This window comes from Sphingobacterium alkalisoli (assembly GCF_005049105.1).
Lineage (GTDB): Bacteria > Bacteroidota > Bacteroidia > Sphingobacteriales > Sphingobacteriaceae > Sphingobacterium > Sphingobacterium alkalisoli.
The window spans coordinates 1-115343 of sequence record NZ_SUKA01000001.1 but is presented as its reverse complement, the minus strand read 5'-3'; the positions used below and the strand labels follow the sequence as shown (position 1 = coordinate 115343).

Annotated in this window: 110 protein-coding genes and 1 pseudogene (1 of these 111 running past the window's edge); 54 read left to right on the top strand and 57 right to left on the bottom strand. The window is 40.1% G+C overall.

Annotated elements, in window-relative coordinates:
- The 4 genes in view from lpxK to FAZ19_RS00525 are tightly spaced (at most 29 nt apart) and all read right to left on the bottom strand, a layout consistent with a single transcriptional unit that may run on beyond the window.
- Positions 1-266, bottom strand: the 5' end (the start) of a protein-coding gene (gene lpxK, locus FAZ19_RS00540; protein WP_229707340.1) for a tetraacyldisaccharide 4'-kinase. Its footprint begins 778 nt before the window's first position; 266 of the gene's 1044 nt are visible here — the first part of the coding sequence; it begins with the start codon at positions 264-266; its stop codon lies off the left edge, out of view.
- Positions 263-724, bottom strand: a complete 462-nt coding sequence (locus FAZ19_RS00535; RefSeq protein ID WP_136818653.1) for a gliding motility lipoprotein GldH — start codon at positions 722-724, stop codon at positions 263-265. The genes lpxK and FAZ19_RS00535 overlap by 4 nt, the downstream gene beginning before the upstream one ends.
- Positions 725-753: 29 nt before the next feature.
- Complete coding sequence (locus FAZ19_RS00530; protein ID WP_188876075.1) at positions 754-2088, bottom strand: PSP1 domain-containing protein; 1335 nt, start codon at positions 2086-2088, stop codon at positions 754-756.
- Between the two features lie 9 nt (positions 2089-2097).
- Positions 2098-3243, bottom strand: coding sequence for a DNA polymerase III subunit (locus FAZ19_RS00525; RefSeq protein ID WP_136818651.1), 1146 nt, complete (start codon positions 3241-3243; stop codon positions 2098-2100).
- A 209-nt stretch (positions 3244-3452) separates the two neighbouring features.
- On the opposite strand from FAZ19_RS00525, the gene dnaN reads away from it, so the two are divergent.
- The 6 genes from dnaN (at position 3453) to nadD (ending at position 8102) form a co-directional block, all read left to right on the top strand.
- Positions 3453-4577: a DNA polymerase III subunit beta gene (dnaN, locus tag FAZ19_RS00520; RefSeq protein WP_136818650.1), complete on the top strand. Its 1125-nt coding sequence runs from the start codon at positions 3453-3455 to the stop codon at positions 4575-4577.
- Positions 4578-4588: 11 nt separating this feature from the next.
- Positions 4589-5251: a DedA family protein gene (locus tag FAZ19_RS00515; RefSeq protein ID WP_211245404.1), complete on the top strand. Its 663-nt coding sequence runs from the start codon at positions 4589-4591 to the stop codon at positions 5249-5251.
- 156 nt (positions 5252-5407) lie between these two features.
- A complete protein-coding gene (locus tag FAZ19_RS00510; protein ID WP_136818648.1) occupies positions 5408-5986 on the top strand; it encodes a CAP domain-containing protein in 579 nt (192 codons plus the stop codon).
- Positions 5987-6074: 88 nt separating this feature from the next.
- Entirely contained in the window at positions 6075-6950 is an 876-nt protein-coding gene (locus FAZ19_RS00505; protein ID WP_136818647.1) for a YicC/YloC family endoribonuclease, read from the top strand.
- A 2-nt stretch (positions 6951-6952) separates the two neighbouring features.
- Positions 6953-7531, top strand: a complete 579-nt coding sequence (gene gmk, locus FAZ19_RS00500; protein WP_136818646.1) for a guanylate kinase — start codon at positions 6953-6955, stop codon at positions 7529-7531.
- On the top strand, positions 7521-8102 hold the full coding sequence (gene nadD, locus FAZ19_RS00495) for a nicotinate (nicotinamide) nucleotide adenylyltransferase (RefSeq protein ID WP_136818645.1): 582 nt from the start codon (positions 7521-7523) through the stop codon (positions 8100-8102). Before gmk ends, nadD begins: the two co-directional genes overlap by 11 nt.
- A 71-nt stretch (positions 8103-8173) precedes the next feature.
- Here nadD and FAZ19_RS00490 read toward each other — a convergent pair whose 3' ends face one another.
- Positions 8174-8938 carry an SDR family oxidoreductase gene (locus FAZ19_RS00490; protein ID WP_188876082.1) on the bottom strand — a complete coding sequence of 255 codons (765 nt, stop codon included), beginning with the start codon at positions 8936-8938 and terminating at the stop codon, positions 8174-8176.
- A gap of 18 nt (positions 8939-8956) precedes the next feature.
- A complete protein-coding gene (gene kduI, locus FAZ19_RS00485; RefSeq protein WP_136818643.1) occupies positions 8957-9805 on the bottom strand; it encodes a 5-dehydro-4-deoxy-D-glucuronate isomerase in 849 nt (282 codons plus the stop codon).
- A 114-nt stretch (positions 9806-9919) separates the two neighbouring features.
- Between kduI and surE the strand changes: the two genes are divergently transcribed.
- The 11 genes from surE (at position 9920) to FAZ19_RS00430 (ending at position 20623) form a co-directional block, all read left to right on the top strand.
- The gene (gene surE, locus FAZ19_RS00480; protein ID WP_136818642.1) at positions 9920-10699 is read left to right on the top strand and encodes a 5'/3'-nucleotidase SurE; all 780 of its coding nucleotides are present in this window, start codon (positions 9920-9922) and stop codon (positions 10697-10699) included.
- A gap of 3 nt (positions 10700-10702) precedes the next feature.
- Positions 10703-10963: a hypothetical protein gene (locus FAZ19_RS00475; RefSeq protein ID WP_136818641.1), complete on the top strand. Its 261-nt coding sequence runs from the start codon at positions 10703-10705 to the stop codon at positions 10961-10963.
- A gap of 4 nt (positions 10964-10967) precedes the next feature.
- On the top strand, positions 10968-11834 hold the full coding sequence (locus FAZ19_RS00470; RefSeq protein WP_136818640.1) for a menaquinone biosynthesis family protein: 867 nt from the start codon (positions 10968-10970) through the stop codon (positions 11832-11834).
- 134 nt (positions 11835-11968) lie between these two features.
- Complete coding sequence (secA, locus tag FAZ19_RS00465) at positions 11969-15268, top strand: preprotein translocase subunit SecA (protein ID WP_136818639.1); 3300 nt, start codon at positions 11969-11971, stop codon at positions 15266-15268.
- Between the two features lie 13 nt (positions 15269-15281).
- Positions 15282-15734, top strand: a complete 453-nt coding sequence (locus FAZ19_RS00460) for an SPOR domain-containing protein (protein WP_136818638.1) — start codon at positions 15282-15284, stop codon at positions 15732-15734.
- Between the two features lie 30 nt (positions 15735-15764).
- The gene (locus FAZ19_RS00455) at positions 15765-16955 is read left to right on the top strand and encodes a M20 metallopeptidase family protein (RefSeq protein ID WP_136818637.1); all 1191 of its coding nucleotides are present in this window, start codon (positions 15765-15767) and stop codon (positions 16953-16955) included.
- A gap of 1 nt (position 16956) precedes the next feature.
- Positions 16957-17520, top strand: coding sequence for a hypothetical protein (locus FAZ19_RS00450; protein ID WP_136818636.1), 564 nt, complete (start codon positions 16957-16959; stop codon positions 17518-17520).
- Positions 17520-18041, top strand: a complete 522-nt coding sequence (locus FAZ19_RS00445; RefSeq protein ID WP_136818635.1) for a GNAT family N-acetyltransferase — start codon at positions 17520-17522, stop codon at positions 18039-18041. Before FAZ19_RS00450 ends, FAZ19_RS00445 begins: the two co-directional genes overlap by 1 nt.
- Positions 18042-18160: 119 nt before the next feature.
- Positions 18161-18475, top strand: a complete 315-nt coding sequence (locus tag FAZ19_RS00440) for a rhodanese-like domain-containing protein (RefSeq protein WP_136818634.1) — start codon at positions 18161-18163, stop codon at positions 18473-18475.
- Between the two features lie 250 nt (positions 18476-18725).
- On the top strand, positions 18726-20141 hold the full coding sequence (locus FAZ19_RS00435; RefSeq protein WP_136818633.1) for a Glu/Leu/Phe/Val family dehydrogenase: 1416 nt from the start codon (positions 18726-18728) through the stop codon (positions 20139-20141).
- Between the two features lie 248 nt (positions 20142-20389).
- Positions 20390-20623, top strand: a complete 234-nt coding sequence (locus FAZ19_RS00430) for a DUF6358 family protein (RefSeq protein ID WP_136818632.1) — start codon at positions 20390-20392, stop codon at positions 20621-20623.
- A gap of 31 nt (positions 20624-20654) precedes the next feature.
- On the opposite strand, the gene gcvT is transcribed toward FAZ19_RS00430, so the two are convergent.
- From gcvT to FAZ19_RS00405, 5 genes are all read right to left on the bottom strand, one after another.
- Entirely contained in the window at positions 20655-21734 is a 1080-nt protein-coding gene (gcvT, locus tag FAZ19_RS00425) for a glycine cleavage system aminomethyltransferase GcvT (RefSeq protein WP_136818631.1), read from the bottom strand.
- A 140-nt stretch (positions 21735-21874) separates the two neighbouring features.
- Positions 21875-22708, bottom strand: a complete 834-nt coding sequence (locus FAZ19_RS00420; protein ID WP_136818630.1) for a DUF6929 family protein — start codon at positions 22706-22708, stop codon at positions 21875-21877.
- A complete protein-coding gene (locus FAZ19_RS00415) occupies positions 22705-23400 on the bottom strand; it encodes a pseudouridine synthase (protein WP_136818629.1) in 696 nt (231 codons plus the stop codon). The genes FAZ19_RS00420 and FAZ19_RS00415 overlap by 4 nt, the downstream gene beginning before the upstream one ends.
- Complete coding sequence (locus FAZ19_RS00410; RefSeq protein WP_136818628.1) at positions 23400-23768, bottom strand: hypothetical protein; 369 nt, start codon at positions 23766-23768, stop codon at positions 23400-23402. The genes FAZ19_RS00415 and FAZ19_RS00410 overlap by 1 nt, the downstream gene beginning before the upstream one ends.
- Positions 23769-23903: 135 nt before the next feature.
- Positions 23904-24623 (bottom strand): SIMPL domain-containing protein, encoded by a 720-nt coding sequence (locus FAZ19_RS00405; protein WP_136818627.1) that lies wholly within the window; start codon positions 24621-24623, stop codon positions 23904-23906.
- 162 nt (positions 24624-24785) lie between these two features.
- Here FAZ19_RS00405 and FAZ19_RS00400 point away from each other — a divergent pair, with 162 nt between their 5' ends.
- Entirely contained in the window at positions 24786-24977 is a 192-nt protein-coding gene (locus tag FAZ19_RS00400) for a cold-shock protein (protein ID WP_136818626.1), read from the top strand.
- A 79-nt stretch (positions 24978-25056) separates the two neighbouring features.
- Here FAZ19_RS00400 and FAZ19_RS00395 read toward each other — a convergent pair whose 3' ends face one another.
- The 3 genes from FAZ19_RS00395 to FAZ19_RS00385 all read right to left on the bottom strand — a co-directional run bounded on the left by FAZ19_RS00395 (position 25057) and on the right by FAZ19_RS00385 (position 26635).
- Positions 25057-25548 carry a DUF805 domain-containing protein gene (locus tag FAZ19_RS00395; RefSeq protein WP_136818625.1) on the bottom strand — a complete coding sequence of 164 codons (492 nt, stop codon included), beginning with the start codon at positions 25546-25548 and terminating at the stop codon, positions 25057-25059.
- A 138-nt stretch (positions 25549-25686) separates the two neighbouring features.
- Entirely contained in the window at positions 25687-26409 is a 723-nt protein-coding gene (gene recO, locus FAZ19_RS00390; protein ID WP_136818624.1) for a DNA repair protein RecO, read from the bottom strand.
- Between the two features lie 7 nt (positions 26410-26416).
- The gene (locus tag FAZ19_RS00385) at positions 26417-26635 is read right to left on the bottom strand and encodes a signal peptidase (protein WP_136818623.1); all 219 of its coding nucleotides are present in this window, start codon (positions 26633-26635) and stop codon (positions 26417-26419) included.
- 214 nt (positions 26636-26849) lie between these two features.
- On the opposite strand from FAZ19_RS00385, the gene rpmB reads away from it, so the two are divergent.
- The 7 genes from rpmB (at position 26850) to bshC (ending at position 32800) form a co-directional block, all read left to right on the top strand.
- On the top strand, positions 26850-27083 hold the full coding sequence (rpmB, locus tag FAZ19_RS00380) for a 50S ribosomal protein L28 (RefSeq protein WP_136818622.1): 234 nt from the start codon (positions 26850-26852) through the stop codon (positions 27081-27083).
- Between the two features lie 69 nt (positions 27084-27152).
- Complete coding sequence (gene rpmG, locus FAZ19_RS00375; RefSeq protein ID WP_002998409.1) at positions 27153-27335, top strand: 50S ribosomal protein L33; 183 nt, start codon at positions 27153-27155, stop codon at positions 27333-27335.
- 47 nt (positions 27336-27382) lie between these two features.
- A complete protein-coding gene (locus FAZ19_RS00370; protein WP_136818621.1) occupies positions 27383-27544 on the top strand; it encodes a DUF4295 domain-containing protein in 162 nt (53 codons plus the stop codon).
- Between the two features lie 274 nt (positions 27545-27818).
- Complete coding sequence (ftsY, locus tag FAZ19_RS00365; RefSeq protein ID WP_136818620.1) at positions 27819-28781, top strand: signal recognition particle-docking protein FtsY; 963 nt, start codon at positions 27819-27821, stop codon at positions 28779-28781.
- Positions 28782-28924: 143 nt separating this feature from the next.
- Positions 28925-30259 (top strand): 30S ribosomal protein S12 methylthiotransferase RimO, encoded by a 1335-nt coding sequence (gene rimO / locus FAZ19_RS00360; protein WP_136818619.1) that lies wholly within the window; start codon positions 28925-28927, stop codon positions 30257-30259.
- Between the two features lie 150 nt (positions 30260-30409).
- Complete coding sequence (locus tag FAZ19_RS00355) at positions 30410-31084, top strand: hypothetical protein (protein WP_136818618.1); 675 nt, start codon at positions 30410-30412, stop codon at positions 31082-31084.
- A 126-nt stretch (positions 31085-31210) separates the two neighbouring features.
- On the top strand, positions 31211-32800 hold the full coding sequence (bshC, locus tag FAZ19_RS00350) for a bacillithiol biosynthesis cysteine-adding enzyme BshC (protein ID WP_136818617.1): 1590 nt from the start codon (positions 31211-31213) through the stop codon (positions 32798-32800).
- Positions 32801-32891: 91 nt separating this feature from the next.
- Here the strand turns inward: bshC and FAZ19_RS00345 are convergent, their stop codons facing one another.
- The gene (locus tag FAZ19_RS00345; RefSeq protein ID WP_136818616.1) at positions 32892-33716 is read right to left on the bottom strand and encodes an N-acetylmuramoyl-L-alanine amidase; all 825 of its coding nucleotides are present in this window, start codon (positions 33714-33716) and stop codon (positions 32892-32894) included.
- Positions 33717-33835: 119 nt separating this feature from the next.
- On the opposite strand from FAZ19_RS00345, the gene rlmN reads away from it, so the two are divergent.
- Both rlmN and FAZ19_RS00335 read left to right on the top strand, forming a co-directional pair.
- Positions 33836-34891, top strand: a complete 1056-nt coding sequence (gene rlmN / locus FAZ19_RS00340) for a 23S rRNA (adenine(2503)-C(2))-methyltransferase RlmN (RefSeq protein ID WP_136818615.1) — start codon at positions 33836-33838, stop codon at positions 34889-34891.
- Positions 34892-35018: 127 nt separating this feature from the next.
- Positions 35019-35708 carry a ComF family protein gene (locus FAZ19_RS00335; protein WP_136818614.1) on the top strand — a complete coding sequence of 230 codons (690 nt, stop codon included), beginning with the start codon at positions 35019-35021 and terminating at the stop codon, positions 35706-35708.
- Positions 35709-35828: 120 nt separating this feature from the next.
- On the opposite strand, the gene FAZ19_RS00330 is transcribed toward FAZ19_RS00335, so the two are convergent.
- Positions 35829-36206 carry a VanZ family protein gene (locus tag FAZ19_RS00330; RefSeq protein ID WP_136818613.1) on the bottom strand — a complete coding sequence of 126 codons (378 nt, stop codon included), beginning with the start codon at positions 36204-36206 and terminating at the stop codon, positions 35829-35831.
- Between the two features lie 202 nt (positions 36207-36408).
- Here FAZ19_RS00330 and FAZ19_RS00325 point away from each other — a divergent pair, with 202 nt between their 5' ends.
- Genes FAZ19_RS00325 through FAZ19_RS00310 form a run of 4 tightly spaced genes read left to right on the top strand, consistent with a single transcriptional unit; the run spans position 36409 to position 41496 of the window.
- Positions 36409-36741, top strand: a complete 333-nt coding sequence (locus FAZ19_RS00325; protein WP_136818612.1) for a PadR family transcriptional regulator — start codon at positions 36409-36411, stop codon at positions 36739-36741.
- Positions 36742-36779: 38 nt separating this feature from the next.
- Positions 36780-38411: a PspC domain-containing protein gene (locus FAZ19_RS00320; protein WP_136818611.1), complete on the top strand. Its 1632-nt coding sequence runs from the start codon at positions 36780-36782 to the stop codon at positions 38409-38411.
- A 17-nt stretch (positions 38412-38428) separates the two neighbouring features.
- On the top strand, positions 38429-40861 hold the full coding sequence (locus tag FAZ19_RS00315) for a TonB-dependent receptor domain-containing protein (RefSeq protein WP_229707342.1): 2433 nt from the start codon (positions 38429-38431) through the stop codon (positions 40859-40861).
- A gap of 47 nt (positions 40862-40908) precedes the next feature.
- Positions 40909-41496 carry an LOG family protein gene (locus FAZ19_RS00310; RefSeq protein ID WP_229707343.1) on the top strand — a complete coding sequence of 196 codons (588 nt, stop codon included), beginning with the start codon at positions 40909-40911 and terminating at the stop codon, positions 41494-41496.
- Between the two features lie 10 nt (positions 41497-41506).
- Here FAZ19_RS00310 and FAZ19_RS00305 read toward each other — a convergent pair whose 3' ends face one another.
- The 6 genes from FAZ19_RS00305 to FAZ19_RS00280 all read right to left on the bottom strand — a co-directional run bounded on the left by FAZ19_RS00305 (position 41507) and on the right by FAZ19_RS00280 (position 50004).
- A complete protein-coding gene (locus tag FAZ19_RS00305) occupies positions 41507-42502 on the bottom strand; it encodes a LacI family DNA-binding transcriptional regulator (RefSeq protein WP_136818609.1) in 996 nt (331 codons plus the stop codon).
- A gap of 158 nt (positions 42503-42660) precedes the next feature.
- Positions 42661-43677, bottom strand: coding sequence for a pectate lyase (gene pelA, locus FAZ19_RS00300; RefSeq protein WP_136818608.1), 1017 nt, complete (start codon positions 43675-43677; stop codon positions 42661-42663).
- Between the two features lie 100 nt (positions 43678-43777).
- Positions 43778-45397, bottom strand: a complete 1620-nt coding sequence (locus tag FAZ19_RS00295; protein ID WP_136818607.1) for an NADP-dependent glyceraldehyde-3-phosphate dehydrogenase — start codon at positions 45395-45397, stop codon at positions 43778-43780.
- Positions 45398-45476: 79 nt separating this feature from the next.
- Positions 45477-46883, bottom strand: a complete 1407-nt coding sequence (gene uxaC / locus FAZ19_RS00290) for a glucuronate isomerase (RefSeq protein ID WP_136818606.1) — start codon at positions 46881-46883, stop codon at positions 45477-45479.
- An 18-nt stretch (positions 46884-46901) separates the two neighbouring features.
- On the bottom strand, positions 46902-48542 hold the full coding sequence (locus FAZ19_RS00285; protein WP_136818605.1) for a UxaA family hydrolase: 1641 nt from the start codon (positions 48540-48542) through the stop codon (positions 46902-46904).
- Position 48543: 1 nt separating this feature from the next.
- Positions 48544-50004, bottom strand: a complete 1461-nt coding sequence (locus FAZ19_RS00280; RefSeq protein ID WP_136818604.1) for a tagaturonate reductase — start codon at positions 50002-50004, stop codon at positions 48544-48546.
- A 390-nt stretch (positions 50005-50394) separates the two neighbouring features.
- Between FAZ19_RS00280 and FAZ19_RS00275 the strand changes: the two genes are divergently transcribed.
- Together FAZ19_RS00275 and FAZ19_RS00270 are read left to right on the top strand one after the other, a co-directional pair.
- Positions 50395-51219, top strand: coding sequence for an SMP-30/gluconolactonase/LRE family protein (locus tag FAZ19_RS00275; protein ID WP_136818603.1), 825 nt, complete (start codon positions 50395-50397; stop codon positions 51217-51219).
- An 83-nt stretch (positions 51220-51302) separates the two neighbouring features.
- Positions 51303-52598 carry a UDP-N-acetylmuramoyl-tripeptide--D-alanyl-D-alanine ligase gene (locus FAZ19_RS00270; protein ID WP_136818602.1) on the top strand — a complete coding sequence of 432 codons (1296 nt, stop codon included), beginning with the start codon at positions 51303-51305 and terminating at the stop codon, positions 52596-52598.
- Here FAZ19_RS00270 and FAZ19_RS00265 read toward each other — a convergent pair.
- The 5 genes from FAZ19_RS00265 to FAZ19_RS00245 all read right to left on the bottom strand — a co-directional run bounded on the left by FAZ19_RS00265 (position 52590) and on the right by FAZ19_RS00245 (position 57857).
- The gene (locus FAZ19_RS00265) at positions 52590-53213 is read right to left on the bottom strand and encodes a trimeric intracellular cation channel family protein (RefSeq protein WP_136818601.1); all 624 of its coding nucleotides are present in this window, start codon (positions 53211-53213) and stop codon (positions 52590-52592) included. The two genes, FAZ19_RS00270 and FAZ19_RS00265, sit on opposite strands and share 9 nt — an antisense overlap.
- Positions 53214-53265: 52 nt before the next feature.
- Complete coding sequence (locus tag FAZ19_RS00260; protein ID WP_136818600.1) at positions 53266-55044, bottom strand: M56 family metallopeptidase; 1779 nt, start codon at positions 55042-55044, stop codon at positions 53266-53268.
- A gap of 6 nt (positions 55045-55050) precedes the next feature.
- Complete coding sequence (locus FAZ19_RS00255) at positions 55051-55425, bottom strand: BlaI/MecI/CopY family transcriptional regulator (RefSeq protein ID WP_136818599.1); 375 nt, start codon at positions 55423-55425, stop codon at positions 55051-55053.
- Positions 55426-55522: 97 nt separating this feature from the next.
- Entirely contained in the window at positions 55523-56113 is a 591-nt protein-coding gene (locus tag FAZ19_RS00250; protein WP_136818598.1) for a TetR/AcrR family transcriptional regulator, read from the bottom strand.
- Between the two features lie 355 nt (positions 56114-56468).
- Positions 56469-57857: an arylsulfatase gene (locus tag FAZ19_RS00245; RefSeq protein WP_136818597.1), complete on the bottom strand. Its 1389-nt coding sequence runs from the start codon at positions 57855-57857 to the stop codon at positions 56469-56471.
- A gap of 203 nt (positions 57858-58060) precedes the next feature.
- On the opposite strand from FAZ19_RS00245, the gene FAZ19_RS00240 reads away from it, so the two are divergent.
- Genes FAZ19_RS00240 through FAZ19_RS00230 form a run of 3 tightly spaced genes read left to right on the top strand, consistent with a single transcriptional unit; the run spans position 58061 to position 59918 of the window.
- Positions 58061-58894, top strand: a complete 834-nt coding sequence (locus tag FAZ19_RS00240; RefSeq protein WP_136818596.1) for a sigma-70 family RNA polymerase sigma factor — start codon at positions 58061-58063, stop codon at positions 58892-58894.
- Positions 58895-58942: 48 nt separating this feature from the next.
- Positions 58943-59533, top strand: coding sequence for an FMN-dependent NADH-azoreductase (locus FAZ19_RS00235; RefSeq protein WP_136818595.1), 591 nt, complete (start codon positions 58943-58945; stop codon positions 59531-59533).
- A 16-nt stretch (positions 59534-59549) separates the two neighbouring features.
- Positions 59550-59918: a nuclear transport factor 2 family protein gene (locus FAZ19_RS00230; RefSeq protein ID WP_169305524.1), complete on the top strand. Its 369-nt coding sequence runs from the start codon at positions 59550-59552 to the stop codon at positions 59916-59918.
- 14 nt (positions 59919-59932) lie between these two features.
- Here FAZ19_RS00230 and FAZ19_RS24425 read toward each other — a convergent pair.
- The 3 genes and pseudogenes from FAZ19_RS24425 to FAZ19_RS00215 form a co-directional block, all read right to left on the bottom strand.
- Positions 59933-60049, bottom strand: a pseudogene (locus FAZ19_RS24425) (glucuronyl hydrolase); the annotation flags it as partial.
- A 35-nt stretch (positions 60050-60084) separates the two neighbouring features.
- On the bottom strand, positions 60085-62469 hold the full coding sequence (locus FAZ19_RS00220; protein ID WP_136818593.1) for a glycoside hydrolase family 95 protein: 2385 nt from the start codon (positions 62467-62469) through the stop codon (positions 60085-60087).
- Between the two features lie 252 nt (positions 62470-62721).
- Entirely contained in the window at positions 62722-64920 is a 2199-nt protein-coding gene (locus tag FAZ19_RS00215) for a S41 family peptidase (protein ID WP_136818592.1), read from the bottom strand.
- Between the two features lie 616 nt (positions 64921-65536).
- Between FAZ19_RS00215 and FAZ19_RS00210 the strand changes: the two genes are divergently transcribed.
- On the top strand, positions 65537-67822 hold the full coding sequence (locus tag FAZ19_RS00210; RefSeq protein ID WP_136818591.1) for a hypothetical protein: 2286 nt from the start codon (positions 65537-65539) through the stop codon (positions 67820-67822).
- Between the two features lie 238 nt (positions 67823-68060).
- Here the strand turns inward: FAZ19_RS00210 and FAZ19_RS00205 are convergent, their stop codons facing one another.
- Entirely contained in the window at positions 68061-68846 is a 786-nt protein-coding gene (locus FAZ19_RS00205; RefSeq protein ID WP_169305523.1) for a WG repeat-containing protein, read from the bottom strand.
- Positions 68847-69193: 347 nt separating this feature from the next.
- On the opposite strand from FAZ19_RS00205, the gene FAZ19_RS00200 reads away from it, so the two are divergent.
- On the top strand, positions 69194-70408 hold the full coding sequence (locus FAZ19_RS00200; RefSeq protein WP_136818589.1) for an ATP-binding protein: 1215 nt from the start codon (positions 69194-69196) through the stop codon (positions 70406-70408).
- A gap of 27 nt (positions 70409-70435) precedes the next feature.
- Positions 70436-70807, top strand: a complete 372-nt coding sequence (locus FAZ19_RS24420; protein ID WP_373287720.1) for an ATP-binding protein — start codon at positions 70436-70438, stop codon at positions 70805-70807.
- 3 nt (positions 70808-70810) lie between these two features.
- On the opposite strand, the gene FAZ19_RS00195 is transcribed toward FAZ19_RS24420, so the two are convergent.
- The 5 genes from FAZ19_RS00195 to FAZ19_RS00175 all read right to left on the bottom strand — a co-directional run bounded on the left by FAZ19_RS00195 (position 70811) and on the right by FAZ19_RS00175 (position 78169).
- Entirely contained in the window at positions 70811-72094 is a 1284-nt protein-coding gene (locus FAZ19_RS00195; protein ID WP_169305522.1) for a TolC family protein, read from the bottom strand.
- Positions 72095-72688: 594 nt separating this feature from the next.
- On the bottom strand, positions 72689-74839 hold the full coding sequence (locus tag FAZ19_RS00190; RefSeq protein ID WP_136818587.1) for a S41 family peptidase: 2151 nt from the start codon (positions 74837-74839) through the stop codon (positions 72689-72691).
- Positions 74806-75597, bottom strand: coding sequence for a hypothetical protein (locus FAZ19_RS00185; RefSeq protein ID WP_136818586.1), 792 nt, complete (start codon positions 75595-75597; stop codon positions 74806-74808). The genes FAZ19_RS00190 and FAZ19_RS00185 overlap by 34 nt, the downstream gene beginning before the upstream one ends.
- A 98-nt stretch (positions 75598-75695) precedes the next feature.
- Entirely contained in the window at positions 75696-76802 is a 1107-nt protein-coding gene (locus FAZ19_RS00180) for a gluzincin family metallopeptidase (protein ID WP_136818585.1), read from the bottom strand.
- Positions 76799-78169 (bottom strand): ATP-binding protein, encoded by a 1371-nt coding sequence (locus tag FAZ19_RS00175; protein ID WP_136818584.1) that lies wholly within the window; start codon positions 78167-78169, stop codon positions 76799-76801. Before FAZ19_RS00175 ends, FAZ19_RS00180 begins: the two co-directional genes overlap by 4 nt.
- Positions 78170-79384: 1215 nt before the next feature.
- Here FAZ19_RS00175 and FAZ19_RS00165 point away from each other — a divergent pair.
- Entirely contained in the window at positions 79385-80908 is a 1524-nt protein-coding gene (locus FAZ19_RS00165; RefSeq protein WP_136818583.1) for a TlpA family protein disulfide reductase, read from the top strand.
- Positions 80909-81220: 312 nt separating this feature from the next.
- On the opposite strand, the gene FAZ19_RS00160 is transcribed toward FAZ19_RS00165, so the two are convergent.
- From FAZ19_RS00160 to FAZ19_RS00100, 13 genes are all read right to left on the bottom strand, one after another.
- Entirely contained in the window at positions 81221-81628 is a 408-nt protein-coding gene (locus FAZ19_RS00160; protein WP_188876078.1) for a TolC family protein, read from the bottom strand.
- A 36-nt stretch (positions 81629-81664) separates the two neighbouring features.
- A complete protein-coding gene (locus FAZ19_RS00155; RefSeq protein WP_136818581.1) occupies positions 81665-82969 on the bottom strand; it encodes a TolC family protein in 1305 nt (434 codons plus the stop codon).
- Positions 82969-84297 (bottom strand): HlyD family efflux transporter periplasmic adaptor subunit, encoded by a 1329-nt coding sequence (locus tag FAZ19_RS00150; protein WP_136818580.1) that lies wholly within the window; start codon positions 84295-84297, stop codon positions 82969-82971. The genes FAZ19_RS00155 and FAZ19_RS00150 overlap by 1 nt, the downstream gene beginning before the upstream one ends.
- A gap of 3 nt (positions 84298-84300) precedes the next feature.
- Positions 84301-86520 (bottom strand): peptidase domain-containing ABC transporter, encoded by a 2220-nt coding sequence (locus FAZ19_RS00145; RefSeq protein ID WP_136818579.1) that lies wholly within the window; start codon positions 86518-86520, stop codon positions 84301-84303.
- A gap of 36 nt (positions 86521-86556) precedes the next feature.
- On the bottom strand, positions 86557-88716 hold the full coding sequence (locus FAZ19_RS00140; protein ID WP_136818578.1) for a glycosyltransferase: 2160 nt from the start codon (positions 88714-88716) through the stop codon (positions 86557-86559).
- Between the two features lie 159 nt (positions 88717-88875).
- Positions 88876-89559 carry a WG repeat-containing protein gene (locus tag FAZ19_RS00135; protein WP_169305521.1) on the bottom strand — a complete coding sequence of 228 codons (684 nt, stop codon included), beginning with the start codon at positions 89557-89559 and terminating at the stop codon, positions 88876-88878.
- A 60-nt stretch (positions 89560-89619) separates the two neighbouring features.
- Positions 89620-90411, bottom strand: coding sequence for a WG repeat-containing protein (locus FAZ19_RS00130; protein ID WP_136818576.1), 792 nt, complete (start codon positions 90409-90411; stop codon positions 89620-89622).
- An 86-nt stretch (positions 90412-90497) separates the two neighbouring features.
- Complete coding sequence (locus FAZ19_RS00125) at positions 90498-91286, bottom strand: WG repeat-containing protein (RefSeq protein ID WP_136818575.1); 789 nt, start codon at positions 91284-91286, stop codon at positions 90498-90500.
- 11 nt (positions 91287-91297) lie between these two features.
- On the bottom strand, positions 91298-92212 hold the full coding sequence (locus FAZ19_RS00120; RefSeq protein WP_136818574.1) for a T6SS effector amidase Tae4 family protein: 915 nt from the start codon (positions 92210-92212) through the stop codon (positions 91298-91300).
- Positions 92213-92598: 386 nt separating this feature from the next.
- Entirely contained in the window at positions 92599-93447 is an 849-nt protein-coding gene (locus tag FAZ19_RS00115; RefSeq protein ID WP_136818573.1) for a hypothetical protein, read from the bottom strand.
- 5 nt (positions 93448-93452) lie between these two features.
- Entirely contained in the window at positions 93453-94433 is a 981-nt protein-coding gene (locus FAZ19_RS00110) for a hypothetical protein (RefSeq protein ID WP_136818572.1), read from the bottom strand.
- A 46-nt stretch (positions 94434-94479) separates the two neighbouring features.
- A complete protein-coding gene (locus tag FAZ19_RS00105) occupies positions 94480-95142 on the bottom strand; it encodes a glycosyltransferase family 32 protein (protein ID WP_136818571.1) in 663 nt (220 codons plus the stop codon).
- A gap of 1 nt (position 95143) precedes the next feature.
- Entirely contained in the window at positions 95144-96223 is a 1080-nt protein-coding gene (locus tag FAZ19_RS00100) for an alpha-mannosyltransferase (RefSeq protein ID WP_169305520.1), read from the bottom strand.
- Between the two features lie 250 nt (positions 96224-96473).
- Here FAZ19_RS00100 and FAZ19_RS00095 point away from each other — a divergent pair, with 250 nt between their 5' ends.
- A complete protein-coding gene (locus FAZ19_RS00095) occupies positions 96474-96689 on the top strand; it encodes a hypothetical protein (RefSeq protein WP_136818569.1) in 216 nt (71 codons plus the stop codon).
- A gap of 36 nt (positions 96690-96725) precedes the next feature.
- Here the strand turns inward: FAZ19_RS00095 and FAZ19_RS24415 are convergent, their stop codons facing one another.
- The 3 genes from FAZ19_RS24415 to FAZ19_RS00090 all read right to left on the bottom strand — a co-directional run bounded on the left by FAZ19_RS24415 (position 96726) and on the right by FAZ19_RS00090 (position 97774).
- The gene (locus FAZ19_RS24415; protein WP_373287719.1) at positions 96726-96899 is read right to left on the bottom strand and encodes a Fic family protein; all 174 of its coding nucleotides are present in this window, start codon (positions 96897-96899) and stop codon (positions 96726-96728) included.
- Entirely contained in the window at positions 96851-97090 is a 240-nt protein-coding gene (locus FAZ19_RS24410) for a DUF6934 family protein (RefSeq protein WP_373287721.1), read from the bottom strand. The genes FAZ19_RS24415 and FAZ19_RS24410 overlap by 49 nt, the downstream gene beginning before the upstream one ends.
- 69 nt (positions 97091-97159) lie before the next feature.
- Positions 97160-97774, bottom strand: coding sequence for a helix-turn-helix domain-containing protein (locus FAZ19_RS00090; protein ID WP_136818568.1), 615 nt, complete (start codon positions 97772-97774; stop codon positions 97160-97162).
- A gap of 666 nt (positions 97775-98440) precedes the next feature.
- Here FAZ19_RS00090 and FAZ19_RS00085 point away from each other — a divergent pair.
- The 4 genes from FAZ19_RS00085 to FAZ19_RS00070 are packed head-to-tail and all read left to right on the top strand — an operon-like array spanning position 98441 to position 105025.
- On the top strand, positions 98441-98929 hold the full coding sequence (locus FAZ19_RS00085) for a hypothetical protein (protein ID WP_136818567.1): 489 nt from the start codon (positions 98441-98443) through the stop codon (positions 98927-98929).
- A complete protein-coding gene (locus FAZ19_RS00080) occupies positions 98929-102159 on the top strand; it encodes a SusC/RagA family TonB-linked outer membrane protein (protein ID WP_136818566.1) in 3231 nt (1076 codons plus the stop codon). Before FAZ19_RS00085 ends, FAZ19_RS00080 begins: the two co-directional genes overlap by 1 nt.
- 5 nt (positions 102160-102164) lie before the next feature.
- A complete protein-coding gene (locus FAZ19_RS00075) occupies positions 102165-103532 on the top strand; it encodes a RagB/SusD family nutrient uptake outer membrane protein (protein WP_136818565.1) in 1368 nt (455 codons plus the stop codon).
- A 14-nt stretch (positions 103533-103546) separates the two neighbouring features.
- On the top strand, positions 103547-105025 hold the full coding sequence (locus FAZ19_RS00070) for a TlpA family protein disulfide reductase (RefSeq protein WP_136818564.1): 1479 nt from the start codon (positions 103547-103549) through the stop codon (positions 105023-105025).
- A gap of 34 nt (positions 105026-105059) precedes the next feature.
- On the opposite strand, the gene FAZ19_RS00065 is transcribed toward FAZ19_RS00070, so the two are convergent.
- The 5 genes from FAZ19_RS00065 to FAZ19_RS00045 form a co-directional block, all read right to left on the bottom strand.
- A complete protein-coding gene (locus FAZ19_RS00065; protein WP_136818563.1) occupies positions 105060-105389 on the bottom strand; it encodes a hypothetical protein in 330 nt (109 codons plus the stop codon).
- A 10-nt stretch (positions 105390-105399) separates the two neighbouring features.
- Positions 105400-105903, bottom strand: coding sequence for a MauE/DoxX family redox-associated membrane protein (locus FAZ19_RS00060; RefSeq protein WP_136818562.1), 504 nt, complete (start codon positions 105901-105903; stop codon positions 105400-105402).
- Positions 105904-106047: 144 nt separating this feature from the next.
- Positions 106048-106290: a hypothetical protein gene (locus tag FAZ19_RS00055; protein ID WP_136818561.1), complete on the bottom strand. Its 243-nt coding sequence runs from the start codon at positions 106288-106290 to the stop codon at positions 106048-106050.
- Between the two features lie 121 nt (positions 106291-106411).
- A complete protein-coding gene (locus FAZ19_RS00050) occupies positions 106412-107050 on the bottom strand; it encodes a cyclic nucleotide-binding domain-containing protein (RefSeq protein WP_136818560.1) in 639 nt (212 codons plus the stop codon).
- Between the two features lie 10 nt (positions 107051-107060).
- Entirely contained in the window at positions 107061-107621 is a 561-nt protein-coding gene (locus FAZ19_RS00045; protein ID WP_136818559.1) for a cyclic nucleotide-binding domain-containing protein, read from the bottom strand.
- 697 nt (positions 107622-108318) lie between these two features.
- Here FAZ19_RS00045 and FAZ19_RS00040 point away from each other — a divergent pair.
- From FAZ19_RS00040 to FAZ19_RS23745, 9 genes are all read left to right on the top strand, one after another.
- The gene (locus FAZ19_RS00040) at positions 108319-109368 is read left to right on the top strand and encodes a lysophospholipid acyltransferase family protein (RefSeq protein ID WP_136818558.1); all 1050 of its coding nucleotides are present in this window, start codon (positions 108319-108321) and stop codon (positions 109366-109368) included.
- A 54-nt stretch (positions 109369-109422) separates the two neighbouring features.
- Entirely contained in the window at positions 109423-110472 is a 1050-nt protein-coding gene (locus FAZ19_RS00035; RefSeq protein WP_136818557.1) for a sensor histidine kinase, read from the top strand.
- Between the two features lie 15 nt (positions 110473-110487).
- Positions 110488-111255 (top strand): LytR/AlgR family response regulator transcription factor, encoded by a 768-nt coding sequence (locus FAZ19_RS00030; RefSeq protein ID WP_136818556.1) that lies wholly within the window; start codon positions 110488-110490, stop codon positions 111253-111255.
- Positions 111245-111832, top strand: a complete 588-nt coding sequence (locus tag FAZ19_RS00025) for a hypothetical protein (RefSeq protein ID WP_136818555.1) — start codon at positions 111245-111247, stop codon at positions 111830-111832. Before FAZ19_RS00030 ends, FAZ19_RS00025 begins: the two co-directional genes overlap by 11 nt.
- Positions 111833-112004: 172 nt before the next feature.
- The gene (locus tag FAZ19_RS00020) at positions 112005-112325 is read left to right on the top strand and encodes a hypothetical protein (RefSeq protein WP_136818554.1); all 321 of its coding nucleotides are present in this window, start codon (positions 112005-112007) and stop codon (positions 112323-112325) included.
- Between the two features lie 501 nt (positions 112326-112826).
- The gene (locus FAZ19_RS00015) at positions 112827-113414 is read left to right on the top strand and encodes a hypothetical protein (protein ID WP_136818553.1); all 588 of its coding nucleotides are present in this window, start codon (positions 112827-112829) and stop codon (positions 113412-113414) included.
- A 193-nt stretch (positions 113415-113607) separates the two neighbouring features.
- Entirely contained in the window at positions 113608-114015 is a 408-nt protein-coding gene (locus FAZ19_RS00010) for a DUF5675 family protein (protein ID WP_169305518.1), read from the top strand.
- Between the two features lie 300 nt (positions 114016-114315).
- Complete coding sequence (locus tag FAZ19_RS00005) at positions 114316-114630, top strand: hypothetical protein (RefSeq protein ID WP_136818552.1); 315 nt, start codon at positions 114316-114318, stop codon at positions 114628-114630.
- Positions 114627-114797, top strand: a complete 171-nt coding sequence (locus FAZ19_RS23745) for a hypothetical protein (protein WP_169305517.1) — start codon at positions 114627-114629, stop codon at positions 114795-114797. Before FAZ19_RS00005 ends, FAZ19_RS23745 begins: the two co-directional genes overlap by 4 nt.
- The last annotated feature ends 546 nt before the right edge of the window (positions 114798-115343 follow it).

Below are 115343 nucleotides of genomic sequence, written 5' to 3'. Positions count from 1 at the left end.
TCAACATATCGGAAACCAGACGTTTTACGTCCGTATCCACGACTTAAAGTTGCTACCCTAAAATGCGAAGATAATAAACGAATAAGGTATTCTGTCATTGGACTTTTACCTGTCCCTCCTATCGCTAAGTTTCCAATCACAATGTTGGGTACATCAAATGATTTGCTTTTTAGAATGCCCTCATCGTAAAGTTTATTTCTAACCCAGACAATGAGGAGGTAAGCTAGGCTAATTGGTAACAATATCCACCGGAGTAGCGGGATCATTTTTTTACGAGTTTAATTCCCACGTTGATGATCTCTTTTAGCGGATTTTCGCGCATATTTTGTTCCACTGCAAATTCATATTTACCGGTATCTGGGAAAGTAAAATTTTCTTTAGCCAAATATTGATTTTCGTAAATACCTCCTGCTGAATTGCTTAACCATCTTCCGTCTAATTGAGCGAGCACAATCTCCTTTCTATAGACGGTGTCTTTTAATCCCTTTCCTTTTTCATGAAACAAGATAAATACGTTGGAGAATTTATAGTTAGCACTATGCCTTAAATTGATATACACATCATATTTGATGGTAGAGTCATCAATATCTACTTCAAATTTTTGAATATTGTCGTAAGACCAAGATTGGTTAGGCATTGTGAAATTCTTTTCATAATAAGCCCCATCTATACAAGAAGCAAGTAAAATAACTACACTGGCTACGATTAAAAGATGCTTATGCATAATACCAAAATTTGGAAAGATCTACTCACTTACTCACCCGTTTTATTTGATTTATCGTTGTTTCTGTTCCTATTGCGATTATTAAATCGTCTTTTTGGTCTTGACTGATTTTCTGCAGTATTCTCCGTTTTCCTTTCACCTTGATTTTTAGGAAGTTGTTTCCTTTCGCTAGATGGATTTTCTTTCGTTCCAGCAGTCGTAACGGGTGGGTTTTTTGGTTTGTTTTTTTTCTTTTTCTTTCTTCTATTCTTTTCATCGAGACGTGTCAGACTATCTTGTCCAACCACATTTTCATAATCCAAAACAGCGGGTTTTTTAACCTCTAGTTTTTCCGGGGTGTGCTCCAACGCTTCAGGTTTTACACCACCTCTATTCATTTCAGCAAATTCTCGCACTTTATCAATTGATAATGGAATCCAGTTCTCTACTCCCGGGTAGGAAAACCACATCGTTTTTTTGAATATGTCGGTTTTCTGCAGGTAAGCCATCCCTGCTAAGGTTTCGAGACGATCTACATCATTGGGAATGTCTTTGAGGGCATCCATGTAACTATCTAATTCATAATTTAAGCAACATTTCAGCTTGCCACATTGTCCAGCTAATTTAAGCGTATTTAAGGATAAATTTTGATAACGTGCCGCTGAAGTAGACACGGTTTTGAAATCAGTAAGCCAGGTAGAACAACATAATTCTCTTCCACAGGATCCAATTCCGCCAAGTCTGCTTGCTTCTTGACGCATACCAATTTGTCGCATTTCAATGCGGATACGAAAGGTCTCGGCCATTCTTTTGATCAGTTCACGAAAATCTACGCGACCTTCTGCTGTATAATAGAAAGTTGCTTTAGTTTTGTCTCCCTGATAATCTACATCCGATATTTTCATAGAAAGTCCTAAATCCAGAGCTAGTTTGCGGGCTTTATGCATGGTTTCCCATTCCAACTCTTTCGCCGCATTAAACTTAGCAACATCCATTTCATTGGCTTTCCGGTATACCTTTTTCGCAACTGAATCGGGGACTACGTTATTTTTTTTGAGTTGTAATCGTACCAATTCACCCGTCAAAGAAACGTGTCCTATATCATATCCTCCCGTAGAAGGCTCTACAGCAACCATCTCACCCATTTCTAAGTAGATATTATCTGTATTGATAAAAAAGTCTTTACGAGATCCTTTAAAACGAATCTCTACGATATTAAATGGTTTATAATTTGATGGCAAATCCATGTCGGAAAGCCAGTCGTATACATCTAATTTATTACATCCGCTAGTCATACATGAGCCATTATCCTGGCATCCTGCTGGTACAGTGCCTAATTTGCTACTGCTTCCACAACTTCCGGACGAGCAACTGCCACATCCCATATTTTTATTTTATATATATTGAGCCCCTTTCGGGAACGTTTGATATTTGAACAATAAAATTAATTGCAAAGACAAATCTAAAAATAATATTTTAGGATTTGCATTTCTTTCAATTGCGTAATGTGCTTTTTCAAGCAGTCCTATCGCTTCTTCTAATTGCTCAAATTGATAAATTCCACTAAATTTTTCAACAAAAATCAGCTCTTCCTGCTGCAAAAACACTAAATCGCGTAAGCCTTGTTGCATCAATATAATTTGTCGCAACATATTAATGGCATAAAGTAAGAAACTTTTTTGGTTTTCTCGTCCTAATTTTGCAAGATTTTCATCACACAAAGAAATAATTTCCGAGCCGTTGTCCGAATAAATATGACGAAGCCAGTACACGAACAGGTCAAATGTTTTATTTTCGCTTTCTTGTTGAATAAGATTTAAAGCCTCTTGAATATTTCCATCAGCAATAAAAGCGATCTCATTGGCCTTTTTAGGATCAATATTTTTGTTTTCAATAAGAAAATTCTTGATTTTATCGTGTTGTAATTTATTGATTTTGATCAGTTGGGTACGAGAAATAATAGTATTAATTATTTTGTCCTGATTTTCTGCCACTAGTAAGAAGAGTGTCTTTTCTGGAGGTTCTTCAATTAATTTCAATAGTGCATTCCCTTGCGTATCCAAATATTCAGGCAGCCACATGATCAACACTTTATATTCAGCCTCAAAGGATTTGAGACTTAACTTTTTAATAATACTATGCGCTTCTGCTATATTGATATTTGCTTGTTTATTTTCGGCCTCCAGTTGGTCTCTCCAAAAGGATAAACCCATATAGGGGTTTGCTATAAAAGATTTACGCCAACTTTCAATATAGGTCGTTGCTGTTTCGTCTTTACCTTTTGCAAAAAAAGGATAGGAAAAATGTAAATCCGGATGAATTAATTTTTCGTATTTCCGGCAGGATGGACAGCGTCCGCAGCTATCATCATCTTCCCTATCTTCACAATTTACGTACTGAGCATAGGCTACTGCCAAGGCGAGACTTCCAGAACCTTCTGGTCCTAAAAACAATTGTGCGTGACTTACCCGGTTTTCGTTCACCGTGTTGAGTAAATGTGCTTTAATGTCTTCGTGCCCTAAAATCTCTTTAAACTGCATATCTCTTGACTACAAACTTAGATAAAATTGCTTATTCATACGCAATTTAATTGCTTTGGATATAAAACTAATGATCGATTTTTTTAGGACAGGAATGTAGTGATTTTATAATTGGGCTGGTTGAAACGATACAATAACCTTTCAACGGTATGGTAAAGATTTGATAATTTTTCTGTATTATTGCATATAAAAAATTTAGCAAATCAGAAATGAGATTTATTGTATCTACTTCAGTTTTATTAAAGCAATTGCAAGCTGTTAGCGGAGCTTCTAGTACTAGTACTGTGCTTCCAATATTGGAAAACTTTTTATTTGAAATCAAAGATAATACACTTACTATTTCGGCGACAGATTTACAAACCAGTATGGTCACTTCGCTTCCAATTGAAGCGAAAGAAGAGGGTCGTGTAGCTATGCCATCCAAAATCTTGATAGATACGTTGAAAACTCTTCCAGATCAACCGGTAGCATTTTCGGTAGATACAAATACATTGGCTATTGAAATAAGCGCAGGAGATGGGAAATATAAATTAAGCGGGGAGAATGCCGACGATTTTCCTAAAATACCTGTTGTAGAAAATGCAACCATCGTAAATATTGTCGCGCCAATTTTAGCAGAAGCAATTAACAAAACGATTTTTGCAGTAAGTAATGATGAATTGCGCCCAGCAATGTCGGGGGTACTCGTACAACTGGGAGAGCAAAATGTGACTTTCGTAGCTACGGATGCACATCGTCTGGTCAGGTACCGCCGCACGGATATAGGTACTGAAAAGCCAACTTCTATTATACTTCCAAAAAAAGCGCTGACGTTATTGAAGTCTTCACTTCCTTCGGATGATGTGACGGTATCTATTGAATACAACAATACAAATGCTTTCTTTAAGTTTGGGAGCATTCACCTAATCTGTCGATTGGTAGATGAACGTTATCCGGATTACGAAGCCGTTATCCCTCAAGTAAACCCCAATAAGCTTACTGTCGACAGATCAGTATTCTTAAACACCCTTCGTAGGGTTGTAATTTTTGCAAATAAAACAACCCATCAGGTACGATTAAAGATTAATGGGAGTGAGTTGCATATATCGGCGGAAGATTTGGATTTTTCCAATGAAGCGCACGAAAGGCTAAGCTGTCAATTTGAAGGTGAAGATTTAGAGATCGGCTTCAACGCCAAATTTTTGGTAGAGATGCTAAATAATCTGAATTGTGAAGAAGTTGTATTAGAAATGAGTACGCCAAATAGAGCAGGATTATTAGTACCGGCGATAAAACAAGATAATGAAGATATCTTGATGTTGGTGATGCCTGTTATGTTAAATAATATCGGTTAATACATTTCATTTTGGAATTAATTCATTCTTTAATAGATTTTATACTTCACATTGATGACCATCTTGTGGAGATTGTTAATGATTATCAGTATTGGACATATTTGATACTGTTCTTGATAATTTTTGTTGAAACCGGTGTGGTTGTCATGCCTTTTTTACCCGGTGATTCGTTATTATTTGCAGCAGGCATGCTAGCTGCGCAACCTAATGAGTTAAATATAGGGATTATGATTATCCTCTTATTAATTGCGGCGATTTCTGGTGATTCACTTAATTATGCCATAGGAAAAAAGTTTGGGATGCGGATTACGAAGTTCAAACTTTTTGGTAAGCAAATGGTAACAGATGATCAGATTACCAAAACACATTCCTTTTACGAGAAGTATGGTAGCAAAACGATTGTAATTGCTCGTTTTGTTCCTATCGTAAGAACCCTCGCTCCTTTCGTTGGAGGTATAGGAAAAATGAATTATGGAACATTCATTACTTATAACATTATAGGAGCACTTCTTTGGGTTATTGGAATAACCTTGGCAGGATACTTTTTGGGAAATATTCCTATTATAAGAGATAACTTTTCAAAAGTAGTGTTGATCATTATTTTCGTTTCTATAGTTCCAATTCTATTCGAAGTTGCTAAGGAAAAATTCACTAGAAAAAAGGAAGCTTCTTAATCTATGCTTTCTTTGTGAAGCAGCTGTTCTCCAATGATGACGTATTTATTGTTTCCCACATGCTGCCCTGGCGATTAGATCTATCCAGTATCCAATAAGCTTTATCCCGTTTAAACGTCATGGTCGGTCATTAGTCTCTAATAGAAATATATTTTCATGCGTGTTCTCATTTTAGTAATTTGTCTTTTTTCATTTACAGCCCTTAGCGCTCAAAAGAAGAATATTATTGTTGATAAGTCGCAGGCCAAAGCGGCTTATGAATTACTGAACGATATTCGAATGAATCCAAAAAAATATGCCAAGGAATTGGGAATTTCTAATATCTCAAAAGTGAAGCGTACGAAATTAATCTGGAATAACACTTTAGCTAAAGTAGCTGAATTTAGAGCTTATGATATGGCTAATCATAACTATTTTGATCATACTTCACCCAAAGGTATTGGTCCGAATCATTATATCTCGGAAGCGGGGTATTCATTGAATAGCGACTGGTTAAAGAAGCGCTCTGCTAATAACTTCGAATCTATTGCAGCCAATCACCCTTCTGCTTCGGAGGGTATAAAAGCGTTTATTATTGGGAAAAACTCGCCGGGTTTTATGCACCGGAAGCATGTTTTAGGAATGGATGAATGGAATGCGTCGCTCGTTGATATAGGTATTGGTTTTGTGCGTGTACCTTCAGGTTCTCGTTATACGACTTATTTATGTGTCCTGATCGCCAAACATGACTGGTAGACGCCTGTTTTTCTGGCTTTTTACGACTGCATAGAATATTCATAGATGTGGGTGCGTTGTTGACAGTGAATATTTTATACCTTTGCATATGATAAAATCAATGACAGGATATGGTGTTGGCTCGAAAGAAAACGAGCAGGTAAAATACACTGTGGAAATCAAATCCCTAAATTCTAAGTTCTTGGAACTCAGTATCCGCCTTCCAAAAGTAGTCTCCGATAAAGAATTAACTTTGCGCGGTGAGTGTAGTAAACTTATTGAACGAGGCAAAGTCAATGTAATGATATCTTCAGAATACACTGATCAAACAGCAAAAGCCTCTACAATCAATGGCGACCTGCTTAAAAAGTATTATACACAACTTCAGGAAATTGCTTTTCAAGTAGGAGATAAAGATGCTTCTTTGTTTGGTTTGGCCTTGAATATGCCCGAGGTGGTGACTAATAACGAAGATGAAGTGGATGAAGAAGAAGGTAAAATTTTAATGGAAGCTTTTCATCAAGCTATAGAGAAATTTAATACGTTTCGTTTGGATGAGGGCAAAGTTCTAAAGGCGGATTTGGAGAGCCGTGTTAAAATGATTTTATCCTTTTTATTGGAAGTGGAATCAACAGAGGGAGATCGGATACCCTTGATCCGCGAGCGAATTAGTCAGTACATGGATGATGCGGTAGGAAAAGAGAATATTGACAGAAACCGTTTCGAACAAGAACTGATTTTTTATATTGATAAATTAGATATTACTGAAGAAAAAGTTCGTTTGAAAAGTCATTGTAACTACTTCTTAGAGGCATTGACTGCAACTGATTCTAATGGAAAAAAATTAGGCTTTATTTCTCAGGAAATGGGCAGGGAAATCAACACGTTAGGATCAAAGGCGAATCATGCGGGTATTCAACAAATAATCGTTCGGATGAAAGAAGAATTGGAAAAGGTTAAAGAGCAGTTGCTAAATGTATTATAGTAATGAATGGTAAATTAATAATTTTCTCCGCACCATCGGGTGCGGGAAAAACGACGATAGTAAGACATATTTTAGGACGTTATAGTGATAAATTCGAGTTCTCGATTTCTGCTAGCACACGTGATCCACGCGGAATAGAAGAGGATGGAAAAGACTACTATTTTATCTCAAAGGATGATTTTTTGCATAAGATAGCAAAACATGAGTTTATTGAATTTGAAGAGGTTTATGCAGGCACCTTTTATGGTACGTTGCGTTCGGAGTTGGAACGGATATGGGCTTTGGGAAAACATGTCATCTTTGATATTGATGTGATTGGCGGACTGCGTTTAAAATCGAAATATCCAGACGACGCTCTTGCTATTTTTGTCAATCCCCCATCTTTGGAAGTTTTAAAAGAACGCCTCTCAGGACGCGGTACCGATTCAGAAGAAAAATTGAAAGAACGTTTTGCAAAAGCGGAACTGGAACTATCGTACGCCGATAAATTTGATGTGGTACTGAATAATTTTGACCTAGATACAGCATGCAAGGAAGCTGAAACGTTAGTGTTGGATTTTTTAAAGGATAATGGTAAATAAAAAAATTGGTCTATTCTTTGGCTCGTTCAACCCCATTCATATAGGTCATCTGATTATTGCGAATTATATGGCTAATTATACTGAACTGGATGAGGTATGGTTTGTCGTATCTCCTCAAAACCCGTTCAAAGAAAAAAAAAGTTTGGGAAATATGTATGATCGATTGGAAATGGTAAACCTCGCGATCGAGAATACAGAAAACCTGAAGGCCTCCGATATCGAATTTAAGTTACCACGACCCTCTTATACAATCGATACCCTAATGCATTTAGGAGAAAAATATCCAACGAAAGATTTTTTTTTGATTATGGGAGAAGATAATTTAGCAGGTCTTCCGAAATGGAAAAATGTAGATATTATCCTTCGGGATTATAAAGTAATAGTGTATCCCCGGGCTGGATCCCACGGCGACGAATTAAAAAATCACCCTTCCGTTATTATGACGCAAACTCCCCTCATGGAACTGTCATCGACCTTTCTCCGCAAATCTATTAAAGAAGGCAAAAGCATTAAGTTTTATACAACAGATAAGGTTATTGATTTTATAGAGAAAAAAGGTCTGTATTCGTAGAGGTGTCACTAACGAGAAATGCCATTGTATAGTTATATACAATGGCATTTCTCGTTAGAATAGCTTCAATGTTATCGACCCATCCAACCCCCGTCTACAGTAAGAATGGTGCCGTGTACATAGTCAGAAGCTTTTGAAGCCAAGAATACAGCGGGTCCTTTGAAATCTTCCGGTTCTCCCCATCGTGCGGCAGGAATGCGTCCTAATATAGAAGCCGAACGTTCGGCATCTTCGCGCAATGCTTCCGTATTATCGGTAGCGATGTAACCTGGAGCGATTGCGTTTACATTAACGCCTTTGGAAGCCCATTCGTTGGCAAATGCTTTTACCAAAGAACCGATAGCCCCTTTTGAAGCAGCATATCCCGGCACATTGATTCCACCCTGGAAAGTTAATAAAGAGGCGGTAAATACAATTTTACCAGAACCGCGTGCAATCATATCTCTACCGATTTCTCGGGTCAAGATAAATTGAGCGTTTTGATTAATTTCTATGATTTCATCCCAATATTCATCAGGATGCTCCGCAGCAGGCTTACGTAAAATATTTCCTGCATTGTTGAAGAGAATATCTATTTGAGGGTGTTCTTTTTTTACTTTTTCAATAAATTTATAAAGCTCTTTGCGTTTTGAAAAATCGCATTGGTACGCATAGAAATTTCGACCGATTGCCTTGATCGATTGTTCGACTTTGGAGTTTTCCAATTCTAAAGTTGCTGATACACCGATAATATCTGCTCCAGCCTCTGCAAGCGCTTCCGCCAATGCTTTACCGATACCTCTTTTACACCCCGAAACGAGCGCAACTTTTCCGGTTAAATCGAAAGAATTTAATATTGACATATAGTTCGTTATTTATTTTAGATCAGTTATTGCGGCTTTGTCCATATCGTCGTAGTCCATGTTCTCTCCGGCCATGCCCCAAATAAAGGTATAATTGCTTGTTCCGGCACCAGAGTGGATCGACCAGGGTGGAGAAATAACGGCTTGTTCATTTTGCATCCAAATGTGTCGGGTCTCATCGATGGGTCCCATAAAATGGGAAACAGACTGTCCTTCAGGTACGTCAAAATAGAAATACACTTCCATACGACGATCATGTGTATGAGCTGGCATGGTGTTCCAAACAGAACCCGGTTTTAATTCCGTCATTCCCATTTGTAATTGACACGTTTGAATAACAGTATGCAGCAACATCTGGTTAATTGTGCGGTGATTGGCCGTTTCCAAAGCACCTAGTTCAATTTTATTTGCTTCAGCTTTGGTTACGCGTTTTGTTGGATAGGTGTGATGAGCTGGCGTGGAATTTAAATAAAACTTTGCCGGTTTGCTTGCATCGTTGCTGACAAAATAAACTTCTTTAGCGCCTTTTCCGATGTATAATGCCTCCTTGTAATTCACCTCGAAAGTTTCCCCATCGACTTCTACTTTTCCATCTCCGCCGACATTGATAATACCTAGTTCCCGACGCGCCAAAAAATAGGGTTCTTTTAGCAACGGTTCAATTGTATCGAGTTTTAATTTTCCATTAACCGGAAGCGCTCCTCCTGCCATATAGCGGTCATAATGGGTATAAACAAAGTGAACTTTATCTTCGAAGAAAAGTTTATCGATTAAAAAATTTTCACGAAGACCTTTCGTGTCTAAAGATTTAGCTTCGTTCGGTCCAATGGCGTATCGGCTCTCAAAGGTAATGTTACTCATAGTCTAGTTGAATTTTAAAATAAACCCTAAACTTAGATAAAATTAAGCTGATATGCAATTTAATTGGGATGCGGCTAGCTGAATTTAGTCGATTTTTCTTTCTAACTTCGCAGTATGGTAAAGAAAAAAGCAACTATTTTGGTGGTAAATGATGACGGCATTACTGCGCCAGGTATCAAAGTACTTATAGAAGAAATGCAAAAATTAGGAGAAGTGGTGGTGGTTGCTCCGGATAGTCCACAATCGGGAATGGGGCATGCTATCACGATCGGAAAGCCGCTCCGTTTGGATAAAATTGACTTGTATGAAGGCGTGGAAATGTATAAATGCTCCGGTACACCAGTAGACTGTGTCAAATTAGCGGTAAACAAAATTTTTAAAGGGAAAAAGCCTGATTTATGTGTATCGGGTATTAACCATGGGTTGAATTATTCCATTAACGTGCTGTATTCGGGGACGATGTCAGCTGCCGTAGAGGGAGCGATAGAGGATATTCCGTCGATAGGGTTTTCGTTAGATGACTTTTCCCATCATGCCGATTTTTCGCATTGTCGACCTTATGTACGGGCTATAGCGCAACAAGTGTTGGACAATGGTTTACAAAAAGCAACTTTGTTGAATGTCAATTTTCCGCATATCAGTAAGGAGTTAAAAGGTATAAAAATATGTCGACAGGCGACAGCCAAGTGGTTTGAGGAGTTTGACGAGCGCCTGGACCCGTATAACAGAGAGTATTTTTGGATGACTGGTAAATTTCACTTGTTAGATCGAGGAGAGGATACCGATGCTTTTGCGCTAAGCAATGGTTATGTTTCGATTGTTCCTACACAATTTGACATGACAGCCCACCATACCATTACGGAGTTAAATTCCTGGAATTTTGATGTAAAATAAAATATGAGAAACTCGTTAATTCAAGGTCTGTTAATTGGCGCTATTGCCCCTTTAATAGCTTTTTTGCTTACTGTTTATACTGATCTTGAAATCGTGCTATCTTCAGATAAGCCCATTTTTTTATATGTCGTAGCCGCCGCGGTTAATTTAATAATGACGCGTATCTTGTTTAAAAGAGGATATGAAACTACCGGACGGGGTGTAGTTTTGATAACCTTTATCGGTGCATTGTTGCTTGTTTTTGGAACAAAATTGAAAATTTAGGAATATGGAACTAACGTTGGGCTTTTCGCCTTGTCCAAACGATACATTTATCTTCGATGCACTGATACATCATAAAATTGATACGAAAGGGCTGACATTTCGGGTGGAGTACTATGATGTCGAGACGCTTAATGATAAAGCATTTAATAATGAGCTAGATATTACCAAACTAAGCTATCATGCTTTTGCATATGCGGTGGATAAATACGAATTACTCGACGCAGGTAGTGCTTTAGGTTTCGGCGTAGGGCCGTTATTGATTACAAAAGGTGAAAATTTGGCCACTAAGCTGAAACAATACCCAGAAAAGGATCTACCGGCAGCATTGCAGGATTTGCGGGTTGGTATTCCGGGCAGATATACGACAGCCAATTTTTTACTCGGATTGGCTTTTCCAACTTTGCAAAGTAAGCAAGAGCTGGTTTTTTCGGATATCGAACAGGCTTTGTTGGACAATGAGATTGATTTGGGCCTGATTATTCACGAAAATAGATTTACGTATCAAGATAAAGGCCTTTTTAAAGTGGTAGATCTCGGCGATTTCTGGGAAAAAAAGACACAGCAACCCATTCCGTTGGGCGGTATCGTTATCAAGCGTGATCTTCCAGCAGAAATTAAATTATTGGTCAATCAGCTTATCAGAGAAAGTGTTGAATACGCTTTCGCAAATCCCAAATCAGGATTGGAATACATCCGTTCGCATGCACAGGAGATGGAAGAAACGGTAATGTATAAACACATAGCGTTGTACGTTAATAAATATTCCATACATCTGGGAAAGGACGGCCGATCTGCTGTGAACATACTATTCGATAAGGCCCTTGAATTGGGTCTTATACCGAAATTTGACACGAATATTTTTCTGACATAAAAAAAAGAAAAAAAAACCTTGTCATAGTGTAAGTTATCATCCTTAATAAGTAAATTTGCCCGATTAGTGCCAAATTGTCTCAAAGATTTTTTTGGATTTAATTTTGAGTACTACAACGGAGATAAAAAAATATTATGTTAAAATTTTTAAGTAAACTTTTTGGTAGTAAGTCTGAGCGAGATATTAAGGTTATTCAACCACTAGTTTCCAAGATCAAAGAAGAATACAGTAAACTGACCGATCTTACGCATGATGAACTGCGCGCAAAGACTACCGATTTTAAAAACCGAATCCAAGAATATTTAAAAGATATAGATACTGAAATAGCAGAACTGAAAGCAAGTGCAGATGTGAGTACATCTGATATATCGGTGAAAACAGAGATCTATGAGAAGGTCGATAAGCTAACCAAAGATAGGGATAAGAAGCTAGAGGAAATACTGTTAGAAATTCTTCCTGAGGCTTTTGCCGTTGTAAAAGATACTGCACGCCGGTTGACTGAAAACACCATTGTTGAGGTTACCGCTAGTGATTTTGATAGAGACTTGGCAGCCCGCAAACCGAATGTAACTATTCACGGTGATAAGGCGCATTGGAGCAATACATGGAATGCAGCGGGAACGGAAGTCACGTGGAACATGGTACATTACGATGTACAACTTATCGGTGGTATTGTCTTACATCAAGGTAAGATCGCGGAGATGTCTACTGGTGAAGGTAAGACATTAGTGGGTACTTTACCGACCTATCTAAATGCTTTATCGGGACAAAGCGTACATATCGTAACCGTAAACGATTACTTGGCAAAGCGTGACTCGGAGTGGAATGGTCCCTTGTTTGAATTCCATGGGTTAAGTGTGGATTGTATTGACAAGCACCAACCGAACTCGCCTCAACGCCGTAATGCGTACAAATGCGATATCGTATATGGTACCAATAATGAGTTTGGGTTTGATTATTTGCGTGACAATATGACGCAGACACCAGATGCAATGGTACAGCGTAAATTGCATTTTGCCATGATTGATGAGGTTGACTCGGTATTGATCGATGATGCGCGTACTCCATTGATTATCTCAGGTCCAATCCCTATGGGAGATCAACATGAGTTTCATCAGTTGAAACCGCGTATCGAAAAATTAGTAAATGCGCAAAAGGCATATATCAATACAGTGCTGAATGAGGCTAAGAAAGCGATAGCATCCGGTGATACCGACGTTGAAAAAGGAGGCTTAGCGTTATTTCGCGCTTACCGTGGTCTTCCGAAAAATAAAGCGTTAATCAAATTCTTAAGTGAGGGCGCTAATCGTCAAGTTCTTCAAAAAGTAGAAAACTACTATATGCAAGAACAAAATCGTCATATGCCCAAAGCGGATAAAGAATTATTCTTTGTTATTGACGAAAAAAATAACCAAGTAGAGCTTACCGAAAAGGGGATAGAATTGATCACTGCCTCAGGAGAGGATACCAGTTTTTTCATCCTTCCAGACGTAGGTACGGAAATCGCTGATATTGAAAAAGCTGATATTACATTAGAAGAGAAAGCTTCCCGTAAAGAGGAACTACTGAGAGATTATTCTGTGAAGGCAGAACGTATACATTCTATTAATCAATTGTTGAAGGCCTATACGCTTTTCGAAATCGATGATCAGTACATTGTAGATGAGGGCAAAGTAAAAATTGTAGACGAGCAAACCGGACGTATCATGGATGGTCGTAGGTACTCGGATGGCTTGCACCAAGCTATTGAAGCGAAAGAGAATGTAAAAGTTGAAGATGCTACACAGACATACGCTACGATCACGCTGCAAAATTACTTCCGTATGTACCACAAACTTGCAGGGATGACAGGTACGGCTTCCACAGAGGCAGGAGAGCTTTGGGAAATCTATAAATTGGACGTGGTAGAAATACCAACAAATAGACCCACGCAGCGTGATGATAGACAAGATTTTATTTATCGTACAGCGCGAGAGAAGTATAATGCAGTAGCACAAGAAATTCAACTTCTTACTGAACAAGGTAGACCAGTGCTAGTAGGTACTACTTCGGTGGAGATTTCCGAGTTATTAAGTCGTATGTTGAAGTTGAGAGGGATCAAACACAATGTATTGAATGCAAAACTTCATCAAAAAGAGGCGGATATTGTAGCTGAAGCAGGGCGTCCCGGGCAGGTAACTATTGCTACGAACATGGCTGGGCGTGGTACGGATATTAAGTTGGCTGAAGAAGTCATTAATGCCGGTGGTTTAGCCATCATTGGTACCGAGCGTCACGAGTCTCGTCGTGTGGATCGTCAGTTACGCGGTCGTGCTGGTCGTCAAGGAGATCCTGGATCTTCTCAATTCTTCGTTTCATTGGAAGATCCGTTGATGCGTTTATTTGCATCTGAGCGTATCTCTAATATTATGGTGAAAATGGGGGTCGAAGAAGGTGAAGTGATGCAGCATAGCATGTTGACGAAATCGATCGAAAGAGCACAACGTAAAGTGGAGGAGAATAACTTTGGAATTCGTAAGCGTTTGTTGGAGTACGATGACGTGATGAACTCGCAACGTACCGTAATTTATAAAAAGCGTAAAAATGCATTGTTCGGTGAACGTCTTGATGTCGACCTGAACAATACGATTTACGATGTCACCGAAGATATTGTTACGGAATCGAAAGAAGGGGGCTCTTATGAAGAGTTCCAAATTGAAGTCATTCGTCTATTTGCAATTGATCCTGCTATCTCAGCGGAAGAATATGCGTCTAGCAATATCCCTACGTTAACGGATAGGCTGTTTACGCAAGTAATTACACATTACGAAAGCAAGGGTGAAAATATAGCGGCACAGACATTGCCTGTTCTGACAAATGTAATGGCAGAGCGAGGTGATATGATAGAAAATGTGGTCGTTCCATTTTCAGATGGAATTCGTGGCATACAAGTTGCGACGAACTTGAAGAAAGCTATCGAATCTAACGGATTAGAAGTATTCAAATCTTTTGAGAAAGGAATTGTATTAGCACTTATTGATGAAGCTTGGAAGGATCATCTTCGTGAAATGGACGATTTGAAACAATCTGTACAAAATGCAGTTTATGAACAGAAGGATCCGATCATTATTTACAAAATGGAGGCTTTCAATTTGTTCAAAGCTATGCTTGCTTCCATGAACAAGGATATTGTCAGTTTCTTATTCAAAGGAGAGATACCGGGGCAGCAACAACAAGATATCCAAGAGGCCCGTCCTATCCCAGTACAGCAGGCTAAGGTTACAGCAACTAAAGAGCAATTAAATTCGCCAACGGGGGTTAGTGACGAGGATATTGATACACGAACACCACAGGTCACACAACCGATACGTAAGGAACAGACTGTGGGGCGTAACGATGAATGTCCATGTGGTTCCGGTCTTAAGTATAAGAACTGTCACGGAAAAAACGGTTAAAAAATATACAGTGATGCTGAAAAAAGGGTTGATTTTATGTGTAGTGCTTGTAGCGTTATCTAGTGTAGCGAAGGCGCAGGAAGGCACCGTAGAAGTTGCAAAAGATTCATTGATTATGTTGTTACAAGAATATAGATCTGCACATGAAATCAATCCTACAGTTATGCGTACCATTAGTCTAGGTACGAAACCAATAGATAAAAAAACAGCAACTCGGGTAAAACGTAAGGGCTTTAGAGTACAGATTTTCTCCGGGTCAAGTCGCAATGAGGCTTATGCTGTTCAGAGTCGCTTCAAAAATCAATATGCTGACGTGGATAGCTATATTAATTACGACGAACCCAATTATCGGGTTAAAGTAGGCGATTTCAAAAGTAGAGCGGAGGCGAATAATTTTATGCGTGTTCTACGTTCACAATACAACAATGTCTTCGTTTTTGTTGAAGATATTTGGATCTGGGAATAAAATCTTTAACTCGCAAAAAAAGTCTACATCATGTCCGATTTAAAGGATACTATCAAATCAATATCGCAGGAGCTTTTTGCAGAAACAGTTGTCATAAGACGTCACCTACATCAGAATCCTGAACTTTCGTTTCAGGAGTTTAATACAGCCGCTTATGTAAAAGCAAGACTGGATGAGATAGGGATTCCCTATCAGTCGATGGCTAACACAGGCGTAGTGGGCATTATAGAAGGTGAACTACCCTCCGATCGCGTTGTTGCGTTGCGTGCTGATATGGACGCTTTGCCCATCACCGAAGTAGAAGGACGGGAATACGGTTCGCAAAATATGGGCGTTATGCATGCCTGTGGACACGACGTGCACACCTCTTCCCTATTGGGGGTTGCAAAAATTTTATATCGTCTTAAGTCTAAGTTCGGCGGTACGATAAAGCTTATCTTCCAGCCTGGTGAGGAGCGTCTTCCAGGAGGAGCGTCTATCATGATCAAAGAAGGCGTTTTGAAAAATCCCGAACCACAAGCGATTATCGGCCAACATGTAATGCCTTTTATAGAAGCGGGTAAAGTTGGGTTTCGAGCGGGTAAATATATGGCCTCTTGTGATGAACTTTTCATGACGGTACATGGAAAAGGCGGGCACGGAGCTCAACCTCATCAGAATATTGATCCCATTGCGATTACAGCACAGATTATTACCGCCCTTCAGCAGGTTGTTAGTCGTAGTGCCGACCCTCGTATCCCTACTGTACTATCATGGGGTAAAATAGTAGGGACTGGTGCTACGAATGTTATTCCAGATGAAGTTTATTTAGAAGGGACATTCCGGACTTTCGATGAGCAATGGCGTGCCGAAGCACATGAAAAAATCACGAAGATGGCTGTGGGAATTGCCGACAGCATGGGTGCTAGCTGCACCATAGAAGTGCGAAAAGGATACCCCTTTTTGATTAACGAACCTGAGCTGACAAAGCAGTCCAGAGACTTTGCTTCAGAATTTCTGGGAGATGAAAATGTTGTAGAGTTGGATTTATGGCCGGCGGCGGAAGATTTTGCGTATTATTCGCAGGAAACTAATGCTTGCTTCTATCGTTTGGGTACTGGAAATGTGGCAAAAGGAATTACTTCTGCTGTTCATACGCCGACATTTGATATTGATGAAAATGCCTTGGAATTGAGTATCGGCTTGATGTCTTATATAGCACTTCGTCAGTTAGGAGCATAATATGTCTTCTCATCACATTGTAAAAGAAAATCAGGAACCGGCGCTGATTGTGGAATCGGTTACTGATTTAGACACCGAATATATTGGACAATTGTTGGAATGGAGTCCTACCGTCTTTACGAACGATTACACGATCGATTTCTTTCTGGCAGATGATATTAAAGTAGATGTTGTCTTTACGAATCAAAGCAATTTATATACGCAGGAACAGATAAAAAGAATCCCTGTTCAGCAAGGGTTTATCACTGATGCATTACAGTATTTAGTCGAGAATCACTATAAAGCCGTTAACATTATTTGTAATGAGATTCCTGATATAGTTTTTGCATTTTGTAAACAGATAAATATTGTGTTATTTATTGCTGGTAAAAGATATGTTTTTGTAGAATGTGAATACAAAAAATGGAAACAAAAGGGAGATAAGATTTTTGTTAGGGAGGACCGATTGAAATCACTTTTTGGCATCCAAAAGATAGCTAGAAACATATTTATTACCGAACAAGATGGATTTATTCATCTTGCTTTTAATACAGCTGAATTTGTTTGGATAGGAGAGGAAATCTAATGTTTACTATCCGAATGGCTGCTACTGAAGATGTTTTAACTATTCATCAATTGGCGCATCAGATTTATCCGTCCACCTATAAGGATGTATTAAGTCAAGAGCAGATAGATTTTATGCTCGAAAATATATACGGTATTTTAGCGTTGAAGAAATCCATGCTTGATGGCCAGGAGTTTTATCTTCTGTTTGATGAAGATGGAGGAGCGATGGGTTTTATTGCCCTATTAGAGCAGAAAAATGAGATCTCTCCGCTACGGATCGAAAAATTATACCTTCTTCCAGAAACGCAGGGCAAAGGATGCGGTACATTGCTTATCGATTTCGCTACGAATGAGGCAATAGAACGGGGTAAAACCATTCTGGAATTAAATGTGAACAGAGGGAACAAAGCCTATCATTTTTATTTGAAACAGGGATTCTTGGTTACGCAGCAGGTAGATATACCTTATTACAAGTATATATTAGATGATTTTGTTATGCAAAAAGATTGTTCCTTACTGACACGAAAGCGAACAATTTAATCCATGCGCTTGGGCTTTGATTTTTCATTTTGTGCCTATCTTAGCCGCATTCATAAGTTCGCTATGTTTGGTTTGTGAATTCAAAGCATTTTATCTAAGTTTGAATAAAATAGAAAGCTATGAAAGAAGTTACTGTTCAAGAATTAAAGTCAATGATGGATAGAAACGAAGAGTTTCAATTAATCGATGTTCGTGAACCTTTTGAATATGAAGTATCTCATTTAAATGGTCTTAATATTCCGCTATCCGGCGTTGTGATTGAGGCTGAGAAAATTTCTAAAGATATTCCTGTTGTCATTCAATGTCGCTCAGGTAAACGAAGTGCTCAGGCAGTGATGCTGCTAGAGCAAAAAGGCTATACAAACCTTTCTAATCTAAAAGGTGGTATTTTAGCATGGAGAGACGAAATTGATCCCGAATTGGATGTATATTAGTCATATCGGCATTAAATAAGTATAAAAAGGGAATAAAACATAGTTTGTTCCCTTTTTCTTTTTTGTCGATTTTTCAAGAGAAACCTAGCAAGATTTTAATCAATTCAGATCTTTGCTTATTATTTTTTAACAATATGGGGCTACGGCTAAAAAGTTATTAAAAATTCACTTTCCGTTGATTTTTAAATATTTATGTCTTGTTTTTTGGTAATTTTATTGAAAATTATAAACAGATTAAATAAACCATTTTATGTCTACAGGTGAATACAGTTTTTTCAAAGGGGTAGGACAAAGCTTTGATAAGGCGGCCAAATTTACACGATTTTCTGCTGGTATATTAGAGCAGATCAAGGCGTGTAATTCTATATTGCGTGTCAAGTTTCCGGTGCGTATCGGTGATGGCGTGGAAGTAATAGAAGCCTATCGTGTGCAGCACTCACACCACAAGTTACCTTGTAAAGGAGGGATCCGCTTTAGTATGGAAGTAAACCAGGATGAGGTGATGGCGCTGGCGGCACTTATGACGTATAAATGTGCCATTGTGAATGTCCCTTTTGGTGGAGGAAAAGGAGGGATAAAAATAGACTCTAAAAAATATACTGTATTTGAATTAGAGAAAATCACGCGTCGCTACACCTCTGAATTATGTAAAAAGAATTTTATTGGGCCAGGTATTGATGTTCCCGCACCCGATTACGGTACAAGTGGTCGTGAGATGAGTTGGATAGTAGATACGTATTCTTCTTTGAATCCCAACGATGTTAATGCCATGGCTTGCGTTACAGGTAAACCCATTTCGCAGGGAGGTGTTAGGGGGCGTGTAGAAGCAACCGGGCTAGGTGTATTCTTTGGTGTCCGAGAGGCCTGTTCTTTTGAAGAAGATATGGCAAAACTGGGTCTTACTACAGGTATAAAAGGGAAAAGAATTATCGTACAGGGCCTAGGAAACGTAGGCTATCATGCTGCTAAATATTTTCAGTATGCAGGAGCTATTATCGTGGGATTGATAGAATATAATGGAGCTATATACGATGAAAATGGAATAGATGTAGATATGGCGCAGGCGCATCGTGCAAAGAGCGGTTCGTTATTGAATTTCCCGAATGCTATAAATATAGAGAATGTCTCCGAAGGTTTGGAGCAAGCATGCGATATCCTTATTCCAGCAGCTTTAGAATCGGTAATTCATAAAGACAATGCTTCCCGTATTCAAGCGAAGATCATAGGTGAAGCTGCAAATGGTCCCTTGACTCCAGATGCAGACGAAATTTTACTCGCCAAAGGCGTACTGGTCATTCCAGACATGTTCCTGAATGCAGGTGGTGTTACTGTTTCTTACTTTGAATGGTTAAAAAATCTGAGTCATGTGCGGTATGGTCGTTTAGAAAAGCGATTTAGTGAAAATAGGTATGCCGAGATTATCAATTCTGTAGAAAACATGACCAATAAGAAAGTTTCGGATATAGAACGTAAAATCATCCTTAAGGGCCCTGATGAAATTGACCTCGTTCATTCCGGACTTGAAGACACGATGATGGGTTCTTATCAAGAAATAAGGGAAATCTATGTCAATACGCCTGGTGTCGAGGATATGCGTACTGCGGCATTTATTTGTGCGATTAACAAAGTCGGTGTTTCTTACGAGGAATTAGGTATATTCCCGTAGAGAAAACATTTAAAATCATCGCAGATATTATGTCCGATCAATTGCGTAAACAGTCTCCTAAATTTGTATGTTGTTTAGGAGACTGTTTTGTATATTAAAAGTATGTCGGGGTACTTCATCTATAAAACTTCACGTATCTTTGTGAAAGGATAGGGATATGAATGGTGAGCTTTAAAATCAGTACACCTAGGACCTATTCTATGTAGGGCTTTATTTTTAATAGAGAAAGATAAAAAGAGGCAAAAAAAATGAAGAAGCAAATTATCTTAAATGTATTACTGAATCTTGGAATTGTTTTTCTGATTATGAGTGGTATTGCCGCTTATAAAAGTGGAAATATGCTGATCTTGGGATTGGCTATAGCGATTGGCGTGGTACTGATCTACCTAAAAATGGTGCTTTTAAAATACGTTCGAAATCAGGTTAAACCGGAGTTACGAAAGCCGCCTCTGATTAAGCAAGAGAAAAACAAAAAGGGCTAAAATTTTATTTTAGCCCTTTTTGTTGATGTAATTATTTTATAAACGGTGGTTTTTTGACTACCGCTTTCACCTTTTGATTGCGAATATTGATATAAATTTCGGTACCTTCTTTTGCGAAGGCAGCATTGACATAGCCGAGACCAATAGATTTTTTCAATGAAGGAGACTGTGTACCCGAAGTTACACGCCCGATGATGGCACCATCAACATCAGTTATTTCATAGTCGTGACGTGGGATACCTCTATCGATCATTTCAAAACCAACTAATTTCTGGGTAACTCCATTTTCTTTTTCCGCTTTAAGACCAGCTGAATTTACAAAGTCTTTTGTGAATTTTGTCACCCAACCTAAGCCAGCGGCAAACGGCGATGTGTTGTCATCTATGTCATTACCATATAGGCAGAATCCCATTTCCAGACGCAATGTATCGCGTGCGGCTAATCCTATTGGTTTGATACCATAATCCGCACCGGCTTTAAATATGGCTTCCCATACTTTCTTAACATCTTCATTCGCAACATAGATTTCGAAACCTCCAGCGCCTGTGTATCCGGTAGCTGATACAATTACATTGTCTACGCCAGCAAATTTTCCTTTTTGAAAGGTATAGTATTCCATTGGAGCGAGGTCGATATCTGTTAGCGATTGTAATGCATCTGCTGCTTTAGGACCTTGGATTGCTAACAATGAAGTTTGATCAGATATGTTTTTCATCTCGACACCTTCGGTGTTGTATTTACTGATCCAGTTCCAGTCCTTTTCGATATTAGAAGCATTTACCACTAATAAATATGTAATGTCGTCGATACGGTACGTTAAAAAGTCGTCTACAATACCCCCGTCTTCATTGGGAATATACCCATACTGCACTTTGCCGTCGTAGAGTTTCGCGGCGTCATTTGAAGAGATCTTTTGGATCAGATCCAACGCTTTTTCTCCTTTTAATATAAATTCGCCCATATGACTTACATCGAAAACGCCAACGGCCGTCCGTACTGTCTCGTGCTCATCATTAATACCGGAATATTGCACGGGCATATTGAAGCCGGCGAAAGGAACCATTTTAGCACCTAATGATATATGTAGGTCTGTTAAAGCAGTGTTTTTCATTTATTTATAGTTATTTTTTTGGGAGCAACAAGGAAACAAGTTGATGTTCTATTTATATAAGTAATGTTTTTTACAAAAATAGTTATTTAAACAACAATAAAGAGGATCTTTTTATGAGATCAGTAAAATTGCGCAATCGATTACCTTCTTATGGTAAGTTTGTAGATAGTCGTTTCAAGGCTATCGTCGTCCGGATCTTCACAAAGCAAAAAAACCAAATCATTGTCGCTTGTTTCCATCAAGGTGATCCCCTCAAACTTATGCGTTTTAGAAATCATTTTTAATTCGAGAATCTCTCTTGTTGCTAAATTCATTTTGCCAAATAGACTCCCACCCTTTTCCCCGTCTTCGTATGTAGATTTTGTTTCCTCAATCGCCGCTAAAAAATAAATGATGTTGTCTATCCGTATAGCGTCTGTAAAACCAGCTATGCCTTGTTCGTAATGAGGAAGTGAAACTGGAAAAAATTGTGCAGGTTTTTTAAACCATTTATCTACGAGGATTATCCCATTTCGGTTACCGGGACCATTTCCTCTGTTGAATAAATAGAAATAATCTTCATAGATAAAAGAACCCTCAATATTAAAGTCTTCATCTGCAATGGCTATTGACTTCTTGATCTGATCGAGTTTTTTAGCCATTTTTTGATGTTTTACTACACTGGGTCTATCTGGATTAAACCTAAAAAGATGATTTCTATTTTTTGTCGATCCGGAGCCAAATACATAGAATTCATTGTTGTTTTTAAAAACGGACTCCATATCAAGTTTTTCAGACTTTTTTACTTGTTCATTATTGTCTTTTCCTTCATAGAGTAAATACCTGTCGAGCTTGCTTTCGGGAATCCGATACGTATACAGATAATTGCTGTTGTCTGATATCAAAAAAAGGGTGTTATTTTCATAATGTAGACCAGATACTGCCCCTACCCCAGTAATGGTTAAAAATATTTCGATTAAGAAATTGTTGATCATGCTTGTTGGGGATTAGCTATAGATAGTATATTGAGTACACGATGAAACTCAGGTTGTAGAGCGGCTTTAATATGTATACTTTCTTGTGTGCGAGGGTGAATAAAGTCAAGTGATTGCGCATGTAACATCATCGTGTCCATCTCAAATAGTTCTTTCCAAAGCCTATTCTGTTTGTTGCATCCATGTGGCCTGTCACCTATTATGGGATGGAGAATGTGCGCAAAATGTCGTCTTAATTGATGCATTCGCCCGGTTTCGGGAGTAGCTTCTACCAACGAATAACGTGAAGTTGGAAACTTTCCGGAAGGAATACCAATCTCCGCTTGCGCCAGCTTTTTGAAGTGTGTTACGGCTTCTTGAATAATACCATTTTCTTTAGCCAAGGGATAGTCTATTGTACCTTCTTCAACACAGAAGCCCCTTAATATTGATATGTATCTTTTTTTAATCGCTTTACTGGCAAATAGGGGTTGAATCAGCTGGTCAGTTTCTTTATCTAACGAAAATAATAGGACACCCCCGGTCTTTCTGTCGAGACGATGTGCGGGATAAACTGTTTTACCGATTTGATCCCGGAGGAGTTGCAGTGCAAATAATGATGTGTCTGCTGCAATGGAAGATCGGTGTACCAATAGACCGTGAGGTTTATTGATGGCGATAAGATTTTCATCTTTGTAGAGTATTTCTAACATTATAATGTTTTGAGAATATCAACGATCTCTTCTGCTTTTTCATCAATTTTTGAACTAAACCATATCTTTTTAAAAGCTCCGCCCCCTATTGGAGTTTCTTCACCCTGCCATTTGAGGCTTACCACAGAGAACAGATAATAGTTTTTTATCTTCACATTATTCTCCACAAACTCGTCAACAATGCGATTCCCAAATAAGGTCATGCCGAGATCTAATGCATCTCGGTGTTCGTAATTGAGCTGTTTCTCCACTAAAAGCGTCGCTTTTTCTTTTACGGCAGAATAAAACGTTTCCTCCTTAGGATTGGTCACAATTGCTGCGAGCATGATGACGATAATAATTAATGCAAATATTCTTGTTTTAGACATGTAACAAAAATAGTGCTTAATTTTTTCAACTAAGCACTATTTTTTATGTTAAAATACACTTTCTGTCCATGTGCATTTTAGCCACGGGAACTTTTTGAAACGATTGTTCTGAGGAAGTTCCACGGCACCTTTTTATTATTTTAGCTCAAATACCACATCTATATAACAGGTCAATTTGATGGGGCGAATGTCTATATTGAGGCCATTTCCACTTGATTCCATTACGGAGTCGCTGGCGGCTTTTGCATAAGACATCATACGGGGTTGTGGAATGAGATCATTAAAATTCATACTACTGTTGTCATTGATGACCAAAGCCTTTCCTACTTCTTGTTGATCTGCTTCTGCTAATATTTCTGCGTTGCGACGCGCATCTTTTACCGCTTCTGTTTTTAATTCCTTCTCAATTTCTTTTTTCTGGGAGTGATCGTATCCACTAATAGATGTGCTTTCAATTCCAAATGGATCTACTTTATCCAACATGGCGTCTAAATTGTTGAGATTAGATATTTTGAGACGATATTGGCGCGCCTGCAATAGTTCGGCTCCCTTTTTCTTCGTATTATAGTTATAACTATATACATTTTGAATGGTAAAATCCTCTTTTTTTACACCATTTGCCAGCGCAGCATCGTACAACTGCTTTTCTAGTGTTTCAATAAGAACTTTTTTCTTGGTATTTCCATCCATATAAAATTCTTTCAAATTAATGGAAAGATAAATGATGTCTGGCGTTACTTCGCGTTCGGAGAAGCCTTTGGTCGCTACCTTACGACTGTTTTCTACATTTCCTGTTTGTGCTTGTGCTAATGCCATCGCGCCTGTTAACATAATGATACCTAATAATTTTTTCATAAAATGTTTGATTCTAAATATATGTAAAAGTACTTCAAAAACTCTACCGTTTTTATGTATTGGATAGACACGGAACAACTACGAGCGTTTAAAGTTGTTTTCAAAAAAAATACATCTTTTCAAAAAAATTAATATCTTTAGAGAAAATAATACCTTAATACAATGCAAGAAGGAGTAGTAAAATTCTTTAATGAAACCAAAGGCTTCGGTTTCATCATTCCAAATTCTGGAGAGAGCGAGATTTTCGTTCACGTATCTGGATTAATTGACAAAATTCGTGAGAACGACAATGTTTCTTACGATGTGGATCAAGGCCGCAAAGGTCTTAACGCGGTAAATGTAAAAGTTATCTAATAGATTCTACATATATTTATTGTGAAAAGCCCGTATTCAAGTTCTGAATACGGGCTTTTTTATGCTTATCAATGCCTTTTTAGATCGGTCTATTGCCGTCGAAAGGATTATTGGGTGTGGGCGGATTGGTATTGTAGGGATTATTGGGGTCCTGAAATGCCTGACGTTGTCCAGCAAAAGGGTCTTGATTTTCGTCTTCTTTGGGATCTGGCCCATATTTATTTTGTCCGTGGTCGCCTTCTACGATATAAAGATACAATATGTAAAATATACCAATACAAGTAAATACCCACAAAAGATTCCATCCAGACTTACTCGTATCCTGCAATCTTCGAACTGCAACCGCTAGTGAAGGAATAAAGACGGCCAGGCCGTAGATGGATTGTAAGATGCCATTTTCCATACCGATTTGATTTTCTATACCATAAGTTAGCCCCATTACCTGATCAATAATAGCGAGGATTGAGCTGATTATAAAATTGAACAAGGTGAACATCCAAAATTCCTTACGGCGTGCACGACCGTTAAAATTAGCGTAATTGTCGCGAACGACTTTTAGATACCATTCCATAATTGTTATAAATTTAATTTGACATTAAATATCGAGAATCAATTCCGAATTGACAAATATACTTTCTGTATGATGTACGTGTAGGACAACAGTGTTTTTTTAGTAGTAACTCAAATATTGAGATAACTGTTGGGAAGCCTAATGAAATATTTCTTCTAAAATGTATAACGAATTCACTTCTCCAAAATTTTCCGTATGCAGACGATAGAAGTCTATTATTTTTTGCAGAAGGTAGATCCTATCCTCATGCTTCATATGAAAGCGATGGGATACTTCATAACTGGCCGTAAGTATATTGTGGAATATCGTAGTATGTGGCTCCTGCAATATATGCTGGTGTGCCGGGAGCGATCCGGTAAACACACCGTCAATTAGATCAAAGAACGGTTTTTGATCTTGGTTTACCGTAGGCAGAAAACCTAAAAACTTGCTCAATTTCATTAAAAAACTAAGATGGAAGTTGGCCAAAGGACTTTCTGTTTCATCCAGCCACAATATAGATTGATGTATGAAATGAAATAGTTGCGGATCGGGTTGTTGATGTTTTAATACTTTATAAAGTACTTCATTAAGAAAGAGTGCTAATGAACTTTTTACAATATCTAAGGGTATGTGCTGCAGTGTAGGATACTGTTGCGCCTCTTTGATTCGCTGCAGTGTATTGTTATCTTTATAATATACCACCAACTCCAGGAGGTGAAGTGGTTGTAGAATATTGATGTGGATTTTGGCTTTGGGTTTTCTGGCACCATTGATCAAATACGATTGAAGCCCCAAGTCTTCTGTAAATATTTGAGCCACGACACTGTTTTCCGAATAATGAGTGACTTTGAGGACAATTCCTCGTGTCTTCTGGAGCATATTTTTCTTATTGCTTTTCTCTCCTTCTGTCTAAAATAGTTTTGCGGTCTATTTTGCGAAAAAAACTATAAATGATTAGGAGAAATCCCATTCCGAATAGAATCACACCGATTACCATACTAATTTTGTAAGTGCTATTTTCGCTTTCCATAAGGATGTTTCCACCATACACAGCAGCAATGCCGGTCAGTAAAAGGAGAATGCCGCGGAATAGATATTTGTTCATTGTGAATTGTTGAAAACTATTTTGCCTTCTGCAGACAAATATAATATTATAAAAGATATACATTTGCGATAAGAGCCGATTATTGAATTATTTATTTCAAATAATTCTTGTTTCACTATTGTATTTCACAAATAAAATTTAGATATTTGCAAACTCTTTGCAGAGAGTGCAAAGGGATAATTTGTGTAAATAGACAACATTAAAAATAAATATCATGTCAAGAATTTGTGATCTAACAGGCAAAACGGCATTAACAGGAAATAACGTATCTCATTCGAACGTTAAAACTAAACGTAAATTCTATCCGAATTTGCAAACTAAGCGTTTTTATATTCCTGAAGAAGATCGTTGGATAACTTTAAAAGTGTCTACATCTGCTATTAAAACAATTAACAAGAACGGAATTACTTCGGTTATCAATAAATTTATCAAAAAAGGATACGTTTAGTCTTTAATCGCCTGTTAATTAAAAATATTCATGAACATTAGTCCCTCGGGATTTTAATAAAGTAAAACAATGGCTAAAAAAGGAAATAGAGTACAAGTAATCTTAGAATGTACTGAGCACAAAGAAAGTGGTCTTCCAGGGATGTCACGTTACATCACAACAAAAAATAAAAAGAATACTACAGAGCGTTTAGAGTTGAAAAAATTCAACCCTGTTTTGAGAAAAGTTACTGTTCACAAGGAAATTAAGTAATCACGTTATTGATGGTTCAGGACCATTAATTTAAAAAAAATAATACCATGGCAAAGAAGGCAGTTGCATCGTTACAAAAAGGTGGCGGTAAAGAATTTACTAAAGTTATCATTACTACTAAATCTGCAAAAACTGGAGCGTATACTTTTAAAGAAAGTATGGTACACAATGACAACGTAAAAGATGTTGTTGCTGCAGGATCAAAATAAGCAGAAGATATTCCTTTTTTAAAGTTTTTCTTTAGAAACACGAAAAGCCGTTTTGGTATTGCACCAGAAGGGCTTTTTTAGTATGGCGTGTTTAAGTCTATTGCATTTCGGCTTGTTTCTTGATCGGGCGGATATCTTTTGAGGGAATCGATGAACTCCCTTCACTTGGTTCCAATGACATGCTTGGGCGCGCTCTACTGGAGTTGTGAATTTAAAGCATTTTATCTAAGTTTGGGAAAGAAGATTAAAACATTACTTCACACAGTTTACATTCATGGGATTATTTGATTTTTTCAAGAAAAAACAGGAGACTCCTGAAGCGCAAGAGGCCTTAGATCGGGGTTTGGAGAAGACTAAGGAAGGCTTTCTGTCCAAGATTACAAAAGCAGTTGTTGGCAAATCGACTGTGGATGATGATGTATTGGATAATCTTGAGGAGGTATTAGTCACGTCGGATGTTGGAGTTACGACTACGTTAAAAATCGTAGAGCGTATTCAACAACGTGTAGCCCGTAACAAATATGTAAGTACCGATGAGTTGAATGGACTTCTTAAAGAGGAAATCCAAGACCTGTTGGCAGAAAATAACAGTGCGGATTTTGAAAATTTCGAATATGGAAATCACAAACCCTATGTTATTATGGTGGTAGGTGTTAATGGGGTCGGCAAAACGACTACGATAGGTAAGTTGGCACATCAGCTCAAATTAGCAGGAAATAGTGTCGTTTTAGGGGCAGCAGATACATTTAGAGCAGCTGCGGTAGATCAAATTCAACTTTGGGGCGAACGGGTAGGTGTACGGGTTGTGGCTCAAGCCATGGGTTCGGACCCGGCTTCTGTGGCATTCGACACGGTACAGTCCGCCGTTGCTAATGGTGACGACGTAGCTATTATTGATACAGCAGGTCGTTTGCACAATAAGGTGGGTTTAATGAATGAGCTTGGTAAAATCAAGACCGTAATGCAGAAAGTTGTGCCAGGTGCGCCACATGAAATTTTGTTGGTTTTGGATGCATCTACCGGTCAGAATGCAATAGAACAGTGTACACAGTTTACACAAGCTACTGACGTTAATGCTCTGGCGCTGACGAAACTAGACGGTACTGCGAAAGGCGGTGTGGTAATTGGTATTTCCGATCAATTCAAGATTCCGGTAAAATATATTGGAGTGGGTGAAAAAATTGGCGATTTACAGTTATTTAATAAGAAGGATTTCGTGGATTCACTATTTAAGTAATATATCAAAAGCTTTTTTAGATAAGGAAGCTCTTTCCGTGATTTTAGAGAAAGACTTTTCGTTTTTTTGGTAGTGAGTATATCTTCTCGATACCTGCCTACTGCAGACAGGGGGCATATCTGACTACGCAATACTAAAACAATATGAGAACAAAATATGCAAAGGTTACCCCACCAGTGAGTAAACCTCGTGTGAATGTCGTTACATTAGGATGTTCGAAAAATATACACGATAGTGAGGTATTGATGGGACAATTAAAGGGTAATCAAATCGAAGTCGTTCATGAATCGACGAACATTCAGGCCAATGACATTGTTGTAATTAATACTTGCGGATTTATCGATAATGCAAAACAGGAATCGATCGATACGATTCTGCAATATTCAGAACTCAAAGATCAGGGTAAAATAAACAAAGTAATTGTAACCGGATGTTTATCTGAGCGATATAAACCTGAATTACAGTCCGAAATTCCAAATGTAGATGCCTATTTCGGAACGAACGATCTGCCTGATCTACTTTCCTCTATAGGTGCAGACTATCGGCATGAACTATTGGGCGAACGTTTATTAACGACACCGTCTCATTTTTCGTATTTCAAAATTGCGGAAGGATGTAATCGTCCCTGCTCCTTTTGTGCTATTCCGATTATGCGGGGAAAACACGTTTCTAAATCAATCGATGATTTAGTAAAAGAAGCGAAATTCTTGGCTTCAAATGGTACCAAAGAACTTATCTTGATTGCACAAGATTTAACCTATTATGGGTTAGATATTTATGGGAAACGTAATCTTTCGGATTTAATGCGACAACTTTCTGATGTAGATGGAATCGAATGGATTCGTTTGCAATATGCATATCCTTCTGGTTTTCCGATGGATATATTGGATGCCATGAACGAAAGAAGTAATATTTGTAATTACTTGGACATGCCCTTACAACACATCAGTGATAAGATGTTAAGTTCGATGCGTCGCGGTACAAGTAAGCAAAAGCAGATAGATCTTGTTGATAAAATTCGGGATAAAGTTCCAAACATAGCGCTACGTACGACACTGATTTGTGGTTATCCAGGGGAGACCGAGCAAGATTTCCAAGAAATGTTGGAGTGGGTGGAAGAAACGAGGTTCGACCGTTTGGGATGTTTTACGTATTCGCACGAAGAAAAAACGCATGCACATACATTGATGGATGATATTCCGGAAGAAGTAAAGCAACAACGTGTAGAAGCTATCATGGATGTACAGCAGGGTATTTCATACGACATCAACCAAGAAAAAATAGGGAAGACCTTCAAGGTCTTAATCGATAAAGTAGACGGAGATTATTTTGTGGGGCGTACCGAATACGACTCTCCCGAAGTTGATAACGAGGTACTTATCGAAACGAAGGAAACTTACGCCCGTATCGGTGATTTCGTGCAGGTAAATATTCATCGGGCTGAAGACTTTGATTTGTATGGTACTGTTGTGCGGTAATCATGTGACGGTGCAACCGTGTTGTTGCTTGGTCGGAACATGAAAATCGTAGCTGATCTGCTTTTGATTATTTAAAATAAAACATTTGAAAAAGCCAGAAAGTTCGCTAAGTTTGTTATAGATTATTTTAACCATCTTATTACGATCAATATGACAAAAAATTTATCCTTCTTCACCCTTCTGTTGGGTTCGCTATTTATGGCATGCAACCCAAGTCATGTTGAGCCGGAGCTAATCATTGATCCCGTTGAGGATATTGCGTCTCTTTCGGTTATCAATGTATCTAATAAAACAGCTACGTTGCCAGATCAATTAAATATTGATGGATTATTTGGATCGAGTAAGGGAATAAAAATTGGCGGACCATCAGGTCAGACAGGGTTATACGAAGATATTCAGGCTGGGCTTCGGAAGTTTTCCATTGGCGAATACACGGATAGCCTTATAATAAATAAGCACAACTATTACACCTTAATGGTATATAATAACGATAGCGTACAGCTTCATTTAGATGCTCCTTATAGTTCTGATAATCAATTTATTATTATGCCATCAATACGCTGGAATCTTATCGACGGTAATCCGGCAGAATATCGAGTCGATATAATGGGGGATTCGTTGATCCGTGATATTGACGTCAACAAATTTACTTATGTTCCTTCCGAGGAGAAAAAGGTAGAGTTACAACTATATCGTATCAGCGATTTGAGTACTGCAGTGGATAAATACATGTTTGAAATCGACGTGAATAAGAAGTTTACGGTAAATATCTCACGTTCGGGAGTAGGCTATACGTTTAATACCATCGCCCAGACTACAAAGTAAAGGACCGGCATCATTCACAATTGTCAAATAAATGATATAATTCGTTCTGTAAACCTACCTTTTTGGAAAAAACTGTAATTTGTATACCGAAAGAGTATACATTTGTGCAAGATTTTAAAAAGGTAGATGAAAGCAACATATATCGACTATAAAGACACCAGCAATTTTTCGAAAACATTATTAGCTTATTTGGCAACAGATGAAAATCTTGCCAGTTTTTATGGCAATTCTCCTGACACTGCGGGTTTCCAACGACAAATCGAGTTAAAGTCTTCTTTTGAACATCGGGCTGTATTAGTCCAACAGTTACAACTACAGTATGGTGATCTATTATCGGGCTCGCCCGAGGTGGCGGCCAATATTGAGTTGTTAAAGAGTGACAATACCTTTACCGTTACAACAGGGCATCAATTAAATATCTTTACCGGGCCTTTGTATTTTATTTTCAAGATCGTTACTGCGATTCGTCTGGCATCCGATTTAAAAAAAGACTTTCCAGATAAAGAATTCGTGCCCATTTATTGGATGGCAACAGAGGATCATGATTTTGAGGAGATTAACAACACACGTGTCTATGGCAAGAAGATAGTCTGGGATGTTCCACGTGTGTCGGGTACTGGAAGAATGGATACAGGCAGTATGGAGCGCGTGGTACGTCAATACTGTTCGATGTTGGGTCTATCGGATAATTCCGCGAAGCTCACCGCGATAGTGGAAGAAGCTTACTGCAGAGACCGGTCTTTAGCAGATGCAACTCGTGTTTTCGTAAATGCGCTATTTAGGGAGTATGGTCTGGTCATTGTTGATGCCGATAAACCGGAGCTAAAAAAGCTCTTTGCCCATATTATTCAGGATGATATCTTACATGAAAAAAGCTTCCGTGCCATTAGCGATACGTCTCAGCAGCTAGAACAGAAAGGTTTTCAAGCACAAGTACACGCCAGAGAATGTAATTTTTTTTATCTAACCGACGATTTCCGGGAACGGATTGTCAAAAATCCGGATGGTAGGTTCGAAGTTTTAAATCAGGATATATACTTTACTGAAGCGGAAATAATAACCGAAATTCAATCTCATCCCGAGCGTTTTAGCCCCAATGTAGTTATGCGACCTCTATATGAAGAGATAATTCTGCCTAATCTGGCCTATATCGGTGGCGGCGCTGAAATTGTTTATTGGCTTCAACTGAAAGCTAATTTCGATCAGTTTGGCGTTCCTTTTCCGATTCTGATACCACGTAACTCGGCCATGATCACGGACGATAAAGTTGCCGGTAAAATTTTTAGATTGGACCTCACGTTTAAAAGTATTTTTAAATCAGCTCTCACCCTGCAGAATGATTATGTCAAACGGCATACTACCTACCGTCTTAATTTAAAGGATGAGTGGATGGAGATCAACGCGATATTTGGGAAAATCAAGCTTCGTACCCACAAAATTGATCCCAGTCTGGGTCCTAGTGCAGAGGCCGTAAAGGCCCGTCTCAAAAAGGCGATGAATAATTTAGAGAAAAAGCTTCTGAAAGCCGACAAGAGAAACCACGAAGAAGCCTTAATCCATATTGAAAGGGTAAAAGAGCAATTATTTCCCGGCGGAGGACTACAAGAACGTACAGAGAATTTTGCAACATTGTATATTAAGTATGGAGATGATCTGGTCAAAGAGTTAGTGAAACATTTTCACCCCTTAGACTTTAAGTTTACAATTCTGTATTAAATAGAATACTTCTTTAGGCATTAGCCATTATGCATGTAAGAGCACTCCGTCCGGTTAAACCTCCAAAAGGCGGCATATGGATTTTTATACACTACAAGAACTTCTTGAAAATGGAATACAAGATCTTTAGGTCTTCCTCGTTGAGGCTAGCTGTTGTGGTGTCTTTTTGGATATAATGTATTTTGAATGCTTTAATGGCAGCATCCAGATTTTTAACATCATAACCAATAATTCGTAGCGCTAATCGGGGATCGAAACCGAGGGGAGGAGCTTCCAAGTACTCATCGTACCAAAAACCAAAACCTTTTTCGGCCAAAATTTTCCAGGGGAAACGTGATGGGTCATTTTTTCTTGTAGGAGCATAATCCATATGGCCTATAAAATTAGCCTGGGGAATCTTGTGCGCATCTTTTAAATAGGTCAACAACTGAACCAAAGCGTCGATCTGGATTTCAGGCCAGGGATCGGATATTCCATTATTGTCCAGTTCTATACCGATTGAGGAGGAATTCAAGTCGGTATCATTACCCCATTTTCCCAGCCCGGCATGGTGCCCACGATAATAATCGTTGACCATCTGCACAATTTTTCCATCTCTTCCGATAACATAATGCGAACTTACACCCGCTCGCTCACTATGGAACGTTTTTACCGTTTGCTCCAATGAATCTTGAGCAGTGTGGTGTATCATTACATAATTGGGTTTGCGTAAACCAAAATTAATAGATGCGATCCATTCTTTATCAGTGGAATTAATTTTCTCCAGTTGCCCTAATACAGGACTTTCTTTATACACTTCAGCGAACTGCTTTGCCTTCTTTTTATATATTTTTTCGGTGGCGGCATATTTTCCCCCTCCACATGAAGAGAAGACAAATAGTACTATTATAGTTGACAGAATGGTATGTGCTTTCATAACGCAAATATATTGAGTCTCAGGCATATTCTTGGTCTTTAATATAATATTTGTGTAATCTATATTGAGGTGTTGGGAGATAGTAGGACTACTAATAAAATTTGCTGTATCTTTGTCGTGTGGCAGAAGAAACTAAGTTAGTGGATATCAGAAGTCTTTCATTGGATCAATTGAAAGAGAAACTTACCGAAATGGGTGAGCAGGCTTTCCGTGCAAAACAGATTTATGAGTGGATCTGGCAAAAATCAGCAACTGATTTTGATCAAATGAGTAATTTGAGTAAACCACTTCGGGAAAAATTAAAGACTGGTTTTGCAATTAATTTTGTTAGGGTTAAAGAATCGCAGATCAGTTCAGATAGGACCATAAAAAGTAGTTTTTCACTTTATGACGGCAACATCATCGAGGGCGTATTAATCCCAACGCCAGAGCGTATGACAGCATGTGTGAGTTCGCAAGTGGGCTGTAGTCTTACGTGTAAATTTTGTGCTACAGGGTATATGGACCGCAAGCGTAATCTAAATGCAGATGAAATTTATGATCAGGTTGTTCTGATCAGTAAGCAAGCTGAAGAGAAATATAGCCTGCCTCTTACCAATATCGTTTACATGGGAATGGGGGAGCCACTATTGAACTATTCAAATATGATGAAGTCCGTTGAACGCATTACAGCGGCAGACGGGTTGAATATGGCAGCGAAACGTATTACAGTTTCCACTGCGGGTATCGCCAAAATGATTAAAAAGTTAGGGGATGATGAAGCGAGGTTTAATCTGGCACTTTCATTACATGCTGCAAATGATGAAAAGCGTAATGAAATTATGCCTATCAATGAGCAGAATACGCTTCAATCTCTAGCCGAAGCCCTTAAATATTATTACGCTAAAACCAAAAACCCGGTTACGTTCGAATATATTGTATTTCACAATTTCAATGATGAGCTGCAGGATGCGAAGGAACTAGCCCGTTTTTGTAAACATGTGCCTTGCAAAGTCAATATTATCGAGTACAATCCCATCGCACTTGCTGATTTTGTCAATGCAGAAGCAGATAAAATCGATCAGTTTGCTGCTTATTTGCGGAGTCAAGGTATTATTACCAATGTGCGCCGCAGTCGCGGAAAGGATATTGATGCGGCATGTGGTCAATTGGCGATAAAGGAAGAACTTTCATGATTCCATTGAATCACCAATAGTCATGAACATTCCTGATGGCGATTGGTGACAGTTACTTTCAGAAAAAAGAAACGACAGCATACTTACTTTATTTTTACTATCTTTAATCAACCAACCGACTAAAGATGTGGTAGTTCGTCAATATTTTAAGGATCTAGTACACTTACTCTTTCCAAGTATATGCGTAGGATGTGAGACACCCCTCTTGTCTCATGAAGAATTGCTATGTACAGAATGCTTATATCACCTTCCTTTTACTGATTTTCATTTAGATCCAGAGAGTGCGACAGCGCGCCAGTTGTGGGGCAAATTAGACTTTCAATTTGCCGTATCCATGTTATATCTGTCTAAGTTCTCCCGTGTAGAAAAGATCATCCATAATTTAAAATACGGAAATCAGCCGGCGGTAGGCTATTATCTGGGTAAAATGTATGCGCGAAAATTGGTAGGGGTTTCCGATATAGAACAGATCGATCTAATCTTACCAGTTCCGTTGCATCGTTCGAAATTACGGACAAGAGGATACAATCAGTCTAGCTATTTTGCAAAGGGCCTTGCGGAGGGGCTAGAAAAAGAATGGACAGACACATTGTTGCGTCGGTTAAAGGCTACGGTAAGCCAGACGAAAAAGAGTCGATCAGATCGGTACGACAATGTAGAGAACATATTCCACATCAAAGACAGTGGGGCGATAAAAGATAAACACATCTTGATTGTCGATGATGTGTTGACTACTGGAGCTACCATTTCATCCCTAGGAAATGTCTTGATCGATGCGGGAGCAAAAGTAAGCGTAGCAACCATAGCAAGAGCGTAGCCTATCTTCGTTTTCCAATCGGTGAAGGGCAATCACAGTCTTTTTTAAAAATACTACAGGACTGTAAGCCTGTTGTGGTCAGCAAGGCTATAATCAGCCAAATTAAGTGTTTTTTTTGCATTAGAAATCTTTTTTTTGATAGTATAAAATATATGCAAAAGTTCCCATACCTATACCCACCACATCCGCAAATATGTCCCACCAATCAGACATACGTGTTGGTGAAAAGTACAGTTGAGCACCTTCGGTTATGAAAGCAAATATCACAGTAGCTATCAGCACTTTAAAAATAGTTATCCATTTGGACGCTCGCCTTTTAGATTTAATGATAGATCCCCAGTATAGCAATACAGTCAAAACGAAGAATGTGCCACAATGTGCCAGTTTGTCGAAACCTTCGAAAAGAGGTATTCCTACCTCATTGGAAGGCATTATCATAAGCACAAACATAATAAGCGCCCAAAATATAGCCCAAACGTAATTTACAATATATCTCATGTCGGCCTAAATGTCGTATTAATCTTTGAATTAGAGAAAGTAATTCTGCGTAAAAGCATAAAAATCATTTGATATTACTCCTATAGTATATTGCTGTTTTAAAATTATTTATCTGATATTCAGTACATTAATTGTGTTTTGTTAAAAAATATAGTACTAGGCATTGCAAAGTACTATATAAAGAATATATCTTTGTATTATTATGATAGCAGAAAATACACAAACCCAAATGCGAAAGGGGATACTTGAATACTGTATTCTTTCCATTATTTCTAAGGGTGAAATATACGCTTCGGATATTATAGGCGAGCTTAAAAAGGCAGAGCTTCTGGTAGTGGAAGGAACGCTTTATCCACTATTAACTCGTCTTAAGAATAATGGACTTTTGAGTTATAGCTGGAAGGAATCGACTTCCGGTCCTCCTCGGAAGTACTATCAAATCACCAGTGAAGGTACCGAAGTATTGCAAAAGCTTGATATTACGTGGAAGGAACTGGTTTACGCCGTAGAGACATCATTATTTGGACGAAAATAACAACAAACATAAACAACCCAACTATAACAGTAAAAATCATGAATAAGACCATCATCATAAATATCAACAGCATTGTTTTTCATATTGAAGAAGATGCCTATGAGACATTACGTGGCTATATGATCGATATTAAGCGACATTTTAGTCAATCTGCAGATAGTGGAGAGATATTGCTTGACATTGAAAACCGAATCGCTGAAATGTTTAGTGAGCGTATTCAGACAGGAAGAAAAGAAGTGATCAATAAAGACGATGTTTCGGAAGTCATTGCACAGATGGGTCGGGTGAGTGATTTCGAAGAGGCTTCTGAAGAAGAAGAGAAGGGACAACAATCTTTTCATCAGCAAGAACCGTCAGGCGAGGAAGACCATAAATCTTTCCCAACTGGGAAGAAATTAATGCGTGATCCAGAAGACACAACGATCGGTGGTGTTTGTAGTGGGCTAGGGCACTATTTTGGTGTTCAGCCCAAATGGATGCGTGCATTCTTTATTCTGTTCGTTTTGATTGGAGGATCAGGTGTACTTCTTTACATTGTGTTGTGGGCGGTGATGCCGGTCGCTTCCACTCGTACGGATAGGATGGCAATGCGAGGTGAAGCACCCAATTTGCAAAACTTCAAAAAGAGCTTTGAGGAGGAAATGGAAGGTATCCGTGAAAACCTTTCTGGCGCCAACGCCCATTTTAGCAGAGGACTACGTACTGTTGGTACTGGTTTCGGAGAGATTTTCAAATTCATCGGAAAGGCATTAGCTGCTTGTATGCTCGTGGTCACCGGATCTGTTGTTTTTGGTTTGTTTTTCTTCTGTGTCGCCTGTACATTAGCGATCATGGGCTATCAGGAAGAAATCAAATTTCCTCCATTGGAAATACTGCAACCGGGACAGGCATTTTTCGCTTTGCTAGCAGGTACTCTCGCCGTTGCCCTGCCTTTTATTGCGTTATTTTATATTTTCCTTCGGATCTTATTTAAGATCAAGCCCCTGAATAATTACCTTTCACTGGGTATGTGGGCGACCTGGATTGTTTCTATTATCGTGGTAATTTTCTATTGTGTGATAGGGGCACAAGATTTTAGGGAAGATAGTATCATCAAAGTAGATAGAACCCTTAAGACGCAGAGCGTGTACTCGTTTTCAGAGAAAGATGTACGTGTAATCGAAGCATCGTCCTCAGCAGATGGTAAAACAAAATACGATATTCAGGTCGACGGAGAAAGTTTGCATAACCTGTTGCGTTCGGATATTGAAATTCGTTTTGAATCATTAGATTCATTGGAAAAGCCCTTTATCCAATATCATTACAAAGCAAAAGGCAAATCATACCAACTGGCAGCTGAACGTGCTTCGAAAATAAACTATCAAGCCGAACAGGTGGACAATAAAGTAATCTTTAATAGCCATTTTGCATTAGGGGCTGATGATGTTTACCGGGATCAACGTGTAAATGTGGTGGTGTACCTACCGGTAGGCGCCAAAGTAGAAATAATGGAGTCTTTGCAAAATAAAATTAGAGAGATTGCCTACGACAATTGCTATGATAATTATACCGATGAATCGAAAACGAAACAAACCGAGTGGATTATGACAAAATCCGGTTTGACCTGTGCAATACCAGAAAAATTGGACGAAGAAGAAAATGAAGAAAAGGATGCAACTCAATCAGAATAAATCACGTCTAGGAGATAATGAAAAATAGATATATAAAGCAAATATTACTAGTATTGCTATTGAATATGCTAGCTACTGTTCATTTTGCTTGGGCCTTACGGCAAGAAACAGATGTAAAAGGTAAGGTTGTTAACGAACAGCAGGAACCTATTGTCGGTGCTTCCGTTTACCTTTTGTCTTCAAATACAGAGGTCATTATCAAAACCGGCGTCACCGATAATGGGGGGTATTATGAAATAAAAAATGCACCCCAGGGTTCATTTGTAATTGAAGTGTCGGCAGTAGGACTATCCACATTTAAAAGCGAGCCGTTTACAATTGCCGATAAAGGAACAGAAATGGACGTCATTACGATGTTGCCATTGTCGACCGAAATTGAGGCAGTGGAAATCAAAGGTGAACTGCCACTCATTCAAAGCTCGAACGGAAAATTAATATTAAACGTCGAAAATTCATCTATTTCGGCTGGTAATAACGCTTTGGAAGTTTTAAAAAGGGCCCCTGGTGTGAGTGTTGACAAGGATGACAATGTGTTATTGATGGGGCAACAAGGTGTTAATGTGACTATCGACGGCCGTCAAACCTATATGACGGGAGATCAATTAGCGACATTTTTAAAGAGTACAGATGGCGCTCAGATAAAAAGTATAGAAGTTTCTACCACACGGTCTGCTAAAGACGACGCAGAAGGAGCGGCTGGGGTCATTAACATTGTGATGAAGAAGAATAAGATGGAAGGTTTTAACGGGTCTTTTGTAGCGAGTGGTGGCATGGGTAAGCATTTCCGGGGTAATTCATCTATTAGTCTAAATTATAAGAAGAACAATACGACATTGTTTGGTAACTATTCCTATACAAATAATACAAGAGAGGATGACTTGGAGATCGAACGGACGATTTCGAATAAGAATGTGAATACTGTTTCGAATCAAAAAACTACCCTTGTGGAAAATGACCGTACCCATAATTATAAAGTGGGCATAGAACAAAAGACTTCTGACAGAAATATCTTAACACTTCAATTTAATGGGAATAATAACATTGAAGAGCAGGATAACAACAGTATAACCAATTTTGGTCCTAATTTGATTAGCATAGATTCCATCCTGAATTCCGTAACCGTTAGCAATCAAACCTTTAACCGGTACTCATTGAATGCAAATAACGAGTTTAAAATTGACACGAACGGAACGAAGCTGACAGCCGATGTGGATTACAGCATGTTTCGTACAACTAATCATGTTGATTATGACTACCGTATGTTGAATCCGGACCAGTCTCCTTTGTATGATCCCGAGTTGGAGCGTAATATAATGCCCGTCGAGATTGATATTTTTGCTGCAAAATTGGACTTTTTAAAGACCATCGGAAAGGGTCAGCTGGAGATCGGAGTTAAATATAGCAACGTAAATTCGGATAATAATACGCAGTACGATTTATTCCTTAACAATAGCTGGCAAAATGACGCGAATCGTTCCAATTATTTCATTTATAAGGAGCAAATCGCCGCCGGATATATCGACTACAATACAACATTTGGTAAGTGGAATGCAAAAGTTGGATTGAGAGGTGAATACACGATATCTGACGGACATTCCGTTACAAAGGATGAACAAGTTAAGCGGGATTATCTGGATATGTTTCCTTCCGGATCGTTGAGTTATAATGCCCATGAGAATCATGTGTTGGCATTGAGCTATGCACGTAAGATTTCGCGACCAAACTATCGCTTCCTCAATCCTTTTGAGTTTTATATCGATAAATTTACCTTCATGAAAGGAAATCCCTATCTGAATCCACAGTATACCCATAATATTACGCTTAACTACAGTCTGTACAAAATGTTTAATATTACTCTAGGTACTGACTTGACAACAGATGCGATGGTAGAGAGTATGGGACAGGATTCGACAAAAAACACAACGTGGGTTATCCGAGAAAATTTAGGCAAATCTTCAACCAGCTATGTAAATATCAGTGCACCTTTCCGGATCGGTAAGTTTTGGACCATGTATAATAACTTAACAGGAATTCATATGTATTTCGAGGGACCGATTGCCGGATCATACGTAAAACAAGGTTCGGTTTTCTTTCAAGGTGCGTCTATGAATACCTTTAAGCTTTCAAAAGCATTCTCTGCCGAAATGTCCGTTAACTATACCTCTCCATTTATCTATAACGTATACCGTATAGAGACCAAATGGAACATGGATGTGGGAGCTACGTATAATTTTAAAGACGAGAGAAGCTCCCTCAAATTTGCCGCGACAGATATTTTTAAAACCAATAGGAATAATCTGTCAACAAATTTTTCGAAGTTCAATTCCAAAATACGTCAGTATAATGATGCGCAGACAATACGACTGACGTATACGTATAAATTTGGAAATTTAAAACAGTCTATTCGCAAAAAAGATAGCGATAGCGAGGAAAAAAGCAGGGCTTTATAATTAAGCCGCAAGCACTTTGCTTGCGGTTTTTTAATTATAATTGTAGTATGAAGATGAATAGCATATCTGTTTTTTGCGCGTCAAGTTCTGGTTTCGACGAATCATGGATGCGAGAAGCTCGTCATGTGGGCGAATATTTAGCGACTAAGAATATTACCTTGGTGTACGGAGGCGGACGGGTAGGACTTATGGGCGCTGTAGCTGATGGTGCGTTAGCCAAGCAAGGGAAAGTTATCGGTGTCATACCCAATTTTTTAAACAGTAAGGAAATAGCACATAGTGGGGTTACGGAGTTAATCTGCGTGGAGACCATGCACGAACGTAAGACGATTATGGATGAAATGTCTGAGGGTATCATTGCGCTCCCAGGTGGATTCGGAACGATGGAAGAACTATTTGAGATGATAACCTGGGCCCAACTTGGTTTACATCAAAAGCCAGTAGGGATATTAAACACGAATGGGCTTTACGATCATCTCATTACCTTTATCGATCATTTGGTGCAGGTAGGGCTGTTAAAAAAGGAAAATCAAGAGATGCTATTGGTGGATAATACGATAGAAGCATTAATCCTCAAAATGGAATCGTATATACCGGCCAATGTACCCAAATGGCTTACTCAGGATCAAACATAAAAGGCGAAAATTAGCTATGCTGTACAGGCAGCACGATCTGCTCGAATTCGGTGATCGGATATTTTGTTTCGATCATTTTGATCAGCAATTCTACAGACGCTTTACCCATCTCAAACGCATTTTGTCGGATTACCGTTATTTTTGGAGAAAATAACTGAATAAAATCCGAGTTGGTAAATCCTGCAATCGGAAAATCATGCGTTACGTTTTTCTCTTTCGTAGCCAATAGAAAGCCGGCGGTAAGACGATCCCCCGATATAAAAATACTGTCAAAACCTTTCTGGACAAAATGGTCTAATGCGCGGTGGATTTCATCCATGTGCATTCCCCCGTATGGACAGTATTGGATCAATTGTTCATCAAAAGCAATACTATGTTTATCCAGCGCGGCTTTATAGCCATCAAGACGAGACTGTGTAATAGAAAGGCTCTTCGAGTTTGTAAGATGTGCAATCCGATTTTTTCCAGCTAATATAAACTCTTCTGTAGCTCTATATGCACCTTGAAAATTATCGGATACCACGGTGAATGTATTGAAGTTTTTTGGAATGCGATCAAAAAAAACAATTGGTAGCCCCCTGTTGTACAGCTCCTTAATATAATCGATATTGTGGGTTTCGGACGATAAGGAGATGAGAAGGCCATCTACCGACCGAGAGGCCAAATGTTCTATATTCATCTTCTCTTTCTCACTCGATTCATGAGACTGTGAAATAATGACGTGATAGTTTTTCTGATGTGCTACGGATTCGATGCCGTTTACGATCTGAGAAAAGAAATTATTCGCGATCTCGCTGACCACGATGCCTATACTTTGCGATTTCCGTTCTTTCAGACTTCTGGCAATAGGATTTATTTTGAATTTTATTTTCGCTGTATAGTCCAACACTTTCTTTTTGGTATCTTCACTGATTTCGTGACTATCCCGGAGCGCACGTGAGACAGTAGAGGTGGAAACACCTAAATCCTGCGCAACATCTTTAAGAGTGTAATTTCTGTACTTCACAAAGGTAAACTTAGATAAAATGCTTGGCATTCGCAAACCGGACGTAGTGAGCGCATGCATGCCATCGAAGCAGGCACTAGTGGAAAATACCTATTGAAAAAACACCATTCGTAACTTAAGGGGAATACCATCTATGCGTTTAGCATATCCACTTAGATTCATCGATTTACCTTGTTAAGCCATTTTTCATATTCTCGTGTGATGACTTTTTGCGGCCAATTGCCGTACCAGGAATAGCCGTTTTTTCGTTCCTCGCTTACTTCATTTAAAGAATACTTTACCTTATTATCGCGATCACCGAAAATAGGCTGGTTAGTCTTGACATCATAAAACCTCGCCCATATGGTCGACGTAGGTGAAGTAACTAGCTCTCTGATGAGTTTTCCGTTTTTTTCTGTTTTAATATAATCATATCCTACTTCTTTGTGAGTTGAAAACCATTCCACGGCATGGGTAATAGCATTTTTTATCTCCGGAGCGGGGTTCTCGATATGCATTAAGAAGCGAAGAATACCCGCAGACTCCGCCGTAGCTAAAGCTATCGGTTCAAACAATCTAGCTTGAGCCGGTTCCATTGTTTTCTGGTCATATTGAGCGGCCCAAATAGTTGCTTTGTTTCCTTGTTTAACTTGGGTCCGTAGGATGCAGTCGATCCCTTGGGTTAGAGCCGGTTCTATTTCTCCACTAAATTTATCGGTCAAGACGGTGTAAGGTTCCTGTTTAGTTGATATAGAAAGTAAAATTTCCAATACATTAATCATCGCCCCGTCATTGTAGGTAATCTGACCTCGGTATGAGCTGCTATCAGGGTAATATTGAGGCCAGCCCCCTTTGTCATTTTGCGCACTAAGAATATATTGTACGCCCTTTGTTGCCGCGTCAAGATAGGTGCTATTATTAGTCTTTGAATAAGCTAGAAGAAGATGATTTATCTCGCGGGTGGTTGCATTGTTGTCGATAGTCGCCAATTTTTCGGTTGATCGATTGATGACTTTTTGTAGAGCAGGTGTCAGGAGCTTCGAATAGTTAACAACCGATTTATCCGCCAATTGTTTAGGCCAACCTCCATTTTTAAGTTGATAGCTGATCATGCGTTCCGCTATAGGATCCGTCAGCTCTTGCGCAGTTGAAATGCCGAATAGTGCGGCCAGCAGAATAGATAAAAATATTTTCATAGCGGAGATTATTAAGATAGTAGCTATTGGACAGCCGAATCGACAAAAGGCTTATAACGATACAAGTCAAGCACGGAGGCTTGACTTGTATCAATTATTTCTAAAATATAAACTTGGTACTGACGAAATTAGAATTGTTGCTCTCAATGATATCATTGAGGAGCTTCTTGTTGTCGTCAGTGTACTTTGCTGCCACCAACGATCGTATAGAAAATGATCGGATGGCGTCAAACACTGAAAGTGTACCTTCCGCACTATCCTTTCTACCCGTGAACGGGAAACTATCTGGTCCACGTTGGCATTGACAGTTGATATTCACGCGGCTTACCTGATTTACCAAGGGATCGATCAATGATGAAATAATCGCCGCATTCCGACTGAATATACTTACCTGTTGTCCATGGGGTGAGCTAATCAGATATTCTATAGGCTCTTCAAGATCATCAAAAGGCACGACAGGAATCAATGGTCCGAATTGCTCTTCCCGATACAGCTTCATCTTATCGTTTACAGGATATAAAATAGCAGGATAAACAAAGGATTCTAATGTTTGTCCACCGTTCTCGTTGATTACTTTAGCACCATTTGCCACCGCATCTGTGATGCATTCCTGCAAATATGTAGGCTTATTAGGCTCTGGAAGTGGCGTAAGCGACACCCCGCTTTCCCACGGCATTCCAAATTTTAGTTTGGAGACCTCTTCAGAGAGCTTTTTTAAGAACTCCTGAGCCAAGCTGCGGTGTACGTATACTATCTTGATAGCCGTGCAACGTTGCCCGTTGAATGACAAAGAGCCCAGTACCGTTTCCTTTACCGCTAGGTCAAGATCAACATCCTTTGTAATAATAGCTGCATTTTTAGCATCTAAGCCTAATATAGCACGAAGTCTATTTACTTTCGGATGCAGTTTCTTAAGCTCATTTGCAACTTTACTGCTACCGATTAAGGTTAAAACGTTGATCTTCCCAGATTCCATTAGTGCGGGAATAATCTTATTACCTCTACCGTAGATGGTGTTGATTACGCCTTTTGGAAAACTAGATTGAAACGCTTCCAGTAAGGGGTAATGTAATAATGTACCATGTTTTGGTGGTTTAAACAACAGCGTATTACCCATAATCAAGGCCGGAATCAACGTCGTAAATGTTTCATTCAAGGGATAGTTGAACGGTCCCATACATAATACGACACCCAGTGGCGAACGACGGATTTGAGCGATAATACCCTGTTCTATTTCGAAACGGGAAGATTGTCTATCCAGATCTTTTAAAGAATCGATAGTAGCGTAAATATATTCCACTGTTCGATCAAATTCTTTGATCGAATCGGCATATGATTTTCCGATTTCCCACATGATCAATTTGACAACAACATCTTTTTTGTCGATCATTTTATTGGTGAAATCTTCGACACATTTAATGCGCTCGGCCACAGACATCGTAGGCCATTTTCCGCGACCATTGTCGTATGCCGCCACAGCAGCACTTAATGCTTCTTCTGATTCTTTTTCCGTACATACCGGATAGCTACCAATACGTTTACGAACCAAGCCGTCTTTCGTTTTTATGCAAACGGGTGAGAAAACTTCACTGACAGACCCATCCCAGGTTTTCATTTCGCCATTTGATAGAAATGTGCGCTGGTCGATCTGCTCTTCCAAGAGATACTCTTTGGGGATGTCTTTTTCTTCCCAAAAGAGATTGTCTAAATTTAAGCTCATAATAAGTTTAGTTGTTTGATGATTGTATGCTCAAGTTAACAAGGTGCTCGACAGGTGATATGTTGAGCACCTTGTTGTATTATTTGTAAAAATTGAAATAGTTTCTTGCGTTTTTATAGCAGATATCTTCTACAAGCTTCCCAATCCATTCCATATCATGTGGTAATTCGCCGTTTACCACGTCTTCCGCGAAAAGATTACAAACTAACCTTCTGAAATATTCATGTCTAGGAAACGAAAGGAAACTTCGGGAATCCGTAAGCATGCCAACAAGCCGGCTCAATAAACCCATATTCGAAAGAGTATTCATTTGTTTGATCATGCCGTCTTTTTGGTCGAGAAACCACCAGGCTGATCCAAACTGAACCTTGCCGGCCACCGATCCGTCGTTAAAGTTACCGATCATCGTAGCGATCAATTCGTTGTCCGCCGGATTAAGATTGTAGATAATCGTCTTTGTAAGTTTATCCTGTGTGTCCAATCTGTTTAAGAATTTGGATAATGCTCTTGCCTGGCTAAAATCCCCAATCGAGTCAAAACCCGTATCCGGACCTAATTTGGTCAATAGTCTGGTGTTGTTATTTCGAAGTGCACCAAGATGATACTGCTGTACCCATCCTTTTTCATGATCCCATTCCGCAAAATAGATCAACATGGCAGATTTAAACTTGAGGTTTTCCGAATAACTGATTTCCTGATTTGTGCGGATTTTGCTGAAAATAGCCGTGATTTCGTCTTTCGTATAATCTTCTGCATAGATTTGTTCTAGTCCATGATCAGATACTGAACAGCCATTGGCTGCAAAGAAATCGTGACGTTGTTTGAGCGCGCTCAAATACTCATCCAGTGAACCTATGGAAGTATTGGTAACCTGTTCTAATTTTGCAATGTATGCATTCAAATCCGCTATATTGTCGGAGTTCATCGCCTTGTCCGGACGAAAAGCAGGTAACATTTTTAGCGTAGCCCCCTCCTTAGCAAATTGCTGATGATATACCAACGAGTCAATCGGATCATCTGTTGTACAAACGACTTCGACGTTCATTTTTTGCAATAGACCACGTACACCATATTCGGATGTACGGAGTTTCGCAGAAGCTTCGTCGTAGATATCTTTAGCCGTATCTCCGTTTAGTAGGGTGCTAATTCCAAAATAACGTTGCAATTCAAGGTGTGTCCAATGATACAAGGGGTTCCGCATCGTATACGGCACAGTTTCTGCCCATTTTTGAAACTTTTCAAAGTCAGTGGCATCTCCAGTGATATATCGCTCATTAACCCCATTTGTTCGCATTGCCCGCCATTTATAATGATCACCATATAACCACACTTGTGTCAGATTTTCAAAATTGATGTTGTTAGCTATCTGATCAGGAATCAAATGGTTATGGTAATCTATAATAGGTTGATTTTTAGCATAGGTGTGATATAATTCTTCTGCTACTTTACTCTGTAGCAAGAAATTATCGTCTAAAAAATTCTTCATGTTCAATAGTTTTTATAATTATAAACTCACTCCTCTTTTCCAAGGGATGAAGTCGTCCTGATTTAATAATACTGCTTTTGGTGTAATTTCGCCACTAGCCGCTTTGATGCAGTAAGCTAAGATATCCTCTCCCATTTGTTCGATGGTTTTTTCACCATCGATTACGGGTCCTGTGTCGATATCGATAATGTCGCTCATTCGACGGGTCAGCTCTTTATTGGTTGATACTTTGATCGTTGGGCAGATCGGATTTCCCGTGGGGGTACCCAATCCAGTTGTAAATAAAATGAGTGTCGCACCAGATGCCGCCTTGCCGGTGGTAGCTTCTACATCGTTTCCAGGCGTACATACTAAATTTAATCCAGGCTTAATTGCCTGTTCTGTATAATCCAATACATCTTCGACTGGAGAGGTACCTCCTTTTTTTGCCGCGCCATTACTTTTTATCGCATCTGTGATCAACCCGTCTTTGATGTTTCCGGGTGAAGGGTTCATGTGGAAGCCTGACCCAGCCTGTTCGGCTGCAGCGCTATAGGCTCCCATCAATTTGATAAACTTTTTTGCTGCTTGCTCATCTTTTGTGCGGTCAATAAGCTGTTGCTCGGCGCCGCACAATTCCGGAAATTCGGCCAATAAAACCGTACCACCTAAACCGACTAATAAATCGGAGGTATATCCGACGGCTGGATTGGCGCTGATACCACTAAAACCGTCGCTTCCGCCACATTTAACACCCAATACCAGTTTACTGATTGGTGCCGGGCTGCGTGCTAATTTGTTCGCTTCAATCAAGCCTGCGAAAGTCTGTTTTATAGCCTCTTTGATGAGTTGCTCTTCGCTTTGAGATTGTTGTTGTTCGAAAATAAAGAGGGGTTTATCAAAACCGGGGTTACGTTCCAATAGATCTTTTTGAAAATCCGCAACCTGTAAGTTTTGACAGCCTAGGCTTAATACAGTCACTCCTGCCACATTGGGGTGGTCCGCATAGGCTGCTAGTAATTTACTGAGTACCGCTGCATCCTGACGGATACCGCCACAACCACCCTGATGATTAAGAAATTTGATGCCGTCGATGTTTTTAAAATATCGTTCGCTTGGTGCCGTACTATCCGCAGAAAAGTCAACGTTGGTGATATCTTCACCCTGCTCATAATATCTGATCAGACTGTGTGTGAAGCGCTTGTACTTATCAGTTACCGTATATCCCAGCTCATTATGCATTGCCTCCTTTATGACGTCCAGATTTCTGTTTTCACAGAAGACCGTCGGTACAAAAAGCCAGTAATTCGCTGTGCCCACGCGGCCATCGCTGCGCCAATATCCATTGAACGTACTGCCTGCAAATTTGGACACATCTGGAGCCTGCCAATCGTATTGATACGGACGATAGGTATAGGGTTCTACTGCATGTTTGGTGTTCTGTGTATTCATGATGCTACCGACCGGAATGGGATATTGTGCCTTTCCAACCAATACACCATACATATAAATCTCGTCTTGCAAGTTCATGTCCTGCGTAAAAAATTTATGTTTAGCAGGAATATCTTCTGTCAGGGTATAAACCTTGTCCTCAAAGGTGATGGTCTCCCCTTGTTTCAAATCCTGAAGAGCAACCAGTACATTGTCTTTAGGATGTATACGTAATACGCGTGATTTCATCTTATACCGCGGTTTTATTATTTTTCTTAATTGCGTTAACTTGCACTTGCACTTCTTCTGAAAATCCCGGGAACGACGTTAAATCGATACCCCAAATTCCTTGATCAGCTAAAATGCGTTCGACAGCTGTGTCTTTATTTTGCCAATGATCATATAGTTTTTCTGCTTGATCATCCTGGAGGGCAAACGAATTGTCTTCCATTTTTGTGAAGAACTTATCGTCCATTTTCTTGGTGTCCATAAGTGCAATATATGCCGCGAATCCAGTTGCAATATGCTTCGGTACATCATCTGATTTACTATACCATTTTTCAACAATGGGAACATTTCGCAACACCATTTTTGACGTATAGTTTAAGGAGATGGATTCCCATCGATGTGCCAAGAAAGGATTGCTAAAGCGATCGATTACACTGTTTGCAAAATCATTGATATCATCACGGGTTATTTCATCCGATTCGATAGCCGCACCGATCTCCTTAAATGCCAGTTCTTCGATAAACTTTTTGAAAGAAGCATTTTCCATGGCTTCCTTTACGGTTACAAAACCTTGTAGCAGAGCGTATGCACAGGTAAAGGTATGTGAGCCGTTTAATAAGCGAAGCTTAAGCTCTTTGAATTTATAGACGGATGAGGTAATGACTACACCAGCATCTACCGTCGCAAAGCTCAGAATTTCTTTCACTTTTGGATCGCTGGCTTCAATGGCCCATAAGGTGAAGGGTTCCGCCATAATCATAAGGTCATCCTTGTACCCTAAACTCTCGTCGACAAACTTCCCAGGTACAATGCGGTCAACCAGCGTATTACAAAACGTATTAGCAGCTTTTAGCCAATGAATAAACGCATCTTCTAGATTGTTTTTTTGCGCTAGGGAAATGGTATATTTTTTTAGTACATCGCCATTGTTAGAAATAAGCTCCGTTGGTAAAATAATTAATCCTTTGGTCAAATCTCCGCCAAACGCGTTGTAGCGCGCATATAAGTACGATAGCAGTTTGCCGGGAAATGACGTCGGTGGGGCATCGTTAATATTATCATTGCTTTCCACGATTCCCGCTTCGGTGGTATTCGAAATAATCACTTCAATAGCTGGACTGGCTGCAGTCGTTAGTATTTCATTCCATTCTTCTCGCGCGGATAGCACACGACTGATAGAAGCATTGATGATATTCTCTTCAACAATCTCTCCTTTGCTGATCCCCTTAATACAGGTCGTGTATAGATTGTCCTGATCCTTAAAAGCGTCTACGCCACCCGAAGAAGTAGATTTAACAACGATAATTCGGCCATTAAAAATCCCCTTTTTATTTGCTTTGTCAACAAAATAGTCGGGCAGGCCGCGCAATAGCACGCCCGTACCAAATTGGATTATTTTTTCAGGAAGATTTAGAATCTTTTCAGTTGGTTTCTCAACTGCAGCATTTGTTATTGAAACTAGATTTTTATGATTTAAATACATAGAGACATTATATTGGATATACAATGCTAACCAATTTTATTAGAAGTTCGAAGTGATTTTTACGCAAACGATAGCGAAGGAATTGTGTTAGGTATAAGGAGGTTGAATTTGACGTTACCGTTTAATTTGGCTATTTTTATCCAAACATCGGGTGCGATGCGATATTGATAGAGACAAGTACATCGGTGCGAATGTCCTAGAAGCAACGCGAGCACCATAAAAGTATAGATGCTCGTTATAAGGGAGAAATATTCCACGGCCGTTAAAAGGTAAACCGAAGTTTATTTAAAAAGGGTTAAACCGTCATTTCGATCGGAACATAATGGAATCGAGAATCTAACGTAATTGATGAATAACCGAGCTTGCGAGCTCACGAAATAATGAATTAATATGAAACAGTTAATCAGTATATTATTTACCGCGCTATTCATGCAAGGACTTAGCGCACAACAGAAGTCATTGGATAAGTTATGGGAATCGAAAGATCAATTACCTGTTCCGGAATCCGTGCTATTTGTTCCCGAGAAAAATGAATTATACGTTTCCTTAATCGATGGAGAGGGAACAGCGAAAGATGGCCAAGGAGGTGTCGCGATTTTAAACCTTGACGGGTCGCTTAAGCAAGTAGATTGGATAACTGGGCTAAATGCCCCCAAAGGTCTGGCTTTGTACCGCGATCTGTTGTACATTGCAGATATTAGTTCCGTTGTGGTCGTCGATGTCATCAGCGGAAATATAATAAATGAAATTGAGATAGCAGAATCGACCTTCTTAAATGATGTAACCGTGGATGATAATGGTGTCGTATACGTTTCTGATACCCGACAAAACAAAATATTCCAAATCAAGGGATTTAAATATACCTTATATATGGAAAATGTTCCGTCGGTAAATGGACTCAAATTTTTAGATAACAGCTTATATGCGCTGGCTGGACCGGAGTTGTGGAAGATAGATTCCAATAAAAATAAGACGGTTGTTGCTACTGGATTTGAGAAGGGTGGAGATGGACTAGAACCTGTAGGAAATGGCGATTTTTTAGTTACCTGCTGGCCAGGTATCGTTTATTATGTGCGTGCAGACGGATCTTTTCAGAAAATGATGGATGTACAGGGAAGCATGAATACAGCCGACCTCGGATATAACCCCAAGGAGAAGATTCTGTATATCCCTACCTTTAATAGTAATAGCGTGATCGCCTATAAACTTAAGTAGAAGGATGTCAACATAAAAAGGAGCATTATTTAGAAAATAATGCTCCTTTTTATGTTTACTTTTGTTTTATCAATTAAGAGGCTATGCAGATCGATCAACTTTACAATATTTATAAGGCGTTTCCCAAAGTCACTACAGATACGCGTAATATAGCAGCAGATAGTATTTTCTTTGCCTTAAAGGGAGCTAACTTTAATGGCAATGCATTTGCCGAGCAGGCCTTAGCTGCTGGAGCACGGTATGTCGTGATAGATGAACCCCTGTACGATAAAGGAGATGATTATATTATCGTGAAGGATGTACTTTCTACACTTCAAGATCTTGCGAAATATCACCGCTCGCAGCTAAATATTCCGGTTATCGGTATCACCGGAACAAATGGTAAAACAACAACGAAAGAGCTATTGTATGCAGTCCTGTCTCAGAAGTATAACACCTTTTCGACGCAAGGCAATTTAAATAATCATATTGGGGTACCCTTAAGCCTTCTTTCCATAGATAGCAGGCATGAGGTGGCTATTATAGAAATGGGCGCAAATCATGTGGGAGAGATTGCCTTGTTAAGTGACATTGCACGCCCCACGCATGGAATCATCACTAATGTTGGAAAAGCGCATTTGGAAGGTTTTGGCTCCTTCGAAGGCGTTAAAAAGGCGAAAGGAGAATTATATGATTTTCTTCAGGAATCCGGGGGTATTCTCTTTTTACAGAGCGACAACACTGAATTGCTGGAAATGGTAAATACGAGGACCTTTAATAAAATCGTGCGCTATGGTTTTTCCGGTCAAAATGATGTAATCGGGAAGCTGTTACATGCTAACCCCTACCTTTCCATCAGTTGGAAAATGAAGGATACAACCCCAATTTATGAAGTATCTACCAGTCTCACAGGATCGTATAATAGCGAGAATATCTTGGCCGCTATTGCAGTGGGGTTACATTTTGATGTATCTCCCATTTCTATTAATATGGGGGTCGAGGGGTATGTTCCGAAAAATAATCGTTCGCAGATTACGAAAACAACCAAGAACACGGTCATTGCGGATTTCTACAATGCAAATGCGAGTAGTATGTCCGCAGCTCTGGATAATATGAAGGTATTGGAAGCGGATCGTAAGGTCGTGATATTAGGTGATATGTTTGAAATGGGTGACGATACATATGCAGAGCATCAAAAAATTATTACACAGGCAAAGTCTTTGCGTGTCGATCGACTTATCTTTGTAGGAGAAGCCTTCTATGCTCAAAAGGAACCCGAAGGGGAATACTACCAAACTACCGAAGAAGCAAAGGCGGCAGTCTCGACTATTGCGGAGAGTTTTATCTTACTGAAGGCTTCGCGAGGGATGGCTTTCGAAAAATTATTGGAACTACTTTAAGTCTTTGTTTTCAATTGGGGTAACAGACGGTAAGGATAAATTAAACTTGACCGACAATATCCGAATTAAAAATACCAGCGCTGCACTAAAAAAGGCATTTGTACCATTATCCACATGGAAGTTATGTAAGAGGACAAAGAGAAAGGCTCCCGATAAACACGCTGTAGCATAAATCTCTTTACGCAATATCAATGGTGTTACATTCATTAATACATCGCGTATCACGCCGCCCATTGCTGCCGAAAACATACCCAGTATTATTGCGGCTATGTCGCTGCTACCGTAGGATAATGATTTTTGGACACCCACCACGGTAAAGAAACCGATACCGATCGCGTCAAATAAAGATAATGTGCGCGCCAGTTTGTCTAAGTGCTTGTTGGCTACTATTGAAATAAATACACCTATAAAGATCGCAATCAGGTAATTTCCATCTTCGACCCATACCGGCCTAATATTCAGGAATATGTCGCGCAAAGATCCGCCGCCGATTGCCGTTACAAATCCGGTAAAAGTAGCACCGAAAATGTCAATGCCGTTGCGATTTGCAGCCATAGCTCCCGAGATGGCGAAAACCATTGTACCTAAAAGGTCGCTATAATATATAATTTCCATTTGTTAACGACGTGTTCCTACGCACAATAATACGTAAAAACCGTCGTTTCGCCTAGAACAAGACCAAAAGTGGCGTCTGGATCGTCTTATTTCTCTTTGATTTCTGTAAAGCCTCCAATTCCTGTTGATATCTTTTGTGGATTTCTTGGTACTCTGGAGAGTCGTATGCTTCCGTTATCTTATTTATTTTGTTCTTAAATTCAGGAGATTCGTAATAGGCTGCAAGGTTTTTCGCCTTCGTTTCTATTTCCGCTATTTTCTCTTTGAACTCTGGCGATTCAACGTAGTTTTCGATATCCTTTGCCCTTGATTCTATCTTCGCGATCTTTTGTTTAAATTCTCGTGAATCAAAGTATTTTTCTATTTTTTTAGCTTCTAATTCTATTTTGGCAATTTTTCCCTGAAACTCTGGCGAGTTTACGTATTTCTCTACATCTTTTGCATGCGCTTCTATATTGGAGATCTTTTGTTTGAACTCCGGCGATTCGAAATACTTTTCGATTTCCTTAGCATTGGCTTCTATTTTAGCGATCTGGGCTTTGAATTGCGGAGAATTGTGGTATTGTTCCATCTCTTCGGCATTTTCCGCTATTCTCGACATGTGGGCTTTAAGGTCCGTATCGTCGCAGACTCCATTCAAACTATCAGGTCTGTTATCCGAGTGATAAATTACCGTTGATTCCCCCGACATAGTGCGGGCTATAGGAGTTCTTTCCGGCACGGCGATCGTATCCGAATCGGACGCGAATGTCAGCACTTCCCGTATTTCTGTTTCTATGTCTATGGTTGCTTGTGTTTCTATTTCCGTTTTCTCGTTCTTTGCCACATCCTTTTTATTGCTGTTCGGCGCAATCCAGGCTACAGTGACAAAAGTAAATAAGGTCAATGCGATGGCAAGCAGCTGTTGCTTCACATTGGGATAGTTTTTTTCCATGTTCGTTATTCTTTTTATACGTTTTAATAAATAATGTGTATTTCCTGTAGCCGCCATAGACATCGCTGGAGCTTGTTGCATTCTGAGTGTTTCTAGGTGGAGTAATGCTTTCGCATAGGCCAGCGGTGTATGCGTAGAATCGACGACTAAATCATCGCAAGCGTGTTCGCGTTCGATGTGCATAAACCTGGAGGTAAGCCACACAAAAGGATTGAAAAATAACATTGTTTCCACACACACTTTGATTAGGTTAATTAGATAATCATTTCGGCGGATATGTGCCAATTCATGTAAAAGTATGGCTTCTACTTGTTCCGTGTTAAGGTGGTTGATAAGTGCAATTGGAAATAATATTACTGGTTTGAAATAACCAATCGCCAAGGGTACACTTACGCTTGTTGAAAGATAAAAACCTATTGACTTAGAAATGTCCAATTTCTTTGCGGCTTTTTTAAAAAGGACGGCCCATTCGGCAGGGACAGGAGCAATGTTATGCTTACGGATATTTTTGAGCTTTAAATAGCCTTTCAGCAGAAAAGCCGTCTGAAAGATCATCCCCAGGATGTATATCGCAACGATAAAGGGGAAAATGTTTTCTGTAGCGAATTGCCCTTTTTGAAATTCTTTTAAGAGCACAACATAGTCCTGTTCGTTAAATTTAACACCGGGATTGCTTTGTGCGACAGGTAAAGTGAACGTCGAAATAACGGTAAAAATAAAAGCTGTCAATGTTGCCAGTAAAGTACCGAAGGCGATATTGTGTTTTATTCTTGGACTCGCCTTAGGCATCAAGGTAAATAGTCCAAACAATATCAAATAAAGTATTGCTCCTTGCCAGAGGGAGTGTACGATACTCCATCCGAGGGCCTTGACTAGATTTTGAATAATAGCTTCCATAGTCTTTTATTTTTCAAGTTTTTCCAGGTATTCTTTTATTAAATCGATTTCTTCCCTACTCGCACTTTTATTACCCAAAGCCTGCATCACTAATCGTGCTGTAGATCCGTTGTAAACGGTATCTATCATCTTGTTCAGAAAGTGCTGTTGTGTATTCTCTTTATTAAGCAACGCTTTATAGATGTGCGTTTTTGAGGAGGTGTTTCTGTCAACCATTCCTTTCTCGAGCATGATCTGCATGATTTTCAGGATGGTGGTATATCCGATGTCTTTTTTGTTTAGTTCTTCGAATACTTCACGCACGGTACATTCCCCTCTTTTCCAAAGAACTTGCAAAATTTCCATTTCGCCTTCGGTAGGCTTCATTAATTGTTCGTTCATATCTTCTACGAATTGTTTCGTAATCAAATGTACGAAGTAATTCGTAGAATCAAAATAAAATTTAAAATATTTTAAATTTTAGCCCTATAATACCCTTTTATTCTATCTGTTTGATTAGTCTTTTGATCGTACTGACCATTCTCTTTCTATCGGTTTTCCTATTCATATCGATGCCGTAGAATTTGTTTTCCTTTTCAGTAGGATAGATGGAGAGATAATGTAAACCACCTATCATTAAAGCCAAAAGCGGAGGTACATCCATTTTGAAGTTGTGCTGATTAACAAATTTATCGATCATCTTGCACATATTTTTCTGCCTATCGTACGCAACCTTTTTGAGCGCTTCGTCGCCCTCGCTTAGCTCCCATACTAATAGCCGTTTCAGTATATCCTTTTCATGAATAGAGGCCAGCTGATCCGTAAGTATCTCTTTGACCTTTTCTTTGTTGACCTCTTCAGGGATTTCCCTTTTTGATTCCCAAAAGTCATATTTTCGAAGGTATTCGTTTTGTAACCCCTTCAAGTCTCCAAAATGGAAATAAACCAGTTTTTTATCTACCTTCGAAGCCTCGCAAATTGTATTTACCTTTAATTCTGTAAATCCTTTATCGATAAGCACTGTTTCTACCGCATTTAATAGTTTTGATTTAGTGATTAAAGATTTTTTCGTTTTTTTATTTTCAGTCATGTGTTATTTTCGGCCTACTAATAACAGTATAATGTTTTATGATTTGTACGCTCGCGTGGTTTAAGGAGTAATCTCCTTATAGTAATCGATAGATACCAAAATGGTGAGTTTTCGTACCTGATCACTGGACTGCGGTCGCATCAACTAAAACAACGGAGATTTTCCTAAAAACGTGGATCTTGTATGTTTTTTAATGTGGTGGAGGAGAGCTTTCTGAGATGTAGTGGTCATATGCAAGGTATTGTTAGTTTTGACTAAAATAGGATATTTTTATTGGCTTTCTAAACGATTTGAAAGATTTTTTTTACACGATTTGTTTTTATCATGCTAAATGATAGGTTCAAGGCCATTTCCCCTATTTAATCCTAAATAGAGGGTGCTGTGAGGAAGTGTGATGCTTTTCCATCATATCTTCCATTTTTTTGACCTGATCCGGAAACTCATTAGCAAGATCTTTTGTTTCACCAATATCGGTACTTAAATCGTAAAGTTCTGTACGTTGAGGTTCCTTACCTTTGTAAAAACGTATTGCTTTCCAATTACCCATCCGTAATGCTTGTTTAAATCCACCTTCATTGAATTCCCAGTAAAGTGTTTCATGCTGTGCTTGATTTTTTCCACCAGTCAAATCTGCAGCAAACGATATTCCGTCGATATTAGCAGTAGCATTACCCCCTGCGAGCTCCGTAAATGTGGGTAAGATATCCCAGAACGCACCAATATGATTGCTCGTTGTTGCGGCACTAATCTTCTTCGGCCAGCGGGCAATAAACGGAATCCTTATTCCGCCTTCATACAGATCGCGTTTGATTCCCCGCAATGGTCCACTGCTTCGAAATACATCTGTTGCATCTGCTAATGTCCGGCCACCCTCTTGGTGAGTACCGTTATCACTCGTGAAGATCACAAGCGTATTCTCTGCGATGCCTAATTCATCTAACTTGTTCAAAATCCAACCCGTATAATCGTCTACACTAGAGACCATTGCCGCATAAGCTGCTTTAGGAAAAGATTGAGGTCCATAATGTAAACCGCTTGGTTGCGCTTTTTCCGACGGGAAAATACTATTTCCTTTCGCATCTAGGTATTGATCTAAATAGCGGTGTTGTACCGCCAACTCGGCATGCGGTAGTGTAAAAGCAACATATAGAAAAAAAGGTGTATTTTGGTTGATATCTATAAAATTGAGTGCCTGTTGCGCAAACCACTCATTGACGTAGGTTCCTTTTTCTAGGGCTACTTTTGTGCTATTTCCATTCTGGTATGTCCACACCGAATCTTTGCGCTGAAAATGTCCTTCAACATGGTGCAGGAAACCACTGAAAAAGTCCCAACCCTTCTTCTCGGGAGCCCCTTCGGTGCCTGCCAGTCCCAACCCCCATTTACCCATCATACCCGTGGTATAACCTGATTGTTTTAGCATCTCGGGCAGGATAGTGTCCTCTCTCCTCAAAGGGATCTCTCCGTTGCCTCTGATATATCCGCGACCGGTATGTCTTCCGGTCATTAAGCTTGCTCTGGACGGGGCGCAAACAGTGCTTCCAGCATAAAACTGTGTGTAAGATTTCCCTTCTGCAGCAAGCTTATCCAATACAGGAGTTTTAATGTTTGTTTGACCATAGGCTCCAATATCTCCATAGCCGAGATCATCGGCCAGAATGAAGATAATGTTTGGCCGTTGTTGCTGTCCTATGGCAATAAGGAAAGGGGTCAATAGGAATAAAGCCAATAGCGATAGTCTCATAGTTTAGCGAATATATTTGAACCTAAAGATATAAAACAAAAGAAAATCTTCACTAGTGGATTTGCAAACAAACGTTTGTTTAATTTAGTAGAAGAATTTTACATTTGTTCTTAATAAATAACAGTTCAATTCACCCATTAACAAAAAAATATATAAGTTGTCACGTTTCATCGGCTTTAGTTGTCCGTAAGAAAAAGAATATAATGGACGAAACATACCGCAAACTACTTACATACGCTTACAATATCGTCGGATCTTATGAGGATGCAGAAGATCTGGTACAGGATACCCTCGAAAAATACATTGCTGTTGATAAATCTAAGATAGAAAATGAGCGCAATTATCTCATCCGTACTGTCATCAATCTTTCCATCAACTTTAAGAAGAGAAATAAACGTACCGCTAAATATGGTGTATGGTTGCCCGAGCCTGTTGCTACGGACAACCCCGCTTCGAAACTGCTCAAAGAACATACTGCGAACTATACGTTGCTGGTATTGATGGAAAAATTGAATGCAAGGGAACGAGCAGTTTTTATACTCAAAGAAGGATTTGATTACACGCATGAGGAGATTTCCAATTTACTTGAAATCAGTATAGCGAATTCCAGGCAACTACTGACTCGAGCCAAAAAAGCAATGTGCCGGGCGCCGTTCAAGATAAGACAGCAACCAGACGAGCTGCTAGCCCGCTATATCAACGCAATCGTACATGCCGACATTCGTAGTTTAGAAGAACTATTGGTCGATGATATCAGAATAATGGCAGATGGTGGACAGAAAGTCAATGTGGTAAAGGATATTGAGGTAGGTCGTGAAGCAACAGCAAAACTTCTTCAATATGTGTACGGGATGTTTCTCGAAGCAAAGGATTATTCATTTGCCATAGTCAACCATCAGCCGGCCGTATGCTTTTATAAAAATAATAAACTCTATAACTGTCAGATATTTTCTGTCAGTCCATCTGGTCATATAGAAAATATATATTCCATCGTAGATCCGGACAAATTATCACATTTCCAAAATAATTTAGAATAGTGTCACATTCAGATAGTACTTGTTGTCTTGTAAACAAAAAACGTATTTATGAAAACATTACTACGAATCGATGCAAGTATACGCACAGACGGCTCTTATAGTAGATCAATGGGTGATTTTTTAGAACAACGATGGAAGAAAAAATATACTCATGGAAACGTAATCTACCGTGATCTACGAATTCTGGATATACCCGATCTTCATCAGGAATTAACTACAGCATTTTTTGCCAAGGATAGAGAGGTGGCCATTCTAGACCTATCCAATGCTCTCGTTGATGAAATTAAAGCAAGTGATTATCTACTCATCACCTGCCCGATGTATAACCTCATGATCCCTTCCCGTCTAAAAGCATATATTGATCATATTGTACGGGTCAATGAAACATTTAGATATACAGAAGAAGGCACGCATCAAGGATTACTTGTTAACAAGAAGGCATTTGTAATTACGGCTAGGGGAGGCCAAAAAGACCCTACCGAGCACATCGATATATTTGGAAGATACTTAACGGATATTTTGGCGTTTATGGGCATTAGCCACAGCTATTTATTTGAAATAGAAGGCACGGCCAACCCATTAACGACGCCAACCAATCTAGCCTCTATTTATCAGGAAATCAAAACAGCACTCATCTAAAATTATAATGACGACAATGAACTGTAGCATAGCGATTATACAGGCTATACATACCTTCGTAAATGCCGCCGATACACGTAATACCTCCGTATTAGCCGCCGTAATGCACGATGCATACCAAAATATACAAGATGGATTTTTTGAACAGAAGGGAATATTTATCTTTTCCAAGACACGTTACATCGAACTGATTGAGACAAAACGATTCGGGGGTTCACCACGTACGATTAAGATCGAGTCTATAGACGAAAGGGGCAACATCGCCATCGCCAAGGTTATACTGGAGAGCGAATTGCTGTGCTTTTCATCTAATATCACGTTGGTAAACGAAAATTCCGAATGGAAGGTTCTGTATAATGTACCCAACATTCGGAAAAAGTCGTAGTGATAACCTTGTCCCTATAAGGTTTTAATCAGGGATTCACCATTCAACAATCTTTTATAACGAATCAATGCTTCTACATAATAGTAATCAGCATATGTTAGCGGAACGTCTACCTCCGAATTAAGAGGAATAATAACTGCTACAGGGCTAGTCGGCCCTTTAGCAGCTATGTACCCACTATTTTATATTGACCATTTATCAGCACCTTTATATTGCCCTTCGGTCCCCGAATCTTGTAATCCAACACCTTCCCTGCTTTCCACCGGATATCGATTTCAAAATTTCCGCGGGCTTTCAATCCTCGTACCTCGCCGTCGTGCCATTGTTTTGGCAACGCAGGCAGAAGGTGAATATAACCATTATGGCTCTGCAAGAGCATTTCAGCAATACCTGCACTTCCGCCGAAGTTGCCGTCTATCTGAAAAGGTGGATGGGCACAGAAAAGGTTAGGATAGGTTCCTGCTCCAACACCTTTATAGGCAACTTGATCTGTATGAGCAGGCTTTAAAAGCTGGCGTAATATTTCCAACGCATGATCTCCATCCTGCAAACGAGCCCAAAATAGAATCTTCCATGCGCGCGACCATCCCGTACCTTGATCCCCCCGTATGGTAAGAGTTTTGCGAGCCGCGTCCGCCCATATTGGTGTGGTTTGCGGAGAAATAAACGGAGCCGGATATAAACCGTATAAATGGGAAACATGCCGATGTTGCGGTTCTATTTCTTCATAATCCTTCAGCCACTCCATGACACGACCATTTGAGCTGATCACAACAGGCGGAGGTATCTGGGTCAGCTTAGATTTTAACGCTGCTACAAAACGATCTTCTTTTTGTAAGATGGAATCTGCTTGAATTAAAGAAAGATACAGTTCACGTACAATCTGGTTGTCGATCGTTGGACCCATTACTACAGAAGCCACCTTTCCATTAGGTAGGCGAAAAGCGTTTTCTGGAGAAACAGATGGTGCGGTTACGAGCCATCCTGTAGCGGGATCTCTAATCAGCGTTGCATCATAGAATACCGCTGCATCTTTTAAAATCGGGTAAATATCGTTCAAATAGCTGGTATCTTGTGTAAATTGGTAATGTTCCCATAGATGATTGCACAGCCAACCTGAAGCTGTGCTCGCCCCCCATGAAGCGTGTTCGCCGGGAGCCGTATAGCCCCATACATTAGTCATCATGTAAACCACCCAGCCCGGCGCATTGTAATATGCCTGTGCCGTTTGTTTACCTTGTCGCGCCAATGCTTTGATCAGTCGAATAAATGGCATATGGTATTCGCTTAAATTTCCCACCTCGACACCCCAGTGGTTCATCTGCGCATTAATATTTAAATGATAATCACCATTCCAGGGAGTCTGAATTTGATGTGCCCATAGCCCCTGCAAATTGGGCGGCAATGCTCGTTCACCGTCAGGAGCCGTACTGGACAATGTTAAATAGCGCCCGAATTGAAAATACAAGGCAGCCATAGCCGGATCTTGATGTGGATCCGTGAAAAAATTCGTGATACGTTTATCCGTAGGTAATTCACTGTTTTTTCCAGTAGCAAGTTGCAGATGAACGCGGTCAAATTTTGCACGATAATTTTTCACATGTTCGGCGTAAAGTCTTTTTTCGGAGATCGTGGCAACTTTGCTTATCTCGTCCTGAGCTTGTTTTTCGGGGTCAATACCATAGTAGCTCGTGCTTGCCGCAATATATATGACTACATCACCCCTGGCTTGAACCGTCAACTCCTTTCCTTTCTTTTCAATGCGCAGGTCTTTTCCTTTCACCTTTACTATTCCCGCGAAGCGTAAATTTTTTCCTCCCTTTCCGTCCGGCAGTGATCCGTTGATTAGCAGGCCATCCGAAGTGATGCGATAGTCATCAACATTTTCTGGTCTATCCAGCCTCAAGGAAAAACGCAACGTGTTTTTTTTGTTGGCATGCAAGGCAATTACCCCCACATTAGGACCAAATGCCGTATAATATCTACGTTTATATTCGACGCCCTTCGCTGTAAACTCCGTTACGGCGGTAGCAGTCTCCAAATCCAAGCTTCGTCGATAGTTTGAAATGTGATCAAGAGAATCAAACTTCAACTGCAGGTTGCCAAACAACTGATAACAACCATAGGGTACGTTTGCCCCGTTCCCATGACCAGATCCCTTACCATTTGTCACAAATGTTTGGTTGACTAATTTTTCTGCTTCATCATTTTTATCTGCAAGGAGAAGGGCTTGAATACGTTCCACTTTGCGATAAGCTTCTGGGTCATTCGGATCCTCCGGACTTCCCGACCACATACTGATTTCATTCAGTACAATGGTTTCGTCTATTACCTTTCCGTCGGGCATCATACCGATCTTCCCATTTCCCAATGGAAGAGTGGCTTCCCAAATGCTGGCGGGTTTGTCGTACCAAAGTTTTAGACTACTGTCTTGGGCATTGCAATTGGAATATCGAATAAAACAAAGCCCGATAGAAATGAAAGAATAAAGTCCAATTGCACGGCAGCGAAAATGTACGAGGTTAACAGAAAAAAAACGAATATTGATCATCTTAGGTCTAGCTTATGTGTTTATATCTAAAGATATAAAACAAAATAAAAACTTACATTAACTGTTTTACAAACAAACGTTTGCGTAATGTCCAAAAGATAAAAATACACAAGAAAAGATGCAATCGGTTGATGTCGGATAAGTTTTGGAACTCATCTTTAAACTAGTTATCATTGATAAATTTAAACTCGGAAATACTATAATCCAGCAGCGATTTTGAATAATCCATGGATGACACCATAACTGTTTTTATTAAAATAGATCTATTGCGGTTTGTAATATCCTGTCTTTCTTGCTTTTAACATCTTCGATGGTCTGTTCTACATAAATGTCGGGAACAATTCCTATTCCTTGGGTTTCTCCGAAATCGGGATAATAGATACCCGTTCCAGAAAATGCAGTTTTAAAACCAAATGGTAGCGGGATCGAAGAGAAATTTCCATCTGCTCCTGCGCTGTTTCTCCCAATTACCACTGTGCCTGGGATGGTCTGGAAGGCCATCGTCTGGAACTCAGCAGCACTCTGTGAGCCCTCGTCTATTAATATGACCACCTTGCCTTTAAAATGATTAGGGTTGTAATTACCAATGGCGCTTGAACGCTTTATAGCAAATTCGCCCGGGGAAAGACCTTTGTTATTTGAAATCCTAACAAAGGTTTTTTTTTCCGGAAATAGATAATCTGAAAATAACTGGTGCATCTCTTCCGCTGGATACTGCCTATAATCTAATATTAGGCCTTCTTTACCTTCCATCAAATTAAGGAACGGCTCGAGATCTTTTTCTTTGAATTTTCCAGGCTGGACATACCCTATACGGTTATTTATAATCTGAAAAGGTGGCGAGCTTTTTTCTGGGACTGATCGGATAGAATCTAGATTTAATGTATGGATGCTAATGAAACTTTCAATGTCATTTCTTGAAAATTTGATTTTCAGTTGATCTTCATTCGTTTGGAAAAGAATCGGCTCCATATATTTTAAAGCTGTTTTTTCATTCGAAGCGGCTATATAAGGGCGTCTGGATCGAATATATTCAACGATGGGGATGTCATTAACTTCATATATAACATCTCCAACTAACAGACCTTTTTCACGGTCCAGGCTATCGACTCCCAACGCCGCAACAACTGCCTTGTCATTAATAATCTTAATCTTAAACCCGACACCGTTATTCCCGAATACAGTTGTATTATAATAAGTCGAAAGAGTAGCAAAAGCATGACCATCGTTTATTTTAGAAAACAATTTTAGATAAGCACTATCTATAGCCGAGAAGGTATTGGCACGATGGAAAACCGGTATGAATTCTTCCAAGACCCCGTCCCAGGGCTGTTCTGTCAAATAGCGGTAAGGAAAGAAATACTGAATGATATTCCAGTAACGAAATAATCCCAGCAGTCTAATACCAATATCATCCACACTTGCCTTTGTGTATGAAAACTCTTTGATGTCCGGGTGATCTGGGCCTGCAAAATACGCTATATATCTATGTTGATCAGGAGGTTCAACTTCCGACAATTGTAAAAGTATCTTTTTCAGTTTATCGGAATAATCTAATTGCGCGATCCAGGTCAAATCTGTTCTCAGTTTCAGTTCGTTTTTTTCATTGTGATCTTGTTTATTGTTTAATCTAGATGGTATTTCGCCAAATTTGTGGATCCAGTTAATGAATTCAATTTCCTGTTGTTCTTCTGATTGAAGGGATAAAATCTTAGGAAGAAATTTAAACAATTCGGCATCCATGTTCCATTTTCCCTCAGCTACGGAAGGATGGAAATATTTGATTGTTCCCCAGACCAGCGCAACATCTTTTAAAAGTTTTTGATTCTGGTCGTTTAGTTCGAAAGGGGATAAACGGGAACTTGACCTGTAAATAGAATCCGCAGTGGATTCAAAGACCGGAGCTTGCTTATAGTTTTTGTAATCAACAAACAAGCGCAATTCGTTGAACCATGCTGTGCCACTTCCGATCAAATATAATCCTATACTTATCTTATCGGTCTCTTCAGGAGCGAGCTCCAATGTGATGCTGTAATCTTTCCAGTCACGGGTGCCATTAATTTTTAGGTCTTCCAAATTTTTAAAATCAACCTTATGATGGACATGGCCATAGATCCCGACCTGCCCTTCTTCCGAAACATTTTCAGTTCTTATTTTAGCAACGAAAGTGAGGGATTTCCCTGCTAAATTATCGGGAATATCGAAAACTAATACACCTGCTCCTGAATTCACCTCAGCTACGGACTTTATTTTCAAAGGGGGGGTACCCGACGCTAATTGACTGGTGTCCATCCCGATATCGTAACCCTCGCTATTAACGATATGCCAGCCAATTGGGAGATTATTTTTAGTTTGTTTAAAATCCAGATTGTAGTCTCTTTGGGAAACTTGAGCTAAAGCAGCTGTGTTAAAAAACACGACAAATAATAGAAGTTGTAATACTACCTTCATGATATAATCTTTATGTTGGAACTAATCTATATCGAAATATTTATACACCTCATAAGCTCCTTCGTTATTTATCATTTTTTAACGTTTCAACAGAATATCGGGAGTCTGTATCTTATCCGTATTTTATCCATAAAAACGGATTGAAAAGCAGTTGGTATTCTATCCCTTTAACTGAACGCTGGATTTTTTTAACGGGTTCTTCTCTTGTGATGTGGGGATTGTCCTCTATATTAGAGTACTAAAGTAGAAGTTTCTCCCACAGTTTCTTCGATAGGTTCAGCATCGTGGGCGTAAACTATAACTCTAAACCGCGACATAAAATTGTTAATATTGTCGTAACTAATAACCGCTAAATCCATGATGCAAAACAGCAAATAGATGCCATCTTATCATTATTAACTGAAAACGGTTATTCTTTGTTCGATACCGAGCTGCTTATTCTTTTTTTATATGTAAAAACGTTTTAGTATCTTTATTTCAGACAGTTATATTCAATTATGATTCAGCTAGCCCCAGCCAAGATAGATGATTTGATTTTTTATATTTGTTCATCTTGATTCCGTCCATTGAAGTTTTTAGTATTCGTTAAAAAAGAGAAGGACGATTAATACTTAGCATGACCGTACACTTTTCAAATATTAAGAAGTTGACCATATTACAAATTAATACTTGCAATAGCGTTGTTCGTGCTGTTAGCAAACGACAATTGATGGTGCTGCTGTATTTTATATTTGCCCATAAACTTTATGCCCAGCACGATGTGCAACTGCATACAGATAGGACATATTATTTTCCAGGTGACACGGTGTGGTATAAAGCTAACCTCATTTATAAAGGCAGCCCCGACACCACCATACGAAATCTCGCCATGGTCATCGGCCGGCCGGACAAAGATATCCTTGAGCAACAGCTAAGGCCTGTTGTAGGAGGTTCGACCTTTGGGCAATATATTATACCGGATGATTATAAAGACCATGAGCTCTATTTCAACCTGTACACTAAACGAAAAGAGCACGAACTATTCGTATCCAAGATAGGCGTCTTTCAGAAGAAGGAAGTCGTATCAGACAGTAAACCTGCTGTTGCGGTATTTATAGAAGGAGGGGGAATCTTTAGCGGACTTTCTAACAGCGCGACTTTTCGGTGGAATGTGCGTACCGAGATCAATGCTGTACTAGCAGACGAGACGGGAACAGAAGTAGCCGCTTTTACAACCGATACCCTGGGCAGGGCATCCGTGGAGTTCAGGGCAGAAAAGTCTCCTTTGTTCCTACGTTGGTCCCATCAGGGCACGAATTATGAGCAAGCTCTCTCGGATAGTCCTTATGGCGCACGTATGTGGCTTGAACAAGCTGATGACACTACCCTGATCATTATCGAAAACCCGTCTAGATTCAGAAATGCGACCTTGCTATTCAGTCCGGAACCGGGTACCACATGGCATAAAAACCTGCCTTTTGGACTAAATAATGTGATCAGCTTCTCCCTTGAAGAACTGCTAGGGGGTAGCTATTCCGGAGACTTCGTGCTGCAAGAACAAGACTCTGTGCTTGCCACGATGCGGCTTGACCGCTTTAATCCCATTCAGCCACAGTTGTCCTTCGAACAGGTTTCCTTTGACCGATTTGGCGAGAACAGCTTCGATATCCTGATCCCGGACTATAATGAATGGAATCTGTCTGTTTCTGTGCACGACGGCCTGTTGCCAAGCGGTTCGAATGATCCGGCACGCCATAAATTTGCCACTTGCGGCCGATACCGCTATTCCTACCCCAAGCCTGGCCCCGCTGATTCCATTAATGATGCCTTTCTCTCGCTGAAAGGCCGGATAAAGATGCCGCCCAAAGAATGGGAGAAGTTTTGGGGTCTGCGCCACAAAAGGCAGCAGGGCCTTGAAAGAGAAGATAAGACCGTGAAAGGGGCTTCATTTGGTTACCGGCTATTGACCGAAGCGGATTTCCGCTATGAGGAGGTGCAGTACGATACTCTGGGCAACCTGCTCCTGCGTGACATCGTTTTCTATGACATGCTGCAGACCCGGGTGGTACAGATCGACGAACGCCTCAAAACCATTGCGCATGAGATCGAATGGAGCTTTTCCAACTTTGAGCCAGTCGACCGAATGGTTGTCCCGGATTTTGAAGCGGGAACGGATCTGTCACACGTCTACATCGGAAAATTTGATCCCCATTACTACATACTTCCCTCGGGGGAACGTGCCATCAAAGAAGTTGGTATTCCCCGAAAGAAGGTCGACGCCCGGATCCAGAAGATGCAGGCACAATTCTCCCGGGGCTGGTTCGACCGCGAATCGGTGATGGATATTGATCTTCTCCACGAAGGTATACCTGGTTATGTGTTTACTTTAGAGGAACTGACTGAATACCTAAAAAACAAATATCCGATAATACGAGGTCTAGGGCCTTTGATATTGGCGAACAATATACATGATAGGGATAAGACATGGACAGGTGGAGATATGCCGTTGGATGTTACGGAGATTGTCTTTGCAAGGGTGTACGAAAAGTATATCCAACATCCTTCAGGAGGAGGAGCCATTATGTACTACACCTCGGGCGTCAATGCAAGGAACAAGGATATTGGTGTGGCGAAAATATCACTTTCCAACGTGGCTGGCTATAGTGGTTTTCATGATTTCCACCACAAAAAGTACAACAGAGACAGCTTGCCGGCTTATGACGATCGGCAGACCCTATACTGGAATCCTGATGTACAGATCAAGGGCAACGTGAAGTTTCCCGTTAGGTTCCACAACAACACCCTGTCGGATTCGTATATTATTACGGTTCAGGGTGTATCACGAACGGGAAGAACCATTCGATTCAGTAAACGAGTTACAAAAGCAGATTTAGATACTTCCTTATTAGAAAGAAAAAAATAATAGCGTATTTGTAGTTTTAGTAGATGACTATTTCTGAAAATACAAAATAGATTATCAGATATTCCAAAGTTTGTGTCTTTTATGCATAATAAAAATATACATGTATGGCACAATCCCCTGATTGTACAATACATTGTAGCGACTTTTTTTGGTCTACCTGATTCCAGAAAGGCATGAATTGCCCTGTTAAATAGTCATTAGTTCTATTTCGTCAATGTTTTTCAAACCAACGACTTTCCTAATGTTCTAGCAAGCTTTCCCATCCATCAATGTACTTTATCCGATTATTTATATTGTCGTCCAGAGGCTTTTGATTGGGATGTTTTTTCGGGTCATAAACTACTTCTTTGCCGGATCGATCAATGTAAAAGGCTCTACCGTCCTTATAGGCCAGTGCAATATCATCCTTGAACCGGCCAATCCGATCATATACAGGCTGCAATATTGTGTCGCCTCTAAGACCAATTGCACCATATTTAGCATTACGGTTTAAAAGGACTGTATCTCCAAATTTCTTTAATGCATGCATTAGTTTATCGCGACTATTTTCATTATTAGATTTATTCTCACGCCACGTCTTACACCCGTTACAAAAATTAGTTATACTGTCAAAGAATGGATTAACATATGAATACTGAGGAGGTATAACCACCTCACCATCCATATTCGCGAAACCGATCATATCGTCTTCACCGAAGGTCCGAAACAGACCGTTCTCTACATAATCTGGTCCATTGTCAAATGGAAGGACTCTAAAAAGCTTTTCATCATTCTTGTTGATCGCCCAAAACCCTTGCTTTGGAATGGCAACAAATCCAATGGTCTTGATCGTGTCGGTGAAGCACATATAATATTTGCCAAAAGGAATTACCATATTTCCATCCTTATCTTTGTATCCGTACTTATCAGATTCGGTCCGTACCATGTACAGATATTCGTCAGGGCCGTACTGTCTTTTAGTTTGTGTACAGCTTGCAAATGGAAGCCACAGAAATAAGCCAACAATTTTAAGTAATACTTTCATCGTAACTGATTTTGTACATATAAAGATCACCATGAGGTTCGATAGAAGAATAAAAGTACACGATACCAACTGTTCCGCCATCGGGAAATAGTTTTTCAATGTCTCCTGTTCAATAGCAAGCTCCACTTGTTTTTTATTGATTATCAGATATCAAGATAAGAAAAATAATTAATAAAGATCGTTTAACCTCTGAATCGGGTGCTTGAAAATGAACTTTTACCGCGCCAAAAACTTATAATACTGCATTAGAATATTACTATGTAAATATTTTTTATGTCAAAACTTTTTATGGTTATAACCATAATTACATGTGTAAAAAACATATCTTTGTGGTTATAACCATAAAGATGATTTTAAGAACAGCGTATATAGATCAGGTCAAAAGTTTTATCGATAAACCGCAGATAAAGATACTTACTGGTATCAGACGTTCCGGAAAGTCAACTGTATTGCGTCTGGTGAAGGAAGAGTTATTGACAAGAGGTATCAACGAAAAACAGATCATATCCATAAATTTTGAAAGTTTCATATATGCCGACATATTAAACGCCCCAGCTTTATATCAATTTATAAATGAGCATAAAGAGGGCTCTGGCAAACACTATCTGCTTTTGGATGAAATACAGGAGGTCGAAGATTGGGAAAAAGCCGTGAACTCCTTTCTGGTTGATTTTGACGTTGATATTTATCTTACAGGATCCAATTCCCATTTGTTGTCCTCGGAGTTAGCTACTTATTTAGCTGGCAGATACATCGAAATCCCTGTTTATACTTTGTCCTATGTGGAGTTTTTGGATTTTAGGAAGAGTTATTTTTCGGATGAGCAGAATGCTGGAAACCTGTTTTTGCAGTACCTGCGCAAAGGAGGGTTTCCGGTCATACATACGGCAGATTATACCGAGGAATCAGCTTATAAGGTTGTGTATGATATTTATTCATCGGTCATTCTGAGGGATACGGTCCAGCGATACAAAATACGGGATGTAGAACTGTTAGAGCGCGTGATAAAGTACGCCTTTGACAATATTGGAAATACGTTTTCTGGGAAAAATTTGGCTGACTACTTCAAAAGCCAACAACGTAAGATAGACATCAATACGGTCTACAATTATTTGCATGCTTTGGAGGGGGCGTTTATTCTTTACCGTGTACCACGTTATGATATCAAAGGGAAAGAAATCCTTAAAACGCAGGAAAAGTTTTATGTCAGCGATGTTTCCATTATTTATGCGACTATGGGCAACCGCGATCGGATGATAGGTGGAATTTTAGAGAATATAGTTTTTCTAGAATTGAAAAGACGAGGGTATAAGGTATATGTGGGAAAACTGGAAAATACCGAAATTGACTTTGTTGGCGAAAAGCAAGGCAATAAATTATATATTCAGGTAGCCTACAAACTAGAAAACGAACAAACAATAGAAAGGGAGTTTGGAAACCTTTTAGCAATCGAGGATCAGTATCCCAAATACGTTGTCACGATGGACGAATTCTGGAAAGGTGCTATAGATGGTGTCCAGCACCTTTACATAACAGATTTTTTATTAAAAGAAAGTTTCTAAGCGTCTCATTCCTGTTAATACCGTGATCTGCTTTTTGTCGAGGCGCTTAAAGAGGCACATTTTATCGAGAAGTATGGCTCTGGAATTAGAAGGATAAGGGATGGTTTTGCAGCTTATGGCTTAGTACCGCCGATATTTGAGAATTTCCAGCATGGCTTTCGGGTAGTGGTTTTTTCGGCTGAACTGCAGGATAATGCCATAGGCGAGGGAGTAAATGAGGGAGTAAATCTGTTGCTATCTATCATAAAATCTGCACCGGGGAAAAGAGCACCATTCTATTCAAAAGAGCTAGGTATATCAGTCAAAACCATCGAAAGATGGATAAAGTCTTTACGGTCTGACGATAAAATAGAGTTCCGTGGAGCGCCAAAGACCGGGGGGTACTGGGTCATTAAGTAGCAGCTAGTAATCTGTCAATACTTTCAAAATCTCCTGATTGTATAATACGTTGTATTTCGCGCGGATGAGGTTAAACTCCGAAATATTGTAATCCAACAAGGCTTTTGAATAATCCATGGATGAAGCCATGCCTATTTCGTAGCGTTCCTTCATGGCCTCGAAGCTCTTTTTAAGGCTGAGGCTCTGTGTCTGTACAACCTGGTATTCCTTGTGCGATCTGTTGTACTCCTGTCGAGCCATCAGCAAGATCTTTTCTTGATCTTTTAGCGTTTTATCCAATTCGTTTTTTTGTAAATCAAGTGTAAGCTTCGCTCTATTGATATTGCTTTTTGTCTTGAATCCATCGAATATAGGCATGCTCAGCGACAGACCCAGATATAGCGACTTATTTTGATCTACCTGATTCCAAAAGGGCATGAATTGACCCGTTAAATAGTCATTTCGTTCCGAAGAATAGTTTGTGCCATATCCACTTGAAAAACTTAAGGATGGGTAATAGCCGTTCTTAGCAGTCTTCAACCCCAGCTCCGCCTGTTTGATCCGTACCTGTGCTTGCTGGATAGTAGGCTCATTGGTAACCGCGAGGCTCCGGCTTAACTCCGCGGGCATCAGCTCAAATAGCGGTGTAGCTAATATGAGGCTGTCGGTGTAAGGCAGGTCTAGCAGTCGTTGTATATCCAGCGTTTTGCTTTCATAGGTATTTCTGCTCACCAAGACATTCAATTCATCCGTAGCGACCTGGCTTTCCGCCAGCGATACATCTACCAATGTTTTGGTGCCCATATCAAACTGTATTTGCTGCTGATCGAGCTGCGCTCTGGAATAATTGAGCTGTTCGAGACTGGAGCGATGTAGCGCTTGGTTAACAATGGCATCAAAGTAAAGTGACAGTAGCTCTAACCGTAGTGATTTCGTTAACCGGCTAATCTCCAGTTCGCTACTTTCTATGTCAAGCAATGCATTTTTAATCTGGTTAGATCTTGTGAAACCCTGAAATAGCGTTGCGTTCATTCTAACGCTGGCATTTGCGTTGTTAGACCATCTGTTGCCGGTAACGAGCTGACCCGCTATCTGGTCGAAAGCCAATCCAAGGTTGTAGTTATGGCCCGCACCGAGCGATAGCGTTGGCAAAAGGCTGTTTTTTGCATCGATACGATCCTGTTGTGAAAGCAGCAACTGGATCCGCGCTTGTTTGATATCTATATTCTGTTGGTCGAGGATGATGTAGGCCTGATCTAAGTCAAAAGTTGGTAGCTGTGAATAGCATATTTTCGAAAAAGATAACATTACAATTACAGTTATTGGATATAATATGATCCTGTGTTTTATGAACATTCTATTATCTTTTGAAGATTTCTCTAGCTAATTTTCATGGCGTACAAAGAACTGGAATCAATCTTTATTAGACTCAAAATGGTTCTAAATAAAGGGTGTAAAGTTCTTTTTAGTTGCTTGTTATGTTACGACTGGAGAAGATCTGTGAATCATATAGGCAAAAAAGGTGATTTAATTTGAATTCCGTCGTAGCACACGTTCGATGTACCATAGATATTAATCTGCTAGACACCGCCTTTGATTAAAAAAGTATTTATCGACGCGTTTCCGAACCAAATCTTCTCGGGCATAGCATACATTAAAGATATAATCTCACAGTTAAACGGTTCCTTTTCAAGATATACTCCCGATCCTTGATATAATCGAATATTTGCATCCGTATTTTTGTCCAAGTTGGGCACAACTTCCGTCGCATTCCCTTCCGATATTTGATGCTCCGTCGCAATAATATATTTGTAATTCTTAAATTTTTTGACAATTTGTTGAATCGATTGAGAACATACAATTCATTATCCATTTGCTCTTTTCGTATTAGTCGTTTTAACACTATTTTAGCTGCCTCTTAAGTAATTCTTTGACTTTAATTATATAAGGATCCTCTCTATTTATAATATTCTTTAACGTATATTCGATTCTGTAATCAGGAATTATTCCGATCTTGTGATGCCGGGTTCCATCTGAATTCTTGAAAATATGACCTGAAAAAGTAACCAACATGTTTCCGGGTAACGAAAGATAGTTTATTGTCCCATTGGCACCAGATGTATTCTCACCTAGGATATGCCCAACCTTCTTGTACTTCATTAATTCAAGTAAGGTTTCCGGTGCACTCTGTGTTGAAGCATCTGCAAAGAAAAATATATTAGCTTTAGACAAGGAACCTCCGGTGGGGTAATGTTCCTCCCCTCCACTTTTCCATTTTGTTTGCGTCGGGCTTATAATATTAGGTACCCATATCCTCTGGACTTTGACAGAATCTTTAAGCAGATTGCGAACCATCTTGTTGTAATTAGGTTCCACAAGATAACCTCTCATATCGATAATAATATTCGGACAATTTTTCGCAACTTTATTAAGTAGGTTTTCGTCAAAAGGATTACGCGTTAAATCGAAATAGTAAAGATTGGAATCCAAATAACCATTATTAAGTTTTAGATATCCGGAATTTCCGGGCAAGTTCCAAATTGCCTTCTCATTCCTTCTGACTAAGATTTCCTTACTTTTTCTGTTGCCCACCGGTTTAAGACGTAAACTTAACCGACTTCCTTGCGGCCCGTCTAGCAATCTGTCTATCGCTACCCTTTTACGATTATGGTCCGAACCAGTCGTCCTTAGCAAATTGTCATGAAGAACTTGGGAAACGGGCTTGTTATCGATATACAAGACTTCGTCTCCTATATTTATCAACGCCGTTATGCTGTCATTGAAAACATCTTTTACGTATAACTTATTTTTTATCAGTTGTAAGTCGACAGGGATCGAATAAGCCGTTTTTTCCCTAATATAGGCCAGATCGAAAAATATATGTGAATCCCCATACGTACGCAACATATACCAGACATTGTTGACATAGGCCTCCAAGTCATTGCCGCTAAGACTTTTTCTAAGGACATCCTCCAAAAGATTTTGTTGCTCCTTCTCGTTTAAATTAAGATATGCGAAAGAAAACCGAAATACATTCCATATCATCAATAGGTTTGCGACCTGTACTTCATTATACAGTATGCCCGTGTCCCTGAAATAATCGCGGTTGGCCGCTTTATTGTACCGATAGCTAGAAAGATTAGAAATGGGATACGTATTTGAAGAATCTCCGTAAAGACAAAGAGGAAAGGATATTGAAATTTCGTCTGTAATAGCAGTATGTAAACTATCTGATATATCAAGAGAATCCTCATAAAGAGGGCTATCAAAACCTCGAAGCACTACAGTGTATTTATGCACCTTATTCGTTGAGTCTTTTTCCAGTCTGTTTGTGTAGCGTGTCGGGACACCTTGTATTGAGGAATTCGAAATATCAATTCTTTTATCAGCATCTACTTTGAGTTTTACCTGCACCCTTCCAGAACGGACATTTTGTAACGGAATTTTGATAAGCGAATCGCTTTTGTTCAATAGCCGTTTAAGGATTATCCGATCATCTTCAAAGACTTCCATGTCCATGGGTAGGTTAAGGTCAATACTGGAACGAAAATTCACATTTGTCAGATCAGCTATTGCGGAATCGAGCAGTGTGCCTTCTATCGTATTGTAATCACTTATCGCTGAGCGTCTATTCACCCGTATACTCTTAAAGGCATTTGTCTTGCCACTATAAAGTTCTAAGCCAATATTTTGTTTGAATACTTTCATAGGCCCTTGCATCAAATTTCTTTCAATAACATTATTTTGCCTTTCGCCTCGAAAGGTAAACTCCATAGCTGGCTCTAGTGGTTCAAAAATTTGGCGAAGACTGTCCAAAAGCTCTTGGTCGTCCTTACAGTTTTTGACCGTTTGTACCCCATTAATATAAATGCTATCCCAGTCTCCTATTACAGATTGACTAACATCCGAAGCAGAGAAAAACTGGACGTAACCAGCAATCTTTCCGAATGCTTGAATATTTCTCACTTGCCTAGCTAATTCTTGTCCACTGGCGAAAATGCAACAAGTACATAAAGCAACTAATAGTGCAGTATTTCCAATAATTTTTTGCATAGTATGTCTTTATCATTGTCCAGCTCTGGAATATCGGCTTTATTGATATCCAAGAATTTTCCGTTAATTAAATCACTTAGATTTTCATATGTATACAACACATTCTTTTCACCTAAAATTAAAATTGTACAAAGGGCAACATATTCACTCGGACAAAAAACCTTATCAACCGAGGCTGCCAGATTATATAAGAGATCAATCGAACGATAATTTAAGAAAAACAAATTGTCTTTCAAAAGGAATTCAACGGGTATTTTGTTCAAATCTATAGTACCACAAAATATTATTTTCTCTTTTGATTTTATTAACTCTAAACGATGTAATTCAATTTCTTTCTCATGACTAACCCATATGAATTTATACTTTATCTTAACCTTTAATCTAATATCTGCTGCACGATAATATGGGAAAATATGAATTATATTCTCTAATCCCATTTGTCGAATCAAAGACAAACAATTGTCATTTGGAGATAAAATGATACATTTTGGATTTAGGGAAAGAACTTTTTCCTTTTCATCTAAAATTGTTTGCATATCTACAAAACAGAATATCTTAACATTTTTTGCTTTGAAAAAATGTTCAAACATAAACACCTGATTAACATTGTCAATGACTAAGCAAAATGGATCTACATTATTATATATCTTATTGAAGGAAAGCATATAATACAAATTGAAAGAAAGTGTTTTGTGGGCCTCTATCGTTTCAGAGCCATTGAATTTATAGGGGAGACGAATATTAGCATAGTCATCCATAAACTCATTAGTCAAGTATTTTGCTAGACTTAATGTGTAAACAGATTTGAAGGAGTCTAAATTCTTACTGTATGTTATAAATATTGCTTTTATCCAACCTATTGATTTATAAAATCTTTAATAATACTGTTAAACTCGGCTTCACCAATACCTAATTGATTTAAAATAGAATGATTATCTTTGTTCCCGTCAACGATGTCGAAAAACTTATCCTTTCCCATTTTATTGATACCGTAATCACAGATAACAGCAGCCAATACATAGGTAATAGGCATATCAGCTTCCCATAGACTCTTATCAAATATATCTTTTTTAAAAACTGTTAGAAGGTCATATTCATCTATATTCTCTTTTAGCTTATTTAAATAATCTTGGTACATGATCTTTCCACTCCCTCCCAAATATGTCGCTAATCCCTCATCAAAGTAGCTATTTATATTTGGCATACGTTTTTTTATATACAGGTGGGCTATCTCATGCGGATAGAATTCGGAATTGTTAGCAGATATGATTATGTTATTAAAAACGATACCTCCAGTTGAATCTGCATACATCATAGGATGGTATTGAAAACCTTGTATGTTAAAGAATTCTTCGACACTGCCTGTAGAATAAAAGGTATATGGTACTTTTTCAACTTTGAGATACTCACTTATAAAATTATTAAAATCTCTTTGTTTCTGTATATCTTGGTCATAAAAAGAATTTCGATTAGGACTAACTATGTACTTTGCCTCCCCGTCGATAATCTCCTTCCATTTGTCATCTATGAGGTTGATATAGGATGAAAACAGAACTTTCCCATCGTTATATTTGGCTATTAAATTAAATATTACCTTGACAAAAAGATTAGAAGGGGAAGTAGAGATATAAGATATTTTTACGATATATACATCATTTTTTAGTGGCAGTATCTCCATGACACTAGCTTTGTAAGCAACTTCTCCTGCTCCATTTTTCTCTATTCCTTTCAAAAAGTAATAGGGCGTTCTAAATCTTTCAAAGTCATTTATATCCCAATATTTGAATAATTCTGGATACGAAGCAGTGTCTTTTTTTAGCAAGAACGAGTCTAATGCAAGTAAAATATGCCTATTCGTTGTATCGTTTTTATCTATGTTGGGAGATATTGAGATATTGTCATTAATTTGAGCTGACGAATTTAGTGATAGGAATAAATAAAATAATAACAGTTTAATTTTCATCGATCAATAATTTTCCAATAGCCCCTTTTTGTAGAACCTACTCTTTCTATTAGTTTGGCTCGACGTAGCTTGGCCAGTTGGTATTCTACCCCTCTAACTGAAAGCTGGGTTTTTTCAGCGAGTTCTTCTCTTGTGATGTGGGGATTGTCCTCTATATAAGAGAGTACTAAAGCAGAAGTTCCTTTCACAGTTTCTCCCACAGTTTCTCCCACAGTTTCTCCCACAGTTTCTCCCACAGTTTCTTCGATAGGTTCAGCATCCTGTGCGTACACTATAACTCTAAACCCATGTTGAAAGTTTTCAAAAAGAGGAGGTTTTAATCCGTAATTAGCAAATCCCTCCATAATCCTTTTAATACCAGAGCCGTATTTCTCAATAAGCTGTGCTTCTTTAAAAGCAGAGGCGATTTTCCTGTTTCGGGCTTGGGAAGAATAATCTCCACTCAATAATTGCTCGACTGAAATATTTTCGGGAAGCCTGCCCGGGTTGAAGAATTCTATATAATCATCATAAATCTTCACAGAAGAATCACCGTAGTGCATATAGTCACGATGCACTATCATATTGATAACAATCTCACGCAAGGCGTCCATCGGATACTGCCATCTTTCCTCTCTTCTCGGATCTCCTGTTATGATATAGCTCTTATTGATATGCTTCCTAACAAAATCTAATACAAAATCGACCTCGCTGAATAGATCCGAGCGTATTGTCGTGCTGTCCTTGATACTTGTGGGAGTTGAAAATCGTCCTAACTCGATCGTTGCATCGAACAAATCGCTGCGTGCGAACATAAGATATCCTGCATTGGTAACTTGCCCTTCCTTGATAAGGTCGTATTTGTTCAAAACGGTCAGAGGATCATCAGTTATGACATATTGCTTCCCATTGTTGCAATTGGATATAAAGTTGTTGACTTTGTCTAGAGACAACATGTCGATGTTTTTTTCCGGATTGATATAGCTGTCCCAACTTGTATTGAACGATCGCAAATGCATTTCCGCTATTTCCGATAAAGATAGCAAATGGTTGGAGTTGTTAACCCTCTTGTAGTATCTTCCCTTGAACGCCACGGGCTTTATAGGGAACTCCTTGATAGAAAGCTGGGCAACTACGGCGTCGTTTATCTCAAGAGCAGTAGCATCAGGAATAATACTGGGCTGGGTCTTGTTTTTGACTTCGTTAATCCATTTTTGTAACGTCTCATCTCCTATTGTAAAACCTTTGACGGGTTTACCATTATCAGCAATACCTATAAGGACCCTTCCTCCTTTCGTATTGGCAAAGGCCGAAAGCGACTCGATAACCCCGTCATTAAATGAACTTTTAAATTCCGTATGTGAATCTTCTATAAGCGGTTTAATCATTGGATACGACAACTAATTCCTTACAAATATAACTATCTTATCTCTATTTCATAGGAATGTTAAATGAGAAGCATTAGCAAACATCCGTAAAAACCCGTTGTACATAAGATCAGACGGTATTTAATACGAATCGGTTAATACTCTCAAAGTCTCCTGATTGTACAGTACGTTGTATTTCGCGCGGATGAGATTGAATTCCGAAATATTATAATCCAGCAGCGCTTTTGAATTTGTCGGTGTAAGCTCAGGATAATGCCATAGTTGAGGGAGTAAATCTGTTGCTATCTATCATAAAGTCTGCACCGGGGAAAAGAGCACCATTCTATTCAAAAGAGCTAGGTATATCAGTCAAAACCATCGAAAGATGGATAAAGTCTTTACGGTCTGACGATCAAATAGAGTTCCGTGGAGCGCCAAAGACCGGGGGGTACTGGGTCATTAAGTAGCAGCTAGTAATTGCAAAATATAATGGGAAGACATTTACCGCATGCACAAAAAACGAGCTATTTAGAATGACACCCATGAGCTTGATGTGTGGCTCTCTGGGTAACTTCGATGACTATTAAAGACGGACTGTAAGGGCTAAAAGTCGATTGAAATTTTTACTTTTCCGCCCAATCCTTTTTCAACGATGTCAAACAGTGTTTTTAAAGTGATATTATTTCCGTTATTCTCAATTTTCGAGATATAATCACGTTTTTTTCTACTAGCTTAGCAAGTTCTGACAGTGTTAAGTGTCTCTCCTCTCACCTTTTTGATTACGGCTTTTTCGGTAGCGTCTTTTGTGTGGTGCAACCACCACCTTGTCCACTTTCTCATGCGAATCACTGACGTGCCTATTGCCGACGTTGAAATCCACCACCGTGAAATTTTAAGCATTAATTAGCGGTGATGTGCTTTTTGTCGAGGCGCTTAGATAGATCTATATTGCAATTGTAAAAAGTTTTACTATTCTTAATGTATACTTTAAGAATAGTAAAACTTTTTGTAAACTTAAATTTCAATACGACTAAAAAAATCGGTGACGGGGTGAATTTACTTTTGACCAATAAGACCTTGCTAAAATGAATTTTAATACGTATTTTAACGTAAAATTTAAATTATGAGACCTTCCGTTATACGGATCATCCTAAGTGTTTTTTTTGTTAGTGATTTCCAATGTTCTAAAGAGCCAGAACTTTTTTAAATTTTTCCGGGGTTTAAATCAAGATAACAATGATTAAAATAAAACGTCTTTTCGTCTGTAGTCTTTTGTTCTTTTTGTCATGTAACCGGGCAACAGAGATTGCTACAGACACTACAAACATAGTCGCCGGTACTTCCAAAATAACAGGAATCATCACTCCCGATGGTCAAAATAAGGATAGTATTATGGTAACTATTATTGTTCTGCATCCAATTTCGGGAGAAAGTGTCAGACATAATATTCTCGCTGACCAATCGGGCTACTTCTCACTGGACTTTGATATGGAAACCGAGACTTCTTTATTCGGTTTGTATACGAGTGTAAATCCGCATAAGGGGCTTGTAATCAGATCAATAAATAATGACTCTACGCACATTGATATCGCCTATGATTCAGGCCGTAATATCAAAAATGTGGATGTTACGTCTGCCATGAAGCCATATGATATGCGGCAGGGCATGGAGGTCTTAAACAAAATGATTGATTATAGACCAGATAGACCAAATTGGGAATATCCACGGTTCTATGATAAAAGTACAGATGAGTTTCTGAATCGTGTTAAAAGTAATGTATCTACAAGATTGGCACAATTCGTAGATGATGATGACTTATTCTCCAAGGAGTTCAAAGGGTTTATATCTAAAGAATATCGCTTATTCGTATATACGGGACATGTCATCGATTACGAAGCAGAGATGAAGCGTAATTATCGTATCATAACTCGTGATACAGTCAATACTCCTGAAATCCAAAAGATTGACAGATCGTATTTTCGCTTTTTGAAAGACTTCCATCTCAACGATCCGCAATACCTCCACACTTACTCATTCCCTGAATTTCAGAACTTAATTCTCCAAAATGAAGTATTAGGGCTTCCAGTTATTGGAGAAAGCGATATCCCCACCTGGTTGGCAAGCGTGAAAGTTATTTTAGCTGATTTGGTCGGCTTCCATGACGGCCCATATTATGATATTCTGGCGGCTAATGCCTATGGTCGGCAGCTCAACGAGCACGTGAAGCAGCTAAGCGAAAAACAAAAAGAAAATATAGCACATTATTGGAAAGATGGAGAAATCGGGAAAATATTATTTCGGAAAAACGATCAGGTTGTTGAACTGGACAAAGTAAAATCTCCTGTTGTCGTAAATGACATTTCATCGGTTCCAGAAGATAAGGTCATGGAGACAATTGTTTCCAACTACAAGGACAAGGTTGTATTTATTGACCTATGGGCAACATGGTGTGCTCCATGTCTGGAAGCAATCAAACAATTCAGGAGTACAAAGGGTGATTTTAACGATAAGGATGTCGTCTTTGTATACCTCACAAATGGATCTTCACCCCAAAAGCTGTGGGAGGAAAAAATAATTGGAATAGGGGACGAGCATTATTATCTGACAGACACCCAGTGGTACACGATGATGGATTATTTTGATTTTGAGTATATTCCGTCCTATCTGTTATATAATAAAGAAAGCGTACTCATGAATAAATTTTCAACCTTTCCCGGAAATGACGCTGTAAGCGGGATGATTAACGATCTGTTAAAATGAGCAATCCCGATTTGTTGTGTCCTAATTGAAGTACCTTGATTTTTGATTCCTATGAATAGATTTTGGTATTGAATATTAATTAAGGTTTTAAACGTATTTTATTTTTGCGTGATACGTTGTTAGACCGTTCAATGCTGGGGATGTAGATTATGTTTTTATAGTGGACACATCTGTATAACATGTTCATTTTATGGAAATAAATGAACACGTGTAAACAAGTAAGATAGGAAAACATACGAAGCAAGTTGACAGACATATAAGAAGCATTAGCAAACATCCGTGAAACTCGTTGTACATAAGATCAAGCAGTACTTAATACGAATCCGTCAATACTTTCAAAATCTCCTGATTGTACAATACGGTATATTTCGCTCGGATGAGATTGAACTCGGAAATATTGTAATCCAGCAAGGCTTTGGAATAATCTATGGATGAAGCCATGCCTATTTCGTAGCGTTCCTTCATGGCCTCTAAGCTCTTTTTAAGGCTGAGGCTCTGCGTCTGTACGACCTGGTACTCCTTGTGCGATCTGTTGTACTCCTGTCGGGCCATTAGCAAGATCTTTTCTTGATCTTTTAGCGTTTTGTCCAGCTCGTTTTTTTGTAAATCAAGTGTAAGCTTCGCTCTATTGATATTGCTTTTTGTTTTGAATCCAGCGAATATAGGCATGCTCAGCGACAGACCCAGATATGGCGATTTATTTGGTCTACCTGACCCCAAAAGGGGATGAATTGACCCGTTAAATAGTCATCAGTTCTATTTCGTCAATGTTTTCAAAATTTCGCCCTTGTACAGCATGGAATATCTGGCGTTGATCAACCTGAATTCAGAAACATTGTAATCCGTCAACGCCTTGTAGAGATCCATCGAAGAGCTTTTTCCGATTTTGTAGCGCTCGTTCATAGCTTCGTAGTTCACCTTGTTCGCTTCAAATGCAGCCTCCAAAGCTTTCAATTCCTCTATGGATGCCTGATATTCTAGGTCGGACTGCGAGAATGCCTCCTTTCGCTGCTTTACGACCTTTCCCTTTTCAAATAGGAGATTTTCCTGCCCGAGTCTCGCCTTTTTGGTATTAGCCCGAGCCTTAAAGCCGTCATAGATGGGCATGGAAATAGAGATGTTACCATATAGCGATCTATTCTGGTTGAACTGTTCCCATAAAGGCATTACCATACTATTAAACATATTATAGCGTTGTGACGAATAGTTTGTACCGTACCCACCATTGAGCGATATGGTGGGGTAATAAGCCGATCTTGCAAGTTTGATATTGACATGTGCCAGGTCGATCTGCCTATCTATAGCCTTGAGGTAAGGATCGTTTATGAGGTATTCTTCAGGTGGGGCTAAAGGTAAACCTGATGCGGTAGGAGGTACGAGTTCCAGTTCATCTGATTCCGCCATCTCCAATAGCTGTTTGAGTTTTAGTAAGCCCAGGTTGTAGCCATTCTTTGCCGTTACGATATTGAGCTTGTCATTTGCTACCTTACTTTTGGCCTGGGATAGGTCAATTATGGTCCGCTTGCCCACTTCGATCTGTATCTCTTCCTGCGCAAGCTGTTGCTCCGACAGTTTTAACTGTACCAGGCTTGCTTCGTAAAGATCATGGTTGATCAATGTCTGAAAAAACAACGATATCAACTGTAGATCCAGTTCTCTTTTCAACTTTTCAATATCCAGTTTTGCCAGCTCCAGATTCAGTTCTTCCGCTTTTACAGTATTTACTTTTTGAAAGCCCTGGAACAGGATTACATTGGTTGCGATATTGGCATTCGCATAATTAGACCACTGGTTTCCCGTAATCAGCTGCCCGGTAACCTGATCAAAAGCGAGTCCCAGGGTATGCTGGTTATTGGCATTGAAATAGATGCTCGGTATCGCGGCATCCTTTGCCAGATCAACGTTCATCGTGGCAATACGTTCCTGCAGTTCCCGCTGTTTTAGATCCAGGCTGTTTTCCACCAGAATCTCTCGGGCGCGTTCCAGTGAGAGTACCAATTGCGCATGCGAGAGCAGGGGTAATAACAAAACCAGCAACGTTATCAAAAACCACTTCTTCATTATTTGGAATGTCCGATGTATTTCAGGTTATCAAAGAACCGCTCGATCAGTCTTCTGTCCTTTGTAATTATTTCTGCAGTACCTTTTGCGTCGAATTTAAAGTCGAGAATGGTACCATAGTTTGTCGCTAGTTCATTTGGGAAGGAAAGGGTCACCAGGTAGGAGTCCATCGATGTTCCGTCTCCCGTATTCACGGGGCTTGATACCAATGATATGTCCCTCACCGTAGCCTTTATATAGCCATACTCCATGTAGGGGTAATCCGCCAGCTTCACGATAACCTCCTGGCCCACTTTAACCTTACCCGCGCCACTAATAGGTAGCTGTACTTTTCCCAGTATGCTGTTCTCTTTGGGAACTATGGAGAAAATAGGTTCACCCGCCTGTACAAACTGGTTTTCGTTCCAGAACTTTAGGAACTGCGCTTTGCCGGTAATTGGGGATCGGATTAGGTACTGTTTTTCCCAAAGATTGATCTTATCGATGAGGTTGTTGAAAGAGGTGAGTACTTCCAGGTCCAGTTGAAGTTCCCGTTCCGATTTGGTGATGCGTGTTTCCTGAATGGAGTTCTCGGTGCTGCTGATCTGCTCCCGGATAGAACCCGAACTACGTAGAGAAGACTTTACGTGATCTTCCGCAGTTATACGGCTCGCTATCGACTGCTCAAACTCCGCCTGGCTAATGATCTTCTTCGCGAGTAATATCGAGTCCCGTTCCAGAAATTTGTCGGTAAGGGCAAGATGTTGGAGGCTCAGATGCTCTTTGTCCTTCAATGTTTTCAGGGCATCTTGCTGTTCATTTAGTATTTTCGACAGGGCGTGTTCCTGTTTATCGTATAATCTATTGATCTGATAGTCGGCCAGCTGTTTTATGCTCGATATAAAGGAGGAGTAGGGGATGGTCAGATCACCTAGGTTCAAGCTTTTGGGCAGTTGGGCATACAGCTTTCGCGCATCGGATGTAGGGAGAGAAGTTGTTTTTACCAGCTCCGTAATCTGCTGCACCAGTTCTGGATGGGCAGGATTATCTATCCAGGCAAGCAGTTGACCCGAGGAGATGCTATCCTGTGATTTGATCTGGTTTATTCTTAGCCTTCCGCTCTGCTCTGCAACCAATTGTAGGGGAGACTGTTCCGCCGAAATCGTGGCTTCCCCGGTTACGATATCGGGGTATTTAACGATATAGCCGAAGAATATAATTAACGCAAAGATAAAACAGACCAATGCCGTAATCCGTTTTGCGAAAGTAACGGGCATACGCTCTATAATATCGGTGACCTCTTCTGTGCGTTTGGTGGGGATAGTGTCTTTTACTGCTTCTTGTTCCATACCTTAATTGGCTAATATTTTTACTTCTGACTGGCTTTCCACAAGCTGGAAATACCTTCCCCTTCTTTCCATCAATGTGTTGTGGTTTCCAGTCTCAACTACATGGCCATCTTTCATCACTACGATCTGGTCTGCCCTGCGGATGGTGCTAAGCCGGTGAGCGACTACGATCACGGTCTTGCCCTGAAATACCTCACCGAGGGCACTCGTGATCTTTTGTTCGTTGATGGAATCCAGTGCATTGGTGGCCTCATCAAAGAATAGAATGTCCGGGTTTTTGTACAGCGCGCGGGCAATCAGTACCCGTTGTTTCTGCCCGCCGCTAAGACCCCTGCCATCTTCGCCCATTTTGGTTTGATAACCCAGGGGCAATTGTTCGATCTCATATCCTATGTTAGCAGCAGCGACCGCCTTGCGGAGCTTGTCGTTATCCAACTTCTCATCATCTAGTACGATATTGTTGAGTATGGTGTCATTAAATATCTTTCCATCCTGCATCACTGCGCCACATTTTTCGCGCCACTGTCGTAGACCGATATTATTGATGTTCATGCCCCCGATCAGGATCTCACCGTGGCTCGGCTTGTACAGCCGTAATAGTAACTTCAATAAAGTTGATTTCCCGCTGCCACTGTCGCCCACAATAGCGGTTACCTTCCCCTCGGGGATTACCAGGTGGATATTCTGCAAGATTAAAGGGGATACCTGTGTGTAGTGAAAAGATACATTTTTGACAACGATGTCTTTTTTACCTGTCAATGCGAGATCATTATTCCCTGTATCCTCATCTTCGTCCTTTAACATCTGTATCTCATTCAGGCGCAGGAAACTGATCTGTGCAAATTGGAAGGATACCATGAACGAGATCAATTGCTGTACCGGTCCATTCAACATGCCGATCATAAATTGTGTGGATATCATCACGCCGAAGGTAATCTCGCCGGCGATCACTGCCTTGGCGCAAAAGAAGGTAATCAGCAAATTTTTTACCGAATCAATAAAGCTAGCCCCGAGGTTCTGCACATTATTAATGCCCAACATACGGAGGTTCACCTTGAATAGCCGGGCCTGAATACCTTCCCATTTCCAGCGTTTGGCCTGTTCATAGTTGTTGATCTTGATGTCCTGTATTCCGTTAATGGTCTCTACCCAATAACTTTGGTTTTTGGCCGTCAGTTCGAAATAATCCCAATCCAATTTTTTGCGCAATTTTAGAAAACCCATTACCCACAGGATGTAAAGCGTGCTGCCTACGATGAAGATGTAAAAAATCGTAGTATTGTACATCAATAAAATGATGCTGAATATCAAGAACGTCAGCGTAGAGAAAACCAGGTTCAGTGAGTTATTCATGATAAAGCTCCGTATCCTTTCGTGGTCATTGGCTCGTTGCAGGATATCCCCGAGCATCTTATTCTCAAAGAAGGAGACCGGCAGTTTCATCAGTTTGATTAGGTAATCGGAGATCAGGGCAATGTTGATCCGCGAGGACATATGTTGCAGTATCCAGTCCCGTACGGCCGAACTGAGTGTAATACTGACAATCAACGCCAGATTAGCAATAAGCACGATATTAATAAAACTGACGTCCTGTGTCTGTATCCCCACATCGATTACGGCCTTGGAGATAAAAGGGAGCACGGCCTGCATGGCCGTAATCAACAACATCACGGTCCCCAGATAATAAAAACTCTTTTTATAGGGTATAAAATAGCCCATGATATTTTCGAGATGCCTGCCCCGTTCCGCTTTCTCACCTGCCTGCCGTTGCTTAAAATCGGCCTGCGGTTCCAGGATCAAGGCTACACCAGAAGTTTTATTTTCGTTTTTCTTAATCCACTTCTCTTCAAATTCGCTTTGGTCATAACTGATGTGTCCCTTGGCCGGATCGGCGATATAGAATTTAAGGTTACCGTTGCGTTTTTGTTTGACATTGTAGAGTACCACGAAGTGGCTGTTATCCCAATGGATAATAACAGGTAAAGGTACTTTTTCAACAATGTCTTGTAAGCTACAGTGGGCTGCTAAAGAGCGTAGTCCGATGGTTTCCGCTCCATGGGAAATGCCCGCCAACGAGACACCCTCTCTGGTATTGCCACAGAGATCGCGCAGGTACTGTAGGGAATAGTATTTGCCGTAATATTTTGCTACCATCTTTAAACTAGCTGGACCGCAGTCCATCATGTCTAATTGTCGATCTATAGGGAAGGAAGTAAAGCTCATAACAGATTCAAATTGGGTGTGGTCAAAGGTATTTTTTTATTCATAAATGTTGCAATACATCTGTAGGATATGCTTCTTCATGTTTTTGCTAAATTGATCAGAGTAATTGTGTTTTCCTTGTTGCACTTCTAATATACTAGTTATCCATTTTTGAAGCAATTCTACCTTCTCTTTTGTGTTAAAGAACTTTCCTCTATATCCCTGTAAAATGGCAATGTGTATTTTCAAATTTTCAACCGTTGGATCGACGCCCCGTTGTTCCAATTCCGTGAGAACCAGATCTGCGGCGTTTTCTTTTTGATCTTTGTTACTTTTTACGGAAAGGCTATTGTCATGCACTCTATAGTATGTAAGATACTCTGGTATGTTACCCGCCTTATGTTTTTTTAATATATTGAACCAAAGGTGGTAATCCTCTACGTGTGGATACTGGTTAGAATACTTAATCTTTTTTACTACATCCGCACGCATCATAACCGAAGGGTGTGAAAAGGGATTGTGGAACAACAAGGTTGCATTTATTTCATTATTGGTGATTGGATACTGTTTTAGACTCGTAATTTTTCCTATTGAATTTATTACATAATGATGGCTTCCCACCAATCCCACATCTTGATTTTCTTGATTTTCAAGATACTGAATCTGCTTATGCAGTCGATCCGGATGCATCATGTCATCTGCATCTATACGGGCGATATATTTTCCTTTTGCCTCCTTAATCCCATGATTTAAACTATCTACAATGCCTACGTTTTGTTTATAGTTAATCAAACGGATTCGCTCGTCATCATACTTTTCTACAATTTCCCTTGTTTTGTCGGTGGAACCATCATTGACTACAATAAGTTCAAACTGTGGATATGTCTGTTTCAGCACGCTATCGATACAGGCATTTAGGTATTTTTCGCCGTTATGGCATGGTAACAATACGCTGACCAATTCGCCCTTGCTGTGGCGGTCGGTATTGGCAGGCAAAGATTCGTTTTGTAAAAAAAGCTTGTCATATACCTGAATAGTCTCTGTCACCATTTTTTTTACACTCAAGTTTTTTAAAGCATGCTGTTTGGATTTATGGGCATATTGTCGGGCAATTTCTGGATTCTCCAATAGATACACAATATACTCGGCAAGTTTATCCTGATGAATGTATGCCTTTGTCTGTTCGAGTACTAAAGGGACTTTGAGGCCACCGTCGTCCGGAACAATTTCGGCCAATCCGTCTACATCTGCTACGATGAGTGGCAGCTCATGATGCATCATTTCAATGGTTGTATAGCTACATTGTTCGATATAGGATGGCACTACACCTACATCGGCGATTTGATAAAAATCATATAGGGTGTTTTTGTCGAGATTTCCCGTTAGGGTAATCTTTGCCCAATTTTTATCTGTACTCTTGAATACAGCTCCAAAATCTCCTGTTCCGGCGATGACCAAGCGAACATTATCTATCTGTTGCAAAACTTTATCGAAAGTAGCTACCAGATCATATACCCCTTTCCGCTCATTGACAGCACCTGCGTAAAGGACAATTCGCTCGTTTAAGCTAAAACCGTATTTGCTTTTTAGTTTTTCTTTAAGCTGGGGATTTGCTTTTCGGGGCAATAATCCGTTGTAAATAACACTAACCTTATCCATTGGAAAACAAAACAGCTTGTCTAACGAATTTCGCGCAAGTTCAGTTACACAAATGATATGGTCCAAAGCATGGTAGGTTAACTGTTCCCGAATTAATGATCCATCAAGATACGTCGGATTCTCCTCGGAAAGAAACTGTTTATTCAGTATACGGAACAGCGGATAGTTGGCCGTAATAAAGTCACGCCAGGGAATACAGTGCTTGGTCAGTACGATTTTACAACGGAATGCCTTCTTCAAGACCTGTGCAAAAGGGGCATGATTGATCCAGTTGAAATGAAAGATCACCTGTTTTTCGCGAATATCTTTTCGTAAGAAATCAATAAATTGTTTATCCTGCTCTGCGGTAGTGGAGGGGCCTATATCGTGGGGAATGTAATAATGAACGCTGTTTCCAATCTTCTCTTTCTGAACTGTGGTGTAGGAGGTCGCCCTTACAAATATAAAATGAAGGTTTATTCTTTTATCTTTGAGTATATACTCCCGCAGTTGGTCGACATAGGTCGTCAGTCCACTACTTTTTTGGTTAAAATAATCGATTATATATAGGTTAATCATATATTTAATTTTCTTTCAACTTTGTAATATCTCACTGGTCATGAAATCACCGTTTACCACTTAAATCGATAAAAGTATTCGTTCGGCCTATAATGGCTGACAACAGCCGACTAGAGAAAATAACAGGATCAACAATTCAATTTAGATGATAAGTTCGTGTCAATCATGCTCGTCATTGTGAAAAAGTAGCTCGCTCCCCATCTTATCAATATAGAACTCTTTATCTCCGATTCCTACCTTAGCCCGTCCATTTTCAAACCACCGGATTGAATCAAATTTTGGAGCAATGACCACCTCACCCTTCTTATTGATAAAGCCGTATTTTCCTCTTATTTTCCTGCCGAGAGCTTTGTTGTCGACTACCCCACCTAACCCTAAAACTGGTTCATATAAACAGTCTTCACAGAAACCTGCCAATCCTTCGCTGAAATGATCTACCCGTTCAAATCTAGGCTGAATAACTACCTCTCCGAGCATATTGGCAAATCCGATTAAATCGTGTTCATCTAAAATTCTGAACAGGCCATCACGCACTCGATCGGGGCCATTGTCATATACATATACTTTAAAAAGCTGATCTTCGTTTTTATTAATCGCCCAAAAACCTTGTTTTGGAATGGCAACGAATCCAATGGTTTTGATGGTATCGGTGAAGCACATATAATATTTGCCAAAAGGAATTACCATTTTGCCCTGCTCATCCTTATATCCATATTTCATAAGGGTGCCAGTAGTATCAACCACCAGATACAGATAATCATCATTACTAAACTGCTTGTTTTGTGAGCAGCCGACAAATGGAACTAACAATAATACCCACATTAATTTATTTAATGATTGCATAGTCATTGCTTTTTATCCAGGTAAAATAGATTTTCTATTACTGAACCAAGAGTTACCGTTTTAATGTAATGGACTTTCCCATCCGTCAATATACTTTATTTTACTATTAATGTTCTTATCCAAAGGCTTTTGATTGGGAGGTTTTTTCGGGTCATAAACTACTTCGTTGCCGAATCGATCAATGTAAAAGGCCCTACCATCCCTGTAGACTAATGCTATATCATCTATAAAGCGACCAATCCTGTCGTAAAGAGGTTGTAATACTGTATCACCTTTGATATTGATAGCGCCATATTTAACATTGCGGTTCAACATAACTGTATCCTTTAGTCTTTTTAGTAAATCCCTAGGCCCTTCATGAGCACTTTCATGAAGAGTTTTACTTTCACGCCACGTCTTACAGCCATCACAAAAATTAGTGATACTGTCAAAAAATGGTTTAACAAGCGAATATCTTGGGGGTATGACGACCTCACCATTCATATTGGCAAAACCGATCATATCGTTTTCGTTTAGGATACGAAACAGGCCATGATAGATCTCATCTGGTGCATTGTCGAATGGTAAGACTCTAAAAAGTTTTTCGTCATTCTTATTAATAGCCCAAAAACCTTGCTTTGGAATGGCAACGAATCCGATCGTCTTGATCGTGTCAGTGAAGCAGAATTTATATTTGCCAATCGGAATGGCTATATTTCCTTCCCTATCTTTGTAACCGGATCGTTGATAGTCTTTATGCATGTCGCTCACTCTATAGAGATAATCGTCTGGTCCATACTGTTTCTTGGGTTGGCGGCAGCCTATAAGCGGAAGTAGGAACAGTAAGCCAATAATTCTAGTAAGTGCTTTCATTGCCTTTTGTTTTTTAATTTTTGTCCAAATAATACTTCCACTCTGGGGCTCTGTTTACTAAATCTGCATTTCTTCAAATACTTGTTTTAATCGTTTAATAAACTTTCCCATCCATCAATATACTTTATTTTACTATTAATGTTCTTATCCAAAGGCTTTTGATTGGGATGTTTTTTCGGGTCATAAACTACTTCGTTGCCGGATCGGTCGATGTAAAAAGCTCTACCGTCTTTATAGGCCAGTGCAATATCCTCCTTGAACCGGCCAATTCGATCATATACGGGCTGCAAGATTGTGTCGCCTCTAATATCAATTGCACCATATTTAGCATTACGGTCAAAAAGGACTGTATCTTTATGTATCTGTAAAATTCGAGACAGTTTTTGGTGCTTAAATTCATCATTGGAAGCACTTTCTCGCCATGTTTTACATCCGTCACAAAAATTTGTTATGTTATTATCAAAAGGATCTGCATATGAATACTGAGGAGGTATAACCACCTCACCATCCATATTCGCGAAACCGATCATATCGTTTTCACCGAAAATCCGAAACAGACCATTACGCAGATAATCGGGACCATTGTCAAATGGAACGACTCTAAAAAGTTTTTCGTCATTCTTATTAATAGCCCAAAAACCTTGCTTTGGAATGGCAACGAATCCAATTGTTTTGATCGTGTCGGTGAAGCACATATAATATTTGCCAAAAGGAATTACCATTTTGCCTTGCTCATCCTTATATCCATATTTCATAAGGGTGCCAGTAGTATCAACCACTAGATACAGGTATTCATTAGTATACGGTTTATTTTGTGAGCAACCGACAAAGGGAAGCAAAAATAATGACCATATTAATTTACGTACTGTTTTCATGAATGTTTATTTTAATTTGTTCTGACAAAATAAACTTTAACATCTTGTCTGTCGCTATAATCCGTACCTCCCATGACTTTAGTGCCATCCCAAAAATCTATGTGATCATATCTTCTGTCAATACCCTGGAAATCTTCATAATAAAGAAAGCCTTTCGCTCCTTCCGGAATTGCACCAGGATCAGAAATTTGTGTCATGCTACCATATCTGTTCGAAACATAGTCTTTCATTTCAGCAGCTCTGTAAAAGTACCACTCGTTTTGACCGTCATTATTCTGATCTCCCGACACCGTCTCTCCTGATCTATACGGTATGGCGTATTCGGGCCCCATCATATTAAGAGCTAAAGATAATGAACTCGCACAGGTTTCTCGCCAGTTATTCGGTTGCGAATTATAATTTGATAAGAAATTTCCTCCGATCCAGTTTGCAATAAGTTCACCACTTGATACGTTATTAGCATTAGCATTTGTTTTTGCAGAAATTATTCCCTGAAAATAGTGTATAACGTCATTCACAGAGGTATTCTGCTGATATCCACTAGTATTCTCTTGTCCCGGAATGAAATAGCCTTGGCTTTGGAAAAGATCTAAGTAAGCTTGTTCATAGCCATTAAAACCTGTACTCCCGAATTCGAAGCCACTGCCTCCATTGTCATCCATGTTGTATCCTGTCGAATAACCTACGACCGTCACTTCCTCAATCTTTATCGCACCTCCTAGAAAGTAATTGCCGCTGGAATCCTGCGTAAAGGTAAATCCCATGGCACTAAAATAGTTGACAACGTCTTCTACGCTGGATTGTGCTGTAAGGCCTGAGCTATAGCTCGAACCGTTGCCGCCCATCAGTTGCGCTAGCTCAGCCTGTGTGATGATGGTGAGTTCCTTTTCCAGTTCATCGAATGCAAGTTTAACTTTGTTTCTCATAATGTTTAATTTAACTTGTTTAAATTGATTAATAATATTTTATATGTTTATACTGTTCTGTTTTAAATGTCCTCTAAATTGTATCCATGAATGCTCCCAAAAATGGGCCATAATCCCCGATTTCCGGTATTCTGGCTGTTTTCTTATTTCGCTGTAGTCATACTCAAAAAAGTCTTTTACCGGAATCTTGGTCTGTTCAACAGTGTCTATTTTTTTTAATGACTCGCGCATCCGGAAAGATCCTTATCAGCGGCAGCAGGAACATTAAGCCAACATTTTTAAGTAATATTTTCATAGTATCTGATTTTGTATATATAAAGGATCACCATCAGGCTCCATTAAAAGAATAAAGGCGTTTTTACTATAAATACTCGGGATCCAATTTTTTAATATCCTTGTATGGTATGAAGTCCTTTGGGTGTTTTTATCGTTATGCTTTCGTCACTATTCAAACGTACAGATACACGGATGAATGTGTCATGTCGTAGCCCTGATGTTTCTAAAATCGCTGCCTTCCAGGATTTACTGCTTTTACGAAATTCCTCTACAATGATATCTGATAAGGATGATGGTTTCCCAACGATCTGTTCTACATCACCTAAGCTGTCGTTGCGAAGAACCATACACTTAAAGACATAAACGGAATCTACTTTTTTGCTAACCTTTTTTTTCTTTTTGTACCTTATGCTTATTCCCTGCTCCAGATCCTTGATATTACCGCCATAAGACGCGGGCCATCCCAGAAATTTTTGTTTCTCGTTCTCAATGAAGTCCCTGTCTTTTATAAATCTATAGACAACGGAATCCCTAAACATAACAATACTATATAAATCATTCTTAGACGTCTCATGCGATTCAAAGTCCGAAAACTTTATCATTTTCAATACAGTATTATTCACATTGTACGATTGATGAAAATAAATTGAATCAGCTTCATATTCTAAATCAAAGTATAGTGACTTATAATAGTTGTTCTCATCAAATTCTCTAAGAAACAAAAGTGATCTACGAGGTATACGGTTACTATAAAGCATCGTTAGGGAGTAAGCAGTAGGATACTTTGTAAAAAAAAATTCTACATCTTTATTTGGTGTTTTTGTATATTTTATATACTTATTCTCACTATATGAGGCCTGTGAATAACTATGATTAGAAATACCTAACAATATTACCGTAATAGATAGGCTAACCAATGCTTTCCGCATAAAGGGCTGCTGTTTTTTCCATGTATCCATAACGATTATTTTAATCTATAATATTTTACAGACCCTGGGTACAAAATTGTAGTACTTTCTTCGGTATGTCCTTTTTGAAATGCAGCTTCTGAAGAATATGTATTTACTCCCGAGACCATTCCTTTCGCTGTGAAGCCCTGTGTCATGCCATATGTTCCAGCATGTATTGCATAGTCACCGGAATATATTACCGCAAGGCTAGCATTAGGGTCGTAGCTGGTTGTCTCCTCAAAAAATGCATTTTTATATGACTCAAAAGAAAACTCATTAGTGGTCGTTGATGTATCGTCCCAAAAATAATAGTTACCATCTGCAACGGCTAGTCCAAAACAATTCGACTGATATTGTGCATCAAGAGGTAGAAACTGTCCTGTATTGGTATCCCAAACAGATGTTGTTTCGTATACGATATACTTCTGCCCGTTTTTTGCTAATAATTCCATTTCCTTATACTCGAATATTAGTCCATTTACCGTAGAATTTTCGCCTTCTGGAAAGGTTGTTGTTCTTCCAGTTGGAGTTGCAACTATATTGCCGTTTGGATCTCTTTGCCATCTGTCATTAGGATTTGAGTTGTTGTTATCGTTGGGAGAATAATAAGTGTAGCTCCCATTATTGAAGCTGAATGCGAAACCATAGGACTGTAGATAGGCAACGACCATGTCTGTAGAGGTCATTTCGCCATTAATCCCAGAGCTGTATCCACTTTGGCCGTCTCCACTGCTATTCATGCCAGTAGAGTAGCCCATAACAACGACTTCCTCGATCATGATGCTATTGCCGGAGCTGCTAAAATAATAGTTACCACTAGAGTCCTGGGTAAGTGGAACACCAATGTCATGTAGATAAGATGCCACTTCTTCTACCGAGGCATCTGCACTAAGTCCTGATCCATTGCCGCCCATTAGCTGCATCAGTTCGGCCTGTGTGATGATGGTCAGTTCTTTTTCCAGTTCTTCGAATGCAAGTTTAAGTTTTTTTCTCATCGTTCTTTTTTTAGGCTATCTATTTATTTGTTAATTTTTCCTTATTTTATGGTATTCTGTTTAGCTGTCTTCTGGATGGAATCCATGAATGCTCCCAAAAATGGGTCATAATCCCCGATTTCCGGTATTCTGGCTGTTTTCTTATTTCGCTGTAATCATACTCGAAGATGTCTTTTACCGGAATCTTGGTCTGTTCAACGGGTGCTATTTTTTTTAATGACTCGCGCATGCGGAAAGGTCCGGAGTAATCTGGTGTACTTATTTTATCCCGTTCGCCCCGGTTAAAGATGTCCACAATGTCGTTTGCAATAGTGGAGAGATATACATTTGCTTTACATGCAGAAAAATGTTCGGATGCGAGAGTTTGGTTTGACGGGTCTTCGACAAGATAGCCTTGCTTTTCATGGTGTGCTAGAGAGATAAATGCTTCCACATCGTTCAGACTGATGTCCCAGTCCACATAATATCCACCGTAATAATGCACTACAAGGTATCGGCCAATATCGGCAGCTTCTGCGTGGTTCCGGGCGGAAAGGAAAGCCTGTAGGGAGAATGGATAGTATTCACCGATAAACTTCTCCAGCATTTCATCGTCCCAATAAATAATTTCGAAACCTTTACTTTCTAGGATTTTCCATGACCTTAAACAGATCTGAGCCAGCTTAGATGGTTTCCTACCTACGATTTGATGTATTAGCTGTGGTACCATGTCAAATTTCTAATGAAAAAGATTTGGAATAAGTATATCGTTGATTCACAAAATGCATGTGTTCGTAAAAACTGAAATATGCTACGGAGTTGCGCCAAGTTCTTAGGTAGTTAAGACATTTTTCCTCCAAGAGGGTAATTTCTGTGGAGGCATTTTCATATTGTGTGTCTCCATCAAGATCGATCATCGGCTTTCCGTTCAATTTTTTTAAAAGCGCCTCTTTAACTACTGCATCTTTTTCAAAACGTTTCATGATTTGCCATGATTTCTCATAAGGTCGAGTTATATCCCATTTTAAAAGGTTTCGATGAAGAAACAAGACACTTTCGTTCTCGTCATGTTGTAACATCGTATTGCCATAAAAAGCATCCTCTTTTATTGTTCCACAAGTGCCCGGAAGCGTCGGAATCATATAGAATGATGTTTTCAACGCAAACCATGCAAACCTGAAGGTGTCTTTATCACCATATAGTAATTTATAATAGTATTTTTCCAACATATTGAAATGTAAGCACAGATTCAATTCCTTCCAACACATTTCCTTGTTAACTAGCAACTGTCCGCTCTCTTGCTCGGGTGTATCAAAAGCACTCGAATCTATAATTTTCCAAATAGGATTATGGGGGTCCGTTATCCAATAGTCGGGCCAGAACACCGTTCCTAAACGGTTGTATTCGGGGATATCAAATAAATAGGTCGGATCGCGTAGGCAGACATTGTCCGAATCTATGTACAATACTTCTCTGAAAGAACTATGCAAGATAGCTAGGGGTTTTAAAAACACGCCTGTCCTATCGATTGGCCCAAGGTCCTGAAAATCTCTGAACCGAACATCTAATCCTTCAAAGAACTCCATCACATCGATAGATATCTCGTTTCCGAGATGCCACACCTCAATAGGTAAAAGGCATCCTAAATTCCTTAATTCATTTATAGACACCCACAGACAGGTAACGTGGCTGACTCCACCGGCAGTATATACAATGCCTTTTTCAGCATAACGATGATGTGGATATGCGGGGATCTTCGCAAGGAATGCTTTCCAATCTTGTGCAAGGTATTCTATGTCATGCTTTGGCATAACATAACCTGTATATCGAACCCTGTTCTTGTTAAAATACATGACGTAATTTTAGACACAATTAGACATAAGCAGAGGGGATAAGTGTAGCTGATTAATATTGCACTGGGATCGGTCTATAACTGCTCGGCTTATTTTTCCTAAAATAGGGAATTTCCAAATAAAAGGATGTTTCACCGTGCTAAAACGATTTCTTTATGACGTTTAAATGACAGAATGGAAAATTGGCTTACGTTTGGGATAGGGAGTTATGTTGGTAGAACTTATAGGCTGGGAACAGGGATCAGGAGATGACGCTGTCGTCGTTCGTATGTTACGATTATGGTGCGTTATGTTATCTATTCAGAAGGCGAACGAAGTGGTAGCATTAATTACTGGACTGCAAGGAGATCCTTTCGATAAGTTCCTGATTATAGGTTTCATGTTTAATGTCGATCATGACAATATCGCTGGTGGTACTTTTTGAAGAATGTGTCACGTTAAAAAAAGTCCGGCTATAACTTTATACAGCTCGGTGGATTACTATCGTCGCTAGCTTACTATTAGCGGAAGAATAGTATTTTTTTCCTTCTAATGTAATCTGATACATTTGTGCTCTTGAATTAGGCTTGTGAGGTTTTGTCATTTTTATCCAGTTCGCTTTAACGCATATGTTAAGACAGTTAAGATGATGCACGCAATAGTTGACAGAATTTTTTCATTATCTCTATTGTTGGATCTTTTTAAATAGCTAATAGCGTCCGTAGTGAGGGTAAGGTCGCCGATGCCGAGATTAAAGTATGTTGTTCCATTTGCATTTTGAGGACTGGAACCTACTACTTTCTTGATCGTACATTTTGGTAGTTCACTGTCAAATTCAAAATCAATGTGACCATCATTGGTTTAGAAAGGATAACTATCTAAGTTCATAATGGTTATTAAGCTAATTTAGAAAAATTACTCTTGTGCCTTATTGCCCAGTTGTAATACCTTTTTGCCTGCTTCGGTAGTATGGTATTTTTGATCATGGCGACGGGGAGATTCGGGATAGAGCATCACTATCCAATTATTTTTAAGCGCTATGCTGAAAACTATATTGAAGTTCTTACTTCTAGAAAATAATCCCACTTTTTGGACAAATATATTTTTTGGAACCGTCGTAAAGCCAATAATAAGTATTTTTCCTAGTCGCTGGATATCTTCATCTCGTAAAGTGATTAATATTTCATTTCCGTTCAACTTTTTCACTTGGTTCTTTACATGTGTTATCTGTTCTGCCGACAACGGTTTATCCGACTTTTCGAGCGGGGGTTCAGATAATTCGGCCAGTTGTTCGGCGATATTTTCACTTCCTTCTCGAAGACCTTTAAATATCTTATGCAAGGTTTTTAACGTCATCGGTATTTCGCCTCTTTCGTACTTTCGGAGCTGATCTTCATCCATGTCGATTGAATTAGCGAAGGTTTCCGCGCTTTTATGGCCTCGGGATTTTCTTTTGTCTCGGATAAAATCCCCTAGCGTTTTCAGAAAATTTTCGAATTCTTTGTCCTGTTCTTCATTTGTATTTGCCATAAAACAATTACGTCATTAAGTTTTTAAGTCAACAGGAGTTATAATTATTGTTTTTACTTGTTTTTTCGTATTTATATATTTATATTTGTCCTATTCGATATATAATGTAATATGTAAAAGTATATGTGATTCGTATAAAATGTTGTTATTATGCAAAGGCGTTGAATAATAACAACATTAGGATGCTTTAAAAATCTTGCGGAGAAAAGTAGGACGTTCGAGCGCAAGGAGTAGGAAAGGCCTTTGTCTTATGCTATCTTTGTATAGCCATAAGGCGGGTCACCCTGCTTGCTCTGTGCTCGGCCGTTGAAAAACGGTGGCCGTCCTACGCCTTCTCGGCAGAGCAAGCAATAGGGTGGCTTTTTTTCGCTCGTTTTTTGTTTCCTGCCAGATTCTCTCAAGGTCGGAAAATAAACGAGTAAGAACGTGAAAAAACAAAGAATTAAAAATCTGATCTGTCCGCCCGAGTAACACGCGCGAAAAAAGCCAATATGGCTTTCTAAAAGAATGCGTAAATCATCACCGTTATTTACCTGAAGAAGAGAAGAACTCGCATTCCAATTAAAATATTTTATTAACTGCGTGGCGGGCAAAGTAAAGCGATAAGATAGCTGCAGAATTTTCATCGCTTTCCGTTTTTTCCCAACACGCCTAACTATTAAAAGAATGCGAAAATTACGCAAAGGGGAAAGCTATGGACTGCAGTCTCAGCAGGTAGCTTCTCGAGATAATATATATAAGGAGAAAATATCTCCTGCACAAAAAATCTACATTGATGATGCCCGGATAGTGAAATATGGGCAATTTCTTTCCATTATGGCAAAGGAGTTTCGTATAACGGAATTTGCGGATTACCAACCTTCCAAAATTATCGATAGTTTCTGGTCCAAACACAGTTGGGATAATACGGAACAATTTAACCTGTTTGACTTGATTCTTCTGGCGCAAGGAGCCGTTGCTGAGAAAAGCAACGAAGCCAAGGCACTGAATAGTTTCTTAAAAGATTTTTTGTCTTATATGATGGCTAGCCATACGGTGCATTATATAAACCGTACGGATAGTGCCATCGGCCGGTCTTTGTCCGCAGAACAAGTAGGTGACATTAAAGAAGGAGTAAGATTAGATTTTGTAAGTCGTTTGTCAGGTCTGAGGTAATGAATTGCTACAAGAAGAATAGTAATTCAACGCCTAGGGCCTATGGATTACGGTTTGCCGTCCTGATATTATTGTTTGTGTTGTTTAGTGATGCCCAAGCGCAGTCGGGTCGTATCCTCGGAGGAGCGGTACGCTCGGCTGCCGACGGGCAGACTATCGAAGGGGTATCTATCTTTACTGAAAAAGGAAGGGAGAAGACCAGTACCGATCGCGACGGTAAATTTAGCCTACGTGTCGGAGCTGCCACTGGCATATTGCACATTAGACACATCGGCTTTGCCGAACAAAAGCTAGGTTATGATAAAACAACTTCGCATTTGGAAATTAACTTAATTCCCGCCGAAAACCAGATTGAAGAAGTTGAGGTGGTAAGCACGGGGTACCAGTCGATCCCAAAGGAAAGAGCAACTGGATCTTTCGTGCAGATCGATAATGAGCTGCTCAATAGGAGAGTATCGACCAACATCATTGACCGCTTAGACGGTATGGCTCCGGGCCTTATCACCAATCTGGATAGGAAACAGCGCGGGCAGGGGGATATTGAAATACGGGGTAGGTCAACCCTATATTCCAATAGCGAACCATTGATCGTACTGGACGATTTTCCATTCGAAGGAAGTCTAGAATCTATCAATCCGAATGATGTCGAGAACATTACCATCCTCAAAGACGCGGCAGCAGCGTCCATCTGGGGCGTACGAGCCAGCAACGGCGTGATTGTCATTACGACTAAGTCCGGAAAGCAGGGGCGTCAGCCAGTTATTGAATTCAATACGAATATGTCGTTAGCGGGTAAGCGTAATGTATTCGATCAGCCAATGCTTAGTTCATCCGAATTTATCGACATAGAGCGTTTTCTTTTTGGGAAGGGACGGTATAACTCTACGTTGAATACAGGCTGGCAGCCCGTATCACCTGTCGTAGAAATTCTGGCACAGATGCGTGCAGCGACAATAACGGAGCAGGATGGGGAGCGGATGCTGGCAACAATAGCCGGCCAGGATGCTCGGGGACAGTATAATACGTACTTCAACCAACCGCTGCTCAATCAGCAATATAATGCCTCGGCTCGGGGCGCTACCGACAACCACGATTATTTTATTTCGGCTGGCATGGATCGGAATAAGGCGCAGACCGTAGGAAACAGCTTTGAACGTTGGGCCTTACAGGCAGCAAATACCTTGCGATTCTGGGAGAACAGGATAAAGCTGTCCCATCGGATACTCTACAGCAATAAGATTGATAGGCAGGTAGCATCTAGTATCCCTTCCTCCCCAAAATATCCCTATAGCCAATACATCGATGCCGATGGTAATCACCTTCCCGAGGTATCTACTCTCAGGCTCTCTTATATAGACGGCTTATCAGAAGAGAGACTGCTGGATTGGCAGCTAAGGCCGATGGATGATCTCCACACTAGCGATTTTTACAGTAATAACCGAATGACGAACCTAAGGAATAGCCTACAGATAGAAGCGAATATAATAAACGGGCTCAAGGCTTCTGCTTTGTACCTATATGAAGAATCTTATAGCGATGCACCTACCTATTACGGCCCCAATTCCTACTATACGAGAAACCAGACCAATAGTTTCTCCTATCTAAATTCCAGCGGAAATTTGGAGTATGGTATTCCCTTAGGCGCTATCAAATTGGTCAGAAATGGGAAAGGACGTAATCAGACAGGGCGTCTTCAGGTGGAATATGATCGATATTTTGGCAATGATCAACAGTTCAATATGCTTGCAGGTGCAGAGATCAGAGAAAATTCGGGTCTTAATGCATCGTACGGGTGGTATGGATATAACGAAGAGAACCAGACGAACCAAAATCATCTTGTGAACTATTTGGAACCATTTAGGATGTGGCATAGTGGTCAAAGTTTACGCATACCGACCATGACCGATCAGTCGTCTGTGCAGGATCGCTTTGTGTCATACTACACCAATATAATGTATGCGTTCAAAGACCGCTACCGCCTGAGTGCAAGCTTGCGTCGCGACGGTTCTAACCTGTTCGGTGTAGATGCCAACCAAAAGTTCATACCCCTGTGGTCGATAGGAGGGCTCTGGGATATACATAAGGAAACCTTCTTCCCGCAACATGTACTTTCAAAGCTGCAGCTCCGGACTTCGTATGGATACAATGGGAATTTAAACCGCTCGGTATCTGGATACCTGACGGCTAGACAGGGGACATTTACCCTAGCAAATGGTCAGCCTTACTATGAAATCGTGAATCCGCCCAATCCGGCGCTTCGTTGGGAAAAGGTGAGGAATATCAATGTAGGTGTCGACCTGACTTCGCACAATCAACGTATCTCCGCCACAGCAGAGTACTGGCAAAAGCGGGGGCAGGATCTGATTGCAAACCGGCCTACGCCCACCCAGGTAGGAGTTGCCGGATTTACGGGAAACACGGCAAGCACGCTATCGAAGGGAATCGATGTCTCCGTTCAATCGCGTAACCTTACAGGTCGGTTCAGCTGGTCCAGTCAGGCTTTTATCAGCCGTGTGACCAATCGCGTGCTGGATTATCATATCGTTCCGGCAACGAATTTTGCGATCATGTCTGGCATCAACGATTATCCCCAGATAGATCATCCGCAGTTCGCCTTCTTTGCGTTCCCCATGAAAGGGTTAGATGAAACAGGTGATCCAATAGGATATCTGGGAGGGCAGGAATCAAAAGACTACCGTGCCATCAAAAATACGCAGGATCTTTCGGAAATGGAGTACATGGGCACATCTGTACCTACCTTCCACGGTACGCTTTGGAACAGCTTTAGTTACTCGGGTATGGAACTTTCGTTTTCGTTACGTTGGTACGCAGGTCATGTGTTCCGCAGGAACTCACTGGACAACGCGTCAATATACAACGGAAGTTATACCGCATGGGACTACCAGCAAAGATGGCAAAACCCAGGTGATGAAAACAGCACCGATGTGCCTGCATTGGTGTATCCAAACAATGTTAATAGGAGCGATTTCTATAAATATAGCGGCCTGTTGATCGAGCCGGCCGATCATCTTCGCTTTCAGGATCTTCAATTTGCATACAATGCCGTTACTTTTGCCCGTAAATTATCAGTTGAACAGCTTAGGTTAATTCTTAGCGCTACGGATATAGGTGTGCTCTGGACCCGAAACAATAAATCAATTGATCCGGTATTCTTCAATGGTAATACCATCAGGACCACATATTCACTAGGTATTCAAATCAGACTTTAATAGACATGAAAAAAATTGTAACAGCGATAAGTATACTACTGCTCTTCGGTGCCTGTGAACGGGAGTTTCTCGCCGTAAAACCGAGCTCGAATATCATCCGTCCACAGACATTGGAAGATCTCGAACGGCTGTTGGATTATGATCTGGTAATCAATGTAAACGGCGCATTGCAGCGGTTGGCATCAGATGAATATTATATTCCCACACCACAGATATGGCAGGGTCTATTCAGCTCGACGCAGCGAAATGCGTACCTATGGAATGCAGATCTTTATGAAGGGGAGACCAACATCAAAGATTGGGATAATTTATATACAGCTATTTTCTATGCCAATAGTGTGCTCGAAGAACTGGATCGAATTGGCGGGACAGATCAGACCCGGATTAACGATATCCGGGGAAGAGCGCTCTTTGTACGCGCCTATTCACTGTTCGATCTGCTTAATACCTTTGCACCATTTTATGACGTAACTACAGCCGCCACAGATCTTGGTGTCCCGATACGGCTTTCCGCCGATATTAATCAGGTGGAAAAAAGGGCAACAGTACAGGCCTGTTACGACCGGATTCTTACCGATCTTAATGATGCCGTAAATCTCCTCGTTACCGAAAGGCCAGCTCAGATACGTACACGGCAGAGCAAGACTGCGGCTTATGCGATGCTTGCAAAAGTCTACCTGTATATGGCGGATTTTGCGAAAGCAGCGGCGTCGGCTGATGCATGCTTACGCCTTTACCCGGTTATTACTGATTTTAATACGGTAGCACTGGATACCGATCAGCCTTTTCAATGGAACAACGACGATGTTATTTATTACACGACACAGGTATTGGATTATACAACAACTTCCGGTGTTGGTACGCTCACCGGCAATTATATCGGAATGGATACCGTACTCCTTGACTTATATGATGCGACGGATCTACGTCCACAAGTTTTCTTTAATAAGAACGCGCAGGGTAGATATTATCGAAAGATGATGTTCGGAAGTACCGGTGTAAACCTATATCCCTTCACTGGTCTGGCAAGCGATGAGATCTACCTGATCAAGGCGGAAAGTCTGGCGCGCACCGGAAATTTGTCCGATGCGACGGAGACATTACTACAATTACTAAGAAAGCGCTTTCCAGCAGGCTACGATTTCGGGATAGACGATTTAACCAAGAATGCACTGATCGAGCGAATACTACTGGAACGTCGTAAAGAACTGGTATGGCGGTCCACCCGATGGTCAGACCTGAAAAGACTATACAAATTAGGTGTTGATACGACCTTAACACGAAAGCTTGGAGACGATGTGTATCTGCTTCCCATGAACGATGCACGCATTGTCTTTCCGATTCCTGATAACGAAATGATACACTTACACTAAATAATTTAAGATTTATGAAGTTAATATATTACACCATTCTAGTATTGTTGGCAATTGCATGTGCGAATAATAGCAATGTAATCGCAAACGATACGAAAACAGCGAAGGTCACATTTTCGTTTGATGACGAACTTTTGTCGAAAGGAAACTTGAGATTAGAGGTCTCGCTTTTTTCGCATTTTTATATTACGGCTATCGATCTGTATGACGAGAAGTACCGGTATGCCGTCGAAGATAAGAACATAGCATTCAATATCCCCCTTGAGCAAGATATCTCCGTGATCAAAGTAGAGCTCTTTTTGGATGATGTTCCTGTCTTGTTCTTCCTGCCAGCAAGCGCTTACCTGATCGAGCCAGAAGACAATCTGTCCTTTCAGCTCGGTAAAAAAATCACGCTAGGTGGAGTAGGTAATGAGAAGAATATAATTAGGGAGCGAATCGCTGGAGTAAACAGGCGTATGACCTTGGGTTGGTTGGATTATTACATACAAAGCGGCGATATCTCCATGTATTATGCTGTACGTAATGATTTTTATAATGCGATGATAGCCAGTAAGGTCCAGTTATTGGACCTGAAGCGCCAGAAGATAAGTGATAATGTATATGATTATATAAAAGACGAATGCGTTTATTTCACGGAGAGTATGCGGATAAATCCAATGGTAAGCTCAGTAGAGCCCGGAGCTCCTTATCAGCAACTGTTGAAAGAGCATGTAGTGCTGGAATTTGATGCTTCGATTCGTAAGCGTATGGGGAGCGCTGGAAAATCCTATGCCTACACAAACTACCTTACCGATGTATTTGTAGCTAAGTATTTTATGGAAAAGTATATCGAAGATCCCGAAAGCGTACCGCTTATTTATCTGAACGAAATTTATGAAGAGGTTATAAAGTTTGATTTGGACGATGAGACTAAGGATAAGGTTACCGCATTTCTGTTCAGTCGCTTGGGCACAAAAGCGATAAACGGTGAAGAAGTCATTGAAAAGGCGCTAGACCGCGTGGTAAACACACGTATCAAGTCTTATTTAGAGGATATCAAAAAAAGAAGATACAGCAACGCCGATGTCTATCCGTTCCGATTGGAGGATGTTAATGGAAATATCTATACGCCTGAATCGTTCAGGGGAAAGAAGATTATCTTGGATTTCTGGTTTGATGGGTGCACGGGCTGCGCGCTCTTACATAAGGAACTGGTAAAAATCGAGCAGCAAATAAATGATCCTTCTATAATGTTCATTAGTGTAAATGTAGATGTAAACAGAGAAAGGTGGCACCGAGGAATGGCAAGCGGAAAGTATACATCCGAGGGAGGCGTCAATTTGCGGGTTATTGATCCCCAGCCAAATATGGTTTCCTATTATGGTTTTATCGCTTTTCCACAGGTATTGGTTGTGGATACTCAAGGGAAATTGGTGTCCTATGACCCTCCGCGACCAATCAATGCGGAAGGTAGAAGGGGCTTTATAGAATTGTTGACAAAGGTCGATTAGGAAGAAAAGAAATGGGGCCATCGGCCCCACTCTTCTAGTTTTGATAAACACCGTTCGTATTAGATGGTTCGATCCACCCATTTGTTTCAAATGCTTCCAACTCCGAAGCCGTGTAGCTATCTTGTGCAGGAATATTGTCCGGCGACAAGATTTGATACGTACAAGGTGTTGGCTCAGTAGCTTGACAATCCATAGGATTTATCGAACTTCTCAGCTCAAACTGTCCGCTTCCCTTATTGACAAGATGTCCAGTCGCTAATTGCGCTTCTGTACGGGCACTTGCCCAAGAACTAGCACCTATTGCTAAACCTAATAGCGCTACTCCCAGCACCAATGTTTTTGTTGTTTTTTTGATTAAAGTCATTTTAGTAAACTTAAATTGTATAATTTTTTAGTCGTTTGATAGCCCACATACCTAGCCCAATCCAAACAGCATTGAATATCAGATGTGTGTGCCATCCCATTTCTTCGATCACGCCGCCGCAATGGCAAAGCCGCTTCTCTGCAAAGAGCAGCATCAGGGCAATATAGAGTGTAAAGACCCCCATCAGCACCGTAGATGTCCACAGCGCCCATCGCTGCATCTTCCGCCAGGGGTAAACCAATACGATCGCCAGTAGGATTTCTAGAAGGGGAATACCCCAGCCGATAAATTCGGCATATTGTCCTAACACCGGGATGCGTTTGTTACCCTTTACGAAGGTCTGCATATTCACTAATTTGTTATGCCCCGTAAACATGTACAGAAAGGCGTAGCCGTACACCACCACCCAATGGCGCTGTTGAAACAGCCAGCGGGATTTACGTATAATCCACTGCCAGACCTGTGCTGTCCCTGCTTTGATACTGCTCTTTACTGTTGTGAGGTGCTTTTCCATATTTAATTGCGCTGTATTATGATCTGTCTTTCGTATAGCGATCCCTCGACTGCTCCAGCCGCTGAACCAGGGTGTATTGACGTACCGGCCTACCCGGGAAATACCGCAAATTTTCGTCTATATAATCTTGTTTTCATATCGTATTTATTTTGCTGTGTGATCTGCTTCGCTTTCTATATCGTTTACTCCGTAATAATGCCAAGGATCGATGGTGCCATCATCTCGGCATGTTCCATTCACAGTGAACATAGTACCTGAAGTTGCGCTATCCAAAAAAGTGATGATACAGCAATAGATTTCGCTCCTCATCTTCAGATAAAGAAGTCCCATCATAAACAATAGAATTGTCCCCGATAATGCTAGTAGTATTCTTGTACTCGTTTTCATATTTTTCATGACTTCTAGGTGCTGCCTAGGTATATATGTTCTTGCGTTGCTTGTCAATCTATTCCTGATCATCAATTGTATATTTCAAAGATCTGAACTGTTTTTTTGAGTTTCGGCGTCTCTAGAGACGCTTTTTTTGCTTGTTTTTGCCAGTTAAGAGAAAATAATCGGCGCGCTGGACGGAACTCCGCGATAGGCCAAGCAGATCCTTCTGCTCGTTATGGCTCAGTATATGGTATAATTCCGGTAGCTTTTCGGTAAACTGTGTATAGCACGATATAATATCATCCTTAACAAGCGAAAGCTTCCGCAGGCGGGCAAGCTGCCGCTTCTTTTTATTCGTCAGGGCGTCCATCAGCGTATCCAGACTTTTTTCCTCCTCTTTAAAGATTTTTATCGTTCGGTAGGGTATAATCAATACGGCACTTGGTCGCAGCGCCACGATTTTACCATCGCCCTGATTTTGGGAGTACAGATGCTCAGTGGTAAATAGCGCCATTCGGGGTAATCCCACAGAGAGTATATTTCGGTTTCGATTTTCCTCGTCCATTGTAATGCGGGCGACCATACCGCTACAGACATAAAATACGAGCTCATCGGTCCATCCTTCCTCATAGATACATTGCTTCCGGGTATAGTAATGATAGTCCGTATGTTCCGTGGCCCATTGTTCGTGAAACGGTTGGATCGCTCCGAATTTTCCCCAATGTTGCAGAAGGAGCTGTATCGACGCACGGTGTTTTCTGCTTATCCGACGCATACCCATACATCTAAAGTAAATTCCCGAATATTTTCCGACTTTGTAGTTCGGAGATAGCCATAAACTGGCTTAGCTCTCGATTGCTCAGGTACTCCATATACTGGCCGCATTCAGACAGAAAGATCTGAATCCGCTCTTTTGGATCGTCGAGCTCGCGGAGGAAAAAGGGGAGGGCATGCCCGGCATCATGTATTTGCCATACCTGCTCGATCCAATTGGCAACAGCTCGATGCGATTGGAAGGTAGCCGACAGCACCTCTATCGGTATATGTAATACCCAACTTGGCTCTAGCGCCTTGTAGGTATTATTGTACCATAGCGGATGGTAGATAAATGTGGTTCCTTTTTCAATAAACTGCATAAAAGTCGGCCTTCCTTTAGCCGCCCGCCGGTATTCCTTGATGAGTCCCTCTGCTACGAAACCAATACTTGGGTGCCGGATGTCCAGATTGGTGCCCCGAGCGTAATAGCTAAGTTCTAATGCGGCAAGCAAACGATGGAGATCCCGCTGTGTAAAATGCTGGTTGATCTCTTGCTCACTTTCAAATAGGGATAAAAAATAGGCTTTCATAATTTTCTGTTGCGTTTTAAGGGTTAGCTGTACCGCTTTATACAGCTAAGAAAGCACAAAGATCGTTGCGCATCAAGTGACAACAGTGACGTTACCTGTGCGGGATAGGGTTTTAATGCAATGGTAATCCATCTGACGATACTTTTCCGTGTGAACTCGGGTGACACAAAAACAGATATCGGCTGACGGATGCAGTTTATCGGCTCAGCACAGTCATGTAACTTTTTTTTCTTTTTTCCTTGCAGACTATAATAGGTTTGGTTCATGATGCATACGTTTTTGGGGCCCCATTAGGATTTAACTTAATGAACAGAAACGATGAACTTGATGAATATCGTATGGCAACCTAGGGCAATAGGATAGAAAATCAAGGGTCATCAACTTAAAGCAATGATTACAATGAAAAATGAAAACATTTCTGCAAAGCAGGCAAAATCTGTAAAAGAAGTACTGTCAAAAGCGTTACAATACAAGCCATTTCCCCTAATCGGACGGGGCTGTACACTGCTTTTATCGAGGGAGCTTTCAAGCCCCTGCGATGTAATTCTTCCGGGGATCGATTTCTTCTAGCATAAATAACCGCATTCCCGCAATCGGTAACAACGGATACGGGAATGCATTTTAATATATATATATCGCCCTGCAGAAGCAATGCATAGGTCTATGCCGGGCAATTTGAACCGTAAATGGTATAAAGATGAATACAAAAGAATATTACCTGACAGAGCTGCGGCGCATAAAGTCCATATTGGCAGCGCAAAACCCAATGTTGAACAATGAGGCGGTCAATTCGTTCGCGTTTTTAAGTGCGAACCTGGGACACTTTTTACCCATGCTAAACTATGAAATGCACATAAATATATTTCGGCAGTTCCAGCTACAGCACTGGCTAAATGCAAAAGATGTCGCTTTTTTTAAAGAAGAATATCCTTTGCGTATCACTGGATGGAAAGCAGTGTTGACAGAGATACGGAAACGACCGGGTATCATATGCACGTACCATTTTGGTGCGTATCAATTGATTAATTATTTGCTTGTCAAAGCACAGGTTCCCTTCGCGCTGCTCGTCGCTGGCGTGGTTAAGGAAACCTGGAAGCGACGCTATCCAGATCTGTTGGAAGCACTCCACGAAGCGGAAGAGGCAGGCCGGTTTGTATTACTGGATGCGAACCAAGCGGCATCGCTTCGCCGGATGTATAGCTTATCGAAGAAGGGATTTCAGCTGTTGATCTATGTAGATGGTCTTGAAGGGATCAGGCAGTCCAAAAATGCGGGTCTGGAGCAGGTGTCCTTTATGGGGCAACAGGTAGCCGTACCCTGGGGTGCGGCACATATCGCACATACCTTAAAACTACCGATTTATACCCTATTGGCCTTAAGGAAAGAAAAATCCGTCTCCATTCAAGCTATACCAACTATACATCCAGTAGAGGATGTCGATAGGTCAATCTTTGTCAACGCCGTGATGGGCAAGCTGTACGGTTGGCTGGCGACGTTTCTCATTCATTGGCCGGAGCAATGGACCAATTGGCCATATGTGCATAACATACGGATAAACCAACATCAGCTCTCAAGTAATCGATGGCGAAAGCTAGATTCCGAGGCATATACGGATCAACTGAAATATGGGATTTATACTGATGGAGATTCGGATTTTTTGCTTCGCAAAAGCGATATGACTACTTTTCCGATCGACCGTACGGAATACCACATGCTCAGAAAGCACTGGTACGGGCAGGGGAGATAATAAAATATTTCTATAAAGTTTGTATATTGGCGTTTAAACTACTCCTTTCTTGTTATGCCAAGTCAAATTTTTTTTAAAGAGAATTTAAGGATTCAGGCCCATGGATGGCCCATTTATATTGCACTGATGTTATTAGTTAACCACAACATAAGGCCTGAGGTAACGGCCTCAAACCAATTGATCGCGTTTGCGATAACATTGCTGATGTTTAACGCTTGTATCGGTCTTTTTTACACACTGTTCCTGAAGAACTGGATATGGAAATCTGCAGTATTGATCGTCGTCTTATTTTTTACAGCAACGGAATTGATCCAACATTTTGGCGCGTCGTGGATCAGGGATTCTACAGGACCGATAACCCTATTACCTTGGTCGCACCAAGATGAACAATACTATTGGCGCATGTTCAATAGGTATCTTGGATTGTTGATGATGTCGGCGGGTTTGGTCTTCCATATCAGATCAGTCATAAATGCCCGCGGACTTAAGAAAGAAGCGGAACTCCGCCACAAAAAGGAGCTGGAAGCAAAAGAGATGGAATTTGCCTTCCACATGGTACAGATCAATCCGCATTTTTTATACAATGTCCTTAATGGAATGCAGCAGCGTACGAAAGGAGTGCTGCCTGAGGTAGCGCAGAGCCTTGATCAGCTGGGAGATCTAATGAACTACTTGCTCACCGCATCGAAAGACGGGGTGAAGCGGGTGCTGCTCTTTCGTGAGCTTGAAGCGATAGAATCCTACATACTGCTGGAACGTAGCCGATTCGAGAATTGCCATGTGGATTTTAAAGTAACCGGCGAACCAACCATACATAAGCTGGTACCGGGTACGTTACTTACGCTTGTCGAAAATGCGTTTAAATATGGCATTTATACAGATGTGGATCATCCAATTGAAATCCGCTTGCTGATCGAAGCCGACAGCTTTGTATTTGAATGTTCAAATACGATTGATCGCTCCCGGAAGACATCAGCTTCCTCGGGTCTCGGACACAAAAATATAATTGCCCGTATGGATGCCGTATTCGCCGGCCGCTATACGTTCGAAGCGGTCGAAGAAGGGGATACATATAATGTAAAACTGATTATCAACCAAATTTAATACAGGAGAAAGCTTATGAAAATACTGAAATGTTTAATAGTGGACGATGAAGATGCCGGTATCGAGGGACTCACGGCGTTGATAAAGAAGCGGCACGACCTGCTGTTGGCGGGATCGACAAAGGATCCCAGAGAAGTCGTTCGGCTGGTTGAGAAGCACAGTATAGAACTCGTGTTCCTTGATCTGCAGATGCCGCACATGCATGGACTCGACGTAGTCAAAGCCCTGAACGGCCGCACAGAAGTGATCTGCTGTTCGGCGCATAAAGAATTTGGTACAGAACTCTCCGAGCTTGAAGTCGCGCTGTACCTGAAGAAACCGATCAAGGAGCACCTGTTCAACAGGATGGTGGAAAGAGTGTGGGAAGTCAAGGAACGCCACCCCGTTAATGCTGACAAAAAGCGGATAACACCACTCGATCTGAAGGAAAGTTTTATGTTTCGCATGCCGGATAATGAGGTATTGAGTATGCAGCTGATCGATATCGAGCTGATCGAATCATCAGGAGATAATACCTTTGTAACGCATACAGATGGTCGGGTCGAATTGTGCTATGGGCTTGGCGAATTTATGAAACTCCTACCGGCAGCCCATTTTATAAGAATACATAAGGGTTACATTGTCGCAGTCAAAAATATAGGTAATATCAAGCTTACAGAACCGTCAATTAGTCTTCGTAATTCATTGTATGTAAATTCTATACCGATTGGAAGGACTTATATGGATAAAGTTAGAGAGCTTATAATGGAAATGGAAATACGAAATCGAAAGCATGGAAAATAAAGACTTACAAGTACACTATCAGATCCTTTGGGAGAAGTACTTATTGCTTGGGGAGGAGGCACTGACGCGTGAAGAGCAGGTAGCACGCTTGACTGCATTTAACAGCGAAATAAATAGCTTTTCGAGCCTGGTACATCAATTTATGGAAGAGATGACCGACCAAATCGTCAGTAGGATGGGCTTGCAGAATGCAATAAGCGATGCGACGATAAATGACAGCGCTTTCGCGTCATTCTATAGTGATCAGATAAACTTTTACCGTACCTGGTTAAATAATTTTGAACAGATTATAGATAAATCAGCAAATAAATGTACTATAGGTCTTACCGTTAGGCAGCTCTTGCTGCTGTTGCGATTGGCAAAGGACATGGAGCTGCTTCCCGAACCACAGTTAAAACCGTATCTCCGTTTTTTACAGCTAAATGTGCGTACGCCTGTGCAGGAAGCACTTTCTTACGAGAGCCTGCGAAAGAAGTACAGCGAGTTCGAGTTGACGACAATTAGGCAGATCCGCCAGCTGCTGGAAAGGATGCTCCGTAGACTGAACCACTACCAGGCAACACATACGAATAAATAAGAAATTCTTAAACGCTAACCACTTTGTAAACCGCTTCGTTAGGAGGGATGCAGGTATTGTTCATGGAAACCTTTTTAGGTAGATCTGCCTTCACTTTTTGGGATAGTGAAGATGTGAACGAGTACGTGTATAGGAGATGTGTGGGTCGTGAAGAAGCACAACCTAGTACCCTATGGAAAACTTACTACAAATATTGATTGAACAACAAAAAAAGAATATCAAACTCACCAAAAAGCAAAATAACCTCATCGCCAAACTGGTTTCGATGAAGATCCCCGTAGATAAAGAAACACTGAAGAAAATGGTCATGGATAATATGGATCTCAAAGCGCTGTTTAAATCTGGAAATACCAAATTCTTCCAGATGAAAAAGCTTTTCAAAACCTATGAGCTCGATTCAACGGATTTCTATTTGGCGGATGAGGTGCTGGAAACAATTAAAAAGCACCAGGCTCTTCCAAAAAACAACAGGGAGGAAAATGACGGTCCATAGCACCGTCATAGATATTATCACCATCGATGAGTTGTCCCGTCATCGCGATAGTAACATCGTCGTCATCGCGAACCTGAGACACGAAGGTGTGGCGATCTTTTACCCCCACTTTGCCCTAATAATTTCCCTAGCCTGAGCCTAGCCTAACCCAAGAACAAGCCTAGCGCAATCCAAGAAACACCCTAGCACGACACAACAACAAGCCTACACCAACCCAAGGATGACCCTAGCTAGAACCTACCGCAGTACAGCCTATACCCTGTCTACAAACAAGGAACTTCCAATAAATGCCCAAGACACGACTGGCAAAACGCAATGTATTCTTAATTCACTTCATAATTATTCATAATCGTTCATAATAATCCGTAATCATTCGCAAAGTATTGATAGTCATTTATTTATGAAAAATTTTATAAACCTTTGTTTCAGTAAGCCGATCGAAAGGGTACCCCGGGAAGCTTACGGGAACAAATTTTTTAACAGTAATAAAGGACTAAAAAAATGGCAAAGTCAAAAGACAATGTGGTGATGCAGGGAGCATCAGGTAAAGTAGGAAGAAATTTAGTCTTCCGTCAAAAAGGCGATCAGACAATCATCGCCAAAAGGCCAAGGACAGCAGCCGACAAACCGGCCAGCGAAAAACAGCTGAAAGTGCAGAACCGCTTTTTAGATGCTTCACTCTATGCAAAGAAAGCGATCAAAGACGAGGAGCTGAAAGCAGCATATGCTGCAAAAGCGAACATCAATCAGTCGGCCTACAACGTAGCATTCAAGGACTATTTTACCGCTCCTCAGGTACGGAGGCTCAACGACAGCAACTACAAAGGCGCGGTGGGAGATGAACTCAATTTCCTGATTAAGGATATCATGAAGGTCACAGAGATCAATATCGAGATATTGGATCAAAGTGAAATCCTGATCGAATCTGGACTGGCCGTTCCGCTCGATGCAGATAATGTTGAATGGAGCTACACAGCTACTGCGGCAAACGCAGACTACGAAAACGCGATCTATCGAATTACCATGCTGGATACACCGAAAAATATCACAACGGTGATCAAAGCATACGGTGAGGATATGACTTCATAGCGTAGGGTGACTAAGAGTTAGGTGGCTAGTTAATTGGTAACTAGTGATTGGTGACTGGTCTCTAGAAGCAGGGAATCAGGTAGCTGGAATCGGAAACCGTATTCGGTTACCTGGTTCCGGCTTCCAGATTCCAATCTAATATCTTACATCTAATGTCTCAAATCTTACATCTCACATCTGAAATCTAATAACTATGAAAACACAGATCACCCTGATACTCCAACGGAAATACGGAGATAGGGGAACCAACGGAACCATTTATTTTCTGGGCGACGCAGTCTGCCACACCATTGAGTTACCATGGCGGGATAACAAACGACGCGAAAGTTGTATCCCCGAAGGCCGATATAAACTGGTGAAGCGCACCTACGCTAAGAATGGAGAGCAAATCGGAATTCCAAATGTAACCGGGCGCGAAGCGATCCTGATTCATGCAGCCAATAATGCGCAGAAAGAATTGCTGGGCTGCATTGCACCCGTGACTACGCTTACCGGAGAGGGTACTGGCGACCATAGTCGTAAGGCACTCGATAAGTTGAAAGAACTGGTGTACAGCCTATGGGATATGGAGGCAGAAGTGTTTTTAGTGATTAGGGGGTAAGAATTACGAATTGGTGAATGGGGGTTAGAGACTAGGAGTTGGTGATTAGTGACTAGACTATTTTTCTCGTCTTCGCGAGCAGGAAAGACGTGGCGATCTTCGAGGGGTTAGAGACTAGGGGTCAGAACTGTTATTCTCGTCTTTGCGAGGAGCATAGCGACGCGGCAATCTTAGAGGGGTTGGTGTGACTAGTGACTAGGAGTAAGGGATCAGGAATCGGGTCTCTGATTCCAGTTTGCGGTTCTCATATCTCAAATTCACATCTCAAATCTAATGTCTTAATACTTAATACTTAATACTATGCGAAGCATTATAAACAAAATAAGCCAAGCGTTACAGGTGGTACTGCTGGCTCCAATCAAGTTGCCGGGGAAGGCATTGAACATTTTAAAATACGTAGCCGTGGGGCTGGGGATTATCGAATCTGTACTGGACGATGGGAAGCAGGAGTCGGAAACTGGGGATCGGGAATCGGATATCCGGGATCAGGAAAAAGATGCTGCGGACATTACTAGCATCGATGTCGGTGACAATGGAGGATCAAAGAATAAGGATCATGGATTAAAGATGGATGCCGAAGAAACGGGCGAGGACGATGGAGGAGGGAAGCGATGAGGCAGATGAATAATGTGCAGGCGGGTACGCTTGGCGGTACGTGCTGCTCAATCTGGAATAGCTTCGACTGGTCCAATTTGTTTCATACGGTGCTGATGGCTGTAATTGGTGCGGCAGTAAGTTACCTCGTGAGTAGATTGCTAGATGGTAAGCGACGGCGGCGCTAGCCGCTTCATTTAATTGAAAACCCCCGATGTGATCGTACATCGGGGGTTTTTAGCTATGAAGCTAGCTAGGAGAACATGAAAATATAAAATTATTGATCAATGCATCAGTGATTTACAATAAAGTTGTAAAAATAACGTTTAGTTTACTTGGAGGTAATGTTGTAAAGTTCCTATCTTTGCACCACTCCGCAAGGGAGGAACGGTCGGTCCGCAGGGTCCGGCACCTGAAAAAAGAAGGGTTTAACAATATTTAAACGCGGAAATCGGAGAGGGCCGAAAAAATAAATTTTTTTTATTTTGGAAGTTCGGGAAAGATTTCTACCTTTGCAGTCCCGTCGGAAACGAAGGGGTTTTTAAAAAAGATAAAAAGGGCCGAAAGGCTTTGAAATAGCAGCAGAAGCGCGAAGCGGATGCGGAGAAAGTTCTTTAAGGAAATGATCATGTAACGTAACGAGTAGCTGAAGTTTTTGGCGAAAGTTAAGAACGATAAGTTAGCAATAACTGACCAGCCAGGTCAGTCCGGAATAGATATAAAAACAAGACAAT

Coding starts and splice junctions, on each gene's coding strand:
- FAZ19_RS00535 (WP_136818653.1), bottom strand. CDS start 724: ATGCATAAGCATCTTTTAATCGTAGCCAGTGTAGTTATTTTACTTGCT.
- FAZ19_RS00530 (WP_188876075.1), bottom strand. CDS start 2,088: ATGGGATGTGGCAGTTGCTCGTCCGGAAGTTGTGGAAGCAGTAGCAAA.
- FAZ19_RS00525 (WP_136818651.1), bottom strand. CDS start 3,243: ATGCAGTTTAAAGAGATTTTAGGGCACGAAGACATTAAAGCACATTTA.
- dnaN (WP_136818650.1), top strand. CDS start 3,453: ATGAGATTTATTGTATCTACTTCAGTTTTATTAAAGCAATTGCAAGCT.
- FAZ19_RS00510 (WP_136818648.1), top strand. CDS start 5,408: ATGCGTGTTCTCATTTTAGTAATTTGTCTTTTTTCATTTACAGCCCTT.
- FAZ19_RS00505 (WP_136818647.1), top strand. CDS start 6,075: ATGATAAAATCAATGACAGGATATGGTGTTGGCTCGAAAGAAAACGAG.
- gmk (WP_136818646.1), top strand. CDS start 6,953: ATGAATGGTAAATTAATAATTTTCTCCGCACCATCGGGTGCGGGAAAA.
- nadD (WP_136818645.1), top strand. CDS start 7,521: ATGGTAAATAAAAAAATTGGTCTATTCTTTGGCTCGTTCAACCCCATT.
- kduI (WP_136818643.1), bottom strand. CDS start 9,805: ATGAGTAACATTACCTTTGAGAGCCGATACGCCATTGGACCGAACGAA.
- surE (WP_136818642.1), top strand. CDS start 9,920: ATGGTAAAGAAAAAAGCAACTATTTTGGTGGTAAATGATGACGGCATT.
- FAZ19_RS00475 (WP_136818641.1), top strand. CDS start 10,703: ATGAGAAACTCGTTAATTCAAGGTCTGTTAATTGGCGCTATTGCCCCT.
- FAZ19_RS00470 (WP_136818640.1), top strand. CDS start 10,968: ATGGAACTAACGTTGGGCTTTTCGCCTTGTCCAAACGATACATTTATC.
- secA (WP_136818639.1), top strand. CDS start 11,969: ATGTTAAAATTTTTAAGTAAACTTTTTGGTAGTAAGTCTGAGCGAGAT.
- FAZ19_RS00460 (WP_136818638.1), top strand. CDS start 15,282: ATGCTGAAAAAAGGGTTGATTTTATGTGTAGTGCTTGTAGCGTTATCT.
- FAZ19_RS00455 (WP_136818637.1), top strand. CDS start 15,765: ATGTCCGATTTAAAGGATACTATCAAATCAATATCGCAGGAGCTTTTT.
- FAZ19_RS00450 (WP_136818636.1), top strand. CDS start 16,957: ATGTCTTCTCATCACATTGTAAAAGAAAATCAGGAACCGGCGCTGATT.
- FAZ19_RS00445 (WP_136818635.1), top strand. CDS start 17,520: ATGTTTACTATCCGAATGGCTGCTACTGAAGATGTTTTAACTATTCAT.
- FAZ19_RS00440 (WP_136818634.1), top strand. CDS start 18,161: ATGAAAGAAGTTACTGTTCAAGAATTAAAGTCAATGATGGATAGAAAC.
- FAZ19_RS00435 (WP_136818633.1), top strand. CDS start 18,726: ATGTCTACAGGTGAATACAGTTTTTTCAAAGGGGTAGGACAAAGCTTT.
- FAZ19_RS00430 (WP_136818632.1), top strand. CDS start 20,390: ATGAAGAAGCAAATTATCTTAAATGTATTACTGAATCTTGGAATTGTT.
- gcvT (WP_136818631.1), bottom strand. CDS start 21,734: ATGAAAAACACTGCTTTAACAGACCTACATATATCATTAGGTGCTAAA.
- FAZ19_RS00420 (WP_136818630.1), bottom strand. CDS start 22,708: ATGATCAACAATTTCTTAATCGAAATATTTTTAACCATTACTGGGGTA.
- FAZ19_RS00415 (WP_136818629.1), bottom strand. CDS start 23,400: ATGTTAGAAATACTCTACAAAGATGAAAATCTTATCGCCATCAATAAA.
- FAZ19_RS00410 (WP_136818628.1), bottom strand. CDS start 23,768: ATGTCTAAAACAAGAATATTTGCATTAATTATTATCGTCATCATGCTC.
- FAZ19_RS00405 (WP_136818627.1), bottom strand. CDS start 24,623: ATGAAAAAATTATTAGGTATCATTATGTTAACAGGCGCGATGGCATTA.
- FAZ19_RS00400 (WP_136818626.1), top strand. CDS start 24,786: ATGCAAGAAGGAGTAGTAAAATTCTTTAATGAAACCAAAGGCTTCGGT.
- FAZ19_RS00395 (WP_136818625.1), bottom strand. CDS start 25,548: ATGGAATGGTATCTAAAAGTCGTTCGCGACAATTACGCTAATTTTAAC.
- recO (WP_136818624.1), bottom strand. CDS start 26,409: ATGCTCCAGAAGACACGAGGAATTGTCCTCAAAGTCACTCATTATTCG.
- FAZ19_RS00385 (WP_136818623.1), bottom strand. CDS start 26,635: ATGAACAAATATCTATTCCGCGGCATTCTCCTTTTACTGACCGGCATT.
- rpmB (WP_136818622.1), top strand. CDS start 26,850: ATGTCAAGAATTTGTGATCTAACAGGCAAAACGGCATTAACAGGAAAT.
- rpmG (WP_002998409.1), top strand. CDS start 27,153: ATGGCTAAAAAAGGAAATAGAGTACAAGTAATCTTAGAATGTACTGAG.
- FAZ19_RS00370 (WP_136818621.1), top strand. CDS start 27,383: ATGGCAAAGAAGGCAGTTGCATCGTTACAAAAAGGTGGCGGTAAAGAA.
- ftsY (WP_136818620.1), top strand. CDS start 27,819: ATGGGATTATTTGATTTTTTCAAGAAAAAACAGGAGACTCCTGAAGCG.
- rimO (WP_136818619.1), top strand. CDS start 28,925: ATGAGAACAAAATATGCAAAGGTTACCCCACCAGTGAGTAAACCTCGT.
- FAZ19_RS00355 (WP_136818618.1), top strand. CDS start 30,410: ATGACAAAAAATTTATCCTTCTTCACCCTTCTGTTGGGTTCGCTATTT.
- bshC (WP_136818617.1), top strand. CDS start 31,211: ATGAAAGCAACATATATCGACTATAAAGACACCAGCAATTTTTCGAAA.
- FAZ19_RS00345 (WP_136818616.1), bottom strand. CDS start 33,716: ATGAAAGCACATACCATTCTGTCAACTATAATAGTACTATTTGTCTTC.
- FAZ19_RS00330 (WP_136818613.1), bottom strand. CDS start 36,206: ATGAGATATATTGTAAATTACGTTTGGGCTATATTTTGGGCGCTTATT.
- FAZ19_RS00325 (WP_136818612.1), top strand. CDS start 36,409: ATGATAGCAGAAAATACACAAACCCAAATGCGAAAGGGGATACTTGAA.
- FAZ19_RS00320 (WP_136818611.1), top strand. CDS start 36,780: ATGAATAAGACCATCATCATAAATATCAACAGCATTGTTTTTCATATT.
- FAZ19_RS00315 (WP_229707342.1), top strand. CDS start 38,429: ATGAAAAATAGATATATAAAGCAAATATTACTAGTATTGCTATTGAAT.
- FAZ19_RS00310 (WP_229707343.1), top strand. CDS start 40,909: ATGAAGATGAATAGCATATCTGTTTTTTGCGCGTCAAGTTCTGGTTTC.
- pelA (WP_136818608.1), bottom strand. CDS start 43,677: ATGAAAATATTTTTATCTATTCTGCTGGCCGCACTATTCGGCATTTCA.
- FAZ19_RS00295 (WP_136818607.1), bottom strand. CDS start 45,397: ATGAGCTTAAATTTAGACAATCTCTTTTGGGAAGAAAAAGACATCCCC.
- uxaC (WP_136818606.1), bottom strand. CDS start 46,883: ATGAAGAATTTTTTAGACGATAATTTCTTGCTACAGAGTAAAGTAGCA.
- FAZ19_RS00285 (WP_136818605.1), bottom strand. CDS start 48,542: ATGAAATCACGCGTATTACGTATACATCCTAAAGACAATGTACTGGTT.
- FAZ19_RS00280 (WP_136818604.1), bottom strand. CDS start 50,004: ATGTATTTAAATCATAAAAATCTAGTTTCAATAACAAATGCTGCAGTT.
- FAZ19_RS00275 (WP_136818603.1), top strand. CDS start 50,395: ATGAAACAGTTAATCAGTATATTATTTACCGCGCTATTCATGCAAGGA.
- FAZ19_RS00270 (WP_136818602.1), top strand. CDS start 51,303: ATGCAGATCGATCAACTTTACAATATTTATAAGGCGTTTCCCAAAGTC.
- FAZ19_RS00265 (WP_136818601.1), bottom strand. CDS start 53,213: ATGGAAATTATATATTATAGCGACCTTTTAGGTACAATGGTTTTCGCC.
- FAZ19_RS00260 (WP_136818600.1), bottom strand. CDS start 55,044: ATGGAAGCTATTATTCAAAATCTAGTCAAGGCCCTCGGATGGAGTATC.
- FAZ19_RS00255 (WP_136818599.1), bottom strand. CDS start 55,425: ATGAACGAACAATTAATGAAGCCTACCGAAGGCGAAATGGAAATTTTG.
- FAZ19_RS00250 (WP_136818598.1), bottom strand. CDS start 56,113: ATGACTGAAAATAAAAAAACGAAAAAATCTTTAATCACTAAATCAAAA.
- FAZ19_RS00245 (WP_136818597.1), bottom strand. CDS start 57,857: ATGAGACTATCGCTATTGGCTTTATTCCTATTGACCCCTTTCCTTATT.
- FAZ19_RS00240 (WP_136818596.1), top strand. CDS start 58,061: ATGGACGAAACATACCGCAAACTACTTACATACGCTTACAATATCGTC.
- FAZ19_RS00235 (WP_136818595.1), top strand. CDS start 58,943: ATGAAAACATTACTACGAATCGATGCAAGTATACGCACAGACGGCTCT.
- FAZ19_RS00230 (WP_169305524.1), top strand. CDS start 59,550: ATGAACTGTAGCATAGCGATTATACAGGCTATACATACCTTCGTAAAT.
- FAZ19_RS00220 (WP_136818593.1), bottom strand. CDS start 62,469: ATGATCAATATTCGTTTTTTTTCTGTTAACCTCGTACATTTTCGCTGC.
- FAZ19_RS00215 (WP_136818592.1), bottom strand. CDS start 64,920: ATGAAGGTAGTATTACAACTTCTATTATTTGTCGTGTTTTTTAACACA.
- FAZ19_RS00210 (WP_136818591.1), top strand. CDS start 65,537: ATGACCGTACACTTTTCAAATATTAAGAAGTTGACCATATTACAAATT.
- FAZ19_RS00205 (WP_169305523.1), bottom strand. CDS start 68,846: ATGAAAGTATTACTTAAAATTGTTGGCTTATTTCTGTGGCTTCCATTT.
- FAZ19_RS00200 (WP_136818589.1), top strand. CDS start 69,194: ATGATTTTAAGAACAGCGTATATAGATCAGGTCAAAAGTTTTATCGAT.
- FAZ19_RS00195 (WP_169305522.1), bottom strand. CDS start 72,094: ATGTTATCTTTTTCGAAAATATGCTATTCACAGCTACCAACTTTTGAC.
- FAZ19_RS00190 (WP_136818587.1), bottom strand. CDS start 74,839: ATGCAAAAAATTATTGGAAATACTGCACTATTAGTTGCTTTATGTACT.
- FAZ19_RS00185 (WP_136818586.1), bottom strand. CDS start 75,597: ATGGATGACTATGCTAATATTCGTCTCCCCTATAAATTCAATGGCTCT.
- FAZ19_RS00180 (WP_136818585.1), bottom strand. CDS start 76,802: ATGAAAATTAAACTGTTATTATTTTATTTATTCCTATCACTAAATTCG.
- FAZ19_RS00175 (WP_136818584.1), bottom strand. CDS start 78,169: ATGATTAAACCGCTTATAGAAGATTCACATACGGAATTTAAAAGTTCA.
- FAZ19_RS00165 (WP_136818583.1), top strand. CDS start 79,385: ATGATTAAAATAAAACGTCTTTTCGTCTGTAGTCTTTTGTTCTTTTTG.
- FAZ19_RS00155 (WP_136818581.1), bottom strand. CDS start 82,969: ATGAAGAAGTGGTTTTTGATAACGTTGCTGGTTTTGTTATTACCCCTG.
- FAZ19_RS00150 (WP_136818580.1), bottom strand. CDS start 84,297: ATGGAACAAGAAGCAGTAAAAGACACTATCCCCACCAAACGCACAGAA.
- FAZ19_RS00145 (WP_136818579.1), bottom strand. CDS start 86,520: ATGAGCTTTACTTCCTTCCCTATAGATCGACAATTAGACATGATGGAC.
- FAZ19_RS00140 (WP_136818578.1), bottom strand. CDS start 88,716: ATGATTAACCTATATATAATCGATTATTTTAACCAAAAAAGTAGTGGA.
- FAZ19_RS00135 (WP_169305521.1), bottom strand. CDS start 89,559: ATGCAATCATTAAATAAATTAATGTGGGTATTATTGTTAGTTCCATTT.
- FAZ19_RS00130 (WP_136818576.1), bottom strand. CDS start 90,411: ATGAAAGCACTTACTAGAATTATTGGCTTACTGTTCCTACTTCCGCTT.
- FAZ19_RS00125 (WP_136818575.1), bottom strand. CDS start 91,286: ATGAAAACAGTACGTAAATTAATATGGTCATTATTTTTGCTTCCCTTT.
- FAZ19_RS00120 (WP_136818574.1), bottom strand. CDS start 92,212: ATGAGAAACAAAGTTAAACTTGCATTCGATGAACTGGAAAAGGAACTC.
- FAZ19_RS00115 (WP_136818573.1), bottom strand. CDS start 93,447: ATGGATACATGGAAAAAACAGCAGCCCTTTATGCGGAAAGCATTGGTT.
- FAZ19_RS00110 (WP_136818572.1), bottom strand. CDS start 94,433: ATGAGAAAAAAACTTAAACTTGCATTCGAAGAACTGGAAAAAGAACTG.
- FAZ19_RS00105 (WP_136818571.1), bottom strand. CDS start 95,142: ATGGTACCACAGCTAATACATCAAATCGTAGGTAGGAAACCATCTAAG.
- FAZ19_RS00100 (WP_169305520.1), bottom strand. CDS start 96,223: ATGCCAAAGCATGACATAGAATACCTTGCACAAGATTGGAAAGCATTC.
- FAZ19_RS00095 (WP_136818569.1), top strand. CDS start 96,474: ATGTTGGTAGAACTTATAGGCTGGGAACAGGGATCAGGAGATGACGCT.
- FAZ19_RS00090 (WP_136818568.1), bottom strand. CDS start 97,774: ATGGCAAATACAAATGAAGAACAGGACAAAGAATTCGAAAATTTTCTG.
- FAZ19_RS00085 (WP_136818567.1), top strand. CDS start 98,441: ATGCGAAAATTACGCAAAGGGGAAAGCTATGGACTGCAGTCTCAGCAG.
- FAZ19_RS00080 (WP_136818566.1), top strand. CDS start 98,929: ATGAATTGCTACAAGAAGAATAGTAATTCAACGCCTAGGGCCTATGGA.
- FAZ19_RS00075 (WP_136818565.1), top strand. CDS start 102,165: ATGAAAAAAATTGTAACAGCGATAAGTATACTACTGCTCTTCGGTGCC.
- FAZ19_RS00070 (WP_136818564.1), top strand. CDS start 103,547: ATGAAGTTAATATATTACACCATTCTAGTATTGTTGGCAATTGCATGT.
- FAZ19_RS00065 (WP_136818563.1), bottom strand. CDS start 105,389: ATGACTTTAATCAAAAAAACAACAAAAACATTGGTGCTGGGAGTAGCG.
- FAZ19_RS00060 (WP_136818562.1), bottom strand. CDS start 105,903: ATGGAAAAGCACCTCACAACAGTAAAGAGCAGTATCAAAGCAGGGACA.
- FAZ19_RS00055 (WP_136818561.1), bottom strand. CDS start 106,290: ATGAAAACGAGTACAAGAATACTACTAGCATTATCGGGGACAATTCTA.
- FAZ19_RS00050 (WP_136818560.1), bottom strand. CDS start 107,050: ATGCGTCGGATAAGCAGAAAACACCGTGCGTCGATACAGCTCCTTCTG.
- FAZ19_RS00045 (WP_136818559.1), bottom strand. CDS start 107,621: ATGAAAGCCTATTTTTTATCCCTATTTGAAAGTGAGCAAGAGATCAAC.
- FAZ19_RS00040 (WP_136818558.1), top strand. CDS start 108,319: ATGAATACAAAAGAATATTACCTGACAGAGCTGCGGCGCATAAAGTCC.
- FAZ19_RS00035 (WP_136818557.1), top strand. CDS start 109,423: ATGCCAAGTCAAATTTTTTTTAAAGAGAATTTAAGGATTCAGGCCCAT.
- FAZ19_RS00030 (WP_136818556.1), top strand. CDS start 110,488: ATGAAAATACTGAAATGTTTAATAGTGGACGATGAAGATGCCGGTATC.
- FAZ19_RS00025 (WP_136818555.1), top strand. CDS start 111,245: ATGGAAAATAAAGACTTACAAGTACACTATCAGATCCTTTGGGAGAAG.
- FAZ19_RS00020 (WP_136818554.1), top strand. CDS start 112,005: ATGGAAAACTTACTACAAATATTGATTGAACAACAAAAAAAGAATATC.
- FAZ19_RS00015 (WP_136818553.1), top strand. CDS start 112,827: ATGGCAAAGTCAAAAGACAATGTGGTGATGCAGGGAGCATCAGGTAAA.
- FAZ19_RS00010 (WP_169305518.1), top strand. CDS start 113,608: ATGAAAACACAGATCACCCTGATACTCCAACGGAAATACGGAGATAGG.
- FAZ19_RS00005 (WP_136818552.1), top strand. CDS start 114,316: ATGCGAAGCATTATAAACAAAATAAGCCAAGCGTTACAGGTGGTACTG.
- FAZ19_RS23745 (WP_169305517.1), top strand. CDS start 114,627: ATGAGGCAGATGAATAATGTGCAGGCGGGTACGCTTGGCGGTACGTGC.